103 protein-coding genes, 1 tRNA gene, 1 pseudogene and 1 riboswitch (1 of these 106 running past the window's edge) are annotated in these 115,343 nt (G+C 44.4%); of the genes and pseudogenes, 66 read left to right on the top strand and 39 right to left on the bottom strand.

Annotated elements, in window-relative coordinates; genetic code table 11:
* Nucleotides 1–216: 216 nt before the first annotated feature.
* Entirely contained in the window at nt 217–804 is a 588-nt protein-coding gene (gene slmA / locus ACFI6L_RS07665) for a nucleoid occlusion factor SlmA (protein ID WP_012516568.1), read from the bottom strand.
* A 115-nt stretch (nt 805–919) separates the two neighbouring features.
* Complete coding sequence (coaBC, locus tag ACFI6L_RS07670; protein ID WP_462573706.1) at nt 920–2,149, bottom strand: bifunctional phosphopantothenoylcysteine decarboxylase/phosphopantothenate--cysteine ligase CoaBC; 1,230 nt, start codon at nt 2,147–2,149, stop codon at nt 920–922.
* A gap of 209 nt (nt 2,150–2,358) precedes the next feature.
* Here coaBC and radC point away from each other — a divergent pair, with 209 nt between their 5' ends.
* The 9 genes from radC (at nt 2,359) to mutM (ending at nt 9,399) form a co-directional block, all read left to right on the top strand.
* Nucleotides 2,359–3,036, top strand: coding sequence for a RadC family protein (gene radC, locus ACFI6L_RS07675; RefSeq protein WP_287133761.1), 678 nt, complete (start codon nt 2,359–2,361; stop codon nt 3,034–3,036).
* A gap of 92 nt (nt 3,037–3,128) precedes the next feature.
* Nucleotides 3,129–3,485 carry a hypothetical protein gene (locus ACFI6L_RS07680; RefSeq protein ID WP_462573707.1) on the top strand — a complete coding sequence of 119 codons (357 nt, stop codon included), beginning with the start codon at nt 3,129–3,131 and terminating at the stop codon, nt 3,483–3,485.
* 94 nt (nt 3,486–3,579) lie between these two features.
* Nucleotides 3,580–4,269: a YjbF family lipoprotein gene (locus ACFI6L_RS07685; protein ID WP_014947754.1), complete on the top strand. Its 690-nt coding sequence runs from the start codon at nt 3,580–3,582 to the stop codon at nt 4,267–4,269.
* Complete coding sequence (locus ACFI6L_RS07690; RefSeq protein WP_039236677.1) at nt 4,269–5,018, top strand: capsule biosynthesis GfcC family protein; 750 nt, start codon at nt 4,269–4,271, stop codon at nt 5,016–5,018. Before ACFI6L_RS07685 ends, ACFI6L_RS07690 begins: the two co-directional genes overlap by 1 nt.
* Nucleotides 5,015–7,117 (top strand): YjbH domain-containing protein, encoded by a 2,103-nt coding sequence (locus tag ACFI6L_RS07695; protein ID WP_462573708.1) that lies wholly within the window; start codon nt 5,015–5,017, stop codon nt 7,115–7,117. Before ACFI6L_RS07690 ends, ACFI6L_RS07695 begins: the two co-directional genes overlap by 4 nt.
* 337 nt (nt 7,118–7,454) lie before the next feature.
* Nucleotides 7,455–7,691 (top strand): 50S ribosomal protein L28, encoded by a 237-nt coding sequence (rpmB, locus tag ACFI6L_RS07700; protein ID WP_014947757.1) that lies wholly within the window; start codon nt 7,455–7,457, stop codon nt 7,689–7,691.
* Nucleotides 7,692–7,702: 11 nt separating this feature from the next.
* Nucleotides 7,703–7,858, top strand: a complete 156-nt coding sequence (rpmG, locus tag ACFI6L_RS07705; protein ID WP_012516577.1) for a 50S ribosomal protein L33 — start codon at nt 7,703–7,705, stop codon at nt 7,856–7,858.
* 266 nt (nt 7,859–8,124) lie between these two features.
* Entirely contained in the window at nt 8,125–8,589 is a 465-nt protein-coding gene (locus ACFI6L_RS07710) for a hypothetical protein (protein ID WP_039226967.1), read from the top strand.
* On the top strand, nt 8,590–9,399 hold the full coding sequence (gene mutM, locus ACFI6L_RS07715) for a bifunctional DNA-formamidopyrimidine glycosylase/DNA-(apurinic or apyrimidinic site) lyase (protein WP_462573709.1): 810 nt from the start codon (nt 8,590–8,592) through the stop codon (nt 9,397–9,399).
* A gap of 18 nt (nt 9,400–9,417) precedes the next feature.
* Here mutM and coaD read toward each other — a convergent pair whose 3' ends face one another.
* Nucleotides 9,418–9,906, bottom strand: coding sequence for a pantetheine-phosphate adenylyltransferase (coaD, locus tag ACFI6L_RS07720; RefSeq protein ID WP_014947760.1), 489 nt, complete (start codon nt 9,904–9,906; stop codon nt 9,418–9,420).
* A gap of 98 nt (nt 9,907–10,004) precedes the next feature.
* On the bottom strand, nt 10,005–10,736 hold the full coding sequence (locus ACFI6L_RS07725; RefSeq protein WP_061438902.1) for a 3-deoxy-D-manno-octulosonic acid kinase: 732 nt from the start codon (nt 10,734–10,736) through the stop codon (nt 10,005–10,007).
* Between the two features lie 479 nt (nt 10,737–11,215).
* Here ACFI6L_RS07725 and ACFI6L_RS07730 point away from each other — a divergent pair, with 479 nt between their 5' ends.
* The 7 genes from ACFI6L_RS07730 (at nt 11,216) to glpG (ending at nt 19,012) form a co-directional block, all read left to right on the top strand.
* The gene (locus ACFI6L_RS07730; protein ID WP_039226966.1) at nt 11,216–11,689 is read left to right on the top strand and encodes a hypothetical protein; all 474 of its coding nucleotides are present in this window, start codon (nt 11,216–11,218) and stop codon (nt 11,687–11,689) included.
* Entirely contained in the window at nt 11,686–12,861 is a 1,176-nt protein-coding gene (locus ACFI6L_RS07735; protein WP_423089172.1) for a hypothetical protein, read from the top strand. The genes ACFI6L_RS07730 and ACFI6L_RS07735 overlap by 4 nt, the downstream gene beginning before the upstream one ends.
* A 9-nt stretch (nt 12,862–12,870) precedes the next feature.
* Nucleotides 12,871–15,315: a putative bifunctional diguanylate cyclase/phosphodiesterase gene (locus ACFI6L_RS07740; RefSeq protein WP_014947764.1), complete on the top strand. Its 2,445-nt coding sequence runs from the start codon at nt 12,871–12,873 to the stop codon at nt 15,313–15,315.
* A 163-nt stretch (nt 15,316–15,478) separates the two neighbouring features.
* Nucleotides 15,479–16,675, top strand: a complete 1,197-nt coding sequence (locus ACFI6L_RS07745; RefSeq protein WP_014977894.1) for a glycine C-acetyltransferase — start codon at nt 15,479–15,481, stop codon at nt 16,673–16,675.
* The gene (gene tdh, locus ACFI6L_RS07750) at nt 16,672–17,697 is read left to right on the top strand and encodes an L-threonine 3-dehydrogenase (RefSeq protein ID WP_462573710.1); all 1,026 of its coding nucleotides are present in this window, start codon (nt 16,672–16,674) and stop codon (nt 17,695–17,697) included. The genes ACFI6L_RS07745 and tdh overlap by 4 nt, the downstream gene beginning before the upstream one ends.
* Entirely contained in the window at nt 17,697–18,008 is a 312-nt protein-coding gene (gene glpE / locus ACFI6L_RS07755; RefSeq protein ID WP_014947767.1) for a thiosulfate sulfurtransferase GlpE, read from the top strand. The genes tdh and glpE overlap by 1 nt, the downstream gene beginning before the upstream one ends.
* 140 nt (nt 18,009–18,148) lie before the next feature.
* Entirely contained in the window at nt 18,149–19,012 is an 864-nt protein-coding gene (gene glpG, locus ACFI6L_RS07760; RefSeq protein ID WP_456251976.1) for a rhomboid family intramembrane serine protease GlpG, read from the top strand.
* Between the two features lie 55 nt (nt 19,013–19,067).
* On the opposite strand, the gene ACFI6L_RS07765 is transcribed toward glpG, so the two are convergent.
* Complete coding sequence (locus tag ACFI6L_RS07765) at nt 19,068–19,481, bottom strand: flagellar basal body-associated protein FliL (RefSeq protein ID WP_014977897.1); 414 nt, start codon at nt 19,479–19,481, stop codon at nt 19,068–19,070.
* A gap of 148 nt (nt 19,482–19,629) precedes the next feature.
* Between ACFI6L_RS07765 and ACFI6L_RS07770 the strand changes: the two genes are divergently transcribed.
* Both ACFI6L_RS07770 and ubiA read left to right on the top strand, forming a co-directional pair.
* Entirely contained in the window at nt 19,630–20,199 is a 570-nt protein-coding gene (locus tag ACFI6L_RS07770; protein ID WP_462573711.1) for a chorismate--pyruvate lyase family protein, read from the top strand.
* Nucleotides 20,196–21,053, top strand: a complete 858-nt coding sequence (ubiA, locus tag ACFI6L_RS07775) for a 4-hydroxybenzoate octaprenyltransferase (protein ID WP_462573712.1) — start codon at nt 20,196–20,198, stop codon at nt 21,051–21,053. The genes ACFI6L_RS07770 and ubiA overlap by 4 nt, the downstream gene beginning before the upstream one ends.
* 101 nt (nt 21,054–21,154) lie before the next feature.
* On the opposite strand, the gene ubiK is transcribed toward ubiA, so the two are convergent.
* A complete protein-coding gene (ubiK, locus tag ACFI6L_RS07780; RefSeq protein ID WP_014975278.1) occupies nt 21,155–21,406 on the bottom strand; it encodes a ubiquinone biosynthesis accessory factor UbiK in 252 nt (83 codons plus the stop codon).
* A gap of 112 nt (nt 21,407–21,518) precedes the next feature.
* On the opposite strand from ubiK, the gene rep reads away from it, so the two are divergent.
* Nucleotides 21,519–23,534 carry a DNA helicase Rep gene (rep, locus tag ACFI6L_RS07785; RefSeq protein WP_462573713.1) on the top strand — a complete coding sequence of 672 codons (2,016 nt, stop codon included), beginning with the start codon at nt 21,519–21,521 and terminating at the stop codon, nt 23,532–23,534.
* A 45-nt stretch (nt 23,535–23,579) separates the two neighbouring features.
* On the opposite strand, the gene ACFI6L_RS07790 is transcribed toward rep, so the two are convergent.
* Entirely contained in the window at nt 23,580–26,180 is a 2,601-nt protein-coding gene (locus ACFI6L_RS07790) for a sensor domain-containing phosphodiesterase (protein ID WP_014947774.1), read from the bottom strand.
* Nucleotides 26,181–26,283: 103 nt separating this feature from the next.
* The gene (locus tag ACFI6L_RS07795; RefSeq protein WP_014947775.1) at nt 26,284–26,691 is read right to left on the bottom strand and encodes a c-type cytochrome; all 408 of its coding nucleotides are present in this window, start codon (nt 26,689–26,691) and stop codon (nt 26,284–26,286) included.
* A 264-nt stretch (nt 26,692–26,955) separates the two neighbouring features.
* Here ACFI6L_RS07795 and ACFI6L_RS07800 point away from each other — a divergent pair.
* The 4 genes from ACFI6L_RS07800 (at nt 26,956) to ACFI6L_RS07815 (ending at nt 31,279) form a co-directional block, all read left to right on the top strand.
* Nucleotides 26,956–27,032: transfer RNA gene (locus ACFI6L_RS07800), tRNA-Arg, on the top strand.
* Nucleotides 27,033–27,224: 192 nt separating this feature from the next.
* Entirely contained in the window at nt 27,225–28,637 is a 1,413-nt protein-coding gene (nhaC, locus tag ACFI6L_RS07805) for a Na+/H+ antiporter NhaC (protein WP_462573714.1), read from the top strand.
* A gap of 103 nt (nt 28,638–28,740) precedes the next feature.
* Complete coding sequence (locus ACFI6L_RS07810) at nt 28,741–30,510, top strand: BCCT family transporter (RefSeq protein ID WP_462573715.1); 1,770 nt, start codon at nt 28,741–28,743, stop codon at nt 30,508–30,510.
* A 139-nt stretch (nt 30,511–30,649) separates the two neighbouring features.
* On the top strand, nt 30,650–31,279 hold the full coding sequence (locus ACFI6L_RS07815; RefSeq protein ID WP_462573716.1) for a hypothetical protein: 630 nt from the start codon (nt 30,650–30,652) through the stop codon (nt 31,277–31,279).
* Nucleotides 31,280–31,415: 136 nt separating this feature from the next.
* Here the strand turns inward: ACFI6L_RS07815 and ACFI6L_RS07820 are convergent, their stop codons facing one another.
* Nucleotides 31,416–31,664: a DUF2960 family protein gene (locus ACFI6L_RS07820; protein ID WP_014947779.1), complete on the bottom strand. Its 249-nt coding sequence runs from the start codon at nt 31,662–31,664 to the stop codon at nt 31,416–31,418.
* Nucleotides 31,665–31,908: 244 nt separating this feature from the next.
* On the opposite strand from ACFI6L_RS07820, the gene ACFI6L_RS07825 reads away from it, so the two are divergent.
* Nucleotides 31,909–32,904, top strand: a complete 996-nt coding sequence (locus ACFI6L_RS07825; RefSeq protein ID WP_462573717.1) for a restriction endonuclease — start codon at nt 31,909–31,911, stop codon at nt 32,902–32,904.
* Between the two features lie 131 nt (nt 32,905–33,035).
* Nucleotides 33,036–33,614, top strand: a complete 579-nt coding sequence (locus ACFI6L_RS07830; RefSeq protein WP_462573718.1) for a hypothetical protein — start codon at nt 33,036–33,038, stop codon at nt 33,612–33,614.
* Nucleotides 33,615–33,671: 57 nt separating this feature from the next.
* On the opposite strand, the gene dndA is transcribed toward ACFI6L_RS07830, so the two are convergent.
* Nucleotides 33,672–34,796 (bottom strand): cysteine desulfurase DndA, encoded by a 1,125-nt coding sequence (gene dndA, locus ACFI6L_RS07835; protein WP_462573719.1) that lies wholly within the window; start codon nt 34,794–34,796, stop codon nt 33,672–33,674.
* 125 nt (nt 34,797–34,921) lie between these two features.
* Between dndA and dndB the strand changes: the two genes are divergently transcribed.
* From dndB to dndE, 4 genes are read left to right on the top strand one after another with little or no spacing between them, the layout of a single operon-like run.
* Nucleotides 34,922–36,013 (top strand): DNA sulfur modification protein DndB, encoded by a 1,092-nt coding sequence (dndB, locus tag ACFI6L_RS07840; protein ID WP_462573720.1) that lies wholly within the window; start codon nt 34,922–34,924, stop codon nt 36,011–36,013.
* Nucleotides 36,010–37,707 carry a DNA phosphorothioation system sulfurtransferase DndC gene (dndC, locus tag ACFI6L_RS07845; RefSeq protein WP_462573721.1) on the top strand — a complete coding sequence of 566 codons (1,698 nt, stop codon included), beginning with the start codon at nt 36,010–36,012 and terminating at the stop codon, nt 37,705–37,707. Before dndB ends, dndC begins: the two co-directional genes overlap by 4 nt.
* Nucleotides 37,707–39,677, top strand: coding sequence for a DNA sulfur modification protein DndD (gene dndD / locus ACFI6L_RS07850; protein WP_462573722.1), 1,971 nt, complete (start codon nt 37,707–37,709; stop codon nt 39,675–39,677). The genes dndC and dndD overlap by 1 nt, the downstream gene beginning before the upstream one ends.
* On the top strand, nt 39,670–40,023 hold the full coding sequence (dndE, locus tag ACFI6L_RS07855; RefSeq protein ID WP_462573723.1) for a DNA sulfur modification protein DndE: 354 nt from the start codon (nt 39,670–39,672) through the stop codon (nt 40,021–40,023). Before dndD ends, dndE begins: the two co-directional genes overlap by 8 nt.
* Nucleotides 40,024–40,077: 54 nt before the next feature.
* Here dndE and ACFI6L_RS07860 read toward each other — a convergent pair whose 3' ends face one another.
* The 5 genes from ACFI6L_RS07860 to dptF are packed head-to-tail and all read right to left on the bottom strand — an operon-like array spanning nt 40,078 to nt 49,926.
* Nucleotides 40,078–40,956: a hypothetical protein gene (locus tag ACFI6L_RS07860; protein ID WP_462573724.1), complete on the bottom strand. Its 879-nt coding sequence runs from the start codon at nt 40,954–40,956 to the stop codon at nt 40,078–40,080.
* A 1-nt stretch (nt 40,957) separates the two neighbouring features.
* Nucleotides 40,958–41,938: a DGQHR domain-containing protein gene (locus tag ACFI6L_RS07865; RefSeq protein ID WP_462573725.1), complete on the bottom strand. Its 981-nt coding sequence runs from the start codon at nt 41,936–41,938 to the stop codon at nt 40,958–40,960.
* Between the two features lie 15 nt (nt 41,939–41,953).
* Nucleotides 41,954–47,005: a DNA phosphorothioation-dependent restriction protein DptH gene (gene dptH, locus ACFI6L_RS07870; RefSeq protein WP_462573726.1), complete on the bottom strand. Its 5,052-nt coding sequence runs from the start codon at nt 47,003–47,005 to the stop codon at nt 41,954–41,956.
* Nucleotides 46,986–48,305, bottom strand: a complete 1,320-nt coding sequence (gene dptG, locus ACFI6L_RS07875) for a DNA phosphorothioation-dependent restriction protein DptG (protein ID WP_462573727.1) — start codon at nt 48,303–48,305, stop codon at nt 46,986–46,988. Before dptG ends, dptH begins: the two co-directional genes overlap by 20 nt.
* A 1-nt stretch (nt 48,306) precedes the next feature.
* On the bottom strand, nt 48,307–49,926 hold the full coding sequence (dptF, locus tag ACFI6L_RS07880; protein WP_462573728.1) for a DNA phosphorothioation-dependent restriction protein DptF: 1,620 nt from the start codon (nt 49,924–49,926) through the stop codon (nt 48,307–48,309).
* Nucleotides 49,927–50,210: 284 nt separating this feature from the next.
* Between dptF and ACFI6L_RS07885 the strand changes: the two genes are divergently transcribed.
* Complete coding sequence (locus tag ACFI6L_RS07885; RefSeq protein ID WP_462573729.1) at nt 50,211–50,999, top strand: restriction endonuclease; 789 nt, start codon at nt 50,211–50,213, stop codon at nt 50,997–50,999.
* A gap of 72 nt (nt 51,000–51,071) precedes the next feature.
* Here the strand turns inward: ACFI6L_RS07885 and ACFI6L_RS07890 are convergent, their stop codons facing one another.
* Nucleotides 51,072–51,500: a hypothetical protein gene (locus ACFI6L_RS07890; protein ID WP_462573730.1), complete on the bottom strand. Its 429-nt coding sequence runs from the start codon at nt 51,498–51,500 to the stop codon at nt 51,072–51,074.
* A gap of 266 nt (nt 51,501–51,766) precedes the next feature.
* Between ACFI6L_RS07890 and ACFI6L_RS07895 the strand changes: the two genes are divergently transcribed.
* The 3 genes from ACFI6L_RS07895 to ACFI6L_RS07905 all read left to right on the top strand — a co-directional run bounded on the left by ACFI6L_RS07895 (nt 51,767) and on the right by ACFI6L_RS07905 (nt 55,109).
* The gene (locus tag ACFI6L_RS07895; RefSeq protein WP_014947783.1) at nt 51,767–53,860 is read left to right on the top strand and encodes a TonB-dependent siderophore receptor; all 2,094 of its coding nucleotides are present in this window, start codon (nt 51,767–51,769) and stop codon (nt 53,858–53,860) included.
* Nucleotides 53,861–54,026: 166 nt separating this feature from the next.
* Nucleotides 54,027–54,557, top strand: a complete 531-nt coding sequence (locus tag ACFI6L_RS07900) for a hypothetical protein (RefSeq protein ID WP_462573731.1) — start codon at nt 54,027–54,029, stop codon at nt 54,555–54,557.
* 3 nt (nt 54,558–54,560) lie between these two features.
* Nucleotides 54,561–55,109 carry a hypothetical protein gene (locus ACFI6L_RS07905; protein WP_462573732.1) on the top strand — a complete coding sequence of 183 codons (549 nt, stop codon included), beginning with the start codon at nt 54,561–54,563 and terminating at the stop codon, nt 55,107–55,109.
* A gap of 73 nt (nt 55,110–55,182) precedes the next feature.
* Here the strand turns inward: ACFI6L_RS07905 and ACFI6L_RS07910 are convergent, their stop codons facing one another.
* A complete protein-coding gene (locus ACFI6L_RS07910) occupies nt 55,183–56,403 on the bottom strand; it encodes an acyl-CoA dehydrogenase family protein (protein WP_462573733.1) in 1,221 nt (406 codons plus the stop codon).
* A 213-nt stretch (nt 56,404–56,616) separates the two neighbouring features.
* Here ACFI6L_RS07910 and ACFI6L_RS07915 point away from each other — a divergent pair, with 213 nt between their 5' ends.
* The 4 genes from ACFI6L_RS07915 to ACFI6L_RS07930 all read left to right on the top strand — a co-directional run bounded on the left by ACFI6L_RS07915 (nt 56,617) and on the right by ACFI6L_RS07930 (nt 61,188).
* Nucleotides 56,617–57,540 (top strand): LysR family transcriptional regulator, encoded by a 924-nt coding sequence (locus tag ACFI6L_RS07915; protein WP_075177690.1) that lies wholly within the window; start codon nt 56,617–56,619, stop codon nt 57,538–57,540.
* Between the two features lie 137 nt (nt 57,541–57,677).
* Entirely contained in the window at nt 57,678–58,439 is a 762-nt protein-coding gene (locus ACFI6L_RS07920; protein WP_014947788.1) for an MBL fold metallo-hydrolase, read from the top strand.
* Between the two features lie 212 nt (nt 58,440–58,651).
* A complete protein-coding gene (locus tag ACFI6L_RS07925; protein WP_014947789.1) occupies nt 58,652–60,037 on the top strand; it encodes a YcjX family protein in 1,386 nt (461 codons plus the stop codon).
* Nucleotides 60,038–60,039: 2 nt separating this feature from the next.
* On the top strand, nt 60,040–61,188 hold the full coding sequence (locus ACFI6L_RS07930; RefSeq protein WP_462573734.1) for a DUF697 domain-containing protein: 1,149 nt from the start codon (nt 60,040–60,042) through the stop codon (nt 61,186–61,188).
* Between the two features lie 99 nt (nt 61,189–61,287).
* On the opposite strand, the gene ACFI6L_RS07935 is transcribed toward ACFI6L_RS07930, so the two are convergent.
* The 11 genes from ACFI6L_RS07935 to hemC all read right to left on the bottom strand — a co-directional run bounded on the left by ACFI6L_RS07935 (nt 61,288) and on the right by hemC (nt 73,722).
* The gene (locus ACFI6L_RS07935) at nt 61,288–62,514 is read right to left on the bottom strand and encodes a threonine/serine exporter family protein (protein WP_131137846.1); all 1,227 of its coding nucleotides are present in this window, start codon (nt 62,512–62,514) and stop codon (nt 61,288–61,290) included.
* Between the two features lie 228 nt (nt 62,515–62,742).
* Nucleotides 62,743–63,876, bottom strand: a complete 1,134-nt coding sequence (gene thiH, locus ACFI6L_RS07940) for a 2-iminoacetate synthase ThiH (RefSeq protein WP_462573735.1) — start codon at nt 63,874–63,876, stop codon at nt 62,743–62,745.
* On the bottom strand, nt 63,873–64,643 hold the full coding sequence (locus ACFI6L_RS07945) for a thiazole synthase (RefSeq protein WP_462573736.1): 771 nt from the start codon (nt 64,641–64,643) through the stop codon (nt 63,873–63,875). Before ACFI6L_RS07945 ends, thiH begins: the two co-directional genes overlap by 4 nt.
* Nucleotide 64,644: 1 nt before the next feature.
* A complete protein-coding gene (gene thiS, locus ACFI6L_RS07950) occupies nt 64,645–64,854 on the bottom strand; it encodes a sulfur carrier protein ThiS (RefSeq protein WP_014947794.1) in 210 nt (69 codons plus the stop codon).
* Entirely contained in the window at nt 64,851–65,645 is a 795-nt protein-coding gene (locus ACFI6L_RS07955) for a HesA/MoeB/ThiF family protein (RefSeq protein WP_462573737.1), read from the bottom strand. Before ACFI6L_RS07955 ends, thiS begins: the two co-directional genes overlap by 4 nt.
* Complete coding sequence (gene thiE, locus ACFI6L_RS07960; protein ID WP_462573738.1) at nt 65,638–67,239, bottom strand: thiamine phosphate synthase; 1,602 nt, start codon at nt 67,237–67,239, stop codon at nt 65,638–65,640. The genes ACFI6L_RS07955 and thiE overlap by 8 nt, the downstream gene beginning before the upstream one ends.
* A complete protein-coding gene (thiC, locus tag ACFI6L_RS07965; RefSeq protein ID WP_462573739.1) occupies nt 67,236–69,146 on the bottom strand; it encodes a phosphomethylpyrimidine synthase ThiC in 1,911 nt (636 codons plus the stop codon). Before thiC ends, thiE begins: the two co-directional genes overlap by 4 nt.
* Nucleotides 69,147–69,420: 274 nt before the next feature.
* Nucleotides 69,421–69,532, bottom strand: a riboswitch (TPP riboswitch).
* Nucleotides 69,533–69,643: 111 nt separating this feature from the next.
* Nucleotides 69,644–70,819: a heme biosynthesis HemY N-terminal domain-containing protein gene (locus tag ACFI6L_RS07970; RefSeq protein ID WP_462573740.1), complete on the bottom strand. Its 1,176-nt coding sequence runs from the start codon at nt 70,817–70,819 to the stop codon at nt 69,644–69,646.
* Nucleotides 70,816–71,988, bottom strand: a complete 1,173-nt coding sequence (locus ACFI6L_RS07975; protein WP_239302038.1) for a uroporphyrinogen-III C-methyltransferase — start codon at nt 71,986–71,988, stop codon at nt 70,816–70,818. The genes ACFI6L_RS07970 and ACFI6L_RS07975 overlap by 4 nt, the downstream gene beginning before the upstream one ends.
* Entirely contained in the window at nt 71,989–72,720 is a 732-nt protein-coding gene (locus tag ACFI6L_RS07980; protein ID WP_287498062.1) for a uroporphyrinogen-III synthase, read from the bottom strand.
* Nucleotides 72,721–72,783: 63 nt separating this feature from the next.
* On the bottom strand, nt 72,784–73,722 hold the full coding sequence (gene hemC / locus ACFI6L_RS07985; protein ID WP_014947801.1) for a hydroxymethylbilane synthase: 939 nt from the start codon (nt 73,720–73,722) through the stop codon (nt 72,784–72,786).
* Between the two features lie 196 nt (nt 73,723–73,918).
* On the opposite strand from hemC, the gene ACFI6L_RS07990 reads away from it, so the two are divergent.
* Nucleotides 73,919–74,980, top strand: a complete 1,062-nt coding sequence (locus tag ACFI6L_RS07990) for a GGDEF domain-containing protein (protein ID WP_014947802.1) — start codon at nt 73,919–73,921, stop codon at nt 74,978–74,980.
* Nucleotides 74,981–75,175: 195 nt separating this feature from the next.
* Here the strand turns inward: ACFI6L_RS07990 and ACFI6L_RS07995 are convergent, their stop codons facing one another.
* A complete protein-coding gene (locus ACFI6L_RS07995; RefSeq protein ID WP_462573741.1) occupies nt 75,176–75,847 on the bottom strand; it encodes an alpha/beta hydrolase in 672 nt (223 codons plus the stop codon).
* Nucleotides 75,848–76,054: 207 nt separating this feature from the next.
* Between ACFI6L_RS07995 and gmk the strand changes: the two genes are divergently transcribed.
* The 16 genes from gmk (at nt 76,055) to ACFI6L_RS08075 (ending at nt 93,570) form a co-directional block, all read left to right on the top strand.
* Nucleotides 76,055–76,696: a guanylate kinase gene (gene gmk / locus ACFI6L_RS08000; protein WP_014947804.1), complete on the top strand. Its 642-nt coding sequence runs from the start codon at nt 76,055–76,057 to the stop codon at nt 76,694–76,696.
* Nucleotides 76,697–76,865: 169 nt separating this feature from the next.
* Entirely contained in the window at nt 76,866–77,138 is a 273-nt protein-coding gene (rpoZ, locus tag ACFI6L_RS08005; RefSeq protein WP_014947805.1) for a DNA-directed RNA polymerase subunit omega, read from the top strand.
* Between the two features lie 142 nt (nt 77,139–77,280).
* Nucleotides 77,281–79,392, top strand: coding sequence for a bifunctional GTP diphosphokinase/guanosine-3',5'-bis pyrophosphate 3'-pyrophosphohydrolase (spoT, locus tag ACFI6L_RS08010; protein ID WP_462573742.1), 2,112 nt, complete (start codon nt 77,281–77,283; stop codon nt 79,390–79,392).
* Between the two features lie 24 nt (nt 79,393–79,416).
* Nucleotides 79,417–79,803, top strand: coding sequence for a RidA family protein (locus ACFI6L_RS08015; protein ID WP_014975316.1), 387 nt, complete (start codon nt 79,417–79,419; stop codon nt 79,801–79,803).
* Between the two features lie 3 nt (nt 79,804–79,806).
* The gene (gene trmH / locus ACFI6L_RS08020) at nt 79,807–80,514 is read left to right on the top strand and encodes a tRNA (guanosine(18)-2'-O)-methyltransferase TrmH (protein WP_014975317.1); all 708 of its coding nucleotides are present in this window, start codon (nt 79,807–79,809) and stop codon (nt 80,512–80,514) included.
* 194 nt (nt 80,515–80,708) lie between these two features.
* Nucleotides 80,709–82,781 (top strand): ATP-dependent DNA helicase RecG, encoded by a 2,073-nt coding sequence (gene recG, locus ACFI6L_RS08025; RefSeq protein ID WP_462573775.1) that lies wholly within the window; start codon nt 80,709–80,711, stop codon nt 82,779–82,781.
* Nucleotides 82,774–83,559: a class I SAM-dependent methyltransferase gene (locus tag ACFI6L_RS08030; protein ID WP_075177646.1), complete on the top strand. Its 786-nt coding sequence runs from the start codon at nt 82,774–82,776 to the stop codon at nt 83,557–83,559. The genes recG and ACFI6L_RS08030 overlap by 8 nt, the downstream gene beginning before the upstream one ends.
* 1 nt (nt 83,560) lies before the next feature.
* A complete protein-coding gene (locus ACFI6L_RS08035) occupies nt 83,561–84,034 on the top strand; it encodes a peroxiredoxin (RefSeq protein ID WP_014947810.1) in 474 nt (157 codons plus the stop codon).
* A gap of 431 nt (nt 84,035–84,465) precedes the next feature.
* The gene (locus ACFI6L_RS08040) at nt 84,466–85,275 is read left to right on the top strand and encodes a hypothetical protein (protein WP_101563245.1); all 810 of its coding nucleotides are present in this window, start codon (nt 84,466–84,468) and stop codon (nt 85,273–85,275) included.
* Between the two features lie 9 nt (nt 85,276–85,284).
* Nucleotides 85,285–86,319, top strand: coding sequence for an extracellular solute-binding protein (locus tag ACFI6L_RS08045; RefSeq protein ID WP_462573743.1), 1,035 nt, complete (start codon nt 85,285–85,287; stop codon nt 86,317–86,319).
* Nucleotides 86,316–87,836: an ABC transporter permease gene (locus tag ACFI6L_RS08050; RefSeq protein WP_014975321.1), complete on the top strand. Its 1,521-nt coding sequence runs from the start codon at nt 86,316–86,318 to the stop codon at nt 87,834–87,836. The genes ACFI6L_RS08045 and ACFI6L_RS08050 overlap by 4 nt, the downstream gene beginning before the upstream one ends.
* Entirely contained in the window at nt 87,836–88,867 is a 1,032-nt protein-coding gene (locus ACFI6L_RS08055; RefSeq protein WP_462573744.1) for an ABC transporter ATP-binding protein, read from the top strand. The genes ACFI6L_RS08050 and ACFI6L_RS08055 overlap by 1 nt, the downstream gene beginning before the upstream one ends.
* 2 nt (nt 88,868–88,869) lie before the next feature.
* A complete protein-coding gene (locus ACFI6L_RS08060; protein WP_462573745.1) occupies nt 88,870–90,051 on the top strand; it encodes a BaiN/RdsA family NAD(P)/FAD-dependent oxidoreductase in 1,182 nt (393 codons plus the stop codon).
* A 422-nt stretch (nt 90,052–90,473) separates the two neighbouring features.
* Entirely contained in the window at nt 90,474–91,016 is a 543-nt protein-coding gene (locus tag ACFI6L_RS08065; RefSeq protein WP_462573746.1) for a hypothetical protein, read from the top strand.
* Complete coding sequence (locus tag ACFI6L_RS08070; protein ID WP_462573747.1) at nt 91,016–91,963, top strand: RES family NAD+ phosphorylase; 948 nt, start codon at nt 91,016–91,018, stop codon at nt 91,961–91,963. The genes ACFI6L_RS08065 and ACFI6L_RS08070 overlap by 1 nt, the downstream gene beginning before the upstream one ends.
* Nucleotides 91,964–92,001: 38 nt before the next feature.
* On the top strand, nt 92,002–93,570 hold the full coding sequence (locus ACFI6L_RS08075; RefSeq protein ID WP_462573748.1) for a protein kinase domain-containing protein: 1,569 nt from the start codon (nt 92,002–92,004) through the stop codon (nt 93,568–93,570).
* Between the two features lie 579 nt (nt 93,571–94,149).
* Here the strand turns inward: ACFI6L_RS08075 and ACFI6L_RS08080 are convergent.
* Nucleotides 94,150–94,464, bottom strand: a complete 315-nt coding sequence (locus tag ACFI6L_RS08080; protein WP_462573749.1) for a hypothetical protein — start codon at nt 94,462–94,464, stop codon at nt 94,150–94,152.
* A gap of 341 nt (nt 94,465–94,805) precedes the next feature.
* Between ACFI6L_RS08080 and ACFI6L_RS08085 the strand changes: the two genes are divergently transcribed.
* Nucleotides 94,806–95,120 carry a hypothetical protein gene (locus ACFI6L_RS08085; RefSeq protein WP_462573750.1) on the top strand — a complete coding sequence of 105 codons (315 nt, stop codon included), beginning with the start codon at nt 94,806–94,808 and terminating at the stop codon, nt 95,118–95,120.
* Nucleotides 95,121–95,202: 82 nt separating this feature from the next.
* On the opposite strand, the gene ACFI6L_RS08090 is transcribed toward ACFI6L_RS08085, so the two are convergent.
* Together ACFI6L_RS08090 and ACFI6L_RS08095 are read right to left on the bottom strand one after the other, a co-directional pair.
* Nucleotides 95,203–95,937, bottom strand: a complete 735-nt coding sequence (locus tag ACFI6L_RS08090) for a protein NO VEIN domain-containing protein (protein WP_462573751.1) — start codon at nt 95,935–95,937, stop codon at nt 95,203–95,205.
* Between the two features lie 91 nt (nt 95,938–96,028).
* A complete protein-coding gene (locus ACFI6L_RS08095) occupies nt 96,029–96,892 on the bottom strand; it encodes a hypothetical protein (RefSeq protein ID WP_462573752.1) in 864 nt (287 codons plus the stop codon).
* A gap of 145 nt (nt 96,893–97,037) precedes the next feature.
* On the opposite strand from ACFI6L_RS08095, the gene ACFI6L_RS08100 reads away from it, so the two are divergent.
* Complete coding sequence (locus ACFI6L_RS08100) at nt 97,038–97,880, top strand: hypothetical protein (RefSeq protein ID WP_462573753.1); 843 nt, start codon at nt 97,038–97,040, stop codon at nt 97,878–97,880.
* 94 nt (nt 97,881–97,974) lie between these two features.
* Here ACFI6L_RS08100 and ACFI6L_RS08105 read toward each other — a convergent pair whose 3' ends face one another.
* Both ACFI6L_RS08105 and ACFI6L_RS08110 read right to left on the bottom strand, forming a co-directional pair.
* Complete coding sequence (locus ACFI6L_RS08105) at nt 97,975–98,646, bottom strand: OmpW/AlkL family protein (protein ID WP_462573754.1); 672 nt, start codon at nt 98,644–98,646, stop codon at nt 97,975–97,977.
* Nucleotides 98,647–98,783: 137 nt separating this feature from the next.
* A complete protein-coding gene (locus tag ACFI6L_RS08110; protein ID WP_462573755.1) occupies nt 98,784–99,251 on the bottom strand; it encodes a hypothetical protein in 468 nt (155 codons plus the stop codon).
* Between the two features lie 224 nt (nt 99,252–99,475).
* Here ACFI6L_RS08110 and ACFI6L_RS08115 point away from each other — a divergent pair, with 224 nt between their 5' ends.
* On the top strand, nt 99,476–99,784 hold the full coding sequence (locus ACFI6L_RS08115) for a hypothetical protein (RefSeq protein ID WP_014975326.1): 309 nt from the start codon (nt 99,476–99,478) through the stop codon (nt 99,782–99,784).
* Between the two features lie 222 nt (nt 99,785–100,006).
* Nucleotides 100,007–101,554, top strand: coding sequence for a GGDEF domain-containing protein (locus tag ACFI6L_RS08120; RefSeq protein WP_232300899.1), 1,548 nt, complete (start codon nt 100,007–100,009; stop codon nt 101,552–101,554).
* 41 nt (nt 101,555–101,595) lie between these two features.
* Here ACFI6L_RS08120 and ACFI6L_RS08125 read toward each other — a convergent pair whose 3' ends face one another.
* Nucleotides 101,596–102,480: an ArgP/LysG family DNA-binding transcriptional regulator gene (locus ACFI6L_RS08125; protein ID WP_039226907.1), complete on the bottom strand. Its 885-nt coding sequence runs from the start codon at nt 102,478–102,480 to the stop codon at nt 101,596–101,598.
* A 177-nt stretch (nt 102,481–102,657) separates the two neighbouring features.
* Here ACFI6L_RS08125 and ACFI6L_RS08130 point away from each other — a divergent pair, with 177 nt between their 5' ends.
* Together ACFI6L_RS08130 and ACFI6L_RS08135 are read left to right on the top strand one after the other, a co-directional pair.
* On the top strand, nt 102,658–103,260 hold the full coding sequence (locus ACFI6L_RS08130) for a LysE/ArgO family amino acid transporter (protein WP_014975330.1): 603 nt from the start codon (nt 102,658–102,660) through the stop codon (nt 103,258–103,260).
* Nucleotides 103,261–103,375: 115 nt separating this feature from the next.
* Nucleotides 103,376–103,693 (top strand): annotated as a pseudogene (locus tag ACFI6L_RS08135) (DMT family transporter).
* 74 nt (nt 103,694–103,767) lie between these two features.
* Here ACFI6L_RS08135 and ACFI6L_RS08140 read toward each other — a convergent pair.
* Nucleotides 103,768–104,484, bottom strand: a complete 717-nt coding sequence (locus ACFI6L_RS08140; RefSeq protein WP_014947824.1) for a DUF1499 domain-containing protein — start codon at nt 104,482–104,484, stop codon at nt 103,768–103,770.
* Between the two features lie 196 nt (nt 104,485–104,680).
* Here ACFI6L_RS08140 and ACFI6L_RS08145 point away from each other — a divergent pair, with 196 nt between their 5' ends.
* The 6 genes from ACFI6L_RS08145 (at nt 104,681) to ACFI6L_RS08170 (ending at nt 113,420) form a co-directional block, all read left to right on the top strand.
* On the top strand, nt 104,681–105,352 hold the full coding sequence (locus ACFI6L_RS08145) for a DNA-J related domain-containing protein (RefSeq protein WP_462573756.1): 672 nt from the start codon (nt 104,681–104,683) through the stop codon (nt 105,350–105,352).
* A 316-nt stretch (nt 105,353–105,668) separates the two neighbouring features.
* Entirely contained in the window at nt 105,669–106,814 is a 1,146-nt protein-coding gene (locus ACFI6L_RS08150; protein WP_014947826.1) for an efflux RND transporter periplasmic adaptor subunit, read from the top strand.
* A gap of 21 nt (nt 106,815–106,835) precedes the next feature.
* Nucleotides 106,836–109,934, top strand: coding sequence for an efflux RND transporter permease subunit (locus tag ACFI6L_RS08155; RefSeq protein ID WP_462573757.1), 3,099 nt, complete (start codon nt 106,836–106,838; stop codon nt 109,932–109,934).
* Between the two features lie 56 nt (nt 109,935–109,990).
* Entirely contained in the window at nt 109,991–110,488 is a 498-nt protein-coding gene (locus tag ACFI6L_RS08160) for an alpha/beta hydrolase (RefSeq protein ID WP_014947828.1), read from the top strand.
* Nucleotides 110,489–110,601: 113 nt separating this feature from the next.
* Entirely contained in the window at nt 110,602–112,443 is a 1,842-nt protein-coding gene (locus ACFI6L_RS08165; protein ID WP_014947829.1) for a bifunctional acetyl-CoA hydrolase/transferase family protein/GNAT family N-acetyltransferase, read from the top strand.
* Nucleotides 112,440–113,420, top strand: a complete 981-nt coding sequence (locus tag ACFI6L_RS08170; protein WP_321825002.1) for a histone deacetylase family protein — start codon at nt 112,440–112,442, stop codon at nt 113,418–113,420. The genes ACFI6L_RS08165 and ACFI6L_RS08170 overlap by 4 nt, the downstream gene beginning before the upstream one ends.
* A 95-nt stretch (nt 113,421–113,515) precedes the next feature.
* Here ACFI6L_RS08170 and ACFI6L_RS08175 read toward each other — a convergent pair whose 3' ends face one another.
* From ACFI6L_RS08175 to ACFI6L_RS08185, 3 genes are all read right to left on the bottom strand, one after another.
* Nucleotides 113,516–114,256 carry a MauE/DoxX family redox-associated membrane protein gene (locus ACFI6L_RS08175; RefSeq protein ID WP_039226901.1) on the bottom strand — a complete coding sequence of 247 codons (741 nt, stop codon included), beginning with the start codon at nt 114,254–114,256 and terminating at the stop codon, nt 113,516–113,518.
* Nucleotides 114,257–114,378: 122 nt separating this feature from the next.
* Nucleotides 114,379–114,897, bottom strand: a complete 519-nt coding sequence (locus ACFI6L_RS08180; protein ID WP_101563250.1) for a DUF6436 domain-containing protein — start codon at nt 114,895–114,897, stop codon at nt 114,379–114,381.
* Nucleotides 114,898–114,933: 36 nt separating this feature from the next.
* Nucleotides 114,934–115,343, bottom strand: partial view of a methyl-accepting chemotaxis protein gene (locus tag ACFI6L_RS08185; protein WP_462573758.1) — the 3' end only. Its footprint extends 1,072 nt past the window's final position; the window shows 410 of its 1,482 coding nt (coding positions 1,073–1,482); the start codon falls outside the window, past its right edge — the gene reads right to left on this strand; it ends in the stop codon at nt 114,934–114,936.

Raw genomic sequence — 115,343 nt, forward strand, 5'->3', positions numbered from 1 at the left:
CGCATTTTTATGCTGCTTTTTTTGTGCCTGTAGCTTACGGACAGTGACTGAAATAATGAATTATGTGCATGTTGGAACGCTGAGAGCTGAACTCGACAGCTGTCTGATTTAATTGCACTTTTTGCATTGATTTTGAAAAGTGTCAATGCAATATAGGATGGGAACAAGCAAGAAAAAAGGCGCTTGAAAGCGCCTTAGTCGTAACTTAGTTGGGTTCTAAACAAACATTTGCTTGAAAGCAGCCCATTGTTCATTGAACTGCTCAGTTGGCTTACGCGTAAATCCACTGCGGATAAAGCCATTAATACGGCCATCGGTGTAGCAAATCATCATGTTGGCGATAATCGCTTCATCTGCAGAAAGGGTTTTACCTTCGCGTAGCTTGCGCTCTCTTAGCACTTGTTTAAGCTGCGTTTCTAAACGCTCGAAAAGCTTTGCTATGCGCGCGCGCAACCGGTCTTGTTCACCCATTAACGCATCACCATTTAATATTCGAGTAATACCCGGGTTCTTCTCAGCAAAGCCCAAAATAAGATGAAGAATAAGCTGACAACGCGTAAGCGAGTCTTTCTCTTCATTCACAATCTTATTGATGCGCGTGAAAAGTGTTTCTTCAATAAACTCGATAAGCCCTTCAAACATTCGCGCTTTACTTGGAAAGTGACGGTAAAGTGCCGCTTCAGACACTCCCACTTTTTCCGCTAATTTAGCGGTAGTGATACGTTGACCTGGGCTGGTTTCTAACATTCCAGCAAGTGCTTGCAGAATTTGAGCTCTGCGATTTGTTTTTTTGACAGCAGGCATGACGAAAGTATTTCCTCCGCTACCGAGTTATAGCAACTCGGGCTCCATGTTAAGTTGGCTTACACCAAAGCGTTTATATTTATCGTTTTTATTATCGACACTTAATAAGCATCTGTTAGTTTTTATTGTTTAAAGCGTAGCGCTCTGCAATAAGTGCAAGTAATTGACTCGCTAACTCGCTTTTACTGGTTGCAGGTAATCGTTTATCACCATCTTGCCATATTACGTGCAGTGCATTTTTATCACTGTTAAACCCCAGACCCTCGGCAGTAATATCGTTAGCCGCAATCATGTCTAGCTTCTTTTTGGCTAGCTTCGAACGCGCATAATCTTCTACATTTTGGCTTTCGGCCGCAAAGCCCACACAAAATGGTCTGTCTTGGCTGGTGGATATAGTTGCTAGAATATCAGGGTTTTTAACAAAAGTAAGTGTTAACTCATCACCGGTTTTCTTAATTTTATTATCGGCAACGCTCACGGCCTTGTAATCTGCTACAGCAGCCGTACTAATAAATATATCTGTGGAGGCTTTAAGCGTTTGACAAGTATTAAGCATTTCCTCTGCGGTAGTGACATTAATACGGTCACAGCGTTCGGGCGTTTCAAGCGACACAGGACCTGCCACTAAGGTTACATTTGCCCCCGCGAGTGCTGCTGCCTGAGCGATGGCAAACCCCATCTTTCCTGAGCTGTGATTTGAAATATATCGTACAGGGTCCAAAGGCTCTCTGGTTGGCCCCGCTGTTATCGTAATATTCTTTCCCGATAACGCCTTTAGCGACGAAGAAAGGGATAAAGCGTCTCTCTCTGCATCATTTATTACATTGGCAATATCAACAGGCTCAACCATTCGACCTGAACCCACATCGCCACAGGCTTGTTCACCACTTGCCGGGCCAATAAAGGTTACGCCGTGCTCTTTTAAAATATCGATGTTGCGCTTTGTTGCTACCGCTTTCCACATTTGTTGATTCATGGCAGGAGCAATAAAGAGTTTCGCTGTTGTTGCAAGGTACAGTGTAGTCAGCAAGTCATCTGCCATACCGTGAGCAAGCTTAGCAATGGTGTTTGCGGTTGCGGGGGCAACAAGTAGGATATCAGCCCACTTTGCCAATTCAATATGCCCCATTGCGGCTTCAGCAGCAGGATCAAGCAGCTGACGATGCACTGGATTTCCTGACACAGCCTGAAGTGATAATGAACTAACGAACTCTGCGGCAGAGTCTGTTAGAACCACACGCACGTTTGCGCCTAACGCAGTAAGCTTGCGCACAAGATCAGGTGCTTTATAAGCGGCAATCCCGCCAGTAACACCTAGCAAAATATTTTTGTTAGCAATAGACATAGAAGAACACAAAATCTCGAAATTAGCGTTAGCCTACCATGGTGACAAAAAATCGGATAGCTGAACGAAAGTAGGTCTTGTTTCGAAAGCGGCGTATAAGCAGTCCTTAAAGGTGGTAAAAACCATTAATAAACCCGTCTTTTATACAGTCGTTTCTTTGTCACCATTCATCTATAAACAACCTTTTATAGAATAGTCGGGCTAGATGAATGTCGATAAAAGTATGGCCAAAGAATGAAAGGCCAAGAGAAAAGTTATTGCAGCATGGGGCTGAGAGCTTAAGTGACGCCGAACTAATCGCTGTCTTGCTGGGAAAAGGTGTGAAAGGAAAAAGCGCTGTGTCTGTAGCACATGAACTTCTCAACGAGCTAGGCTGCTTACGGGGTGTGGTAACAGCAACGAAAGAACGGTTTGCTAAAGTAACGGGAGTTGGACCGTGCAAATACGCGCAGTTTCAGGCGGGCTTTGAAATATTTAAACGCAATTTAGAAATAAAGCTGAAGCGTCAGGATGTTTTTAATAATGTAGATGATACTAAACGTTATCTACAGGCAAAGCTAAGAGACTGTGAGCGTGAGAAGTTCGCGCTTTTAATGCTTGATAGCCAACATCAGCTTATTGCTTTTCGCACTATGTTTAACGGTACGATCAACAGTGCAGCGGTCTATCCAAGAGAATTGATCAAACAAGTAATGATCGATAATGCAGCCGCGATCATTTTGGTTCATAATCATCCTTCAGGCGTTGCTGAGCCTAGTCATGCGGATATACGATTAACCGCAGAGATCAAAAGCGCAATGGCGTCGATCGATGTGCCAGTTTTAGATCATTTTGTGGTTGGTGATAAAGAAACTGTTTCATTCGCACAGCGAGGCTTGTTAAGATAAGAAATCTAAGTCATTTGTCGATTATAATCTAGTCAAATGGTTGAAAATGATTTAGCATAGGATTTAATGGGTTATTTTATTAAAGGACTGTTATGAAGAAGTCAATCATTGCATTATTTGCAGCTGCAACTATGGTTGCAGGCGTTAACGCACAAGACGGTGAAGGTGGTAGTGGTACTACTGGCATCGGCGGCGTAAGCGGCGGTATGATCGCGTCTGGTGTTGTTGTTGCGGGTATCGTTGCGGGTGTTGTAAACAACAACTCTGCTGATGCACCAGGAAATGGTGGTACTAATCCTCCAGGTCAACCTACTTGTGAAGGTGACGACCTATTGGTAGACGGTGTTTGTGTTGGTACTACTAACACTGTTACTGTAACTGGGACTGGTACTGCTACAAACACAATTACTGTACCTGTTACATTTACTTACGCACCGACCGTACAGTAAATTTAAGAGTATTCGAAAAAGCCGCTTTTTTTAGCGGCTTTTTTTATTTTTATAGCAAAGTTCATTTGTTTTTAGTTTTTGTCGGCGCATTTTAATGAAACTACACACTTTATTTGCCCTTTCGGGTGTTGTTTGCCTTTTTCTTTCCGGATGTTCCACCACGTCACTAGCGTATTACAACACGCTGAAGCTCGCGCTAAAAGATAGAACAGTTAGTTATACCGTTGAAGAGATTGCTGCTAGTAAAGCTGATCTTATGCAAATTAAAGCGGGCGGAAGAGATGCAGCCTCGCTTGCCCTTGCGTATATCGATGGTGAAAAGTACCGGTGGGTATCTGGTGATAAAGTCATCTTCACCATGCACCATGGCATTATCGTTAAAACTGAAGGTTTGGATCACGACCTATACTACACGGGAAATCTTCAGCACAACCCGCTTGCCACCAACAATGTTCTGCCATTCAATTGGAAACGCAAAGTTGATATTGCTTCCATAGGTTACGGTGTGCCGGTTGACTCATCTTGGCGAATAGAAGGGGAAGAAACTCGCGAATATTTAGGTTTTTCTGTTCCGGTAATTAAGGTTATCGAAACCGTAGAATTTTCTGAATACACGCCATTTATCGACGTAGGGTTGTCGTGGGAAAACACGTATTTCTTGCACAAATACTCGAAGGAACTTCTGGCCTCAAAGCAGCAGTTCAGCCCTGAAGGAGACGTTTACGATATGGTTTATTTAAGCCGAGTAGTACGTGAGATGAAGACACAAGGAGCAACGCAATAATGAAGTATATCTATACGCTTTTTATTGCCCTAGGCCTTACTGCAGCTACCAAGTTATATGCAAATGATAACCTTGTTAGTGTCATGATAAACAAGCAAACCTATCAGTTCGACAGGCCGATACGACTATCAAGCGTACTGTCCATTGTTGCTGATAATGGTGATTGGTACTGGCCTTCAGCTTCAGCCTTTGATTTAGCTAACCCTAAAGCTGAAGAAGAGAAAGAGATAGCGCTATCTCAAATTAGCGGACTGCTCAATCAATTTGATGCCGATTCTGAAACACATAAAGCCCTTCAAAATCTCTATGATCAGGTAAGCTCATGGACGGTGTCTACACGCATAGACATGCCAATTTCCTACAATCGAGCAAGGTTGTTTTTTGAAGACAACCCTATGTTTCAGCCAGGTAAATACTGGATTCGACTAAATGGAAGACCTGACGTTGTGCATTTCTCTGGCGCTGTTGTAAAGCCTGGTGCGTACAAGCATCAAAGCGATACGTCGGTTTATACGGCTGTTCACACGGTGAAAAAAGCGGTTGATGCCGACAGAAGTCATGTCTACGTAATTGATCCAATGGGAAATATTGAAGAAAAGGGTATTGCTTATTGGAATTTAGATTTTGGGCAGCTTATGCCGGGCAGCCAAGTCTATGTTCCTATCTCATCAGAACTCTTTAGCAATAAACTTAAGCAATTAAATGAGCGCGTAGCCGCTTTAGCAGTACATAGGGTTTTACCTCAATGAGTGCGCCACTACTTTCTAAGAAAAAAACACTCGCGCTTGTAATTGGCAGCGCGCTTTCTTCTACCGCTTTTGCTGATACTCAAGTTCGCGTTACTCCTTCGCAGATGGTGCAGGGCGGAAATGGTCTTATTCAAACACCAACGGCTCGTATGCGAGACGAAGGTGGAATGGCCATTAACTATACCGACAACGGCGAATATCGCTTCTGGTCAGTTAACATTCAGCTTTATGATTGGATGGAAGCAACTGCCCGTTATACTGACGTGCGCACAAGACTTTACAGTCAAGTTGAATCATTCAGTGGTGATCAAACGCTGAAAGATAAAGGCTTAGACGTTAAATTCAGGTTGTGGAAAGAAAGCTACTATCTGCCAGATATCAGTGTCGGCTTCAGAGACTTTGGTGGAACAGGCTTTTTTGAAAGTGAATACGTCAACGCCAGTAAATCTATCGGTCCATTCGACTTTCACCTTGGCTTAGGCTGGGGATACCTTGGTACAGCCGATGACATCAGCAACCCGTTTTGCGAGCTTAAAGACAGCTTCTGTGAACGCCCAGGGGGCTTCTCTGGTCGCGGTGGTAAGGTAGACTACGACCAGTTTTTCAAAGGAACAACCGCATTTTTCGGTGGTGTGGAATACCAGACACCATGGGAGCCGCTAACGCTAAAGCTTGAGTTCGAAGGAAATGATTATTCTCGTGACAGAGCTGGACAGCTAGAGCAAGATTCTCGTTGGAATGTTGGTGCAGTGTATCGTTATAAAGACTTCGATTTCACGTTGAACTATCAACGAGGTAATACTGTTGGTTTCGGCGTTACTTATCGCTTTAATATGAATACGGCTTCGCAAATAAAGTTCGATGAACCACCTAAGAACCTGATGGGTAGAAAGGTGCCACAAGACGTGAAAGATGTTGATAAATCCCGTCTTTACAATAACCTTTACCGGTCGGGGGGCTTTGTACTGTCTGATGCTGAAATTAAAGAGGACAGCGCTACGTTTTACGGTACACAGGTTGCCTATCGTGACCAGGATGAAGCCATTGAGCGAATTGGTCGCGTGGCGGCCTCAGAGCTTCCAGATTCCGTAAAAACCTATCATGTAGTAGACAATCGCGCAGGTCTTCCTTTAGTAGACACGCAGGTGGATGCCGAGGCCTTTATTGCTGCAGCGCGTTACGAATCTGTTGACGCAGATATCACTGAAACCTACGTCAGAACATCACCCTCAAAAGAAGTGCTCGACGCCTATGATCCTGCCAATACATCTGGCTTCTACTACAGCGCAGATTTCTTCTTTACCCAATCATTCGGTAACCCAGAAGATTTCTATCTGTATCAAACCGGATTATTGCTAAACGGCGGTTATGCTTTTAACGAAAACTTTGCAATCATGAGCAGTGCCAGGGTTACGCTTCTAGATAACTTCGACAAGTTTAACTACTTGGTAGATAACGAAGAAGTGTCGCTACCTCGCGTGCGTACTCGAGTTCGTGAATATGTGTCAGCAAACGATGTATGGCTAGATACAACATTCTTACATTACAAAGACACCATTGCAGAAGACCTCTATGCTCAAGCGTACGCGGGTTATCTAGAAACCATGTTTGCTGGTGTAGGCGGTGAAATACTGTATCGTCCCGTTGATAGTAATCTAGCTTACGGACTTGATATCGCTTACGTAAAACAGCGCGATCCTTACAGTCAAACAGGTTTGGAAGACTACACAGCGGTCACTGGACACGCTAGTGTCTATTGGCAGCCAGAATTCTTAGACGACACGCAAATTACCGTAAGTGCTGGACAATTCTTAGCCAAAGATAAAGGCGTGAATATCGATTATGCGAAGCGTTTCGATAGCGGTATCATTGTTGGTGCATATGCGGCATTCACTGATGTATCGTCAGAAGAATACGGCGAGGGAAGCTTCACCAAAGGCTTCTACATTTCCATACCTACAGATCTGTTCTTGTTAGAACCTACCAAAGGTCGCGGATTATTCCCATGGGTGCCGATTTCTCGTGATGGCGGTCAAATGCTGCGTCGACCCACTCGTTTGATTGACATGACTGAAATAAGGTCACCATTTTTTGATTAAATAGTAATACGCCGCGTTCGCGTGGCGTTTATTCTCGTGCGGATATCTTAGATGCTGCAATGTGAATATAAAATTAAAGCGTAGATTGCGTATTTATTCATAGCCTAACCGCTTAGGGAAAAGTACAATACGGGCCGTGAAAAATGAGAGTTGGTAGTTTTTCGAGCAAAAAAAAGCCAAAAAGTAACCTTTTTGTACTTTCTTATTGAAATGATCCTGCCTTTGCTGTATAAAATGCGCCCTCTAATTTATAGTAATACGTCATTTGACCCAACCACTGTTTGAGCGCTTGGGATTAACTGACGCGACAGTTATCGTTGTTCTGGAGACAAATACAATGTCAAGAGTATGCCAAGTAACAGGTAAGCGTCCAACGGTTGGTAATAACCGTTCACACGCAAGAAATGCGACTCGTCGTCGCTTTTTGCCAAACCTTCAAACACACCGTTTTTGGGTTGAGAGCGAAAACCGTTTTGTAAAACTACGTTTGTCTGCAAAAGGCATGCGTATCATCGACAAGAAAGGTATTGATTCAGTACTAACTGACATCCGTACCCGTGGTGAGAAAATCTAAGGAAGCCGACAATGCGTGATAAAATTAAACTAGTTTCTTCAGCAGGTACAGGTTTCTTCTACACTACTGATAAAAACAAGCGTAACATGCCTGGCAAAATGGAGATCAAAAAGTATGATCCCGTTGTGCGTAAGCACGTTATGTTCAAAGAGGCCAAAATCAAGTAATTAGCTTGCTTTTGTCTCCACGAAAACCCAGCCCTTGCTGGGTTTTTTGCTTTTTGAAGAAGATATTTCTACTTCATCACGTCACGATCCCACCGGATCCCATATTCGACTGTCCACGATCCCTTGAGTTTGTCTTGCGATCACTGCTTTCTCCCACTTACTTTTTTCCAGCAGGTCCTAGGTTTTCTTTGAATTGAATTAGCTTATATATTGGCTAGGTATTACTATATTCCTAATATCAGGACTCATATTTAACGGAAAGTCTGGTGGCTAGAATTTCTCAGCGAGCAATGAATAACGTGGTCATTATTGCCATGCTTATCATGATTGCACTGTTCAACTTAGACAGTCTTGTACCTAAGAAGGATGTTGTTCAATCTCGCAGCCTGTTACCTGAAGACGCTTATGTGTTAAAAATAGAGCACGATGGCCATAGCTTAGAGCGAGTTGGGCAGCAGTGGCGCCAGTCAGGTCAAAATACAGTCCTCGCCATCAAGCCGGATGTTCAGTTTTCACATTGGCAACGGGCAAGGCTTGAGCCGGCCACTGACGTACCCGAAGCGATTACCAACGTACAGCCTTACATCGTCGTAGTATGGCTCGCAGGCAATAATAACGGCAATGTTTACGCCATCTATCCGAATACATCACCTGTTGTGATCAAATTTGAAAATAATTGGTACACATTAACCAACACCGAACTTGATAATCTTTTACCTTGGATACTGTAAATGCCTGAACTACCAGAAGTTGAAGTAAGCCGTTTGGGCGTTTCTCCACATCTTATTGGCAATACCATTACGCAGGTGGTGGTGCGTGAGCGAAGAATGCGCTGGCCCATTCCACAAGAGGTAGCGAACGTTGAAGGTCAGAGCGTTATTGCTGTAAAACGCCGCGCTAAATATCTACTTATTGAAACAGCCAAAGGCACGTTAATTTTGCATTTAGGCATGTCGGGTAAATTACGCGTTATCGATGCATCGACACCAATTATTAAGCATGACCACGTAGACATTGTTTTAAACACCGGTAAGTGCTTACGTTTTAACGACCCACGGCGCTTTGGTGCTGTGTTATTTCAGGCCCCTGATATGCAAATAGCCATGCTTGATAACTTGGGCCCAGAGCCGCTTACAGACGACTTTGACGATAAGCGCTTATTTAAACTATCGCGCAATAGAAAAGGCCCCGTTAAAAACTTCATTATGGATAACGCCATTGTGGTAGGTGTAGGAAACATCTACGCGAACGAAGCACTGTTTTTAGCTGGTATAGACCCGCGAAGAGCCGCAGGAAACATTAGCGCTGCTCGCTATCAGTCGCTAACTGCAACCATTAAGCAAGTATTGGCCAAAGCCATTGAACAAGGCGGCACAACATTAAAAGACTTTGCGCAAACCGACGGTAAGCCTGGGTATTTTGCACAGCACTTGAATGTGTATGGGAGAAAAGGCGAGCCTTGTGAAGTGTGTGGCAAAGCCATCAAAAGTAAGGTTATTGGGCAGCGAAATACCTTTTTCTGTACTCACTGCCAACGCTAATACACTTACTATTGGTGCTTAATCTTTCTTGCTCAGCCGGTCTTTTAAAGCTTTCTCAACTACTGGGTGGCAAAAGCCACTCACTGCACCGCGGTGAAGAGCGACTTCTTTTACTAGGGTGGACGAGATAAATGAATTCTCCTCAGCAGGAGTAAGAAAGACACTTTCTAGCTTTGGGTTTAAACGGCGATTCATATTTGCGAGTTGAAACTCGTATTCGAAATCAGAAACTGCGCGTAAACCACGAATGAGAATTGTGGCATTTTGTTCGTCAGCAAAATCAGCCAATAAACCAGTAAACCCCACTACTTCAACATTTGGTAAGTCAGCAGTGACTTTTTTTATCATTTCTACGCGCTCTTCTAACGTAAACAGTGGCTTTTTACTTGGGTTAGAAGCAATCGCTACAATCACATGAGAAAATAACTGAGATGCGCGTTCAATAAGGTCGGCATGACCGTTAGTGATCGGGTCGAAAGTACCAGGGTAAAGTGCTCTAGTGTGCATAAAGTCGAATCTTTTCGTTGTAGAGGGTTTATGTGTTCAACGTGGCTAATGTAACACATTATTAGCTTATACCAATCCGCTTACCACATGTGCTTTTATTACTTCACTGCCTCGCGGTAACCATTCATACACGCTGACCAGTCGCTCTCTTGCCAGTGAAAGACAGGGTTCTTCGCTTTCTCTTTATGTAAAGAACGCAGCAGACGGTCTAAATTACCTTGTTTCCAGCTGTTACCTTGACGCTGCTCGCAGCGATCGAAATCAATAAGCCAAATTTGCTTATCGCTATCAATCATGATGTTTCGAACGTTGGCATCATGATGGTACACCTGACAATTGTGCATAGCTGCTAGCGCTCGGCCAACCTCATACCACTCATCTTTATCCAGTGGTTTATCGCACAGTGCGTGGTGTAAATCTTTGCTATTTGGAATACTTAAAGTAATTAAATCGCCGCGGTAAATTAGGCCTCGGCGGTGTATACGCGCCGCAACAGGAACAGGCACAAGAAGACCTTGTGCTCGCATATATTCGAGCAGCCTGAACTCTTCAAACGGGCGAGAACGCTCAACACCAATAAACATATATTGGTCGCTCAGTACTTTGCCCACCAAGCCACCACGTTTGAAATGGCGTAAAACCCAGCGCTGACCCTCATGCTCAATGAAAATGGTTGTACCACGTCCCTTGGCTTGACCTGTTATTTTGTCTTGAAGCTGCCAAAAGTCGGGGGTAAACATCTCCGCGTTGGGATGACTGACTAAAGTGTCGTCGAAAATAAAGTGGTGCCCAGCACCTATGTCTCGTCGTATTGTCGCCATGTCGCCCACAACTTATGGTAAATTCTTTATTCTAATGATTTATTTTGGTTTTTCAGCAACGACCGCGTTTCAGAGGTAAAAAAGTCTGTTTACGCGCTCATAGTTTTTACGTACTAAGATTATTTGTTGAAATAATGAATCTAATTCAACGTCTTAAGTATAAAAACCTAAGTCGTTATGCTCATACGCGAGTATCGTTGACCATATTCATCATTTTGGAATGAGCATGTTAAATTGCGGCGGCCCGGAGAGTTCTATCTGAAAAATAAGCATTTATTTGGCGCGAATAGGTAATACTCGAGCAAATAGGCTTCACCTAGCGCATGCCAAAAGATACGAACAATAGGAAAAAATACTGTTGATAGACCAGGGCACCATTACAAGCTAATTGTCGCTTAATTTACTTAATTGTAAGGTAAAACTATCAACTATTATCTACACTTAGCGTTGCGAAGTGTTCCTTTGAAATAACAGGGAGTCGTTACTGAATGAAAAAGCCCGCTTTGCGATGGCTATCCACTGTTCTTGCTTATACTCAATTTAGACTGGTGCTATTACTGAATATTGCACTGTTTTCAGGCGTGCCTGCAGCACACGCAGCAGAACTAAACGTCATGGTTAATGAGAGTGTCATGGTTTCAGAGCTAAACCGCTCTGAGCTTCGCCAGATATTTACCGGCCATCGTCAATATTGGAGCGATGGTACTAAAATCACGGTATTTGTATTGCAAGATAACGATGAGCTCCACAAGCAGTTTTGTCGTGAAGTACTTCAGATGTTCCCTTATCAATTATCTCGTCTATGGGATCAAATCACCTATTCTGGGCAGGGCGTTACACCCGTTAGGGTCACGTCTTACCAAGCGTTGATAGAGGCGTTAGAAAGTACCACAGGCGCTATCGGCTATGTTGAACATACCGAAATTGTGAAATTAAGACGCGTAGAGGTAGGAACAGAATGAATAAATACATCGCTCTCGCGTTTGGCATGATAAGCATGCCTGTCCTTGCTTCACAAGGAGATTTTTCGTGGCATGGTTATGTCTCTCAAGGCGTTACTCAGTCACATGGAAGTAACTTTATAACTGACGATAACGCAATAACAGGTGAGCTGACCGAAGTTGGGCTAAATGGTTACTATCGAATAGCGGAAAACATCTCTGTTGCCGGGCAAATTAATTATTTAGACGGCGGGAATCGTTTTGAGCAGGGTGCTCGTTTAGATTATTTGTTTATTGACTGGAAATTGCCTGACTTGCCCGGTAAATGGCAAGGACAAGTCCACATTGGTCGCTTCAAAAACCGCCACTGGCTGTACTCAGTGACCAGAGATGTGCCACAAACACGTTACACGTCTGTTCTTCCCCAGTCTGTGTACTTTGACGGGTTTCGCGACGTTGCTTTGGGAAGCAACGGTATCCAAACCAGTTTCTCACACTATGGTGCTCAGAATATCTGGGAATTAAACTGGAGTTACGGTCGCTCTAATATTAACGACTCCCAGCGAGATTTTTTACTCGGCGACGAAGCAAAAGGCGACATTAAGCAAGACTTTGTTCATCAAGCCAGCGTATTCTGGCAGCCGGCTACCATGACATGGAAACTAGGTGCCAGCTGGTTGAGTTCTGATTTCAGGTACACACCTTCTCAGAATGACAACCGTATTGCAGGTAATGCAGACATAGAGCGTATTATGTTGTCTGCGCAATACTTTGCAGAAAATTGGGAAGTGTCAGCGGAGCTAGTTAGGGAAGTTCAGGATAATAAAGGGCTATTCTTCCCTGGTTTTGCCTTTAAACGCACGGGCGAAGGCGGTTTTGTTCAGTTTAGGTATTTGTTTAATAACAATGTAAGTGGTCTTATTGGCTACGACACATACATTAACGACAGGTCAGATCGAGACGGAAGGCAATTAGAGGCTATGACAGGCGGCGTGATCCCCGCCTACTTTGGCTACCAAGATACATATACCCTAGGCTTGCGTTGGGACATTGCACCGAAGTGGCGACTTCAAGGTGAGTATCATTGGGTTGAAGGTGCGACAAGGGTAGTGAGCTTACTGAACTTAGATGTGGCGTCTCATGCCGATAAGCACTGGGAAATGTGGTCAGTGCAATTGATGTATTGGTTTTAAGGGCATTAGATGAAGGTTCAGGTATCTTTCACCACTAAAACCATCACAATTTTGTTGGCTATGGTATTAACTGTGGCTGTGGTTATATCAACGGTTCTTATTCAGGAGTCTGACGCTCGAATTCTGCTCCAGCAAAGGGAAAACCAAGTTAGTAATCAACGACGGGTTCAGCTTTTTGAAGACATTCTGCACGGCAGAATGATCACGCTTATTGATATCATCAGCCATAAGAGTGGAGGCAACGCAGATAGCCTTGAATCGCTACAACAAACGCTTAGCGGTCTTAGTGAATACCTGACCCTTAACTTTCAAGTTGAATCGCTGTATTTGTTTGACGAACACGGCGTTGTTGGCAACCCGCTACAGCCAGTAAATAAAACCATTGAAAAGCTAGTGAATACCACTCGCGCGTCGTTTGAAAGCCGCTCACTATTGTCCTGTGACTCGGTATGCACACACTACATTTCAATTCCAATTATGGCAAACGGTGAAACCTTGCCTGTCATCGTTGTGTCCACGTCGATGAGAGAACTGCTATACCTGTTTAGTCGCGCTACCGATGTGCACAAAGTTGCTGTCGTCCAGCACAAAGAAACCTCATCTGAGTTGTCAGAATTAAGGGTGGCAAGCCAAGTATCTGCGGCTAATCGACAATACTTTCAATCTCTATTTGATGCGTTACCCGATAATTGGCGAATTGACGATTTAGTTATTAGAGGCATGAATGTTGCGCTGGAAAATCAGCAGTTGCTGGTTAGTTTATTGCCTTTTAATCACGCATCAGGTGATCATCCTTACTTGCTTATTGTACAAGACGTGTCGGCCATGGTGCGTCAAAACGAACAATACCAGTACATCGTTATTTCTAGCGCTGTTGCGCTATTTTTTATTTTCTCTTCGCTGCTTTACCTTTTCCTAAATCAATACAGAATACGCTTGTTAGATGTAAGCGAACGTTTGCCTATGCTGGCCGAACACAAGTTTAGCGAGTTTTACACCATTGCAGCTAAACGAAGGAAGTCGCCTATTTTCAAATTCACAGATGAATTGGACGTTGTTGAAGACGCGGCAAATAATCTGGCGCGCCAGCTAGAAAGCTTTGACGGACAAATGGCTATTAACACCGCGAAGCTTGAAAAAATGGCGATGTTCGATGTGTTAACGGGACTTCCCAACCGTAATATGCTGACGTTTCAAATAGAAAAGCAGCTAGCTGGTTCAATTCGCGACGATAGGTTAGTGGCACTGATGTTCATGGACCTTGATGACTTTAAAAAGGTTAACGACAGTCACGGTCATGACGTCGGCGATAAACTCTTAAAAGCTGCTGCTATGCGTATTTCTAAGCCGATTAGAGAGTCTGATATTGCATCTCGATTTGGCGGTGATGAGTTTGTTATTTTACTTTCAAATATCGAAAGCAAAAAGCACGTAGATACGGTAGCCAAAAAGCTGATAGAAGAGTTTAAAGAGCCAATCATTGTAGATGGCGTAACCTTTTACGTTTCTATCAGTATCGGTATTGCTATTACCAACCACTCTCGCGCCACGCCAGTAGAACTGCTGCGTCATGCTGATATTGCGATGTACGAAGCCAAAGCCAAAAAAGGGGCGGAGTATCGCGTGTATGACGCCACCATGAACCTTAAAGTAATGCAGAAGGTTGAGCTGGAGTCAGAGGCGCGTGAAGCCCTAAGAGACAACCAGTTTAGCTTAGCGCTTCAGCCCCAAATTGAGATGCACACGGGAAGGCTGGTGGGCTTTGAAGCGCTATTGCGTTGGCAACACCCTAAAAAGGGTAATATTTCCCCAGCCGATTTTATACCGCTTCTTGAAAACACGTCATTCATGCTTGAGCTTGATTACTGGGTAATTACGCGCTCAACTTATTTAATCAGAGAGCTTAAAAATAGCGGCTACCCCGACGTGAAGATGGCGATTAATTTGTCAGCGGGTCAGTTCTTAGACCCGAGTTTGCCTGAATTCTTGCAGCAGCAAATTATCAAAAATGACATAGCGCCCGACCAAGTTTGCTTAGAGTTAACCGAAACGGTATTGGTATCAGATATCAAGCGTGCAACCACTATCATGCAAAATATTCGCGACATGGGGTGCATGCTGGCTATCGACGATTTCGGCACGGGCTATTCGTCGTTGAGTTATCTTAAATCGTTACCCGCCGACTACATCAAAATTGACCGCTCGTTTGTGGCAAATATCGCCAGCAGTGCTGACGATAGAAACATTGTTCACTCTACGATTTCTATGGTGCGCAACATGGGAATGCAAGTGGTGGCAGAAGGAATTGAAACCAGTGAACAGTACGAGTTGCTGTGTCATTTCGACTGCAACCTGGGTCAAGGCTACCTTATCAGCAGACCTATTCCTGAGGTTAACATTTGGGACGTGTTAAGCGACAAAGTAGAGTTTGGTTTTTGGAAAGAATCCGCCTAGGGCGACTTTACCGTTTCAAAAGGTGCACGCTTCATCAATGTAGTGTGCTGAATAATTTACAAACTTAGTCGACAAACCCATTAAATACAGCGCAAGGGTGTGTACCCTTTACCGCGCTTTCATTAAACTAACGGTTTTAATATACCTACACTCGGAGAATGGCATGTCTGCGGCATTTATTTCTCATTTGCAATCGCAAATTGAAGCCACGAAAGAAGATGGTTTGTACAAAAAAGAGCGTGTTATCACGTCGCAACAACAAGCGGATATTGGTGTTGCTAACGGCGAGCACGTTATTAACTTTTGTGCCAACAACTACCTTGGTCTTGCAAACAATGAAAGCTTGATTGAAGCAGCAAAGAAAGGCCTGGATAGCCATGGTTTTGGTGTAGCATCTGTACGATTCATTTGCGGTACACAAGACATTCACAAGCAACTGGAAGCCTCTATCAGCGACTTCCTCGGTACAGAAGACACCATTTTGTACCCATCGTGCTTCGACGCGAACGGCGGTTTATTTGAAACGCTATTGGGCCCTGAAGATGCCATTATTTCTGATGCGTTAAACCACGCCAGTATCATTGACGGTGTGCGCCTGTGTAAAGCTAAGCGTTATCGCTACGCCAATAACGATATGGCTGCACTAGAAGAGCAGTTAAAGCAAGCTGATGCCGATGGCGCACGTTTCAAAATTATTGCCACCGACGGTGTGTTTTCAATGGACGGCGTGATTGCCGACTTAGCCTCTATTTGCGACCTGGCCGACAAGTATGACGCCATGGTAATGGTAGACGATTGTCACGCAACGGGCTTCCTTGGCGAAAACGGCAAAGGCAGCCATGAGTATTGTGGCGTTATGGGTCGTGTAGACATCATCACCGGTACTCTAGGTAAAGCACTAGGCGGCGCGTCTGGCGGTTACACCTCGGGCAAAAAAGAAGTCGTAGAGTGGTTACGTCAACGCTCGCGTCCTTATCTTTTCTCAAACTCGGTTGCGCCACCTATCGTTTCAGCATCGCTTAAAGTGTTTGAAATGATGAAAGAAGGTGACGAGCTTCGCGCTAATCTATGGCGCAACGCCAATCATTTCCGTACGCGTATGGAAGAGGCGGGCTTCACATTAGCTGGTAAAGATCACGCTATTATTCCTGTTATGCTAGGCGATGCCCGTTTAGCTAGCGAAATGGCAGATAAGATGCTTGAGAAAGGCATTTATGTTATCGGTTTCTCTTACCCTGTTGTGCCGAAAGGTCAGGCCCGCATTCGTACGCAAATGTCAGCAGGTCATAGCCTTGAACATGTTGATAAAGCGGTAGATGCATTTATTGAAGTTGGCCGTGAATTGGGAGTAATTTCATGAAGTCGCTAGTTAAAGCGAAAGCAGAAAAAGGCATTTGGCTACAAGACACGCCAGAGCCTGAAGTAGGACACAATGACCTACTGATTAAAATTCGCAAAACCGCCATTTGCGGCACCGACATGCACATTTACAACTGGGACGAATGGTCACAGAAAACCATTCCGGTACCTATGGTTGTAGGCCACGAGTATGTGGGTGAAGTCGTTGGAATGGGCCAAGAAGTGAAAGGGTTTAAGGTTGGCGACCGTGTTTCGGGCGAAGGCCATATTACCTGTGGCCATTGCCGTAACTGTCGTGCAGGTCGCGTACATTTGTGTCGCAACACTGAAGGCGTAGGCGTAAACCGCCCGGGCGCTTTTGCTGAATACTTGGTAATTCCTGCATTTAACGCGTTTAAAATTCCAGACAATATTAGTGACGACCTTGCGTCTATCTTTGACCCGTTTGGCAACGCTGTTCACACTGCACTAAGCTTCGACTTGGTAGGTGAAGACGTGCTGATAACCGGTGCCGGCCCAATAGGTATTATGGCTGCTGCAGTTGCAAAGCACGTAGGTGCTCGTCATGTCGTCGTTACCGACATCAATCCTTACCGTCTTGAGCTTGCTAAAAAAATGGGTGCAACCCGCGCCGTTGACGTAAGCAAGGAAGACTTGAAAGACGTAATGAATGAACTTGGTATGACAGAAGGCTTCGATGTGGGTCTGGAAATGTCTGGTGTGCCGGTGGCTTTCAGAGACATGCTGAACAAAATGAACCATGGCGGCAAAATTGGCATGCTGGGAATACCTCCACAAGATGTTGCCATCGATTGGAACCAGGTTATTTTCAAAGGCTTGGTGATAAAAGGTATCTACGGCCGTGAAATGTTTGAAACATGGTACAAAATGGCGAGCTTGCTGCAGAGCGGCTTAGATCTATCGCCTATCATCACACACACCTTTTCTATTGATGACTTTCAGAAAGGGTTTGATACCATGGGGTCTGGACACTCAGGTAAAGTTATTCTGGACTGGCAATAATGACAACATTCTCACACATTAGCGTAAACGACGTTGCAAACTTTCAAGGTGACGTAACCATTGTGGATATTCGCGATCCTCAATCATTTGCTAATGGACACATGCCTAACGCAGCGCAGCTGAACAACGACAACTTTGCAGCGTTTATCGACCAAACGCCCAAAGATATCCCAGTGGTTGTAGTGTGCTACCACGGCGTAAGCAGCCAGCAGGCGGCCCAAGTGATTGCACAGCAAGGCTTTGAAACCGTTTATAGTATGGACGGTGGCTTCGAAGCATGGCGACTGGCAAATCCGGTAGTCACGGCATAGCGATTTGATAAAGGTGCACAATGTGCACCTTTATTTTTTGCAGCTACTGAAGTATTTCAGTATAAAGAGGTTATATACCGCGCCCTTGGTATATGTCATATCGCATTCATATTCTTCTGCTTCGGGGTAACAACTAGCTTATGGCTCATCCTTTAATTGCGTTCAATCAGCAAAGTCCTGCACATCTTCTCGCCAATTATTTAACCAGTCAGCACATTCAGGCCGCTGTAATACAGCACGATAAAGAGTTCGTGGTGGTATTAGATAATCACGACCATCTCGACCGCGCAAAAATTATTGCGGATGGCTTTTTGGCAAACCCTACCGATCCGAAGTACCAGCAAGCCGCATGGGATAATGGCAAGAACGTACGGCTGGCACCTTCGGGTAATGGCTTTTCCATGGGTAATATCATTGCCGATGCTGTGAAAGCGCCTTTTACCTCGGTGGTATTTATTCTGTGTGTTGCGGTTTATTTACTGTCGTTGTTTGGGCTGTTTGCCCCTATCGCACAGCATTTATTGATGCAGCCATTTTCCATTTTGTCGCAAAATCACGAATGGTGGCGATTACTTGGCCCTGCATTCATTCATTTTTCGGCACTACACATTATATTTAATCTACTGTGGTGGGGCATGTTGGGAGCTAAAATTGAACGCATCCTTGGCATGAGCATGCTGCTTATAGTGTTCTTAGTGTCGGCCACTATTTCGAACGCCGCACAAGCCCTATTTAGTGACCCTGTGCAAGGCAATCTGTTCTTGTTTGGCGGCTTGTCTGGTGTGGTGTATGCCGTAATGGGCTTTGTGTGGTGGCTAGGCTGGTTGCGACCAAGTTGGGGCTTGTCGCTGCCAAATTCAATTGTGGGCTTTATGTTGGTGTGGTTGGTACTAGGTTATGCCGATATTTTGTGGGTAAACATGGCAAATGCTGCACATACAGCGGGGCTTATTTCTGGATGTTTGCTCGCCGGGGCCTTAAGCCTTGGGTCGGGTAAACGCTAGTGGCGTTTTATGTAGCTAAAAGGCGTACGTTAGCCTTTTAGCCCGTTATCTACTTTTAACCGCCTTGGTATAAGTATTTGGTGAAGATAACGTTCTTCACCACTTCGCCGCCTGTCTCTTGCTTCATGTGCTCTTGCAACGCTTTAAGAATAGCGCGGCGAATGTCTTCACGACCAGTTAGTGATTTAACTTTCTCTGCCGGTTGCTGGCCGAATATTTCGATGGCAGTAGAGCGAAGTAACGGCATATGGTGTTCAGCAATTTCAAGCTGATTAACATCGTGGATCATCAATTCAACTGACACGCGTACATAGCCAAGCTTTTGTGCGCTATCGCTAATGTAGTTGGTAACAATCTCTGGCTCTAAGCCCAAATAAGCATAGTTGGCCTTGTCTTGCGCCACTGCTGCGTTACAACCAAGAACGAAAAAACTAACCGCAAATACGCGTAAAACTAAAGACTTAAGCATAGTGAAGTCCGAAACACCAAAGTAATAAATTCACTTGGTAGTGTAGCAAAACTCTGATTAAACACACTACTGCAAAAGTTTAACCGAATGAAAATAATTGAACATGACGTGTTATCATACTAACGGATTCATAATTCGGGCTTTTCGTGTGAGTTTTAATGCCACTTTTCCAGTGGGTTTGGCGGTTGACTGGCAAGCACCTTCTGGCATCACAATTCCTAATGCACAGCTAAAAAACTGGCTGTTAGACACTGGGTCGTTAACCGAGCGAGTACAGTCTTTAAGCAACCACTTTTCTCTAGAGCTTATTGGCCAGCACGAGCAGATTCCTCACGACAATGAACTGTCGTTGTTACTCGACAACGGTGAAACCCATTATCAAGCGCGAGAAATTCTCCTATGTGGCGATCATAAGCCATGGGTGTTTGCACGTTCTATCATCCCTCAAGCCTTTGTTGACAGCGAACTTTCAGATCTTGGTCGAGAGCCTTTAGGAAAACGTTTGTTTAACGATAAGCGCTTTACACGCTCAGAGTTTCAACTGTGTACAGTGCCAGCTTCGCAGTTTGGTATTAACAGTAATCAAACCTTGTGGGGCAGGCGCTCGTTGTTTACGTTAGGCAACTACAGCATGATAGTAGCAGAGGTATTTCTTCCGTTCTCACCGGCCTATAGCCGCTCTGCTAAAAACGAAAAGGAAAGCGAAAAACAGTTATGAAGCACAATTGGAACGCCTATGCGCGACTTATGCGCCTTGATAAACCAGTCGGTATTTACTTGCTGCTGTGGCCTACGTTGTGGGCGCTTCTTATGGCTGCACAAGGTTTACCGCCTTTAGGCATTACGCTCATTTTTGTGGCAGGCGTAGTTGTCATGCGCTCAGCCGGGTGTGTGATTAACGATTATGCAGACAGAAAAGTAGACGGTAGCGTAAAGCGCACTGCCCAGCGTCCTCTTGCAACCGGAGAAGTGTCGGCCAAACAAGCACTACAACTTTTTGCTGCGCTTATCGCTTTAGCATTTGTCTTAGTGTTATTTCTCAACTGGCAAACCATAGCGTTGTCGGTGGTAGCCTTACTCCTGGCAGCAAGCTACCCCTTTATGAAGCGTTACACCAATTTACCGCAGGTGGTATTGGGTGCCGCGTTCGGTTGGGCCATTCCTATGGCGTTTATGGCTGTGATAGAAACAGTACCAACATACGGCTGGTGGTTGTTTATTGCTAACTTACTATGGACGGTAGCTTACGACACCATGTACGCCATGGTAGACCGCGATGACGACTTACAAATAGGCATCAAGTCTACGGCCATATTGTTTGGAAAAAACGACGTGCTCATAGTCATGCTGCTACAGGCCGTTGCCCTTGCCATTCTGTGGTGTATAGGCTGTGCTATTAACGCAACCTGGCCTTACTACTTAGCCGTGCTGTTTTCGGCTCTGCTATGCGTGCGCCAGTATCAGCTTATTAAACGCCGTCAGCGTGAAGGCTGCTTCACCGCGTTTATTGAAAATCACTATATTGGTTTAGCCATCACGCTAGGAACGGCACTGCATTTTTATTTGGTGTAACTGAAAAAGTAACTAGCCCAATACAAACCATTGTTAATGGTATTCAGCCACAAAAAAAGCGCCATAAAGGCGCTTTTTGAGTTTCTGTGAGCTTTGAACGCCTACTTTTCCGCTAGCTTCGCTTCAAGCTCAGCAATGCGGCTTTCCATTGCGTCTAGCTTTTCGCGAGTACGAATAAGTACTTGGCTTTGAATATCGAACTCTTCGCGAGTGACTAAATCTAGTTTAGACAGCTGCGACTGCAATACCGCCTTTACTCGACCTTCGGCTTCTTCAGCCATGTTTTTAACGCCGGGTGGTACGGCATCAGCAATTTGTTTCGCTAAATCTTCGAGTTTCTTCGGATCCAACATGGAATTCCCTTATAATGCGCAGCTCAAAATGTGAAAGCTATTCTATCGGTATCGACACGACATGCAATGAAAAGTGTGTCGCGCCCAAAATGTACGTTGTTTTAGGTATTAAATGAAACTAAATGAAGCTCAAGAATCTGCCGTAACCTATGTGTCTGGCCCATGTTTGGTCCTTGCAGGGGCGGGCAGTGGTAAAACCCGTGTAATTACCAACAAGATTGCTCATTTAGTTAGAAACTGCGATATGCCAGCGCGCTATATTGCAGCGGTTACCTTTACCAACAAAGCAGCACGTGAAATGAAAGAACGTGTTGCGCAAACCTTGGGTAAGCCAGAAGCACGCGGGTTAAAAGTATCGACCTTTCACACCATGGGCTTAACCATTATTAAAGCGCATGTGAAAGATCTTGGCTTAAAGCCAGGTTTCTCGTTATTCGACGATAAAGACTCGTTCGCGTTGCTTAACGATTTGACGTCCGACACCCTCGATGGCGATAAAGATCAGCTTCAGCTTTTACAAAGCTGCATCTCGAACTGGAAAAACGATCTTATCTTGCCTGATGCTTTATTAAAATCAGCAACCAGCACGGGCGAGAGAGAGTTTGCAGAAGCCTACAAGCGTTACCAAGACAACCTTAAGGCATATAACGCGCTAGACTTCGACGACCTAATTTTATTACCTACATTGCTTTTAAAAAGTAGCGAAGCAATAAGAGCCAAATGGCAGAGCAAGATTCGCTACTTGCTGGTGGATGAGTACCAAGATACCAATACCAGTCAGTACGAGTTGGTAAAGCTATTAGTAGGTGAGCGTGCGCGCTTTACCGTGGTGGGCGACGATGACCAGTCTATCTATTCATGGCGTGGCGCTAAGCCGCAGAATTTGCACCTGTTACAGCAAGACTTTCCGCGCTTAAACGTCATTAAGCTACAGCAAAATTACCGCTCGTCAGGCCGTATTCTGCATTGCGCGAATATTCTTATTCAGAACAATCCGCATTTGTTCGATAAAACCCTGTTCTCAGAGCTGCAGTACGGCGAGCCGCTGAAAGTGATAGAGGCGAAGAACGAAGAGCATGAAGGTGAGCGCGTGGTGGCAGAACTGCTGGCGCATAAGTTCATGAACCGCACCCAGTTTAAAGACTACGCCATATTGTATCGCGGGAATCACCAAAGTCGTATTTTCGAAAAGCTGTTAATGAGTAACCGCATTCCGTACAAAATAAGCGGCGGTATGTCGTTCTTTGGTCGTGCCGAAGTGAAGGACATCATGGCGTATTTACGGTTGTTAGTGAACCAGGACGACGATAACGCTTTGCTTCGCATTATTAACACGCCTGGGCGCGGTATAGGCCGCGCTACGCTAGAAAAACTGGGTAACTTTGCAAATAGCTTGGGCGTATCTATGTTCGAAGCGGCGACGCACCCTAACTTAAATAGCGTGTTGCCCGATAAAGCCTTTCATTCGGTTTCTACCTTTTCCCGCTGGATAGTAGAGCTATCGGACAACGCGGAGCGTGGCAACACCGCTGACGCGGTTCGCACCATGATCCGCACTATGGGCTACGAAGAATGGCTATATGAAACCAGCGCCAGCCCCAAAGCCGCCGAAATGGCCATGGCCAACGTAAGTACCTTATTCGGTTGGGTTAACGATATGCTGGAAGGTAATGACCTAGACCAACCCATGACCTTAACCGAAGTGGTGAACCGTCTGATATTGCGCGACATGATGGAGCGCGGCGAAGACGACGGGGAAGGGGATCAAGTTCAATTAATGACGCTACACGCTTCAAAAGGTTTGGAATTTCCTATTGTATTTTTAGTGGGCATGGAAGAAGGCTTATTGCCGCACCAAAGCAGCATTGACGAAGACAACGTAGAAGAAGAGCGCCGACTTGCTTATGTGGGAATTACTCGCGCCCAGCGCGAGCTTATATTCAGCCTTGCTAAAGAGCGTCGACAATTTGGTGAAGTGATTAACCCAGAGCCAAGCCGCTTTTTATTCGAACTGCCGCCAGACGATTTACAGTGGGAAAATCAGAAACCGAAGGCGACAAAAGAAGAGCGCCAGCAAAAGGCACAGGTGGGAATTGCTAATCTACGAGATATACTAGGGAAAAAGTAGTCTGCTAATTGAGGCGAGGTTACGCTGGCAAGTAAGTACTAACTATCAGCTTGCTAGCGACGTCATATCCAGCACTTTGGCGTGCTTCAATACCTTGCCTTGACCATAAATGCATTCAATTTCATTAAGTGCATCTAGCTGCGCCTGTGAGTCTACGCCTTCAGCAATAACCTGAAACTTCAAATGTTCTGAAATAAGCATGACAGACTGAATAAGTTTTAAGTTTCGTTGAGAGCGAGGCAGTGACTTAACAAAGCGATGATCAATTTTGATGAAGTCGAAGGGGTAGGCAAACAAATAACTCAATGAAGCTAATCCGCTTCCAAAGTTATCCAGCACCAAAGTTACGCCCGCACGTTTTAATTTCTTAATAGCAGGAAGAATGAACTGAGAGCGGCGATTTAAGTCGTTTTCATCAAACTCAAATACTAGCTGGCTAGGCGTAATACCTGATGTTTCAATCACATTAATCATCTGGTTTACCATAGATGCCTGTAGCAAATGATTAATTGAAACGTTAACCGCTATTTTATTTATCGGGTCGTCGGTATTTTTATAGTGGTTTAACAGCTCGCAGGCTTTGGTTAGCTGGAACAAGTCTAAATCTAGCGTAAGACCACTATGTTCTGCCACTTGTCTAAACTGCTCTCTGGCAATCTTGCCGTAGGCAGGGTGCGACCAGCGAATGTACATCTCTTTATACAGTGTGCTGTCGTCATTAAGCTTTATAACGGGCTGTAGGAAGTAATCGAACTCTTCTTCGCGCAGTGCACGTCTGAATTCATTTTCAAGCTCAAGTTCTTCAATAAGCCTGTCGCGCATGCTCTTGTCGAACATAACAAAGCGTCCGCGGCCTAGCGTTTTCGCCTGATACATGGCTGCATCGGCATCACGAAGCACTTCATCAGCGGCGCGATAGTAGGTTTCTAAGTGCGCAATACCAATACTTGCACCTGAATACATCTCTCGACCATCAAGCAAGAACGGTTCGGAAATAGATGAAATTATACGGCTAGCCACTTCTTCTACGTCTGCTTCATCTTCAAAGTTATCAAGCAGTACAACAAACTCATCGCCGCCTAAGCGCGCTAGCAGGTCGTGACCACGAATACATAGCGCAATACGTCTAGCTACTTCAATTAAGAACTCATCGCCGGCGTGGTGACCTAGGGTATCGTTAATAACCTTGAAGCGATCTAGGTCGATAAACAGCACCGCAAACATGTTTTCGCTGTAACGCTGCTTACTGGCAATAGCCAGCTCTAGGCGACTAGTGAACATGGCGCGGTTAGGCAAATCAGTTAACGAGTCGTGATGCGCATCGTGAATAAGCTTAAGCTCAATCTCTTTACGCTCTTCAATTTGTTGCTTTAAGAACTTATTAGCACGGTTTAGCTCGGCTGTGCGTTCTTTAACACGCTCCTCAAGCTCAACGTTATAGCGCTGCATCGACTCGGTATTGCGCTTACGTTCAATGGCTACCGCAATATGGTGTGATACAAAGCGCAAAAGCTCTTGGTCACGAGAATTGTATTTAGCGTGCTTACCGTAGGTTTGTACGGCAATAACACCTGCTATTTCTCCATCTACAACAAGCGGCGAACCTAACCACGAGTTCGCACTGTTTAGCATGGTTTGCGCAACCGACACATCCAAATCGCCAGACTCTGCAAGCTCTAATACTCTGGGCGGGTTGACCAGCTCAGCTTGCCCCGTTCGCAATACGAATTCAGTTAGACCAAGCCCCAAAGGCCTTGAACTTATGTTCTTTTCTTGTGCGTCACTAAAATACGGGAATGCGAGTAGCTCTTTTTCCTTATCAAGAATGGCAATGTAACAGTTAGGTGCGCTAATTAGCCTGGCTAAAATTTCGTGCAGACTGGAATAAAACACATCCATATCGCCTTCAAGGTTAGCCGCCAGTTCAGATATCTCGAATAAAGCCTGCTGTAGCGACTCTACTTTTTGGCGCTCTAATATTTCTTCTTGAAGGTCGTCGTTAATTTTTCGCAGTTGGCGGGTGCGTTCGCGGATGGTGCGTTCAGTGAGCTCACGGTTTTTTACTCTATCAACCGTGGTAACAATGTGTTGAGAAACGAACAGCAGTACTTCTAAATCTTCTTGCGTATAGTGCACACCTTCATCATAAGTTTGCACTACCATGGCACCTATGACTTGGCTTCCTCGTTTAAGGGGCACGCCCAGCAGCTCAAACGGCTGCGAGCCAACTAGCTTTATATCATGCTGAGAGGCAAAGTTTTCTTCATCGTCACGTTTGTAAAATAGATGATCGCCGGTTTTGAGAATGTAACCGGTCATGCCGTCCATTAACGATTCAGCGGGGAGCTGGCGAACGGTTTGTTCGTCGAATTCGTCAATGAAGTAAGCGAAATCGACAACGTTACTGTCGGGTTCGTAAAAGGCGACAAAGAAGTTATCGGCATTCATAAAATCGGCAATGATTTCATGAATAGCGGAATAAAGGCGATTAAGGTGACTTACAGAACTGGCAAGTTCAGAAATGTCGAAAAGCGCCTTCTGAACACGTTCAGCGCGCTTGTACTTGTCAGTGAGTTGCTGAAGCTGCGGTATAAGTTCGCGCAGTTCTTCTTCCGTCAACTCATGTTGCGTCGAATCTTGTGACATTCCGCTCGCCAGTAAAAAAGTAACGTTTCCCCAAAGAGTTAAATTACCCGATTAGAGGGTAAAACGCTACTTTTTCCATCAAGTTGTTACGATTTAGCGGGTATTAGATACCTTCAATCATATACTCGATTGCAGCTTTAATTTCGTCATCAGAACAGTTACCGCATGTACCACGAGGAGGCATAGCGTTAATACCGTTCAATGCGTTTTGCCATACGCCATCAAGACCGCGCTCATCTAGACGTGGTTGCCAGTCTGCTGCAACGTGAACTTTAGGAGCTCCTAAAACGCCTGCTGAGTGACATGCAACACATGCAGAGTTGTAAACGTCTTCACCAGACTTTGCACCGCCAGCTGCGCCAGCACTTCCTTCAGCCGCTGCGCCTGCAACGTGTACCTGACCTACCGGCTTAATGCGATCGGCAATTTCATCGTTACTCATTTCTTGTGCTTGTGCTGCAAAAACAGTTAGCGCAGTAGCAGCAACAGTTAACCAAGTCTTTAATTTCACATCTGTCTCCAGGCAATGATGAATTTGTTTAAAATATAACTGGCCAGATTATAACGGTTAATTGGGGTTGAACAACTATTTGAAGCCAATTACCCATAAAAAGTAAGGATTTTTAACACTTGTTCCAAGCCACCTAAAGAGATTTTAATAAATGAGTTGAAGCTAACCCACCGCGTAAGTATTATTACGCCCCGTTTGCAGCGTACATTTAGCTGCGTATTTTTTCTTTGCGAACGTACACGGTTATTACAACCGAAGCACGATCCGCCCTTAGCTCAGCTGGATAGAGCGCGGCCCTCCGGAGGCCGAGGTCAGAGGTTCGAATCCTCTAGGGCGGGCCATTTCCTTTTCTAGTGACCTATGAAGGAATAATCTCCTTCAGCCTTTCTATATCAGAATCGGGCACGCCTACCTTAGACGTGCCTGCAACTCTAACGTCCAATCCAATGCAACATCAAAGTCATTCCAACGCATAGCAAAGTCGTTATACTGTTTTTCACTAGTTCATTTTAAAGCGTATCAACGTGCCTATAATGTCGCCGCAGTCTATTCAACGCCCAAGCTTTACTCAGTCACTACTTTGTTTTGGTGTTATTGTCGCACTGATAGCAGGCGGATTGTTTGGCCTGGGCATTAGCCTGCATGCATTACTATTTCTGTGTTTGCTATGGGCTGGTATCAATGCCTTTAGCTTGGGGTACACGTACCTGCAAATCCGCGATTTAATGACCAGCGCACTAACCCGGGCCATGCCGGCAATTTATATCTTTATCCTTATAGGTATGGTTATCGCCAGCTTTATGCAAAGCGGTACTATCTCAACGCTAATTTATTTCGGTTTAAGCTGGTTAAACCCCAGTATTTTTTTAGCGGTAGGATTAATTTTGTGTGCGGTAATGTCGGTGGCTACAGGCACATCGTGGGGAACCGTGGGCACGATGGGAGTAGTGCTGATGGGTATTGGTGCTGCCATGAACATACCACTGCCCATTGTGGCAGGCATGGTGGTATGTGGCGCGACGTTTGGCGATAAAATGTCGCCGGTGTCTGATACCACAAACCTCGCATCCATGAGCGCGGGTACCAATCTGTATCGGCATATGTACGCCATGCTGCTAACTACACTGCCTAGCTTTCTTCTCACCTTTGTAATTTTCTTGGTAATTGGCGTTAGCTACGCAAACCAAAGCTTAAATGTTGACGAAATAATTGAAATAAAAGCAGCACTCGCCAGTCACTATAACCTTGCACCCTATATAACACTGTTACCGCTGGTGTTGCTTACGGTAATGAGTATCAAGAAAGTGCCGGCTGAAGTAACCATGTCGTGCAGTATTCTGCTTGCCGTTATCATTGCTATTTTCTACCAAGACACCAATACCATTAGCGTGCTTAACGCATTGTGGGAAAACACCCCTCAAAATACGGGTATCGCAAATTTAGATGCCTTACTAGGACGAGGCGGCATCAGCAGTATGAGCTGGACGTTGCTCCTCGCCTTAATGGCAATCGCATTGGGTGGCATACTGCACGGTGCAGGCTTTCTAGCTGCGTTACTGACAGGCATTATTGAACGGGTAAAACGCACAGCAACCCTAATTGCTGTGACCATTGCGTCTGGTTTTCTAGGCAATGTGGCCATGGGCGAGGCCTATATCTCTATCATTTTGAATTGCCAGCTGTTTAAACCGAAATATGAACAGCAGAACCTTGACCCCGCTGTGCTATCTCGGTCGGTAGAAGAAGGTGCCACTATGACCACAGGCCTTATTCCGTGGACAACGGCTGGTGCGTTTTACTCTGCCACCCTGGGCGTTGACGTGCTCGATTACGTGCCCTATGCGTTCTTCAACTATCTAAACGGCGTTATTGCGGTATCTATGGCCGCATTGGGCATGGGCATGCTAGCAACCAAAGCACGAATGAATAAACGCACATCGATTTGAAGCAACCCATTAGCTAACACAATTCTGATAAACTGTTTTTTAAGATCGCCCGTTTAAAGCCAAACGTATAAGGCATCTATAAAAACAAAACAAAGGATCGTGTATGAGTAGTAATACCCGAGATGCGGCCTCCTCCAAGGCCATTATTAAACAGGAAGGCGCGTTTAGCGTAATCGACAAGCCCACTTTTTTTGGCTCTCTTATTCTTCTTCTCTCTGTCACCATTCCTCTAATTATTTGGCCGGACCAAGGCGCACAGTGGGTGGCAGTCGCAAAAGACTTCGTAACCAGTAAGCTTGGGGTTTTATACCTCTTGCTTGGTGTTGGCGCTGGTGGGTTCATGGTTTACATCATGTTCAGCGACATCGGGCAAATAAAACTAGGCGACCCGGAAGAGAAACCCGAGTTCTCGCCAGTATCATGGGCTGCCATGCTGTTTTGTGCAGGCATAGGCGCGTCTATTTTGTATTGGTCTATGATTGAATGGGTGTACTACTACCAAGCGCCACCGTTTCACATAGAAGGTGAAACCCCCGAAGCCGCAAAATGGGCTGCAGCCTACGGTATCTTCCACTGGGGCCCGCTTGCCTGGGCAATTTACCTCATTCCCGCCGTACCTATTGCGTACTTCTACTATGTGCGCAATCACAGCGTACTTAAAATATCTGAAGCCCTTATGCCAGTAATTGGCGAGAAAATGGCTCACGGCTGGCTGGGTAAAATTATCGACATCAGCTTTATCTTCGGAATGTTAGGCGGCGGGGCGACCACGTTAGGTTTGGCTGCGCCTATGATCAACGAAGGGGTGCACGAACTATTCGGCGTACCTAAATCGCTTACCACCCAAGTTCTGGTGCTTGTAACCTGTACTGCTATCTTTGGTTACAGCGCGTATGTAGGTTTAAAGAAGGGCATTAAGCTGCTGTCAGACATTAACTTTTGGCTGGCCATAGGGTTGCTACTATTTATATTTGTTGTGGGACCTACGTTGTTTATGGCCAATACCGGCCTAGATGCTTTGGGCCGCGTACTTAGCAATATTATTAAAATGGCTACCTGGCTAGAGCCTTTTGCCGAATTTAATGGCTTTCAAAACACGCATTTCCCTCAAGACTGGACCATATTCTACTGGGCATGGTGGCTGGTATTTGCACCAAGCGTAGGGCTATTTATTGCGCGTATTTCAAGGGGGCGAACCATTCGCACTATGGTGGCGGGCTCCATGTTCTTCGGCACCATGGGCTGCTTTTTATTCTTCATGGTAATGGGGAATTATGGCTTGTATTTGCAGCTTTCGGGTGAACTAGACGTGGTGAGTATTCTTAACCAAGAAAGCCCTACGGCAGCGATTTTCGCCATGCTACACACGCTGCCATTGGACTACATAGTCATTTTTGTATTCACCTTGTTAGCGCTAATCTTTACCGCTACTACCTTCGACTCCATTTCTTACATTCTGGCAGCTGTAGTGCAAAAAGAAGTAGACGAAGAGCCATTGCGCTGGAACCGTTTGTTCTGGGCATTCGCGTTATCGTTTATGCCTATAGTGCTTATGTTTGTAGGTGGGTTAGAAACGCTTCAAACGGCGTCGATAATAGGGGGCGTTCCGCTATTAGCTGTGGCCTTAATGTTATGTATTGCCATAGTGCGGGCGGCCAATTACGACATGCGTTACCAGCCCGATTACTCGGTAAAAGAAATCAATATAGGGGAATTCCCCGACGACGACCCGTGGAGCGAAGAAGGTACATGGGATATTGATGAAGAAGGCGAAGAGAGTGATGGCGAAACACCTATTGCTGCAAAGCCTAAACAAAGACCGCCAAAAGGCCACGTTGAGGGCGACCCGCACAGTAGACCGTCGCGGTTGTAGCTTTTATCGTATCTGAATGAAACAAACGCCGCACAAGGGCGGCGTTTGTATTAGCTGAGCACAATTAGCGTACCCTACAAAAGCGACTGTGGTACCGTAATAATCGTTTGCACCCTTTCAACTTTACGTATGTAGCAGAATGTCAGTTAAGAATTATCAGAAATTCTATCAGCCACTAAACGCGGTACATTCGGCTGATTTTAATCGCTGCATTTACTGCGGCTGCGAAGCTGCACGGCAAGACTTTATTCCACCCATAAAATTCATTCACGACTGGCAAGACGGACATCTACAGGCCGACTTTATTTCCGTGCCTGCATGCAACGAATGCACTGACCTTTTAAAAGATGAAAACAACGCCACGCTAGAACCCAGAATAACGGTGCTAAAAAAGCGGTTGGCGGAAAAGTACAAAAAGGCCATTCGGGTGTTTAACCACTGGAGTGTGGAAGAAATTGAAGAAATGGACGCGGCATTTCAAATAAGCCTAAAAGGCGGCATGCGTTTGGGGAAAGAAACCCTTTCTCGTCTTCAATTTGCAGGGTTCGATTATGAAGTGAATGGGAGTATTACGCGGGTGGCAAAACCTCAGCGCGAGGTATTCACTGTATTCAATCAAGAGTTTAGCAGCTTTAGAGAAGCACTAGCTTTTGCCAGTGCGACATACCAAATAAAGAAAAGCCGACTAAGTCAGCTTTATTTCGATAATGACGAAAGCTTTGATAGGGCGATTGAGGCTTTTCATGAGTTGGTTGAGGGTAACCCATAAAGCATTGATTGATAGCTTTGCACTCCGGAGTCAGAGGTTTGAACACTATCGAGCCCTCCATTTTTTAAGGCTTGGCCGTTAATCCCCAATAGCAAGTTTGTTCAAAGGCCTAGTATGTGTTGAAAGGGCGCAACCATCATTCTTGCCCGTTTTTTAAAAAATACAAATCAGAAAACCCCATTTTTGCAAATTCGGTATCTCTGAAGTTTCTTACGGTTTTTTTGTCTTTACTGATAGCGGCAAGTTGCTGTTCAGTTTGCAGGAACTGGGAAAGATCTATTCCCTCAGCTTCGGCCACGGCTTCATGCATATTTTGATGGCGGCTGTAAGAAAAGTTTATCTCTTTTGCCACACCTTTAAACTTATAACGTACTTTATGGGCCATGTTCTACTCAAGTTGGTCGATGTAATTCAAAAACTGTTTAACCGGTATTATAAACTCAATTAGCGCTAATAATTAGCGTGTTAAAAAAAGCGGGTGGCAAAACCAAAGCGCGAGGTGTCTAATGAAAGCTTTGATAGGGCGATTGAGGCTTTTAATGGGTTGGTGGATAAAGGATAAATACTTTAGATTGCTATGATGTTCTAAACTAAACATTGATATAACTTACCTAAAATACGAGGGATGTATGGGGCCTGATTTCGAAAATAGTAAAGTACTCCTGATGAGGGGACCTGTTGAATTAATCAGCGAGGGATATGCTGGAATCGGGTGGGGGCAATTTCAGCTTCGGAATTTTACCACTTCCGATGAGTTCTATGAACATCTCAATAGCACACAGCAAAGTGTGGGGCGTAGTGGTAATCAATTGCGTCGATTTATTGAAGTTAAGCAAGGCGATTTCATCGTGGTGCCAGCGCCTGCCCGTATATACATAGGAATCGCTACTGGCGAGAAACGATTCTGCGCAGACAAACCGTGGGGCGAAAACCAAATAGAAGTAACGTTTCCCTGCGATGCTGAAAACGAGCCAATTTCTATCGCACGTACAGACCTGAAACAAGGTTTACAATCTAGGCTGCGTATACGTTTAACCGTTGCAGACTTAGACTACTTTAAAGACGAAATCATAGAGCGTTACAACGACATTAAAAATAATGTGAGTAGCGGTGCCCTATCCAAAATTAACAAAAATGCTGGGGAAAAATTAGAGCAGTTTAAGGCAAAACTGTTAGATAACCTTCGAAATAGAAATCATTATTTGGAAGCTGGTGGGCAAGGCTTAGAACACCTTGTAAAAGAATTGCTTGAAATTGAAGGTTACACCGCTGTTATACCTAGTAAGCAAAGTCACGAGGTTGGCGTAGATGTTGATATAGAAGCCCAGTCTCGCAACCCTTTCATTACGCAAGAGCTGTTGATTCAAGTAAAAGATCATGTGGGTTACACCGATAAGCATGCTATCGACCAGATAGCAAAGGTTGAGAGAAAAGACGATTGTTATCGATGGGTAGTATCATTAGGTGATTTCACTGAAGATGTTACACAGCACGCGGACGGTTTAAGTGTTAACTTAATGAATGGAACTCAACTTGTGGATTGGCTAGCCGAGCGCTGGCAAGACTTATCCCCTACGACACAGCAAAAGCTCGGTATCGCTTCAGTGCCGCAACTTATAATTTAAACCCCTATATAGAAAACGAATCGCTTTGCATATAGGTATAGGTCAGACGAATGCAAATACGCGAAACGCTTTGGCAGCAAGTGTTTTATCAGCTATCTTTAACTTAATTAAATCAATATATTGAGTGTTGAATGAAATTTAAGTTATCAGAAGAAGTAAAGAAAATATCCAATGTCGCGCTAAAGGATTTAGATCGAACTCTTTGGGAGCTTCCTGAGTATTATTTAAGTGTAAAGTTAGCTGAATCTGCGAAAAAGCAGGGCTATTCATTTGAGCTAGAGATGAGTACTAAAGAGATCGAGGAAGAGCTAAGTATAGCACTACGCGAGTCTACACGGCACGGTAGAATAGACTTAGTCATTCGAACTTCTCAACAAAAAAATTTATCTCATCTCATAGAGATAAAGAGAAGGCTTGGTCTTCACAAAACAACTAAGGATGTTTTGCGACTCGCTGAGTTTTGCTCTGCTTCAACCAAAAAATCTGCAAAGAAAGCGTTCTTAGTTGTAGTTACAAGAGCAAGCACCAAAACTATAGAAAAAAGAGAAGGTGAATTGCAAGATAAGCTAGATTTACATTTTAAGAATAGAAAGCAGGCTGCTGTTATTAAAGTTAAAGAAATTATTTCTATTGCTGAGTACAAAAATTGCGATAAAACTGACTGGAAAGATGAACACGTAGTTATAATGCAAATAACGGCAAAGTCTTAACTGATGAAGCGTTAATAATATGCTGCTTGATTACCACTTTGGCAATCAAGCAGTAATCTAAATTAGGTTTTTAAAACGTTCTTCAATTAAGTCTAATGGAATGTCATCAGTCATATGCGACCAAGATACTCTAATAGACCCTGCGATTTCGTCCTCAGTAAGCCCCATAGCAGTTAAAACATGTGATGGTTGGTAGCTTGAAGATGTACATGCAGAACCATTCGAAACTGCTATCACATCTTTCAACATAACCATCGCTGCTTCTGAATTCACGCCGGGTATATAAAAATTAGCAACAAAGGGGGAAGTGTTTTCGCCGATAACCTTTCCTCCAAGCCTACTAATTGAAGCCAAGAATTTTTCTTTTATTTTTGTGCTGTGGTTCTGCCAATCAACCTTATTCTTTTGAGCCAATTCACAGGCTAAGCCAAAACCTGCTATTAATTGGACAGGTAGCGTGCCAGGTCTAAGCCCTTTTTCTTGACCTCCACCGAAATAGACTGGTTTAAGCGGAGCTTTCAAGAAACCACGTTTTCGAGTTACTAATGCTCCCACGCCCTTGGGTGCGTAGAGTTTGTGCCCACTTGCACTGATAAAATCAATTCTGCTGTTATCCAGCTCGTCACTTAATTTACCGAAGCTTTGAGCGGCATCGACATGAAAATAGGCATTGTGATCATTAAGTAAATCACAAATGGCTTCAACTGGCTGAATACTTCCGGTTTCGTTATTAACATGCATAACAGAAACTAGAACGGTATCTTCTCTCAGTGCTTTACCGATACTTTCTACATCAATCACTCCAGACTGGTCGGGTTTGATGTAGGTTACCTCGAAACCGTGGCTCACAAGGTTTTCAATAGGTTCAAGTACCGCTTTGTGTTCAATGGCGGTAGTGATGATGTGCTTTTTGTTATTCTTTTCGGCGTACTCTTTTAAGCCCAGAATCGCAATATTGTTACTTTCTGTGGCGCCGCTTGTGAAAATGACCTCTGACTTATCAGCTTTAACTACATCGGCTACCTGCTTCCTTGCTTTTTCAACAGCCTGTTTTGCAGTGGCACCGAATGGATGAGTTCTGCTTCCGGCATTTCCGTATTCCTCTACCATTAGTTTAAAAACTAAATCTGCTACTTCTGGCAGTACGGGGGCAGTTGCGTTGTAATCTAAATATGTAGTCATCACTTTCTATTAATACTTACCAAGGTACAGGCGACATCTTGAAATTTGTGTTGTACTATACCACCATTTTGTTCGTAAGAACATTTCTCGAATTGTACGAACGGTAATTAACTTTAAGTCCAAATATGTCACAGATAGCATCAGGGATGTCCTTTCCGGCAATCAAAGGACAGCAGGCAAATGACGAATACTTTATCGTAATGTGCCCCTTAAAAAGACTGAAAAAGATATTCAGTTTTGATGAAGGGCAACTGCCTGTAGATAAACGAGCGCAGCGGATCATCAATGAAGAGCGCATTCCTGATATTGCTAATTATATATTAGCCAACAGAGATGATTACGTATTCTCAGCGCTTACGGCATGTATTGACGGTGAGTCGGAGTTTATAGCTATTGGCGAAGCCAAACACGAGCAAAAAATTGGCACGCTAGTTATTGATGAAGATGCCGAATTGTATATCACAGACGGTCAGCATCGGAACGCAGCTATTCAAGAAGCGTTGACACAAGACCCAACACTGGGTGATGAAACGATTTCTATTGTTTTCTTCGCAAGTAAATCATTAGAAGAACGCCAGAAAATCTTTAAAGATTTAAATCTATACCCAGTTAAGACGGATTCATCATTAAGCATTACTTACGGTGATAGTCCTGACGCAAAGCTTTCAAAAACGGTAATTTTCGAAAGCGAGCAGTTGCGCAAACTAGTTCACATGGAAAAAAGTAACCTCGGACCTCGCTCTAAAAAGTTAGTAAGTCACAGCGCTGTGAACACTGCTACAAAGGCGCTTTTGGGCAATATTACCGAGGCAAACTATCAAGAATTAATACCCATTGCCTCAGAATATTGGCATGAAGTTTTAGTAAACATGCCGAGCTGGATACTCGTCTGTAACGACGAAGCCTCTGGCGGTGAAATCAGGGAAGAATCAATCAATGCGTATTCCGTTACTTTCCATGCGTTAGGGCTACTTGGCTGTTGGTTACTCAAGCATGACAAAAAGTGGAAACAAACTCTAAAACGATTGAAAAAGGTCGATTGGTCTAGAAGTAACTCCGACTGGGCGGGGAGGTGTGTTGTCAATGGAAGCATGTACAACAACACAAAAGCAGCCAAGTTAACGTGTATCAAAATCAAACAATTGATGAGTATAAAGCTGTCTGAAAGCGAACTATTAGCGGAACAGGCGTTGCAAAAAGAGGTTACTCAACAATGAGCCAAGTAAGTATTCAATCAGCTTTTAATGAAGTTGGTTTAAAAAACTCCGTTTCACAGTCAATCGAACATGTGAAAAAACTCTACCTTAGTGACAGTATCCCTTGGGTTATCGGTTATAGCGGCGGTAAAGACTCTACAGCTACACTGCAGTTGGTGTGGTATGCCCTTCAAGAATTAGAGAAGGAAGGCAAGGCAGAAAAGAAAGTACATGTAATCAGTACTGACACTTTAGTTGAAAACCCAGTTGTGTCTTCATGGGTAAACAAGTCGTTAGAGAAAATGAATGCGGCAGCTGAAGAACAGAATTTACCGATTTTCCCTCATAAGCTAGTTCCCGAAGTTAAAAACCGTTTCTGGTACAACTTAATAGGTAAGGGCTATCCCGCACCGCGAGCTAAATTTCGCTGGTGTACAGACCGTCTTAAAATATCGCCGTCTAATAGCTTCATACAAAACCTTGCTGACAAGAATGGCGAAGCAATTTTGGTTTTAGGAACGCGAAAGGCAGAAAGCTCTGCCAGGGCGGCCAGCATGGATAGGTTTGAAAGCTCAGAAACGAATACCCGGAAAGCATTAGGTTTAACAGAAAACGGTTCGTTGGATAGAGTGTGGGTTTATACGCCGATAGCCCATTGGGCCAATGATGATGTATGGATCTATTTAAACAGTATAAAAAATCCGTGGGATTTTCCAAATCATGACTTAATGGGTATGTATCAAGGCGCAACGGAAGGCGGAGAGTGCCCATTAGTTGTTGATAAATCGACGCAAAGTTGTGGCGACAGCCGATTTGGTTGTTACGTTTGCACCATGGTTTCGGAAGATAAATCAATGAATGCCATGATCGCTAACGACGACGAGAAAGAGTGGATGATGCCACTCGTCATGCTTAGAAACGAAATTGAAGTTAATGATGCCAATCATGAAAAGAAATTAGAAAAGCTAAGACGAGATAAAGGCAATCGTGACTTCAGGCGCATGAACGGAACTTTAACCGTACATGTTACTAAACACGGCGCAGACCTCGTGCCCGGCCCATATGTTCAGTCGTTTAGAGAGCATATGCTGAGAAAAGTGCTAGAGGCGCAAGTAGCTGTCCAGCAAATGGCTCCTTCAGAAGTAAATGACCTAGAACTAATTTCTATCGAAGAATTAGAAGGTATAAGAGAAGTGTGGCTTAACGATAAGCATGAAGCAGAGGACTCTCTACCTTTAATTTACGAGCAAGTTATTGGAAAAGCATATCCGGGTAAACGTAGAGCGCATCACCCGATAATGAACAAGAGCGTGTTAGACAAGCTAAAAGCACATTGTGCAGAGCAGGGCGATGAAGATGGCTTGCTCTATCAGCAAATGCGAGCTGTACTAAACGTTTCTAACAAATACAGAAATCAGCTGCGTCGTGCCAAGTTGAAAGATGAACTCAATGATGTACTAGATAAAGGTGCGTTTGATAACTTATTCGAGGCGAAAAAATTCGCGTTAGAACGAGAAAGGCACCGAAGACAAATAGAGCTAGAACATATCCAAATTAAGATAACTAATTCCCAAGCAGAAAACGCGCAAAGTGATGCTGTAAAAGAATTGCAGCAACAGCAAGAGTCACTAGAAGAGAGTATCGCAATTATAACGAAGTCATTGAAAGAAGACGGTTATAGCTCTTTATTAATTGAGAGTGTGGAAAACGTCTAATGCAACTTAAATCATTAACCATAGAAAACTTTGGAATCTACAAAGGTGTCCACACTGTCGATTTAACGGTAACAGAAGAAAAGCCTATTGTATTATTCGGCGGCTTAAATGGCGGCGGAAAAACGACCTTTTTAGATGCGCTGCAGTTGGTTTTATATGGAAAACACGCTAAATGCTCCAATCGCGGTACCCAAGCGTTTGGCTCTTTTTTGGCAAGTACCAAAAATAGATTTTCTGACCAAACTGAAAATGTTTCATTAACGCTTGAGTTTACGCATAAAGCTGAAACTGATGAATACACTTATATCGTTAAGCGAGCTTGGGCGGTTGCCAGCAGCCCTGAAAATACAAAAGATAAATTAAAAGTTTTCTGTAACGGCGAGGTAGATGAGTTTGTAAGTTCAAACTGGGATGATTTCGTAAATGAATTTATACCACAGTCACTATCCGACTTATTCTTCTTCGACGGTGAAAAAATTGAAAACCTAGCGAACCCAGAAAGAAGCTCTGAGCTTATCCAAACCGGATTAGAGAATTTATTAGGCCTAGATTTACTAACTCAGTTACGTTCAGATTTAACCGTTATCGAAAACGAGCGTAAAAAAAACAATATCGATGAAAACCTAATAAAAAGAGTTTCAGACTGTGAAGATGAAATAGGCGAGCACGATATTGTGTTACGCGCTTTAAGAAATGAAGCTGCAAGTTTAGAAGAAGAAATAAGTGCCCTTAATGTAGCTATCAAAAAAGCACGACAGACCGCTCGCATGTCTGGGGCTCACCTGATTGAAGAACGTGACTCAATAAAATTTGAACTTGGCGCGATAGATCGCCAATTAAAAGATAACTTACAGCAAAGGGTAAAAATTGATGCTGGCGCATGTCCACTTGGACTTATACCAAAGCTGTTAGAGGAAACTAAACAGCAGATAGCAATAGAAGAGAAAGCAAAACAAGCTAAAGAGCTCGACGCTTCAATTTCTGACTATGAAGCACAGATATTGAATACTTTAACGCAAGGTAAGGTCGACACGAATACTCTAAACGCTATTAATCAACTTGTTGAAAATAATCAGAGCGAACGCAGAAGCTTCGCTGCCAGCGACTGCTACATCGATTTACCATCAAGCATTTTCACCGGGCTTGATGAGCGTATTGTAAGCGAGCAAGCTGAACGCAAAAAGTTAATTAAGCTTCGTGAAGAGTTAGAAGAGAAGCAAGCGTTATTTATTAAGCAAGAAGAAGCAATACCGGATTATAACGACGTAAAAGCTATTCTAAGTGAACTTGCAGCACTCGAAGCAGAATTTGAGAGTAAGACTACGCTGTTAGAACATAACAAAGCGCTTTTAGCACAAGCAATTGCAAAACGTGACGTGTTAAATACAAGATATACAAGCCTTTTAACTCAGCAAAACAAAGATACGTTTGAACAAAAACGCACACTTCAAGTTTGTGACCATGTGAACAAGCTAAAAGCGACTATGCATAGTTTCGCTAAATCGATGATTAAAGAAAACATAGCGCTAATTGAACAAAAAATAGCTGAAAAGTTTATCGGGCTAACTCGTAAAGATAGCTTAATCAACGCTGTTTCTGTGGATACAGAAACCTTTAGCCTAACGTTGCTTAGCCATGAGGGAGAAGAGCTAGCGCCAAGTCGCCTTTCTGCAGGTGAAAGACAGCTGCTTGCAATTGCTATTCTGTCAGCGTTGGCTGAAGCTTCAGGCAAAGAACTTCCAACGGTTATCGATACACCTTTAGGGCGTTTAGACGGCAAACATCGGACCAAACTTATTAAAAACTACTTCCCAAAAGCCGCAAGCCAAGTATTGCTTCTTTCAACTGACGAGGAAATTACGGGTAAGTATTACAGCGATTTAAAGCCGTTCGTAAATCGTGAATATCAAATTTCTTTTGACGAAGTACATAAATCATCGACTATTTCAGAGGGCTACTTCAATGGCTAACACTATCGATACAATCAGGCTTTCTGAAAAGCAAAAACAGCAGCTTATCCGCCTGAAATCTAAGACAGGTATTGATAATTGGAACGTACTTTGCCGGTGGGCTTTGTGTATGTCACTAGCGGAAGAGACAGTTCCACCCATTGAAGATATACCGTCTGACAGTAATGTTGAGATGAGTTGGAAGGTGTTTGCTGGGGAGTATGCGGATGTTTATCTTGCAGTTCTTAGATACACATTCGAAAAACACAAGCACCTATATGAAAACACCTCACTAAGTGACTTCTTCAAAATTCACCTCAATAGAGGCATTAGTTTTTACTTAACTCGTAGCAATTTACTCAATTGATTCGCTGTATTTAACATGGCCTGCCGTAAAGCAGACCATGTTAGTCAAGAACGACTAATCTAAAATTTTGTTTTTGAGATCAAGTATCGTTTGGCGAAGAATTGCTTCAATATAAATTATTGCGTAGGCATCTTTTTGTTTATTTGAATATTTTTTGAAATTTCTAGGCAGCGACAAAATACTTTTTCTTCCTGTTGTGCTCAAAAAAGTCCGAATTTCTGTAATTTCATCACAAAAACTTAAATCATATGCGTTTGCGTATGAATAATTCCAATCATTCCTCACGTTATTAGGTGTCTGCAAAAGTTTGTTACTTGAGTTAAATATGGCTTTAACTAACTTTACAGCATCAACCTTTGTATTCCTTATATCTGCTTGTGCGTGAAAATCCATAATCTCCAGCATATTTCTCCAAGCCAGATCATGTGGCTGAGATTTTTGCCTCGCTGAAAATCTTATAGCTATGTAATCATTGGTATCATAATTTAGTATCCCAATGTAATTACCACTCTCTAAAGCCAAAGAGCTATTGGTTTGCGATATTATTGATTTACAGTGATCTTTTTTTAAGTAGAGATTATACCTTCCGAATAGTTTTGACAATTCAACTGCTGCGTAGAAAGCAGAATAATAAGTTGAGACTAGCAACCAAGCAACAGGAGTTTTCCTAGAAGCTGTACTTAAAAACTTTGATTGTTCAGTGACTTTTTGCACCGAAAAATAAAAATCTGTTGCTAAAATTTGAAAGAAGTTGTTTTGAGAAATTTTCACTTCAAACTCTCTTTCACCCAAAATCTTTACGTCAATATTATCACCATTTAGCAATGTTTCCTTGAATGTCCCTCTGATAGTGGGAACTTCGATTTCTTGAGGTGTATATTCCAACTTACTCAATCTATCGAGAACGGCATCCTTAATGTATCCAACCGGCATGTTAAAAAATATCGTCGCTTATATCTATTTTTTTAGAAATTGCTGTAACTATTTCTTCGCTTAAGTCCTTTATAGCAGCTTTATTTGTACCAGTATGGAGGTCCCAGTTAATATTGGAAATAGGTTCTATTGCTGATTCAAAATTAACTTTTTTATATCCCCCATAATTAACTTTTGCAACATGACATATATCAATAAATGCAAACATTACAGCTTGAAAAAATGCTGAATTGGATAATTTTTTATTGTCGCCAAAAATATCTACAGTAACCGCTTCTAATGCCTGTAGAAAATTGATCAAGACTTTTTTCTTTTGTTCTAGAGTAAATGCATTAAATGGAGCTTTATTCAAAATCGGCTTGATAGCGTTTTGGAAAGCTACGTGCGATAATTTTCCACTTACACTTTTTGTTCTGGCCATTTTAGATGATAAAGGCGAGGCTACGTTGTTATCTAGTTCATCGAATAAAGTCTTAAGCAAAAACTCTTCGCTGTTTTCTTCGGCGGTAAATTTTTCTAGCTCTAAACGTAATGTTTTCGGGACACCTAATTGGAATCCGTTGACATCCAGAAAGTATTGAACCTCGGTAGGCTTATCCAGCCCGAAAAAAATGCAAACAGGGAGGTAGACATCAACATCTGTTTTGTAAGCTCCATAAAGTCGATGCTGTCCATCGATCACTAATAAGCTACCCTTATCTTTCTTTAATGTAAGTTTTTTCTTTTTCTCATCGTATTCTGCTTTTTTGGAAGTAGAGCTAAGGATTAAGGAGCCTGGAATCAAATTTCCTTCGCTTAAATAATTAGAAATCTTATTTACCCTACCTTTCCCCAAAGTTCTTTGATATCCGCTTTCGGGGTCTTCCTCCGCTCTAGTTACAGTACTCAGCTCAAACAAAGTTTTTGCTTCTATGCTAGCCAAATAAAACTGGCTATCATTATAACTTATTTCAATCGCATCGATTTCTAGTTGTTCGGACAATTTAAATCCTCCTTTTTAAAGGTTAATTCTTGCACATTGAATTCTTACTAATTTACCCTCGGACTTAAGATAGGCGTCGCCCTTCCCATTAAGAACTTCAGCACCTTGTTCATCTAAAATAACCCTACTCTCAGTGCCGTTTTTTACCCGAAGAGCTAACTGTGCAGGAAGGTTAGAACGAAGGTTCGTGCTTATCACATCCCCACTGGGTTTTTGCGTGGCAATAATTAGATGAATACCAGCTGCACGAGCTTTCTGGGCTAGACGCTTAAGCTCCGCTTCGATATCCTTTTTCATCTCTCTATCAGAAGTGAGATCAGCGTATTCATCTAGCACTAAAACCCACCAAGGAATTCGCTCTTCATCGCTCACTCTCGCGTTGTAATCCGGGAGAGATCTAACGCCGGCTTTTTTGAATGCGGCATATCTGCTTTGCATCTCTTCTACCGCTTCGCTTAATAGTTCGAGTGCGTCAGCGTCGTCCCAGCCAATTTGCCCTAGTAAATGAGGGTATCGCTCAAAATCGTTAAGCTCAGTACCTTTCGGGTCAATCAGCATTAATCGCAATTCTGATGCGTTGTAATGTTCACACATGCCATACAAAATGGTGTTGAGTGCTTCTGATTTACCGCTACCTGTTGTGCCGCCGATAAGAAGGTGAGGGCAGTTAGAAGATGAAAAGTTTATTTTTACAACGTTTCCAAACCGGTCCTCCCCCAATGGCACTTCCAATGCGTTAACTGGGCGTTTCCAGGACGGCCAGATGTCCTCTTGGTCAACAAAGTATCGCTGGCTGTCGCTTTTGGGCACATCGATCGTCACGCAGCCCTTATCTATCGCGAACCCCACTTCTTGCTCTTGTTCAAGCCTTAGGTCGAGCTTTAATGCCTGCGACTTTTCAAATAGCTTTCGTGGGTCTGTGCCGGGATTAAGTTCAACCCTGAAAAGTATTGAAGCTGGTCCTTCAACGTAAGGCGCCTCGCTAGTAGGTTTTGAAACTGGGATATTGTAGCTGTAGTAACAATCGATAATGCGTTGATAAAGCTCTTCTAACTCTCCTTCAGGCATTTTTTTGCGCTTCGCTTCTATCTGCTGCACACTGTCTGTTTCAGCAGGTGGCGCAGACTGTTCACTCATCGTATTGTTTTCTATTTCAATGTCAGTTTCAGTACTAACTGCGGGTACTGTCTCATCACTTCCAGAATAAGACGCTATTGGTTCTATTTGCGTTTCGCCATCCAGAATATATTTATCTTCTATGTGATATAGGTTTACTGGTTTTAATTCGGCGTAAAGTTTTTGCAGTGGTGTTCGAAGTAGGTGACTTATGTTGCCCTGTGAATCGGTCAAATCACCGGCTGGAATCTCTATTTTTAAGACATCTTGAACCTGAGTAAAGCTGGCCTTAGTAAAGTCCTTATCTTCAACATTTACGAACAACATTGCCTCTGGATAGTTGGTTAATTGCGCTAGGCTATAATCGCCCTGTAACCACCAAGCAAAGTTGTCTGTAACTGGTTTGAAATAGTCATTTGGGTATACGTCATAAAGCTTGTACTTATCAATTTGCATCATAATCTGACGAATAAACAAACCGCGGTACAAATGACTAGCCAAACTGGTTTTACCTAATAGCTCTTCAAAGTAGAGTTTAAGTTCTTTGGCCTGCTTTACGCCCTTGCTGTGTGTCTGTCTTTTCCCCGTTTTAACTTCAACAGGTAAAAGGATAAGCTTGCGGTCTTTGAAGCCTACAAATAAAACGTCATCTGATATAGCGCCAGACTTGAAGCCCTGCGAGAATCTCGAAAAGTCACTTTCTTTCGCTTTTAAGCCAAGATTTCCCGCTACCCTTATGATTTCAGCGATAGAGAGTGGTACCCACGTAATGTCTGACTTGTGTAGTAGGCAGTTAACAAATTTGTATGCGCCTAAAATGCCTCTTTTTTCCTTTCGCTCATTACTATTAGCGGTAACCAAGTTAAGTAACCATTCGCCATTGAATGCATTAAACTCTCCAATAAGGCCGCCGTTATCGTTATCCAGTACCTTGTGATAGAGGTCAGTCTGCTCAGTTACCGTGATGGCATCATAGTTAACTGAGTTAGTGTAGTTATCTGAATAATGAATAAGCACCACATCCTTTTCACCCTCAAAGAAATCTAACGTTACTTTGGGGTCGATAATGGTGGTCCAAATTGAATTTTTGTAAGAAACATCAAGCAGCTTTTTAAAGCTGTCAGTTACCACTAATGCCTGAGATCTTGTCGGTGTATATTGCACATGATTTGAGCGAGCTGGTTTAATAAGTGCAGAGTACTTTTCTATAAGCTTCAGAGGTGCAGAGCTCTCCGTATTTACTCCCTCTAAACCAAAAGCTGTATAAAAGCTGCCGTGCTTATTAGATGCAGCTTCGCCAGGCATTAAACCATGACATACAACTCCGCTTTTTTGCTTAAGAACATTTATATCTTCGGCTTTAACACGCGCATTATTTTTGAAGAAACAAATATGTGCGTACGCCTGAGAATCGTGAGTGTCCGTTATCTGGAACTTGCTGTAGGTTAGTCGCGTGCGTAGCAGGTCAACAATCGTATCTGCCTGTTCTTTGATTGACCCTCTGTTTAATTCACATAGATTTTTTATTTCATCGTAACTTGCAGTGTCTGCAAACCTATCGAACCACGTGTAATGGTCTTCTTCGTTATATAGATTTACGTGAATGCGCGTAATTTTACCTTTTTTACGCTTCACATAATCTACAACGCCTAAAAATAACTCTTCATTATGTAAGTTGTTTACAGAGTTTATGATTAGTGTTGTTTTACTACCGGCAGTAAATAGGTGCTTGAACGCTGCCGTGAACTTCTCGACTTTGTCTGAAACTAAAGACCGAACATAGTCATAGCTACTATCTTGCTGTGGGATTAATCTAGACCAAAATACATTTTCTTTTTCCGCATGGTTATAGGAAAAATCATGAGCAGGATCGTAGATAAATGGTAGTAAACCGTGCGCACTCAATCGGTTTATTGTGATCGAAGGCAATTCTTTGAAGCTGCCTGAATCGAGTTTATCGCTAAGCAAAGCGTCTGCTACGTTCAAGTTATAGGCTAATACAGCTGGGTGGAATGGAGTAATATATTCCTGAGTGCTTTCTCGCTCTTCAAACTCAGCAAAGCCTATTAGTACTAACTTCTTATGCGCTTGGCTTAGCGGGGCATCGAATGGAATCTTAGAAATTTCATCGATATATATATCAACGATTCTTGATACGATTTCTCTGAACTCCGGCTCCCAACCGGCAATACTGATTAATGTTCTGTTAGTTACTAGGTAATCGAAGAGCTTATTATATTCAGCGAAAAGATTAGGGTATTCGCTACTAATGTCGTCTAAGCAAACGTCATCTGAAGCGTAATGTTTTGAAAGTACTCGCTCATCTAGAAGGAGCGCTTCATTTTGAAGTAGTTCTAATCTTCGCAGCTTGGGCGCAATTTCTTTACCATCTATAAGTACTTTCGATTTATTCCTGTTGAATTGACCGTTGTAGCCTTTTTCAAACAGGTAGTTAAACCGCCCCTGATCTAGCAGTAAAGGAAGAGTTAACGATTCAGTCGATACTTCACCTTCTACATTGAATAATAGTTCACTGTACTGACCTTGTACGCAGAAAAAGATTTCATCTTTTTCTGAGGCAAGCTTTTTAAAGTCAACAATGCCGTAATCGGCGGCAGAAATTGTTTGGTAATTTTCGGTAATGACGTAAGTTGGTTGTTTATCAATGACTTGCAAAGCTTGGTCGTCAGTTTGTAGTGTTATCCATTTCTTAGCTGGGTCTACTAAGTATATATGTTCAAAGTGAGCTACATCGAAGTCACCTTTTCGAAGAACTAATATACGAAATTTGTGTGTTTCTTGAGGCTTATCTGTTTTGACTTGAAGCGAGAAGTATCGAGCTTCTCCGCCGAAATTGCTAGTTAGTACAACTCTGCTTCTAATCCCACCACTATTGTTGATGTCTACAGATATAGGTGGCTGTTCTTTATTATGTTGTATTGTGCAGCTAGACGTTGAAATGCGCCCGTTAATAAAGGTAAATTCAAGATTGAACTCGCTTTGCTCTTCTTCAAGGAGCAATATTAAATGTCGTTCTCTTTTCCCTGCTCCTTTATCTGATTTGCCTTTTTTCAGTAATTTGCCAGAAAGTGTCGACTCTTTTTCTAATTCCAGAAGGTTTGTACGATTTTTTTGCTGCTCTTGATAGCAAAGTTCTAGCTCTAGACTCTCACGCCACTGGTCCGGGTTTTCTGTTTCAAAATGCTCTTTTACAAAAGCTTCACTGAAGTCTAGAGATGCAAGCTTTTCCGGAAGTTCATTAGGAAAATGCTCTGTAATGAAATTTAATTCATCGCTTAGTCTTTTATTCTCTTGTATGCGAAGTTGTATTTGGTCTTCGTTCTTCCATGACAAAATAGCTTCGTCGTTTAACAGTCCCAGCTCTGGAAATCTTAGGTCGCCATCAGACACCGCATTATAAAGCTCTTCAAAGCCAAACATGGTCGCTTTGTCATCAAGAATTTGATCGAACTGATAGTCTAGTAAGCATTCAGAAACCTTGAGCTTCTCATCATTTTGGTCAAGCTCTTGGTAAAGCATATGCTTTATATTTTCAGGGCTCCAGACGTGTCCTTGTTGTGCAACGTCTTCAGCTGAATTGATTATTGTATCTAAAGACGAGTTATGAATAATGAGTAGGGCGCAACCATTTAATACTTCTGGCTGCGCTGCTATCTCGTCACGTAAATGTGATATGAAATTTTCTGAAAATCCGTTCTCGTCACTATGAAAAACAGGGATAAGTGAAGCTTTCTCATACTCAATACAAGGGAGTTTAGTTCCTTTTACTTCGACATATCTCGATTGCTGTTTCAAAAATGCAGAGTGAAGTTTCTGACCTCTAACATTGTCAGGGGAGGCAAATTGATAGCGATGACCTGGACTTAGAGATTGACCGGCCCAGTTGTTAAAATGAGAAACAAGGAAATCTTCAAACTGTTTTTTTGACATATACTGCATCTCCGCTATCACTCATTCTTTCAACTATTCCCATGCGTTCATAAAAATTGACTAAATTTTGCTGGCTCTGTTTGTCAAAATATATTCCACGACTTTCAAAGGCTTTTATTAACTCATGCAAACGCAACTTTTCATTCTCTCCGATTGCTAAGTTAGTGAGTAAAACAATATAGTCTTGATTGAACGTAAGAACTTGGCCGGCTTGTCCACGTTTTTGAATGAAAGGGGCGCAAATTGTTTTTAAAACACCTTTAACTGCTGTTTGATTATACTCCTCCAAAGTGCCTCGCTTCTTATCAAATTGCCAGTAGGACAAGTTGAGTAGCTGCTGAATAGCGTCTTCAGTAAGTGCTTGTTCTTCGACCGATGTGTGATTTCTGAAAAACTTTGAACGAGCTTCGCTAAAATCTTCCGTAAATTGATTCAATTTAGACAGGGCCGCTGTGTCACCTTTAATAGCATCAAAGAGCTGCCACAAGGGTTTTGTCTCTCCTTTTTCCTGTAGGGTTTCATTTATAACTAAGTAAGGGAAAAGGTAGTTCAAATACTCTACTAATTGCCCATAGCCATAGTTTTGAACGTGAGTCCGTTCTCTACTCGCTTTTTCGTTGTCAACAATGAAGAAACACGGTTTATGAGATGGAGCGCCATTTTTCCAATCTTTTATGTTTAGCGCCAACTGGGAAATGTATAGAAAGCTGTAAAGCTTTATGAAGTCAGAGAACTGCGCAACTAAATAACTGGGGCGCGAATTAAGAAACTCCAAATCCTGTTGGAAGCACTTTGTTAAAAACGGTAGGTATGGAGTTTGGTTTCTTTTGACCGGTTGTTTAACTTTGGTCGAGACGTAGAATGCATCAAATTGAGCTTTAATTTCTTTTGCAAGAATATTTAAGTTTGTCTCAGGCGAAGAATCCACAGAGAAATCGTTTAACAGACTAGTAAGCGTATCGCCAAGCTTTTTGCTGTTAGGGTCAATTTCATCTTTTGTCGCTTTAAACATTAATAATTCTGGTGAAATTTTAAAAAGCTCTTCGTTCTCGAAGTACATCGCTTCTATTTCTTTCCAAAAGTTTGGCTCATCAAGTATTTCTGCAAATCGTTTTTCACAAAGCGCTTTAAACCCGTCAAGTTCAATGTTTAGCAACGCTTTGTTGTAGGCAGAATGAACAAAATATCCAAGAACAGTATCCCAGCAAAATTTGTAATGTTTATCTTTTGTTCTTAAAAAAGGGATATATGTACTCAAGCTATTACTTGATGGAACTTTTTTTAAATCTGACTTCAGCACATTAAACCTCACTTACTTCAATATCATCTTCTTCGACTTTTCGTAGCTCAAATCGCTTGCGCCCTCTTACTACTTGGATATCGTGGGATTGATTGGCTACCTTCGTGATGTCGTCAACTAACTCGTCAAGAATGACAATAGAGCTTTTATCGTGTTTGTTGGGCCTGAAACCACTCACTATTTCGATCAATAAACCAAGTAAATTTATGTTCAATGGTATAGGCCTAATTTTTACTTCACTATCATTAACTTTAACCTTCAAATGAACGTTAAAATATGAAGCTGATTGAGGCTTATCGTTTTGGATGGACTTGTAATCTGGCTTAATATCTAACTTGGCAGTCAGCAGGTAACCGTTAACCTCGGCAGTTAAGTATTGATTTTTACTCAAATATGGAGCATTTCGGTTGATATGCTTGCGAACTGCTTGGATCAAAGTCTTGTTGTAAAAGTTCTTTAAAAGCTCTCTTTCGGCTTTGTCGCCATTGAAGTCACGGTGAAGCTTATAACAATGAATATACTTCTCGATTAGTGACTCTGAAAAGTCGCTTCTGAATTTAGCATGATAGTTATTGGCGTAATTGCCATACCTTAGAGCGTAGAAGAGCCTTAGATATGAGTGTGCTTTTTTTACATTATTTATATCAATATTTGTAAGCGCTTCTCTGAAGTCTTCAAAGTCGCTGTCAGTCAACTTCAATTCAAACGCTAAGATAAACCTATCAATTTGTTTGGTTCTCAAATTTGCAGGATCGAATTCTGCGATTTTTTCTGCCAATTCGTTATCGCCGCCACTAAACAGATTGTCAAACAAATAGCCTGGTCCAGCGAGGAGTCCAAAAACGAAGTCGAGTAACGCTCTGGCAGTTAGGAATTGATCTTTCTTCAAACGGGCTTTAAAAAGCAAATCAATTATTACAGTTTGAACAGAAGGTAAACTCAAAAGCTCATAATTTGCGAATAGCCTTTTACTATCAGTATCATCTTTATTCGCTTTATCTCTATCGTAGAGCTGACGAAGAATATTATCGTTTTGCTGTGTAATTCGCTTTAGGAACTTTTCCGGAAATTCCGCATGGTACTCATTGTCGCCAATTAGAAACTTCGGAAAGTCCTCAAAGTTGATGAAGATAAATTCATCACTGTAGCTCTGACGATCTAAGTATGCTTTTATACTTTGAGCAACATTTTCGTTAGCGCCTTCTTCGGCGTAGTTAGCCAGCATGCCCGTATTGATGCCAATAACGAGAGGAGCATTTCCCGATAGGTAATTTTTTATTTCGCGATCTAAAGTTTGAATAGCATTTTCGTTCGGAGCAAAGCTGTGCGTAGCATCAAGGTGGAAGCGCACTCTCGAGTCAAAAGTCTTTTTACATCGAGTAAGAATTTCAGATTTTCCGTCGCCGCTACTTCCACATAAAAACAAAATTTTTTTATTTTGAGTACTAAGTGCCGATATCGTAGAAAGAACTTTTTCTTCTACAGGCGACTGGATATATAAGTATTCTTTGATTTCGTTAAGAAGAGATGACTTTTGCTCACTGTTTTCTGTCGAGACAGCAAAAGGGGAAGATTTTGATAAAATGGATAAAGCCTCAATGAAGCTTACATTGTCTACCATGCGATGAACCTCCCTATTTCTTTTAGACAACACACAGCATTTCACCTGCTGCTCTAAAATATTGCTAAACCACACCTAAAGAGTATTACTAATAGGTTGCGTTTAGACTTTCGTATAATCTACATTACTGTCATTATTTTTTCTATTGTTAATCGATAGTTAGAGTATAAGCAACACTTTAGTTAGTAATTCAGCGCGCTCACTATTGTCAGTTTAAGTACTTAGTACCGCTTACAGGTGATTCTTCTTTAGCCAAATTACTATGAATTTACTTAGGTCTATATATGAGCAAATTAACCATTGTTGAGGCAGCTGAAACGGCATTAAAAATCTTGGATGCCCCAAGTTCAGTTAAACAAGTGTATGCCAAAATACTAGAAAGGTCGCTTTATAAGTTTGGCGCACAAGACCCTGTTAGCGTTTTGAGAATTCAAATGGAACGACATTGTGTTGAGACGTCATGGGCAAGTGATGCGAAAGTTAAACGCTTCAGGAAAAATGAAGCTGGGCTTTTTTCGAATATTGAAAGCGGTAATCTTCGAGCAAAGAATAGAACGGTACAAGAAGTAAAAATCGATGACCTAACCTTAATAAATCAACTCGCTCAAAAACTAAAGAATAATACTATTCGGCACATTATCGACCACCTATATGGATTAGAGCCCGAGGATTTTGAGTCTTTCTGCCAGAGATTTCTAGAGCGCTACGGTTTTGAGAACATGACTGTTACTAAAAAAGGCAGAGACGGTGGAATAGACGTAAGAGGCTATTTAGAGGTTGGTATTTCTCAGCTGCACGTCGCAGCACAATGTAAACGGTATAAGCGAAACAATAAAGTAACTCGACCTGAGATTTCACAGTTCAGAGGCGATATTCAAGGGGAGTATCAGCAGGGAATATTCATAACTACAAGTGAGTTCACTCAGGAAGCAAAGGATATTGCTTTTAAACGGGGGTGTGTACCAATAGTTCTTATCGACGGTGAAACGCTCGCTGAAATAATGATAGACAGAGAGATTGGTGTTGCCAAAAACAACATTCCGATTTATGACTTCGAGATAGATAGGGTTTAGAGCGTGTTTATTGTTTTATCGCAAATAATAACGTGAGAAGAACATCCTTGTTCTCGTTTTTGTCCGATTACGCTACTTAACTTCCAAGTATCTGTAGGTTTTGTATTCACTGTTACAGAATAAATCTACGTGTGAGTCGGCTATCACATTACCATCACCGTATAGGCCCCATGATTTGAAACCAGTGTAACCACCGAAGCTATTCTTAGCGTTCACATCAAAACAAACATATTGAATAGCGCCTTCTAAGAGTTCAGGGTTTTGTTTAACTGAATCTTTGGTAATTTCAGCTATGCGAATATTTCTATACTCCGCTGAGCTTGGGTCTTTAAGCACATAGGTCATTAACTCTTTTGTTTTTGAAATAATTTCGCTGTCGTCCATATTGTAAAAAACGTTATGGATAGGAGAAGTGAGATGTTTTGGTGTAGCAATACAGCCCGCTAAAAGAACAAGAGAAGAAACGCCTAGCGGTAGCTTAAAAAAAGAGCTGATTTTCAATTAGATACTCCACAAATTGAACGTGACAAAAATGGGCGCGGAGATTATCAGTATTTAATCGTATTGACTAGTAATTCAAGGCTAGGTTTATGCAGTAGTTCTCACAATATATTCAGCTACTTTCTTCATCTTGCCATAGTCTGGATGCCCCCTTGCAAAGCATGTTTGTAAATGGCAATAATTATCATTTAAATTAGCTTTAATTTATCTTATACTCCCCCGCCGTAAAGTTCTTAACCCTTCATAACCAAATAACAGAGAAAACCATGAAACTAAGCAGTTTATTTGCACTAACGCCTATCGCGTTTGCTTTGTCGGTAAATGCGCAAACAACTCAAAGCGATACAGTAGAAGTTAAAGAAGCAGACGTAGAAAAAATTCGTATTGTAGGTGTTCGCCAAAACCGTGTTAGCCGCGGTGCAACTGGCTTAACCATGGAAATCAGTGAAACGCCTCAGTCTATCAGTATTCTTTCTGAAGACCTTATGCAGTCGTTCGGTGCGTTCAATATTAACGACGCACTAAAGCTAGCACCAGGTATTAACGTAGAAGAGTGGGAAACTAACCGTACTAACTACACCGCACGTGGTTTTGAAATTAAAAACACCCAAATTGATGGTGTGGGCCTGCCTAACGACTGGGGTATTGTTACCGGTTCGGTTGAAGCTTACGGCTACGAAGAAATTGAAGTTATTCGTGGTGCGAACGGCCTGCTTACTGGTGTAGGCAACGCGTCAGGCACCATCAACTATGTGCGCAAGCGTCCTACTAACGAAGAAGGCGGCGAAGTGGGTGCAAGCATTGGCTCTTACAACTTCAAGCGCGTTCAGGGCGATTACTCTATGCTGCTTACAGAAGACGGCAGCTGGGCGGCGCGCGTAGTAGGTAGCTTTGAAGATAAAGAGTCTCACCTAGATGGTTTAGAAAACGATCGCGGCTTTGTATACGGCGTTATTGATGGTCAGCTAACTGATAACGCTACGATAACCTTCGGTTTGTCATACCAAGATGCCAATACCGACGGCAACACGTGGGGCGGGCTAGTATTCAACTATACCGACGGTACGCAAGCTGAGTGGGATATTAATGACACCACTACGCAAGAATGGACCAAGTGGGATACTGAAACCACTAACGCCTTTGTTGAGCTAGACTATGAGTTCGACAACGATTGGCAATTGCTACTTAGCTATAACTTCCGTGGTTACGAAGATGAAAGTAAGCTGTTTTATGCTTACGGTGCCATTGATAAAGAGACTGGCCTTGGCTTAGTTGGCTGGCCAGGTCGTTACGATTCTGAAATTGACTCTCACCTGTTAGAAGGCCGTGTATTCGGTGATTTCGAGCTGTTTGGTCGCAGCCATGAAGTTAACTTTGGTGTAAGTCACGCTACTAGCGACGACGTGTCTTTTGTTCATGCGTTTGACTACGCTACTACTCCTGCATACGGCCCAACACCTGCATTCCCGTACGGTTTGGATGCGATTGCTGAGCCAGAGTGGTTAGGTGTGTCTGAGTACTCAAATATTGAGCAAACACTAACACGTTACTTCGGCTCTGCTCGATTCAGCGTAACAGACGCAATGCACATCATTGCTGGTTTTAACGCGATCGACTTCGAGCGTACTGGCCAAAACGCGGGCGCGGTTATCGATAACTCAGAAAGCGAAGCCAGCCCTTATGTTGGTGCGACTTACGCGGTAACAGAAGATGTTAATGCGTATGTGAGCTACTCTGACGTATACCAGCCACAAGAACAGTATGACGTAAACGGCCAATACCTTGACCCAACTAAGGGTAAGAACTTTGAAGCGGGCTTCAAGGCACAGTGGTTCGACGACAGACTACTAACAACTTTCGCTTACTTCACCGCTGAACAAGATAACTTGGCAGCATATGCAGGTACTAACCCTGAAACCCTTCAGTACTACTACAAAGGCGTATCGGTAGAGTCTGACGGTTTTGAAATTGAGCTAGCGGGTCAGTTAACTGATGATCTGCGCATTAACGCGTCTTACACCAACATTGATGTAGAAGACGAGCAAGGTAACGACGCTAACCTATGGGCACCACGTGATGTAGTGACGTTCCAACTAGGTTACACCGTACCGCAAGCGCCAGAAATTGAAGTAGGTTTTGGCGGTAGATGGCAGTCTGAAATCAGCAACGTTGACTACAATGTTAAGCAGGGCGCTTACTTCTTAGGCAATGTTTATGCTTCACATGCGTTTACAGAAGATTTCACCGTTCGCATGAACATCAATAATATCTTCGACAAGAAGTACATTAACAGCCTACATACGGTTGGTTACTATGGTGCGGGGATCAACGCTCAGTTGAGTGCATCATATACGTTCTAATGTGAACCAAAACATGAATAATTAAAATGCGGCTTCGGCCGCATTTTTTGTTTGTGCTCCTTCTTAATGAAACAGTTTTCCTAGACTCTTAATTTAAATTTTTATTAATTGATTAAAATTAGACCAGTTGCTATTGTTTTAAAACGTTCAGAAGATGGAGTTTCAAATGAATAAACACTTAAACAAAGTGTTCCCAAATGCCGTTAAGTTGACAGTACTAACGTTAGGTATTTTTCTTGGCGGCCACATCGCCGCACATACCGATAAACAAAACTACGAAACAATTGACGTAGTGGGTGAGAAAACTTCTCCTCAACTGAAACGCGCATTCGACAAGCAACGTTTCGAGTTCCTAGAGTTGTATAACAGCATTAATGAGGTCGCAAAGTTCGACGTAATCTGTAAATACCACAAGCCAATTGGAAGCCAAATTGCCCGTAAAAGTTGCGAACCGCGTTATGTGAAAGACTTTCGTTCAATGATGATGCAAGTCTCGTCTACTGGCCCGGGGATCGATTTTAACCGCTTACCCAGCGATGACCATATTCGCTTTCTTACTAACGACACGAGAGAAGATGCTTTCGAGCATGTTGCAGCGTTGATTGCCACCCATCCAGAACTATTTGATAGCTTTACTAAACTAGACGCTATTCACCAGCGCATTGAGCAGCGTAAAGAAGAAGTTTACGAAGATTAATTCATGAAAATCACAGGAATTAAAATGAACCGTATTCTTAAAAAACATTTCACACTAAGCGCTGCTTTAGCGCTTTTTTCACTAACCAGTGGCCACGCATTGGCCCAGTTAGATAAGCAGAAAGTAGAGCGAATTGATGTTGTGGGGCAGAAAACAACGCCTCAACTCGTAACAGCTTTTGAGCAAGAGCGCTTTGCTTTTTTGGAACTCTACAACGAAATTAACGACGTTGCTAAGTTTGACATGATATGTCATCGCAGTAAGCCCACCGGCAGCCAAATTGTGCGTAAGCATTGCGAGCCTAGGTATTTGAAGTCTTACAGGGCTATGATGATACAAAAAGCCAGCAACACGTCGACTAGCGATAATACGTACATCAACTTTGGTCTATTACCTCATGATGACGACATTAAATTTCTTACCAAAAATACTCGCGAAGAAAATCACGACCATGTTGCAGCATTAATCGCAACACACCCAGAGTTATGGGAAAGCTTCAAAAAGCTTGATGCTATTCACCGTAAAATAAAGCAGCGGGAAGAAGGCAACTAGCGCTGTTTGATGCAGCTGTTTAACCTATAAAAAATGCGGCTTAATGAAGCCGCATTTTTTGTATTAATTATAACTACTGATATTTCTTAAGCTCTAGTCGTGACACCATGCCTTTATGCACTTCGTCAGGGCCATCAGCTAACCGAAGGGCTCTTGCACCAGCGGCAAATCGCGCTAGTGGGAAGTCGCTACACATACCCGCACCGCCGTGAATTTGTAGTGCCATATCTACCACGCTTTGTAGCATATTCGGCACCACCACTTTAATGGCTGAGATTTCGGTCATAGCGTGCTTTACGCCTAAGTTATCAATTTTCCAAGCGGCGTGGAGCGTGAGCAAACGCGCTTGCTCAATAGCCATGCGAGCATCGGCTACGCGTTCTAAGTTGCCACCCAAGCGTATGATTGGTTTACCAAACGCAACCCGTTCGTGACCGCGTTTAAGTGCAAGCTCTAGCGCTTTTTCTGCCATGCCGATAGCGCGCATGCAGTGGTGAATACGGCCTGGGCCCAAGCGCCCTTGTGCAATAGCAAAGCCTTTGCCTAACCCCATAATTAGGTTGTCTTTGCTCACGCGCACATTATCGAAATGCATCTCCCCGTGGCCGTAAGGCGCATCGTAATCGCCGTAGGCATCTAGCATGCGCTTAATGGTAATTCCAGGTGTATCAAGCGGCACTAAGACCATACTGTGGCGACTGTGCTTGTCGTTATCGGGGTTAGATAAGCCCATGAATATGGTTATAGCAGCATTAGGATGGCCTAACCCTGTCGACCACCACTTTTTACCGTTAATGACTACGTCATCGCCATCTTCAATAATGGTGGCGGCCATATTGGTGGCGTCAGACGAAGCAACATCAGGCTCTGTCATACCAAACACTGAGCGTATTTCACCTGCAAGCAATGGTTTAAGCCATTTCTCTTTTTGGGCGTCGTTGCCGAAGTGATACAGCACTTCCATATTGCCGGTATCAGGCGCATTACAGTTAAAAATCTCTGGTGCAAAGAGATATTTGCCCATGCGCTCTGCCATAGGCGCATATTCAAGCGTGGTAAGACCCTGGCCTAGCTCGGCATCGGGCAAAAACAGGTTGGCTAATCCTGCTTCACGCGCTTTAGCTTTAAGCGCTTCAGTTCCAGGGTGCAGCTTCCAGCTTTTCCAGTCGCCGTGATTATTCTCTTTGTGGTGAAAGTCGTAAACTTCATCTTCAATTGGCGCTATATGCTCGGCTATAAAATTATCGAGCTTCTCTAGCAACGCTTTGGTTTTGTCGTTATGTGAAAAATCCATAGGGCACCTTTTTACATTCGTTGAAATTGTACTAATTAAATATAGAGAGTATTTGCTTCGCATCTCACACTTGGGTCGCCGCAAGTTAAAATGTAGGGACTGTATCTAAAGCGTGCGATAACGGTTCGTTAAACGCATAGTAGAGAAAGTTGTTAAGTGAATGAAATGAAATATAATCCTTAAATGGTGTGAATCTCATTCATGGTGGTGGCAATGTTCGAAAATAGACAATTCGAGAAGTTGGATCTAAACCTGCTAAAGGTTTTTGAAGCGCTTTGGCAGCATAGGAATATGACCCGCGTAGCTGAAGCGCTTCACATTACGCCATCGGCCGTTAGCCATGCCATGCGCAGGTTTAGGGATATTTTGGGCGACCCACTTTTTGTTAAAGAAAAACAAAGCATGTTGCCTACTGCGGCCTGCGAACGGTTAGCGCCCGCTATTCTAAAAGCCTTAAGTGATATTCGAAAAGCATTGGGGGAGTTTGCCGACTTCGACCCGTTACACAGCCATCAGCGCTTTGTTATTGCCATGCAAGAGTCTCTTGAATTAGGCGTTTTACCTGTCCTGCTTTCAACCCTTGAAAAACAAGCACCTAATGTCGAAATAGTAAGCACTCGCTTACATCGAGATACAATGCTGGCAGACTTAACAAATCGAAACCTCCACCTTGTTATTGATATTGGTCGCGCTGTTGCTGCGCCCATCTCTCACTCACTATTGCGCCGCGACACCTACAAGGTGCTTATGAATAAGCAAAACCCGCTGGCACAAAATATAGATAAGAAAAAGTATGTGGCGGCACGCCATATAACGGTGTCGAACCGGGCAAAAGGGGCGTCGGTAGAAGAAATTGCGCTGCAGCAACTAGGTATAAGCCGTCCTTCATTATGGCGTTGCCAAAACTATCGCGCCGCGGCAGATGTGGTGGCTAGCACTAACGCTTTGTTAACTTTGCCAGGCTCTGTGGCTGATGCGGTAAGCGATGATAACCTGATTAGCACCAAACTGCCGTATCAGCTTCCCGCGTTGGAAACACACCTTTACTGGCATAGCCAGCAGGAAGGCGAGCCCGGGCTAATGTGGTTACGCAATTTAATGCTACACTTGTTCGCTGAATCTGGTCTTACCAGATAGGTTCTGATAGGATTCAGCGCTATAGGCATTATCACGCAGCTCACACTTTGCCAGCGATTAGCGGGGTTTAGTGCTAGTGTACATGAGGTATGTCAGATACCACGGTTGGCGCGCGTTTTGGTGAAAAGGAAGCAGTAATGAATATTCACACACTTGCAGGCTACATACAGCATATTTATCTTGTTGAAGACAGCAAGGGGTTACTATTGCTTGATGGCTGTAGCCGCGCCGATGTAGACAACGTGTGTCGATACATTACGCAAACCTTAGGTCGTCCGTTAAGTGACTTAAAGCTGATTGTGGTTACACACATGCACCCAGATCACGCCGGAGGCGCCATTAAACTGCGTGAACGTACTGGTGCGCAGGTGGCATCTCACCCCAAAGCCATTAATTGGTATGCTGGATTTGCTGGGCGTACTGCTCACGGCATAGATTTGTTGCTAACCTGGTGGGTGGCCAATCGTATTGGCAAGCCAAGAATGCCCATTTGGTACAACCCAATACTAGCGCCAGACATGACGCTTGCCGACAATCAGTTACTGCCCGGTTTTCCTGACTGGCAGGTTATGTACACGCCGGGTCATACCGACCACGATTTAACGCTTAAGCACATTCCCACGCAGCAGGCTTACATTGCCGATGTATTGGTACAGGTGAAAGGTGAACTAGTACCGCCATATCCGTTATGTCACCCAAACCAATATCGCGAAAGCTTAAAGAAGCTGGCCCAGTCACATATTGATACATTCTTTTGTGCTCACGTTCCGCCCACCAAAAAGTCGGATATCGATTTTGAACACGTTATTGAAAACGCGCCGCGCAAACCTAAGAATCACTGGCATTCCAGTAAAAATCGCATAAAGAAAAAGCTATTCAATAAGACTCGCGAGCATTAGTTTATTAGCCGTCGTTAGCGTTACTTATTTACGAAGCGGCGTGTTTAGCTGGCACTGCCCTTGCTTTTCCCCCTTAATAACCACATTAATCCTATAGGCATATCTATAATAACGAGAGGGCAATAATGTATAGGCCGCACTCTCTGGATATTATTTTTAAAGGTTTAGGTTTAAGGGAATAGGAACTGCAAAGGCAGAATACAAACAAAATAATGCAAAAAAATATCGCTACGCTTTTTGACAAGACTCGGGCAATGGCGTCGCTAACTGGCGACAAACTTAGCAGTGTGTTTAACAAAGAAACTCACAGATTCACCATTACCGGGCTAAGTCGAAGCGGTAAATCTATGCTGTTCACCAGCCTTATCACTATGCTGAAAAGCCGTAGTGAAGAGGGCTATGCGTGTTTGCCTTTGCTACGTTATTTGCCGCCATCCCAAGTGCTTGATATGCGCATAGAGCCCATTGAAGGCTACAAACCGTTCCCGCATATACAGAACATTGCTGATCTTGAAAACGGCCAATGGCCTAAAGCCACCGAAGAAGCATTCGGTTTTAAGCTGGTGGTGCGTTTAAAAGAAACCGCCTCATTGAAGCGTCATGTACTGCCTCATAGCGATGTGGTGTTTGAGTTTATCGATTACCCTGGAGAATGGGTGACCGACATTCCCATGCTAAGTAAAACCTATGCTCATTGGTCAGACTCTGCGTGGGCTCAGCTTAGCAGTGGGCCGCAGCAATATTTTGCCAACCAGTGGAAAGCGTTTGTTAATCAGTTTGATTTTGAGCAAGAGCCAACCGAACAACGTATTCAGCTGCTGGTTAATGCCTATCGCGATTATTTAGTAGACGCGAAGGCCAACGGCATATCTCTTCTTCAACCGGGCAGTTTTTTATTGGAATCGAGCGACTTCGATTGGCAGGCCTTTGGCTTTACACCGCTTCCGTCTAGCATCACCAGCGATGTATCACATCCTTGGTTTAAAATATTCGACAAGCACTTTGCTAAATTCCAAAGTGGGTGGTTAACGCCGCTGAAGCAGTCCATTTTCAAAGAAACCGACAAGCAAATTATTCTAGTCGATTTGTTTGAAGGGCTTAACCACAGCAGACAGCATTTGTATCAGTTAAAGGAAACTCTTAGTCATCTGGCCGACACCTTTGTGTACGGGCAAAGCACGTGGTTTTCACGCAATGTGCTGAAAAAGGAACAAATAGGCAGAGTTGCGTTTGTGGCCACTAAGTCTGATTTAGTGCCTGTAAGTCAGCGCGCTAACTTACTTAATTTACTTACCCAGATAACCGAAGGGGCGAGAGCACGGTTTGACGGTAAACCCATACAATTCGAGCATTTTTTAGTGTCTAGCATGCAAGTAACCGACGAAGGTAGTAACGACGATGCTATTCGTTATAAAGACACTGATGGCCGCTATGTAGAATCTACGTTCGAACCTATTCCCAGCACACTGAAAGAGATGGAAGAGGGCAGCCATTTTCCAGTACCTGATGTGAGTGTGCCTAGCGATTTTAAGGCGCGTATTTTAGCGGGTAAGGGCGTAGATAGATTGCTTCAGTTTTTACTGGGCAAAGGAGAGTAAGAATGAGCGATAAACCTTATACATTTGACGAAAGCCCAGAACAAACAAGCCAGTCTACGCTTAGAAGCGATGCAATTTACGGCGATGTCGGTGAGGAAGATCAGCATAATGCGGTGACTGGATATGGTAAACCTAATAATAACCATGAAAGGGATGCGGTAACAAAACCACAGTACAAAACTAAAGTTAAAACACAAACCTTAGACATAGCGCAGCCTGAAACCAAACTTCCGCAACAAGTTACCGAGGATGTATGGGAAGTGGATACAAAAAAAGGTGGCCTGTCGTTAGGTGCGGCAACATTAGGGTTTGGCGTGGTTTCATTAATTGGATTTTTCGTATTTGAAGCTTATACCACCCTTGCGGCAAACGTTTCCGAGCACCCCATCGGTACAGGTGTACTAGGCGCGCTATTAGTTGGGTTTGTTAGCTGCTTTAGCTTTTTGAGTTTTAAAGAGTGGAGAGGCTACAAGCAAGTAAATACGGCGATGGAAGATGCAAGCGTTATCCGAGATTTGCTGGCTAGCAAGGGAGCAGAGCCTTCAGCGAAACAAAAGCCATCAGCGGGAGGAGAGCCTTCAGCGCAAAAGGAGCCTTCAGCGAAACAAAATCCATCAGCGGGAACAGAAGCATCGCCACAGAAAATTGATCGCGTGCTAAGCCAGCACGGCAAACGCTTTTCGCGAGGGTCTTACGCGGCGCATTGTTTCGACCGTTATAAGCAGCAGCTTCAAGACGATATGTCAGGCCCAGAACGATTAGGCCTGTACGAAGACACGGTACTAAAACCTGTTCAGGAAAAGGCGCACAAGGTGCTGAATAAAGAGTCGGTGACCGCCGGAAGCCTTGCGTTTATAAGCCCAAATAATCTTATTCAAACTTTCGCTGTGGTATGGATTAGCTTTCGTACCATTCGTCGAATGGCCCGCGTGTATGGACTAAGGCCAAGTACAGCAGGGAACTGGAAGTTATTAAAAGTGTTGGCGCAAAACATTGCGGCGCAAGGCGTGTTTGACTTAGCTACCGACGAAGTTGCCAATCAAATTGGCGGTAGCTTGTCGGCGAAGTTTATGGAAAATTCAGCTGAAGCGATTGCTGCGGGCGCGCTCAACGCTCGTTTAGGACGAGCGTTGATCAAGTTGCTTAAATAGCGCGTCTTGCCTGCTTGTTAGGCTGCGCTATTGATTTTGCGCAGCCTAACTACAACAACAGTGTGTTAGCGAAAGCCCCAAAAGGTTGCAGTCATTACGTTATAGCGCCTTTTTAGTGGGCACCACCACGTTAGCAAAGATTAATCCCGCCACTAGCGACATAAAGATAAGAAATACTTCCTGTCCCAAATGGTCTGCCTTCACAAAGTCTTGGCCCGTCATAAACGAGTTCAAGCCAATATAGGTCTTAGACCCCGGCACCAGCACTATAAGTCCGTGCATAGCCACAATGGTCGCGGGCTGATTAGCAATGCGGGTGAACGCATTCGCAAAAATGCCTAATGCAAATGCACCCACGAACGCGCCCAGCCCAGGGCTCATGTAATCAGAGCTCCATGCGGTAGCACTGTAGGCAATAAATGCTGCTGCCAATGCCCATGGAATGTGTTTAATACGCGTTCTGAATATTGCAACTAGGGCAATACACAGCAAGAATACCGCTAGCCAAGTAGCCCAGTAAGGCAGCGATTCTGCAGGGGTATACACGTTTTCACCAAATGCACTAAAGCCCACTGACACACCCAAAAAAGCACCGAAATACAGCTTAAACAGCTGCATGATGGCGTCCATAGTACGAGCCGTGCCCGACACCATGTTTCGCGATGAAAGTTCGGCAAGGCCCATTGTCAGCGCTAGTCCGGGTACAAATACAATGACCGATGAAAGCACAACCAGCGGAATGTTAATGCCAGGGTCAACGTATTGACCAATAGCACAGGCAAGAATGCCGCCAACGAACGCGGTGACAGGCTCTAGCATCAAGTTTACGCGTTTAGACTGCTGTGCCCATAAGGTCCAAAGATAAGCCACTATACCCAAGGCACCCGACCAGCCAATTTCACTCCAGCTTGCACCCATTAGCATAGCAAACGCGCCGGTGGCCATAGCAAAGGCAACGCCAGTAACCCATTTGCCATAAGGGCTGCCCATGGCATCTATTTCATTTAAGCGCTTGTCAGCTTCACTTAAAGTTAATTTGCCCGTCAGCAGTTCGCTGGCCAGTTCATCGGTAAGCGACAACGCGTTCATGTCTAGCTCGCCTGGAAGCAAACGCGCAGCGTGGTTATATTCGTCTTCGTGGCGGTCACTCCAGATAACAAAAGTCAGTGAAGTTGGCGTTGAAATAAATGAAGCGTGTACGCCTAAATACTTAGCGACTTCACCTAGGTAAGCTTCAAGACGGAACGCAGGGGTACCGTACTTGTGCAGCATTTTGCCTAACTTCACTATAAATCTACGAATTTGAATAAATTCAACGGTATCCAACGCACTGCCCTTTAGTTTTGATAAATCTAATATGAGATAAATGAGACAAAAAAGCCAGACGCATAGGTAAAGTGTCTGGCTAAAATTTGGGCGGATTGTACGGAGGGTTTTGCACGAAAGCAAAACAAATTTTCTCTTATTTTCCCTTACAAAAACTAATCGATTAATCCATTAAAAGTGCGCTCTTTAGCGCGAGTTTTCAAACGAAAAATACAGGTATTCTTGCGCTTAAACACGTTCTGTAAACGGCATCCAGTCTTTCCAAACGGGTTCCAGTCCTTTCATTGAAAGTGCGCTCACGACATCTGATACAGATCGGTTATCGTCAATATCGAATTGATTTAGTGCCTTCGATGGGGCGCTGTAACCGCCAGGCTGTGTTTGCGACGCTGCACTCATAGACGTTATGCCAAGCGGTATTACGCCATCCCGAAATACTGCCGACTCTCGGGTAGACAGCGAGAGTTCTGCTTGTGGGTTAAAAATGCGGTGGGCGCATATTAGCTGCAGCAGATCTCGCTCGTTAGGGAGTTTACTGTTGGTGAGGGAGTTGCCGCCAGTGCTGTTACCTTCACAGCTACGAAGGCGCGGAAAAGCAATAGATACACGGCTTTGCCAGTAGTGTTGCTGTATTAACTTGCCGTGAAGGGCGGTCATGGCGCTATCAACCCGCCAGTCGCCTAAACCCAGTAGTGCGCCAATGCCTATTTTATCAATGCCGGCTTTCCCTATGCGATCGCTGGCTTCTAAGCGCCATAAGAAGTCCTGTTTTTTACCTCGAGTATGGTAATTAGCGTAATGCTGCGGTGAGTAGGTTTCTTGATACACTAACACTGCGTCTAAGCCCAGGTGCTTCAAGGTTTCATATTGTTCGCGCTTTAAAGGCTGTACCTCCATCATAAGGTAGCTCACTTTTTCGCGAACGGCGCTTAGGGTTTGCTCAAAATAATCCATACCCACTTTAGTTTCGTGCTCGCCAGTAACCAGCAATACCTGTGAAAAACCTAAATCTTTAATGGCTTCAATTTCGGTTAATACTTCGCTTATAGACAGGGTTTTGCGCTTTATTTTGTTACTCATGGTAAAGCCGCAATAGGTGCATTCGTTGGCACACAAGTTTGACAAATACAAAGGTACAAACAGCTGCATGGTGTTGCCAAAGCGATGGCGAGTCATTGCTTTAGCGCGATAGGCCATGGCTTCTAAGTACATAGCGCCAGCGGGAGAGATCAGCGCCATGAAGTCGTCTAAAGAAAGTGTATCTTTATCTAGCGCTCGTTCTACGTCGCCTGCTGTTTTGCTGTTTATCGACATAGCCACATGCGACAAGTCTTGCTGCATTAATGCCTGCGCTACCTTCATACCGCCGGCTCCAAAAAGGCGGTAAGCGGGCTAGAGGCTTGGGCAAAACTGCTGGTAGCACCAAGTCCAGCTTCAAAAGCATTTCGCCCCGTTTCTACGGCGCTTGCGAAAGCTGCTGCCATAGCAACTGGGTTCTTAGCGGTGGCGATGGCCGTATTCACCAGTACTGCGTCTACTCCCAGTTCCATGGCCGCCATAGCTTCGCTTGGCTTACCAATGCCTGCATCTACAATGACGGGTATCGACGCTTGCTCAACAATAATTTGCAAAAAGGGTTTGGTTTGTAATCCCTGATTGCTCCCAATTGGCGCGCCCAATGGCATAACGGCAGCGCAGCCTACCTCTTCTAAGCGTTTACATAAAACGGGGTCTGCTCCGCAGTAGGGCAAAACGTGAAACCCTTTTTTAACCAGTGCCTCTGCGGCAAGAAGGGTTTCGATGGGGTCGGGCAACAAGTAGCGTTGGTCTGGGTGAATTTCCAGCTTCACCCAAGGGCTACCTAATGCTTCGTATGCAAGTTCGGCGGCGAATATGGCTTCTTTTGCGTTCTTCGCTCCCGACGTATTCGGCAAAAGAGTAACGCCCAATGCTTTTAATGCCGAAAGCGTTTCATCTTGTGAGCTATGGCTGGCGACACGCTTCATTGCCAAGGTCACCATGCTGCTCTTGGCTGCCTGTACCGCGCTTTTCATGGTGTCTAGGTTACTAAATTTGCCAGTGCCAGTTAACAGGCGGGAAGGGAAGGTGTGATTTGCGAGTGTTAGCATTTTAGCCTCCTGCCACTAGGGTGAAGATATCCACGGTATCGTTGTTACTTAAGTAGGTTGTTGGCCATTCATTCTTGCTGATAATGGCGGCATTTTTGGCAACGGCGGTGCCTTCGTCTTTCAATTGTTTAAGAGCAATTAATTCACTAAGTGATATAGGAGAAATCACGCTCATTGGTTGATTGTTCACGTTGATATTAATTTGGGTCATTGGCATACCTCACAAGAAGAAGAGGGGGGAAGCTTGAAACTTTGCAGCGTACCTTGGCCTGCGTGGGCGTTTACGTAATGGCCCCATTTAATATCGGCATCGAAGCCCCTTGCCAGAAATAACAAGGCTTGGGTAGCTTGGTGGCATGCTGCCATGCCTACTACTGGGCCTAGTACACCTTTGCTAACGCAATCTCCGCGTATGGCAACATTATTCACTAAACACTCGTAGCAACCGCAGGTGGCTGAGTTTTGAGGCAAGTTCAGCGCTTGCCAGGTAAGCCCACTGGCTGCTGCAATAAAAAGCGGAATAGAGGCGCGAAACGAGGCCAGGTTTATCTGTCTTCGTACCGTAACGTTGTCGGTGCAATCCAGCACGCAGGTGGCTGATGCAATTAACGTTGGTAAGTTGTTACTATCAGCAAATAAACTTTTAAACTGTATGTTTAAATGCGAGTTCACTTTACGCAGTTCATTGTAAAGCGACTTGGCTTTTAGCTCGCCTAGGTGCATTTCGTTGTAGCTTATCTGGCGCTGCAAATTACTAATGTCGACGGTGTCACCATCTATAAGTGTAATGTTGCCCACGCCTGCGCCTGCTAAATAGCGGGCGGTTAAGCTGCCTAATCCACCTAAGCCAACGATAACGGCGTGTGCACTCGACAAATAAAGCTGTCCGTCATGATCAATGCAATCAAGTAAGAGTTGTCTGCTGTAGCGACGTATATCCTGATGCGCTAACTGCTGGCCTACTGAGTGACTAAGTGAATGAGTAGCTGAATGACTAAGCAAACCCAGCCTCCTCAACCAATGCTTGGTAGGCTTTTAGCGGGTGTTCTGCCTGAGTGATTGCACTTACCACAGCAATGCCGCTAACGCCGGTTTTAGCTACATTGCCTATACGCGATAAGTTAATACCACCAATAGCAACGGTGGGAATGCCATCGCAAAGCTGCACATACTTTTCTAAACGTGCTACACCTTGGGGCTTCGAAGGCATGTCTTTGGTATTGGTGGGGAAGATATGACCAAGGGCAATGTAAGACGGGTTTAAAGCGCGAACACGTTGAATTTCAGCGAAGCCGTGCGTTGATATTCCAAGCCGTAAACCCGCACTACGGATGGCGTTTAGGTCTGCGGTGTCGATATCCTCTTGTCCTAAATGCACACCGTAAGCCCCGAGTTCTATGGCCAGCTCCCAATAGTCATTAATGAATAATTGGCAGTCGGTGTGTTTCACCAATTCTATTGCCTCTTTTATTTGCTGACGAATGTCTTCTTGGGAGCCTTGTTTAACCCGCAGCTGCATGATTTTTACGCCCGTTGGCCAGAGACGGGCTATCCATTGCACGCTATCCACTACAGGGTAGATGCCTAAATGAGTATGAGTAAGTGCAGGAAAGTGGCCTTCTTTACAAGACGAGGCTTCAAGAAGGGTATCCTTATCCCGCTCTTTTTCATTGGCAGTGGCACCACGTTGGTGAAAGGTCACCAGCGGAAAGCTCTCTGGTTTTGTGGGAAAGCCGTTGGTTCGTGCAAAGAAGGCGGTTAATTCGTTACTTATGGCGTTTGCATTAGCCGCTGCGCATTGCTTTGGTAGCGTATGGCCACGAACTTCGCTGACGTAAGCATTAGCAAGCGTAAGTGCGTCTTCAATGCAGTAGTCGTGCACAATGAATGCCGCTACTGCGCTGGCTAACATGCAGCCTGTGCCGCGAAGGTTGCCGTTAGCGTATTTCGGCTGGCTAAAACGAAGAGTGTGAGAGGCACAAACAAAAATATCGCTCACGTTTTTTTGCCAGTGGGCGTGACCGCCCTTAACGTAAACGCTCTTTGCGCCTTTACCCCTTAGCCGATTTGTTGCATTTAGCAAGCTCGCTTCATCAACAACTGGCAAATGGGTGAGCCACGCAAGCTCATCGATATTTGGCGTAACGATATCTACCGTATTCAACAGTTCGTCAACTACGCTTTCGCTTAACTCACTCAGCACGCCACCTGACGAAGTAGACAATACAGGGTCCCATACAACGAAGGGGCGAGGGTTAGATGTTTTTTGAATGCGTGCACACAACAACAGCGCTTGCTCATCATTAGCAATAGCGCCAATTTTAATAGCGCGTGGCGGGGTATCTTCAAACAGCACCTGCCACTGCTGATTTAATGCCGACGCGCACATGCTTTCCTTACTAAGCATGATTGAGTTGGATTGCACGGTAAGTTGTGTAGTGAGCACACAAGCGTGGATGTTCAGATCGGCCAATGTAATGGCGTCGCGGGTAACGCCCGCACCACCGCTACAGTCAACGCCTCCCACACACCACACTACAGGAAGTGCAGTGGTGAGGTTGTTGGATGCAGGGCTTATGGACGCTTTCGCCATCATGGTAGCTCTACCTTGCTATCTGCAGTGTGATAAAGTTCTGCGCCAGACTGATTGAATGCCTGGGCCATGTCTTTCATGCCTTTTTCTTTCTCAAACTCTTGCTGCTGTGCTTGTTTAGCCACATCGCGCACTTCCTGAGAAATTTTCATGCTGCAAAATTTAGGGCCGCACATAGAGCAGAAATGCGCAACTTTGCCAGACGCCTGCGGCAAGGTTTCATCGTGATAAGCGCGCGCGGTATGCGGGTCGAGAGCTAAATTGAACTGGTCTTCCCACCTGAATTCAAAGCGTGCTTTCGACATGGCGTTGTCGCGAATTTGTGCACCTGGGTGTCCTTTTGCCAAGTCGGCAGCGTGGGCTGCAATTTTGTAGGTGATCAGCCCCTGTTTAACGTCTTCTTTATTAGGTAGGCCCAAATGCTCTTTAGGTGTTACATAGCACAGCATTGCGCAGCCATACCAACCAATCATGGCGGCACCTATACCTGAAGTGAAGTGGTCATAGCCAGGAGCGATATCGGTGGTGAGGGGGCCAAGGGTATAAAACGGTGCTTCGTGGCAGTGCTTAAGCTGCTCTTCCATGTTCGCTTTAATCATATGCATTGGCACATGCCCCGGGCCTTCAATCATTACCTGAACATCGTACTCCCATGCAATTTTCGTCAGCTCACCAAGGGTGCGTAGCTCAGAGAATTGCGCGTCGTCGTTAGCGTCAGCTACGCTACCAGGGCGCAGGCCATCACCTAGCGACAGCGCCACATCGTACTTAGCGCAAATTTCGCAAATATCATGAAAGTGCTCATACAGAAAGCTTTGTTGGTGGTGGCTTAAGCACCACTTTGCCATTATCGAACCGCCGCGCGATACAATGCCGGTTACCCGCTTTGCGGTAAGGTGTACGTACTCAAGCAGCACGCCAGCGTGAATGGTGAAGTAGTCTACGCCTTGTTCGGCTTGCTCAATTAGGGTGTCTTTAAACATCTCCCACGTTAAATCTTCGGCTACACCGTTTACTTTTTCTAGCGCTTGATAGATGGGCACGGTGCCAAGAGGAACAGGACTGTTTCGCAGCAGCCACTCTCGGGTTTCGTGAATGTTTCTGCCGGTAGATAAATCCATGATGGTATCGGCGCCCCAGCGCGTTGACCACACCAGCTTTTCTACCTCTTCTTCAATAGACGAGGTGACTGCTGAATTACCAATGTTTGCGTTAATCTTTACTAGAAAGTTACGCCCTATAATCATTGGTTCCAACTCGGGGTGATTGATGTTGCATGGAATAATGGCGCGGCCTGCGGCCACTTCCTGGCGTACAAATTCAGGCGTGATGGTATCGGGTAAATTCGCACCAAAGTGTTCGCCTTTGTGCTGCTGCGTCAGTTCGGCATCTTTAATGGCCTGGCGACCCATATTCTCGCGAATGGCAATGTATTCCATTTCAGGAGTAATAATGCCCTGTCTTGCGTAGTGAAGCTGGGTTACGTTTTTGCCTGCTTTTGCTTTTAGTGGTTTGCGGCTGCGAATAAAGCGGAAATCTTCGGTAAATATGTCGTTTTCTCGCTCTTTTGCAAAGCTTGACGAAACGCCCTCTAATTCAAGGGTATCGCTACGCTCTTCAATCCACTTTTGGCGAAGTGAGCTTAAACCTTTGTGTACATCTATGTTTTCTTGTGGGTCGCCATAAGGGCCAGAGGTGTCGTACACAGGAATGGGCGGATTCGGTTCTAAAATAGGGTTGTTTTCAGTACCACCCACTAAACTGTCGTGTTGGTGAATAAGGCGCATGGCCACACGAATATCGTCACGGCTGCCACACTCGTAGTGGCGTGTTGAATTTGGGTAAGCTTCGCCCGCAAGTTCATTAATGAATTGTTGTGCTTGTTGGCGCTGTTCGCGTCTGTTCGACATAGCATTTTACCTTGTAAATTTAGGTTCTAAAAATGCTTGTCAGGAGTGAAGGAGAATACAAAGTGGAAGTGTAGAGGGAAACAATCCCGTTACTTTAGCGAGATTGTTGGTAAAGGTTCTGGTGATTGCAGCCCTTTACACCGTTGATGTTGACTTGGCGATAAACTTGAACAGTTTACCTTGAGTGACGAGCAGCACCGGAATGGGTGTGTCTGTATCATCAACAGCAAAACAACTTCGCTTCACAACGCTAAACCACGGTTTAACATTGTGCACATTGTATTTTCTTGTTCCCTTCGCAGGTATTAGCCTGATCAGGTTCTACGGATCCCACTTTCGCGGTCTCAGCTTACTGGGTTACCAGTGAAGCACTCCGACAAGTTGTTTAAGTCAATTCGGGTTGTTGTTGAAACAACCCGAATTGAGAATTCCTTTTTACTATATCTTCAATTTTACGGGTAATACAAGTACTACCAGAAAGCTAAATGAATATTCATCTAGCTGGCTAGCTGCTGACCTTCCTTGTAAAGCTGAAGTGCAGTGGCTGTGTCGTGCTTGCGTTCGCTAATTGCAGACAGCAGCAATAAGTCTTCTTTGCGCGACTTCATTTTAGTGGCTTTAAGCAGCGCTTTTTCCGCCAACACATCATCGCCTGAGTTAAATGCAACTTGGCCTAGCGTGGAGTATAGCGACACGTTTTCTTCGTCTTGCTTTATCCAGCTTTCAAGCAGTCGTAGTGATGGCGATGCATCAGGAATATTAAGCTGCGTGAACAGCGGAAACAGGGCGCTATTCGGGCCACGTTTTTGCCATTCAACTAGCAAATTCTGTGCGTCGGCATGCATACCTTGGTCAAGCAACTGTTGAATGTAAGCCGCGCGGTAAGCATCGTCGTGACGAAGCTTGCGGGGTAGGGTTTCCCAATATGATTTAAGCTCGACAGCGCCTTGTTTGCTGGCAATTTCGGCAAACTTACCTTTGGCGATGCGCTGGCTCCATGCGGTGTAATCCGCTTTGGGCAATGCTTTACGCCAGCCTGACAAATTCTCCTGAAGTACTTGCCACTTACCTAACTTGGCAAGAATTTGCGCTTTCAACTGCACAACCTGCTTGTTTTCACGGTCTTGCTCGTCAAGCTCGTTAAGTTTCTCTAGTGCCGCATCGTATTTTTCTTCAGCCATATCAATACGCGCGTGCATGACCGTTGCGGATACTTTTGCTTTTGGAAAATCAGTTGCCTGAACAAGGAAATAACGGGCTTTGGCTAAATCGTTATTGGCAAAAGCAATTTGCGCTGACGCCAAATAGTTAACGCCTTCGAAATCGCCGTTGGTGGTTTTGCTTAGCGCCTTTTGAGCCGTATCAAAATCACCTGCAGCCATTGCGTGTAAGCCGTCGTAAAACGCACGCTTACGTTTGCGCTCACCCAAAGTGCCGAACCATTTATGTGAACCTGTGATCAGGCTTAACGCCCACAATACAAGTCGAGATAGTACGTACCAGGCAATGACGGCACCTATCACTAAAATACAAAAGCTAATCACCGTCATTTCAACAGCGGTATTACCCAGTGATATGAGTACGTAGCCCTTATCGCCTAACAACATCGGGCCAACAATTAGTGCAACAACGAATGCGGCTAATACCGCAAGGGCAATAGCTAACCATTTCATAGTGCACTTGCTCCTTGTCCGAACACCTGTTTAACGCGGCTATCCAATAGACGCTCTAGCGGTTTTTGTGACGCTAGCTCTGTAGGTATTGGGCGCGATACATCGGTAGCAATGAGGTTTTGTAGTGCATCTACAAAGCCCGTTACTTGGCTTTTTTCTGTGTCGAACTTTTCAATAATTAACGTTTGAGCGTATTGAAGCGACTGGCTGTAAAGTCCTGCATCGCCCTGAAGCGCGGCAGTTTGCGCGTGCATAAGCTGCAGACGAAGTTGTTCTTTTGCTAAAAACTGCGCTTCCAGTGAAAGCACTGGTTCAACCGGGCCTTCAATGGTTTTTATGGTAAGAAAATCGTTCACCAGTGAACGCCACACTTTTGCAAGGTTCTCCTGCCAGTCGTCAGCTGACTCCGATAAGATCGTGTCTTCTGCATTGGCGTCTTGTGGTTTTTCAAAGGTATCAAGTGGTAGCTTATCTATTTGCGCTATCATGCCTGTAAGCGCAAGGGCTACGGAACTTTGTGATACAGGGTTAAGCTGTTGAAGTGTTTGAATATCTTCTGCAAGGTTTGCGCGAACCGGAAGTACCGATGGGTCGGCCAACGACTTTAAGCGTTTATCTGCGTTAACTAGCAGCAAAATTGCTGTGCGTACGTCGTTTTCTAACCAAAGCTTTCTGCCTGCCATGCGAACTAAGTAATCAGCTTCAGCAATGAGCCAGTCTGCCGGGCGGCGACCTTCCATATTGTTTAGTTGTTCAAGCGTCGATTCAGCTTGCAGCGTCAGCTTTTCGTTTTGCGCTTTTAACTCGGCTACCGTGCTTTCTAACGTCTGGTTGGTGCGAGCTACTTTGTCGATAGAGGCAACAAGACCAGCGCGCTCACGCTCAATAGTGTTTAGCTGAGAGGTCGTCGTTTGAAGTGCAGATTCAGAGTCCTTGCTTGCCGACTGTTGCTGCATGTAATACCAGTAACCTGCGCCAGCCATACCAAGCACAATAAGGAAAAGGATGATTACAACAAACCACAGTAGACCATTTCCCGACGATTTCTTTTTAGCAGCACCCGACGATGTTGATTCACTGTGCGTGGCAGAAGATTCGATAACGTCTTTTTCAGCTTCCACTTTCACGAGTTCCTCTTTTTGTGGGCTACTTTCATTGTTGTTGGCCATTCAATACTCCCAGTTATCCTTTACCCAGGCGATGAGTGCCTGATCGGTGGCTCGCTGACAAACCGCTACCTCTTTAATGCCTTGGCTAGTGAGGGTTTTGGCAATTCGATCGCTCACTGTTAACCATTTAATAGATTTAAGTGCTTGGCCAAATTGCGCAATTAGTTGCAGTGCCATTGCTTCGCTTGTAGCGATAATGCCGCTAACTTCGCCCATTTTCCACCGTTTTGTGTAAATTGGGCTTGTAAGTTGCTCTCTTTTATAAACGCAAAAGCTATTAACTAAAATACCTTTTTCGTCTAATCCTGTGGCTATGGCGTCGCGCCCACCTTCACCCTTAATGATAACGACATGCTGACAGTTTGCCTCATTAAGTTGGTGCATTGCCAGTATACCTTCGGATGTATGGGCTTCGGGAATAGCAACCTGCGCCGATGAAAACGCCTGAAGTCCCGCTTGTAATTTTCGTGCAGTGGCATCGCCCACAGCTATGATCAATGGTGATTCGTTAGCCGTTTCGCGTAAGCCTTCAATAACGGTGTCTACAGCATATACGCTGGTAACAACAATTGCGTTTACTGCATTTGACGCTAAAAATTCTGCAGCAGCTTTTCTTTCAGACGAAATATCAATGATGTTAGACGTGGCAACGCCTACCGCGTCAATTCCGGCTTTTTCAAAGGCAGAAGCGCTTGCTTTTAACTTTGGCAGTGGGCGTGTAAACAGCAACATACTATCGAATTTTCATCCTTTTATTTTACTGCGTAAACCTGCACGCATTCGACAAACTATAACTTAGTTATAAAGCGCCTTTAAGATTTCACCGGCACCTTGCTCAAGAAGGGATTCCGCTACTTCAACACCAATATCTGCGGCTTTTTCTCGCGACGCTGTAGCAGAAGCAAAGAGCAGTTCTGAACCATCTGGCTTACCAACCATACCGGTTAGTGTCAGCACATCGCCATCAAGCGTGGCAAAGCTACCAATAGGTACTTGGCAGCCGCCTTCCAATCTCTCGTTCATGGCGCGTTCCGCAGTAACGCGTGTATTAGTGTCTGTATGGTTCAGCGCCTGTAGCAACTTAATTAGCTCTTCATCGTCGTTACGGCACTCAATACCTACGGCACCTTGTCCAACGGCGGGTAGTGAAATATCAGCGGGTAACGGCATGCGAATACGAGATTCCATTTCAAGGCGAATAAGGCCAGCAGAAGCTAAGATAATGGCGTCGTACTCACCTGCGTCTAGCTTGGCTAGACGAGTATTCACGTTTCCGCGCAGGTCCTTGATTATAAGGTCAGGGCGATACTTGCGAATTTGGCACTGTCTGCGAAGGCTAGACGTACCTACTACTGCGCCCTGGGGCAGGGCATCTAAACTGTCGTGATTATTTGAAACAAAGGCGTCGAACGGGTTTTCTCGCTCACAAATAGCGTGAAGGCCAAAACCTTCAGGAAATTCGACCGGTACGTCTTTCATAGAGTGCACGGCTATATCGGCACGGCCTTCAAGCATGGCAATTTCAAGCTCTTTTATGAAAAGTCCTTTACCACCAATTTTCGCCAGAGGTGTATCTAAAATTTTGTCGCCCTGCGTGCTCATAGGCACAAGCTCAACGGTCATTGACGGATAATGCTCCAACAATTTTGCCTTCACATACTCTGCTTGCCAAAGCGCTAAAGCACTTTTTCTAGTAGCAATTCGAACGGTGCGGGTAGTGTTGAGGTGACTCATGGCTATTCCAAACTATATAAAAAGAAACTAAAACGATGTATCACATAACGTCATACGATATACCCCGTAGTATACGCATTTTCTGTATTAATGTTTGAAATTAGGCGCAGTTTTCTCCTTGGTTATTATTGAACATTCAGTCTATGCTGAAAGGAATAATGGTTAATTAGTTTTAAATGCGGAGATAAGTCTTTTTATGGACAGTTCGTCGTTGCGTCAATTACTTAGAAGTGCTCAGCAAGATGAAGCGGAAGCAAAACGAAGGCGCTTAACGCTATATTTCATATCTTATGTTGGTGGCACCATTATGGCGTTTATGGCGTGGATCAACATGGGTACAAACAATCCATTGCTCGTTGGAACGCTGGCGGGGTCAGCTGCTTTTGTGTACGCCAATGTGGCGTTATCCCATATGTTCCCTCGCGTCGATGTCTTCTATTATTTAGCAGGCTTAGTGGTAGCATTCACCATAAACGGCTTGGTTTATACCGGCGGGCTCAATAACACTGGGCTTTATTTTATTTTTCCCCTGCTTTTTATTCAGATAGTTGTTGTGCGTTTCAAGCCCGCCATGGTTTACGTAGCAGTAACCATGGGTATCGCTATTTTTATGCTCTACAATCAAGAAAAAATAGTGGCTGAGTACCCAGCAGAACATGTTTCCCGTTTCCTAATCGCCACGTTCTGTTTCATTTGCGTCGCCTTTATAGGTGAAAATTTCTGGCATCAAAGTAGAAAAGAAATGCTGCGTGAAAATCTAGAGCGCATGCGGCAGGCTAATACCGATCCGCTTACAAAACTTCCTAACCGGCGATTCCTTGAAGCTGTTTTTTTTGAACGCGCAATGCAAGATCCCGGTGCTCATTTCCCTTTAAGTGCGGTGGTGGTAGATATTGACCATTTCAAAACAATCAACGATACCTATGGCCACGATATTGGTGACGAAGTGCTTATACACATCACTCGCCTAATGAAAGAAGCAGTAAGAACTACTGACGTGGTGGCAAGAACCGGTGGTGAAGAGTTTTTGGTTCTATTCCCTCATGCAACGTTGAGCCAAGCGGTAAAATTAGCGGAAAAAATGAGAAAGGTGATTGAAGCTAATCCGTTTGTAGAGGGTGATGTTAATCACTCCATAACCGCAAGCTTTGGTGTAGCCACAGCGCTTACTGATACAAACTTGCACGCTTGTTTGAAGCAGGCCGATGACAATCTTTACAAAGCTAAAAATGCGGGGCGCAACAGAGTCGTCGAATAGTTATTGGAATAAACGCGAAATAAAGAAGAGACGGAAGGCGCAACTTTGCAATCGATAGACGTGTACCCACTTACGCTAAGAATAAAGCTGGCTTTTGTTGCGTCACCAGCTTTCTCTTTTGTTCAAATACTAGGGCCTGTTGGGTTTTATTATATGAACGTAATTTGCAGCAAGGGCCAACAGGCTCTTAAGGCATTACCCTAGAACTTTTTGAAGCCACGCACTTATGTCGTTAAGCTCTTGCATACAAACATTGTGCTGCATAGTGTAAGTCTGCCACGTGGCATTAAAGCCACTTTCGCTCAGCGTTTTGAACGCAGCATTGCCCATAAATACCGGCACCACTTCGTCTTGCTCACCATGTGCCATCATAATTGGCGTTTCGCGGTTTGTGTCTTTTGCTTCGCTTCCAAGAAGTGATGGCTCGCATATATAAGTAGATAGAGCGATAACACCTGCAAATTTATTGGCATATCTAGGTGCTAAGTGCAGAGCAATAACACCGCCTTGAGAAAATCCTGCAAGTACAATACGTTCGCTAGGAATGCCACTTTCAATTTGTGCTTCGATAAGCGCTTCTACCTGAGCAGCCGACTCTTTTACACCCTCTAAGTCCGCACGGCTTTCAAAATCTAACGATTTGATATCGTACCAAGCGCGCATTCTCATGCCGCCATTGATAGTCACAGGGCGTTCTGGAGCGTGAGGAAAGAGAAATTTAACCGCCATTGATTCGGGCAGTTTTAGCTCGGGCACAATAGGCGCAAAACCATGGCCTGAATCGCCAAGACCGTGAAGCCAGATAACGCAGGCATCAGGCGTAGTGGATGGGTTTATCTCTACGCACGGCAGAAGTTGCTGAGTCATGCTTTATTTCCTAGTTTTGGGGTCAGAGTACATTTAGGGCCAGAAAAAGTACTCTGACCCCATTAATTTTTGCTGTGGTAACCCATCGGCATAAGCTTGATAGAATGAACCAAGTTTTCACTATGCAATGAAAGGTACGGCACAACCGCTTAATATGCTATCATTGCCACTTGAAATCACCACATTTTGAAAGAATTTTAATACCCTATGGCTTCACTACTCGGCAACTTATTCATTCTTGCAGCTCCTTCTGGAGCAGGAAAATCAAGCCTTATAAAGGCGCTAATGGAAAAGTATGAAAGCAATACAGCTACGCCAATGCAGGTGTCTGTATCTCATACAACACGTCAACCTCGTCCGGGTGAAGTCGACGGCGTGCACTACCATTTTGTGAGCCGAGAGCAGTTTGAAGCGCTGATTGAACAGGGTGTGTTTTTTGAATACGCAGAAGTATTTGGCAATTATTACGGCACATCCCGCGTGACGATTGAACAAACTTTGCACCGTGGTATTGACGTATTTTTAGATATCGATTGGCAGGGCGCGCGCCAAGTCAAAAAGCTTATGCCAGACACATGCGGTATTTTCATTCTTCCGCCTTCACTCGACGTGCTAGAGCAGCGTTTAAATAATCGCGGTCAAGACAGTGAAGAAGTCATTGCAGGGCGTATGGCACAAGCTGTAGCTGAAATGTCTCATTTCAATGAGTTCGATAGCGTAATTATTAACGACGACTTTGCGACTGCATTAAACGATTTGGAAGCCATCGTTACAGCACAGCGACTTCGCACGGGAAAACAACAAATGCGCCATCAAGTGCTATTGGACGAACTGCTCGGTAGCGCGTAAGCTTAACTTAACAATACGTGTTTTGTTTTAGCATCGAACGATCGCTGCATAAATTGCATGATCTGACTGCTTCAAATTCAAACAAAACGCTAGGATCGCGCTACGTATCTGTGTATACTACGCGGCCGTTTTTTGAATAACTTGCTCAACCTAATTTTCGGAGAAATACATGGCTCGCGTAACTGTAGAAGATGCCGTAGATAAAATTGGTAACCGCTTTGACCTAGTGCTTGTTGCTGCACGCCGTGCACGTCAAATTGCCACTGAAGGCAAAGATCCTATGGTTGACGTTCAAAACGATAAGCCAACTGTTACAGCACTTCGTGAAATTGAAGAAGGTTTGGTAACGGCTGCTACGCTTGAACAAGCAGAACTTCAAGCTCAAGAGCAGCAAGAACATGCTGAATTTGCATCAGTAGCAAACATCCTATCTGATCAATAAAACCTCTTTTTAACGGTTTTATCGGTATTTTAGCGCCAGTGCTTTGAAAAAAGCACTGGCGCTTTGCTTTTGGCGTATTGGCTTCTCGCACAATTAAACGTATTCTTAGGGTTGTAACGTTAGATAAGGGTCACGCTTCACCGTGTATTTGTTTGAAGGTTTAAAGCAGAAAGTTTTAGAGTACTTACCAGCCGACCGCGTTCAGTTGGTACAAGAATCTTTTGTGCTTGCGCAAGAAGCGCATGACGGACAAATGCGTTCAAGCGGCGATCCGTACATTACTCACCCAGTTGCCGTCGCCGGTATTTTGGCTGACATGCACCTTGATCACGAAACGATCATGGCGGCACTCCTTCACGACGTTATTGAAGATACCCATTACAGCAAAGAAGACTTAGCCGAAGCTTTTGGCGATACCGTTGCTGAACTGGTAGAAGGTGTTAGTAAGCTAGATAAACTCGCGTTTAGCACTAAACAGGAAGCGCAGGCGGAGAACTTCCGTAAAATGATGATGGCCATGGTGCAAGACATCAGGGTTATTCTTATCAAGCTTGCTGATCGCACGCACAACATGCGCACGCTCGGGTCATTACGACCAGACAAGCGCCGCCGCATTGCGCTAGAAACGCTAGAAATCTACGCGCCAATCGCCCACCGCTTGGGTATTCACGACATTAAAAATGAGCTTGAAGATTTAGGTTTTCAGGCCATGTATCCTATGCGTCATCGCGCACTAAAGTCTGCTGTGCGCCAGGCCCGCGGTAATCGTAAAGAGATTATCGAAAACATTCGCGAAGAGCTGAACACTCGTTTAGACGCCTACCAAATTGAGTCGAATGTATTGGGTCGCGAAAAACACTTGTATTCCATTTACCGCAAAATGAAAAACAAAGAACTTATGTTCAATGAGGTAATGGATATTTATGCGTTTCGCATCGTTGTTCAATCGGTAGATAACTGTTATCGCGCCCTTGGTGCTATGCATGGGCTGTACAAGCCTATTGAAAACCGTTTTAAAGATTATATCGCTATCCCTCGAACCAACGGCTATCAGTCGTTGCATACGTCATTAATTGGCCCGCACGGCATTCCTGTGGAAATTCAAATTCGAACCCAGGAAATGGACCAAATGGCAGACAAAGGGGTGGCGGCGCACTGGCTTTACAAAGAGCCTGGCGATAATGGCACCACCGCACAGCTTCGAGCGCGCAAGTGGATGCAAAGCCTGCTTGAGCTTCAGCAGTCGGCCAGCTCATCCTTTGAATTCATCGAATCGGTAAAAACCGATCTGTTCCCTGATGAAATTTACGTATTTACACCAGACGGACGTATTATCGAATTGCCGATGGGCGCAACCGCCGTTGACTTCGCTTATGCCGTGCACTCTGATGTGGGTAATACCTGTGTAGGTGTGCGCGTAGAGCGCAGAAACTTTAGCTTAAGTAAGCCGCTTGAAAACGGTCAAACCGTGGAAATTATTACCTCGCCGAAAGCGAAACCGAATGCAAATTGGCTAAACTTTGTGGTGAGTGCTCGTGCGCGAACGCGTATTCGTCAGTATCTGCGTAAACAGCATTCTCAAGAAGCGGTGAACATGGGTAACCGTATACTTCGTCATGCGTTAGGCAGCGTTAAACTAGACGATATTCCAAACGAAGATATCGAACGTGTGGTGGCCGAAACTAAGCATGCTAATTTCGACGATTTGCTAGTAGATATTGGCCTTGGTAACGAGCTAAGCGCAATTGTAGCGCGTCGTTTATTGGGTGAGAGCACAACTGACTTATCAGACAAGAAAGGTAATGTGGCTATTCGCGGCACAGAAGGCCTGCTTGTTCACTATTCTCGATGTTGCCATCCGATTCCAGACGATGAAATTGTAGCGGTATTGAGCCCCGGCCGCGGCATGACTATTCACCAAATTGGGTGTAATAATATTCGCAAGCTAACACGCGAAGAACCTCAACGCGTGCTGCCCATGCAGTGGGACGACAACCCGCAAGGCGAATTTAAAGCGTCATTGCGTATAGAGTTGTTTAACCATCAGGGCACACTGGCAACTTTAACGAACACCATTTCAGGGTGCGATTCCAATATCATTGGTCTGCAAACTGAAGAGAAAGAGAGTAATATCTACTTTATTGACCTTGAACTTACCACGCACAACCGTGTGCACCTGGCTCGCGTAATGAAGAAAATACGTACTATGCCGGAAGTTCAAAGAGTGTCTCGTCATAGTCAATCACGACACTAATTACTACATTATTTAGGAACTACTATGTCTAAGTCTATTATTCAGACCGATAAGGCACCTGCTGCTATTGGTACTTACAGCCAAGCGGTTAAAGCAGGTACTACCGTTTATCTTTCAGGTCAAATTCCTCTTGTTGCTGAAACTATGGAAATGGTTTCTGACGACTTTGAAGCGCAAGCTGTACAAGTTTTTGAGAACATTAAAGCGGTGTGTGACGCTGCGGGCGGCACTACAAACGACTTAGTGAAGGTGAACATCTTCCTTATCGACCTAGGTCACTTTGCAACGGTTAATGAAATTATGAGCCGTTACTTCACTAAGCCTTACCCAGCACGCGCAGCCGTTCAGGTGTCTGCATTGCCTAAAGGTGCACAAATTGAAATTGATGGTGTAATGGAACTGCCGGAGTAAGCCATGTCACCTGAGCGTTACCAGCGCATAAGACAAGTGCTGGAAAGAAGGCAAACTGATCTTACGGTTTGCCTTGAAAATGTACACAAGCCGCATAATGTATCTGCAGTAGTGAGAACCTGTGATGCAGTGGGTATTCATCGCGTTCACACCGTGTGGGAAAAGAAATACCAGTTTCGTCGCGGCACCGCTATGGGCAGCCAACAATGGGTGCGTCAAACCAATCACGATAATATCAACGACGCGATGGCTGAACTAAAAGGCCAAGGCATGCAGGTGTTGGTAACCCACTTATCTGATACCGCTGTCGATTTTCGTGACATTGATTACACCAAGCCAACGGCTATTTTGTTTGGTCAAGAGAAATACGGTGCCTCTGATGAGGCGAAAGCCGTTGCCGATCACGACATTGTTATTCCTATGATGGGCATGGTGCAGTCGTTGAACGTATCGGTAGCCGCAGCGCTAGTACTTTACGAAGCCCAGCGCCAGCGTACTATTGCAGGTATGTATAACACCCAGCAGTTACCAGAAGAAGAGTGCCAAGCATTGGCCTTTCAAAATGGTTACCCGCGTTTGTATAAACTTTGCCAACGCAAAGGTTTGCCTTTGCCTGCTATTAACGCCATTGGTGAAGTGGATGCCGACGATAGCTGGTGGAAAGAAATGCAGATCACAAAAGCAGAAGCAAACGCGCTCGAAGCCGACTAAGGCTTAACGTATTGGTTTCGCTTTTACTTTTGCCCTCACTTGCATAGGGGCCAGCGTGAAAAACTGGCCTAAAGCGTACTCGCCAACCCCTCAACAATCCTTTACACTTCTTTTCTTATAACACATTGAATAACACCAGTTTGTGTCTATTCAAAGGTTAAATAATTAATGTTTCAAAAGAAGGATGTCGCTTGATGCAAGCACTGGCCACTACACCCATTACTGCGCTTAAAGGCGTAGGCGCAAAGGTGGCAGAAAAGCTCAATAAAATAGGCTTGTTTACCCTTCAAGATATTCTGTTTCATCTCCCTCATCGCTACGAAGACAGAACCCGGATTTATAGCGTGGCAGAGTGCCGCCCGTTTACCCATGTAAGCGTGCAGGGCGAGGTAATGAGCGCCGACATTCAGTATGGAAAGAAGCGCATGCTAGTGGTTAAGCTTAGCGACGGTACGGGTACCATAACCTTACGCTTTTTCCACTTTGGTGCAGTGCAGCGGTCTATTATGACGCCGGGAAACACGGTGCGGTGTTTCGGAGAAGTGCGTACTGGAAAGTGGGGCATTGAAATGATGCATCCCGAATTTAAATTAGTGGATGAAGACGCGCCACCATCAGAAGAATCACTAACGCCAGTTTACCCCACCACAGACGGTGTTAAGCAGTTAACCCTTCGCAATTTAACTGATCAGGCCTTAAAACTACTAGATAAAGGCGCGCTGGCCGACCTACTGCCCGACGGCATTTACGATGACCAAATTAGCCTTAATGAGGCGCTTCATTTGGTGCATCGCCCGCCACCCGATGTAGACGTACACGAAATGGAAGAGGGGCTGCACCCTGCTCAGTATCGGTTAATTCTGGAAGAGTTATTGTCACACCACCTAAGTGTGTTGAAAGTACGCAAGCTATCTGACGCGCAGCCCGGTATTCCTATTAAGGTGAATCAGCCGCTTATCGATAAAATGCTCGCTCAACTGCCATTCTCACCAACGGGGGCGCAGGCTCGGGTAGTGGAAGATATTCAAAAAGATATGCAGCACGCGCGGCCTATGATGCGCCTTGTACAAGGCGATGTAGGGTCGGGCAAAACCTTAGTTGCGGCACTGGCCGCGCTATCAGCCATTGGTGCAGGGTACCAGGTAGCGTTAATGGCACCTACTGAGCTGTTGGCAGAACAGCATGCCAATAACTTTCGTGGCTGGTTAGAACCACTAGGTATTGAGGTAGGCTGGCTTGCAGGAAAACTTAAAGGTAAAGCCCGTAACGAAGTATTAGCCCGCTTAGAAGCAGGTGACATTCAAATGCTGGTGGGTACTCACGCCATCTTTCAAGAGAGCGTGAACTACCAGCAGCTAGCGCTGGTTATTGTAGATGAACAACACCGCTTTGGTGTACATCAACGTTTGGCTCTGCGCGATAAAGGCGAGCAGCAAGGTCGCTACCCTCATCAGCTAATTATGACGGCGACGCCTATTCCAAGAACGTTGGCCATGACAGCTTATGCCGATTTAGACACCTCGGTTATTGATGAGTTGCCACCAGGCAGAACACCGGTGCAAACCGTGGTATTACCCGATACACGCCGCGCCGATGTAATTGAGCGCGTACGTCAGGCCTGTAAAGAAAACGGCCGCCAAGCCTATTGGGTGTGTACGCTTATTGATGAATCGGAAGTGTTGGAGTGTCAGGCAGCAGAAGACGCTGCGGTTACCCTTCGTACCGCGCTGCCAGACTTACACGTTGGTTTGGTACACGGGCGTTTAAAGCCTGCAGAAAAAGCGCAGGTTATGGCCGACTTTAAAGACGGAAAGCTGGATTTATTGGTAGCGACTACCGTTATTGAAGTAGGCGTAGATGTGCCTAATGCCAGCATCATGATCATTGAAAACCCTGAACGATTGGGTTTAGCGCAGCTTCACCAGCTTAGAGGCCGAGTAGGGCGTGGTGCGGTAGAAAGTCAGTGTGTACTTATGTACCAGAGCCCACTATCGAAAACCGCTACTCAGCGCCTTGGCGTATTGCGCGAATCTAACGACGGGTTTTATATTGCCCAGCGCGATTTGGAAATTCGTGGCCCGGGTGAATTTATGGGTACTAAGCAAACGGGAATGGCCGAGCTTAAAATAGCAGACCTAGTACGCGACGCCGCTCTTATCCCTAAGGTTCAGGAAATTGCCTATACCCTTTGGGACAAATACCCCTCTCACGCTCAAGCCATCATTAATAGATGGATAGGGCATAAGGAACAGTACGGTCATGCTTAATCATGTGCCTTTAATTATTTGTGATGACGCCAATAGGGATGACGCTGCATTAATTAGTGCAATCAGCGAAAAGTGGGGTTTTCCTGTTGTTAGCAGCAGTGAAAAGCCTAGCGAAGGCCTGTATTTGCAGGTACAAAACGGCGTGCTTGGACTTGCCGACGCAGGTGAGAAAAAAGTGAATCCGGTAGAAGTTGATTTTGCTTCGCCGGCAAGTTTGTATCGCAAGCAGCACGGCGGTGGGCGCAAAGAGCCCATTGTTAAGGCCATTGGTCTTAAAGGCAATGAAGCATGGCACGTAGTGGATGCAACGCCTGGGCTAGGTCGTGATGCCTTTGTATTGGTAAGCGTTGGCTGCAAGGTCACTATGATAGAGCGATCGCCCGTGGTTGCCGCCTTGCTTGAAGATGGTATTCGCAGATTAGCGCTTAGTTTTCCGGAACTTGCAGCTAAAATGTCGCTTCAACATGGAAATAGTGCTGAGGTAATGCAATACTTCACTGGTGAGAATGTGAACGCTATTTACTTAGACCCCATGTTCCCACACAAAAAGAAGTCAGCCTTGGTGAAAAAGGAAATGCGGCTGTTTCAGCAACTGCTTGGTCATGACCCAGACGCAGATGCGCTGTTACCGCCAGCACTAGAGCTAGCCACGCACCGGGTAGTGGTGAAACGCCCAAACAGTGCAGACGTGCTGGCAGGAATAAAAGCATCAATGGCTATTGAAAGCAAAAAACACAGATTTGATGTGTATTTGTGTCAAAAAAATCTAGGAGAGTAGCATGATACAAGTTGGGGGCACTTTGCCTGAAGTAGATTTTAGCCTTTTAGAAAACGGCGAAATAACCAACCCAGGAACGAACGAACTGTTTTCGGATAAACGCGTTGTATTGTTTGCGGTACCCGGTGCATTTACACCGACCTGTTCTCAAGCCCACTTACCGGGCTATGTAGCGCTTGCTGATAAGCTTAAAGCCAAAGGTATTGATAGTATTATTTGCTTAAGCGTGAACGATGCATTTGTTATGGATGCATGGGGCAAAGCGAGCAACGCTGAAGAGATCATAATGCTGGCAGACGGCAATGGTTTCTTTACCAAGCAAATTGGCTTAGACATGAGCACGGGCAATTTCGGCGGCTTGCGTTCGTTACGTTATTCCATGCTTGTGGAAGATGGCGAAGTGAAAAAGCTAAACGTTGAAGACCCAGGTCGTTTCGACGTTAGCGATGCGCAAACCATGCTAGATAGCCTGTAAGACCGAAACTACGGCGTTAATAATATCAAGAGCCCGCAACTAAGGTTGCGGGCTCTTTTCGTTTAGATGTTTGTGAAGGTTCGTTAATACCAGTCCGCATAGTTAATTACTCGCCCTTCGAGAAGGTCTGGCAAGCTTCTGAGTGGGCAACTATCTATGCGGCTTTGTATTCTTTAGTTAAGCGTATACTTGGTTGCCATTTTCATTAAAATGTAACCTATGTATGATCTGGCGCTCTGTAAATAGCGTTGAATATCAGTACGTTCAGTGAAGGTTAATGAACTTACATGCAGTATTCTGTGTCGAAAGTGCAGAAAAAATAAGGGCTAACACACTACGTTACTTAGCATGTGGGCTCGTTCAGTTACCTTTACTTGCTTAATGATAATAAGTATCATTTGCGCGAAAAGACAAATGTTTTAGGAATAATTATGACAACAACACTGAAAAAAATGAGTGCTTTGGTACTGGCTTCTGCGGTCACTTTCTCGATGCTATCTTCTCAGGCGCTTGCTAACGGTGCCATTGGCGATCACGTGAACAATCTTCACGCGCACATCGGCGAATATACGGAAGAGGTACATTGGTTAGAAAGCAAGTTTGGCAGTGTTGTTGATGCGTATGAAGCAAAAGATAAATCGCTTAAGACCGATGCACTGATTGAGTATTGGGAAGAGGTGGATTTTCACTCTGCTATTGAAACCCAGTATGTGCCTATTTACGCCTCTATTTGGCAAGGTATTTATGGTGTGAAAGTCGCCATTGATGAAGGCAAGCCTGTTGCAGACGTGCGCGAAGAGCAAGAGAAGCTAAATCATGCCTTGTGGCAGGCGTTAGGCGCAGTTAAACTTGCGTCCCAGTATCAAAAGAAAGGCTTAGTGAACAAGGTTCAAACCACCGAAAAAGAACCTACCACAGGCCCTGAAGTTATCGACGATATTAAAACACGTCTTGATCGTGTTGTTGCTAAATACGCGGAACAGCTTCACGAAGTAGCAACTACACTCGTTCACGATACTTACCTTCAACGATTTGAAGGTGTGGAAGGTGATTTGATTGCGAAAAACGCAGCTTTGGTTGAAGACTTGGAGAAAGACTTTAACGTAACGCTTCCACAAGCTATCTCAAAAGACACTGGCGTTGATTCAGTTCGTAAGGTCGTAGAGTCTATGCAGGCCAAACTTGACCGCGCTCGCGCACTTTTGGTTGAAGTAGAACAAAGTCGTAAAGACGTATTTTAAGGAAGGTGTATGCAACGTAGAACATTCTTACAAGGCTTAGCAGCGGCCGGTGCATTATCTGGTTTGCCATTTAGTTTTGCTCACGCTATGACACAAACAGGCAGTGTGTCAGTTGAGTCACTGCCTAAATTAGAAGGTGATCTCACACTTTACTTAGGTCGTGGTGAAGGTGGCTTGTACGAGAATGTTCTAAAGGCCATGGAAAAGCGCAATCCAAAGCTTAATCTTAAAATAAGACGCGGCGGCTCTGCGGCATTAGCCAACACCATCGTCGCTGAGACTAAGGCAGGCGTTAAACGCGCCGACCTTTTCTGGGCCGTAGACACGGGCTCTATTGGCATGGTTACTGATGCTGGCGCGGCTAAGCCGTTGCCAGACGACCTTACTGCGCAGCTGCGTGAAGATTTTCAGTACCCGAGCTGGTCACCGGTAACAGGTCGTGTGCGTACACTGCCTTATAACACTGAGCGTGTTAAACCGGAGCAAATCCCTGAAAGCGTGATGGCATTAGCCGACAGCGATTTAAAAATTGGCTGGGCACCCGCCTACTCATCGTTTCAGTCTTTTGTCACTGCAATGCGCATTTTAGAGGGCGATAAAGCCACTAAATCATGGCTTAAAGGCATTAATAAGCACTCGAAAAAGTACGCAGGTGAACTTGGTGTAGTGATGGGCGTTGAACGTGGTGAAGTCGATATCGGCTTTGCGAATCACTACTACACCCTTCGCCTTAAATCAGGTAAGCCGAACGCAAACGTAGCGCTTGCGTACAGTAAAAGCGACGCAGGTTGCCTAGTAAATGCGTCTGGTATTGTGGCATTGAGCGACGGTGACTTGCCGGTTAACTTTATTCGTTACCTGCTTTCGCACGAAGTTCAGTCTTATCTTGCTCGCGAAGCCTACGAAATACCTCTGGTTCAAGGGGTTGAACAGCCGCAAGGCTTAGCTGACCTAAGCACGCTGTCACCGCCTGAAATGGACCTTCGTAAACTGGCTGACTTACGCCCTACACTTAATCTTATGAGGGAAGTTGGCGTACTGTGACAAATTGGCCAAAGTCGTATCCACTGGCACTTCTTATCGCGCTGATGGCTTTATTGCCCGTCGGCGTTTTGTTTTCTCTAGCTCAAGATAGTGCGCAACTTTTTGATACCCATAACTTAAGGGTACTAGCGAACACGGTGTCATTGGTGGTGCTTACCATTATTGGCTCTGTACTTATCGGAGTACCGCTTGCCTTTTTAACCGCTTATGTGCAGATGCCATTTAAGCGGTTTTGGCTCATTTTACTTGCCGCGCCATTAGCACTACCAAGCTACATTGGCGCATTTGCGATGTACTTTTCATTTGGCACAGGTGGCGAAATTGAAAACGTACTGGGAATTAGCACGCCACCTATCAGCGGCCTTTGGGGCTCTGCGCTGGTCATGAGCCTTTATACTTATCCATTTGTCATGATGACAACCCGTTCAAGCTTACTGAGTTTAGATGCAAGCTTAGTTAACGCGGCGCGTACGTTAGGGTTAACCTTAGGCGCAAGCTTATGGCGAGTGGTTTTACCGCGTGTTGTGAATAGCGTTGCCGCAGGGGCACTCCTTGCTGCACTTTATGCGTTATCCGATTTTGGTACGCCTGCAATAATGGGCTTTGACACTTTCACCCGTGTTATTTTTGTTGAGTATAACGCCTTCGGTCTTAGTCAAGCCGCCATGCTGAGCCTTCAGCTAATGGTTATTGTTGGGCTTATTCTATTTATAGAAAGTCGTATTAGTGGCGCTCAAGAGCGCCCAGGTAAGCATTTATCGTTGTTTCCTGCTCGCTGGCAGCGAAACCTAATGTTGCTGGCTACTATGCCGGTGGTATTTATGGCTATTGTGCTTCCCCTTGCTATTTTTACGCTGTGGTTAGTGCGAGAAGGCGCCGGCGGTTTTGAATTTAGCTATGCGTGGAACTCAGCTCATGCGTCATTTATTGCAGCGATTGTTGCTGTATTACTAGCCATTCCGGTGGCTCACGCCGCTATTGCCGGAAAAGCTGGACGTTTTATGGAGCGCATTACTTATTTTGGCTTTGGGGTTCCGGGTATCGTAATGGGGACGGCCCTGGTTTATGTTGGCCTTCAGTTGCCAGCGCTCTATCAAACGTTAAGTCTGCTTGTGATGGCTTATGTACTGCGCTTTATCCCACTTGCTGTGGGAAGTGTAAGAAGTACGGCTGAGAATATTGATTCAGGTCTGGTAAAAGCCGCTCGTGTGCTAGGCGCTAGCCCGCGTGAGGCATTTATGCGAATTACGCTGCCATTAACCCTTCGTGGTATGATAGCGGGTGCAGCGCTTGTGTTCTTAGAAGCCATGCGCGAACTACCTGCAACGCTTATGTTAGGACCTACAGGGTTTGAAACCTTAGCTACCTATATGTGGCGTGTTTACGAAGCGGGTTACTTTGGCCGCGCAGCCGTGCCGGGGCTTTTACTTGTTTTATTATCAGGTGTGGGATTAATTCTCATGCTGTCGGGCGAAAGAAAAGCCCAGTTTACCGTTACCGAGGATGATCGTTCGTAATGCTTAGTGTAAATAATTTGTCTGTGAATTATGGGTCTACCCGCGTTGTCGACAAGTTAAATCTTGAGCTTGGACAAGACGAAATCCTGATGCTGGTGGGGCCAACCGGCTGCGGTAAAACCACCATTTTGCAAGCGTTGGCTGGGCTTATTCCTATTTCAGAAGGTGCTATGAGCCTAGGTAAATGGGAGAGTACAGCAAACAAACATGTTCCGCCTGAAAAGCGTAACGTGGGTATGGTGTTTCAAGACTTTGCGTTGTTTCCTCATCTTACCGTTCAGCAGAACGTTTGCTTTCGTTTAAAAGACACTAAGCTGGCCGATCATTGGCTTCAATTATTAGGCCTAGATAACTTCCGCGATGCAAAACCTACACGTCTTTCTGGCGGTCAAAAGCAGCGCGTTGCGCTAGCAAGAACGCTAGCTCACGAACCTTCCTTTGTATTGCTAGACGAACCCCTTTCAAACCTTGATGCTGCGCTAAAAGACAGCTTGCGCTGGGAAATTCGCGATGCCTTAAAAAAAGCAGGCGTACCTGCTATTTGGGTAACGCACGATCAAGAAGAGGCGCTAAGCGTTGGCGATAGAGTGGGTATACTTAATAAAGGTGTGCTTGAGCAATTAGACACACCTGAAGCCTGTTACTCTTCTCCTGCCAGCCGTTTTGTGGCGCGTTTTATGGGCGAGGCGAGCTTCTTAAGTGCGACGTTCGATAGCAGCGCAGCAAATACAGACAAAACAGTGGTTACCGATATTGGTAATGTGCCAGGCACACCGCTTCAAGGTGCAAGTGGTAACGTAGACTTATTGGTACGCCCTGACGATTTAAGCTTAGATGCTACACTTAGTGAAACTAACTGTACGGTTGAATGGGTACGCTACGAAGGCGAAAGTCGGCTTTACGCGGTTGTCTTAGATTGCGGCGACGAGCTTAAAGTACGAGTAAGCCACGAAAATGCTATAAAGCCCGGTACTCGCGCCTTCGTACAGCTAATAACCACACATCCATTGGCCGTTTTTCCTAGAGGTTAATTGTGATCAAGCGCGATGTAATTGTTATTGGTGCAGGAGCTGCAGGGCTTTTTTGTGCGGCGCAGGCCGGCGCGCGTGGACGCAGCGTAGAAGTGCTTGATCACGCCAAAAAAGTGGGCCGAAAAATCCTGATGTCCGGCGGTGGCCGCTGTAACTTCACTAATATGTATGCAGGCCCTGAAAACTTTCTTTCGCAAAACCCTCACTTTTGTAAGTCGGCACTAAGTCGCTATACCCAATGGGACTTTATTGGCTTGGTTGCCGAGTATGGCATTGCCTACCATGAAAAAACCTTGGGCCAACTGTTTTGTGATGATAGCGCCAAAGAGATCGTCGATTTACTGCTTAACGAGTGCAACAAAGCGGATGTGACGATTACTACTCGTTGCGAGATTCTAAGTGTTGAAATGAATGAAAGTGGGTACTCACTTACAACCTCGAATGGTGAGTATGAATGTGAATCCCTTGTAATTGCTACCGGCGGTTTAAGCATGCCAAAGCTAGGAGCAACGCCATTTGGCTATAAAATAGCGCAGCAATTTGGTCTTAACGTTTTACCTACTCGCGCAGCACTTGTTCCCTTTACCTTGCACGATAAAGATAAAGACACACTGGCAGAGCTTAGCGGTATCGCAGTTGATGTATATGCCAGCTGCAACAATACTACGTTTAAAGAAGCGATGTTGTTTACCCACCGAGGGTTAAGCGGCCCTGCCATGCTCCAAATTTCCAGCTATTGGGAAGCGGGTGACAGCTTAAGTATCAACATGCTACCTAATGATGATGCTACTGCGGTTCTACAGACTGCACGCACAGAGACGCCAGACGCATTGCTTGCCACCTGTTTAAATAAAGTATTTCCAAAGCGTATGGTACAGAGCCTTATTGAGTATCATAGTTGGCGCAACGTGCCGGTGAAACAGCTGACTCACGGCGAGTGCGACGCCATTGCTGATACCCTAGAGAATTGGCAAATAAAGCCAAACGGCACAGAAGGCTATCGCACTGCCGAGGTTACTATAGGCGGTGTAGATACCAAGGACCTATCATCAAAAACCATGATGGCGAAAAATGTCGAAGGCCTGTACTTCATTGGCGAAGTGGTTGACGTAACTGGTTGGCTCGGTGGCTTTAACTTCCAGTGGGCATGGAGCAGTGGTTGGGCAGCAGGGCAGGTGGTCTAATGTATGGAGCAAATTAAAACGAAGACAATATCAAAGCTAAATTTCATCTTAACAGGCTTAACCAGTTGATAGATAAGCTTTAAATTCTATGTTCGTTTTTTTGCTTAAAGTCCTATCGAGTTTTGCATGCTTTAAGCCCAAGCAGCCTTAAGAGCCGGATCATTAGCAAACAGCTTATACTGCTCTAATTCGCCTTTGCGTCGAGATAAAATTACTTCTTTGAGCATGTTCTAAAACGCAAGTTCACGGTTCTGCGGATCGATACGAAAAGTTGTACTGCTTATCGAAATAACCTACTTTAATCATTTAATTGATGGACTTATTTGAGTTTCATTTTTTATACATGTAAAGGCATGCTATTGAATAAGCCTATGTAATTATCTTTGAGTCGAATACGAAAGAAAAAGAACAAGGAAGTAACCGTGCAGAATTTTTTTACAGCCCTAGAAACCGTGGGCTTCAACGATACAAACAACGTGCAAGCACTCCATACCGGCATCGCGAAAAATACCGTTACATCTAGTTTGACGAGTTTGCTGCCACAGGATTATCTCGATGTAATTGAAAAGTTTGAAGATCCCGAAAAGCGAAAAGCGCTTTTGGCCGTGGCGAACAATATTAGTCTCTTTATCAAAACTAAATTCAATGACTCCAGACTATCTAATTCATGGTATTTAAGAGGAACGTTACCGAATTCATATCATCAAGGGTTGGGAACCAACAAGCTTTCAGTCCTCGCTAGTAAGCTAATCAGGCTTGATGAGAGTATTCGAAAAGACAAGGAAAGAGTCCGAGAATTGGACGCAAAATTAGCCAACAAAGAAAAGGTAAGCTCGAAGACTCTGAATTCACTAGACAACACAGGTCAACGACTAAGAGAAAATTTAGCGCAGAAAGACAGGCTTCAAGAGGAGTTCTACTTCGCATTTGTTGACCTTGAATCCTCCGTTGGAGGGGTCTACTAATGAAGTTATATCGCAGTATAGAATTTAGTCGACTTACTTTTTTGATTGATGAAGAACACCAATATCGGTGGAAAATGCTCGATGACGATGCCCATGCGGAAAACAATTATTCGAACTGGTGGTTGAAACAAAATAATCAACTTCCCCGACATCAGATGATTAAAAATGTTGTGGCAGAAAGTGCTACATTTTTCGAAAAAAGTGCGGATTTTAATTCAAAAATTGGCGGACGTTTTAACCCCGCTAAAAGTTTTGGGGCTATTTACGCGTCTTCCTGCCCCACTTTATCCATGTTGGAAGTGCTTTATCACGTGTTTTCCTCTTCACTGGGACTTTATAACAACCTTAAGAAGTCATCGGATAAACTGACTTCATCTTTTAATGTCCCTGTCCCTGAAAAAATTGTAGTGATGATAACGGCGCTGGAACTTGAGATTAACGAAACTAACATGGCTACCTTGTGTGATAGCGCCGGTGAATTTCGTGAGTTATGCACAAGAATGGGGTTCTCACGGTATATTGATGAGCGTTTCAATGAAGATTTTATGTTTGGTAATAACTATGAAATTACAAATATTCTAGGTTGTTATCTTCATTCCACTAGAATGGACCCAATCAAAGCGCCATCTGCACGTATCGCGCTAAACGAGCAAAACAATGGCAAATTCAACGTCATTATTCCGGAAAAGCTAGCCTTAACGCTTAATCCTGTCCTCACCGGCAAATTTCGAGAATATGTGTGTGTCATGGACATGGAAGAGAGAAGTGGCAAGCACAAAATTTCTATTCGAGCGGAAGGAGCCCTGTCGCACTCTTCAGATATTTATTTACAGAGTAAGCCATCCAAAACCAACGGCCGAATAAGAAGCTTTAGTCAGATTGACGATACCAAAGAAAACAAAAAGCGCTTTTCACGAGATGTGCACCTTCAGCGATATGAAGTTTGAACGCTGCCGTAAGTTAGTCAACATGGATCATTAAAAGAATGGATACGCAACTTAAAGGTTACCTCGAAGATTTCGTATTTCGCGGCAAAATTGTGGATACAAAACGTGGCAGGGGGGGCTTGATATTTATCGTTCAACAAGCAGGGAGCAACAGTAAAGTCGCCTTTAAAACCGTCCAAGAGTTCGAAGAACAAAAGTTGGACAATATTGAACGATTCAACAGAGAAGCTAAAAATTGGTTTTCAATCTCATCACATCCGATGGTTATCACACCTTTTTACATTGAGAAGGTGAATGGTTTTCCACTTATTTGTATGCCTTACTGCGAGGGGGATTTAAGAGAGCTAATAGACTCTCGCCCCTCGCTAGCTGGCACACTCATTCTAAGCATTCAAATCATTAAAGCGTTGCTGGCGGCAAAAGCCCGAGGCATGAAATACCACCAGGACATCAAACCTGAGAATATCCTTTATCAAGATCTCACGAATAAGTTTAAAGGAATAGTCGAGCCGGATGACGACGACGCATGTAAATACATGGTTCGCCTCGCCGATTTTGGTGTTGTGAATGCGTGGGATGATGGACATGCAGGGGGCACCAATTGCTACAAAGCCCCCGAACAATATGACGGCACAACAGCCGAAGGTTTTGAACCAGACATTTTTGCTGTGGGCGTTATCATGGCGGAACTGTATCAAGGCTACCATCCTGCGACGACAGACCCTGAAACAGGTGTACAAAAATGGCGGGGCTCCAAGCTCAAGAAATGGGCGGAAAAGGGGCTTCATCATTTTTCACCGTCACAGTGCGACTCCGCCCTTGAGTTACTACAGCTCATTAAAGAAATGCTGCATAACCAGCCTTCAGAAAGGCCCTGCCTGGAAAACTGTTATTCACGTCTCATGACTATATTAGGCCGTTTATCGCCGCGAGCTATACAAAGGCTAGAGTTAACATTCGAATACTATGACTACATTGATGCTTTTTGTGAAACGCAGAGCCACTTCGATAGATTGTTGAGGTTAGCCACTATTGATGCCGAAAAGCATGGTGTCATACAGATATTGCTTAACAATATTTCCGATGTTGTTGAAAAAGGTATTAATACGAATGAAGAACTCGTGTTTGCACACCATATTTCAAAGGGGGTGGATAAATTCATCAATGACTTGCCGGTAGAAAATTACCTCGTAATCGAAAGGTGTACAAAGCAGATTATTGACTACGTTATTTGCAACGAGTCGTTAATTACATCCGAGTTACTGTATCCACGCTTTGCGTTTAAAACACCAGAAGGGCCAAAGCTTGCTTCCAATCATGAAACGAAAACGGAGTTTCTTTGTAGTGGAATTAATCGGTTAAAAAGCCTGAACCGATTTGATTTGGATACTCAGGAAAAAATAGACTCTGGTGGCAATATTGTTAAGGCTTGCCTGTTAATGAGCGAGGCAAGTAAAGCGTACGTGAACAATCAGCATAAACTCGCTTGTGAACTTTTAGAACAAGTAATTGCATTAGTTCCCCCAGAACCTGAGTTAACGAGCTTACAGAAGCTTTGGTACGAAGCGCGAAATTTATTTCAAAATCACTTTCGCTCAAATAGGTGATTACATGCCTTTCTTTCCGTTAATTATTTCTGTAACTGAGTGAAAAGCGGACTTCGTGGATAGAATCGTCGTTATTCCTCAAAACATCCTATTAATAGGGTGTTTTGGCATGTTCTGCCAATGATGACTCGTTGAACATAATGTCTTCTTATGCGCCATTAGGCCCATAATCGCAATTGACGCTCTAACTTCCCTAAGCGTACCATTTATCGCACTTTTCTAGTCAACTCTGGGATAAACGAACGCCAACCATAATGGATTAATCGGCTCGCCAAATTTGCTAACGCCGCTTGTTGATTGAGATATTGTGATGGCAATGCCACCGAACGGGCAATGTAAACGAAAGGCCTTTGCCTTCAGTCGCGAACACATCATGCTGATAGAGACAGCAGAAAGCAATCCAATGTTGTTCGGGTTTGATAACTGCTCGGACATCATTTAAGTCATGATCAATAGTTTTTATAAACGATGAGTTAGTATCATGTTGATACTAACCCCATTGATGCATTCAACATGTGAAAACCAATGCCACATGCTACCGTTTGCCATCAACAATCAAAGGTGAGTGATGTCTTATGATTACGGTGCTGGTGCGAACAAAAACCAACTTAACCCATTAAAGCCGCCATCATATTCAATCAGCACTGCGTCTGGAATATCGATGATTGCTACCACTTCTGCCGGTGACAGTGATTCAGGGTCCGTAATACCTTGCTGCTTAAGCGCTTCTGCGACTCGCTCTGATACATAGCCAATGCCCTCGCTTTCGAAGCAGGTGTATAACACAGTATCGTCCGCTTCGATATCAGCGACCTCTTCCTCACCATAAATGCAAATACCCGAAAAGGGTGAATACAGATTTACATCTGATGTTTTCAATTTAATGAGAGCCATGTCATTCTCCTATTTGATAGCAAAAGTCGCGTTATACCATAGGTTTAAAAGTCCATTCACACTGAATTTTGCTTTGTAGCAGCAATTGAGTGTTATTTAAACGGGAATGATTAATCAGTAGACGTTTTTGGCTGTAAAGTGTGTGTGAGAGTACCTGTCTAGATACGATTGCAATAGTTAGCAATACGAGATGTTGGAACGAGATTCAATAGGCTAAGTGGTTCTCATGCTGTAACTGTGTCGCAAAAATCGTTGGCAGCGAGAGGAAAACAAGTATCGTCAGTTTCTAGGAGTTCCTCTATAATCTTAAATTCGGTATATATCATTAAAAAGGGAAGTGAATGAATAAAGAAGATATTTACGCTCAGGTATCTGTTGAAATAGAAGAAGGAAATATATACCAAGGCTTGTGGGCAGAAGCATTTAGTAAGGCTGAAGGCGACCTTCAACGTACTAAAGCTAAGTATATTGAACTTAGAGCCAATGCCATCATTAGACAGTTCAATGAACAGAAAAATTACGAACGAGCAAAGAAACTCAGAAATTTATTCACACCAAAGCGCCAGCCACCCCCAGAAGTTAGCAAGTTTGATGGAAAAGAAGGGCTAATGACTGAAAAGGCCAAAGAATCAGTTAGGCGCTTGTTTCGGTGGTGACTCTCCCCGCATGCACAACATATGGCCTTTTAAGATGTTTTCTCTCACACCAGTATTGATATGCACTCGTAGGCAAGTTTGCCTATCGTAATTTGCACTCCCAGCAAAGAGGTTCTAAGTCGAATTCCTCTTCCATTTCACGAGCATTATAAAACGCTAATGCCGGGGTAGTGAGGGCATCTGACACAATTGCTAGACGCCAATTTGGATCTACTGAATGTTTACGCTCGTTTCTGCTAAGGAAAAAGCGTTGTTCATTTAAAGATGTGCCTTTAACTTCTATTTTTAGACACTTCTTACCTTTTTCAACAAACAAATCGTAACCACAATTGTCTTTTTGTCGATCAATGATCTTGTAACCTTGATTAGTAAAATAGGCAACCACGTAGTTTATTGCTGCGCTTTCAACCTTTTTGCGTTGTATTGGGTCTGGAAAGTTCTTGGGCTGAACACTCACAGTGTCCTCAGGTTCGGGTGATAAAAACAACACTCCGTCGAGCCCAGCCAAAGGGCGGCTCTTTCTATGCTTCTCAATTATGTCAAGGTCTTGTGAATAGCGATCGGCTTTATATTTGCCCATATACTTCCAAGCATTTACTGCTTGTTTTACATAAACTGGAACATACTGTTTTTGGGACACAAAGAGCTTGGCGTTAGCAATCTTGCGTGGCCCACTGCCAACAACTATTATCTCGGGGGCTTCTGGATTTAAATCAGTTGTAATTGCTAAACCCTTAACAATATTTTTCTTTGTTCGAATATAAGAGTCACCGCCAGCAAGTTCTTCTGCTAACTGTTTAGTGGTTAAAATGTCCATATTAATTTCCGTGGTTTTGGTGGTTGAAATTGTGGGATATTTATAAAGTCTTTGTTATTTCCGATGTTGTGTCTATAACGAAATCGTTTAGCTATGATTTGCTTTGGTCGATCATATTGCTTTCCCAATCGTCTCCGTCATAAGGAAATAGCCATTCTTCTCTCTCAGATAAATAGTACGGTTCTTCATAATATTCAGCGTCAACTGCTTCAGAGAGTGAAAAAGGGTTGAGGTCTTCTTCAACTTCATAGATGTGAAAAATATCTTCTTCTGGCTCGGGCAAGCATCGGCTTCTTGCAGTACGGATAGGATTAATTTCATGCAAGTTTATAAAAAAATTCGAAGAGTTTGAAATTACACGAATTGTTGTGCAGTACTTTTTTGAAAGGCGTTTTGCTTGTAATGAAGCTTCTGAAAATGTATTAAAAACTAGCCAATTTGATTGTCTGATTTTTTTCAAGCGTGAGCGTATTGCCCCAGGTGTTCTATTCAGTTTTGAAGCCATTAGGCTTTCAGATAGGCCATCAATCATACAATCTATTAACGCATTAACGTCATGAAGTGACCATTTCGCGTAAGATTGTTGGTGTACTTTGCTAGGTATGATAATTGAATATGGGTCGTTTTTCGGTTCAAGAGAGTTACCACGAAGTGTGCTTTGGTTCGCTTCATAACTTGCAAATTTTTCTTTATAGTGTGGCTTAGGTTGAATCGGTTGATGAACTCGCTCTCTTTCTAACGGAGGTAAATCACTGTTCGCTTTTGATTGAGTTGTTGATTCATCCGACAACAAAAAACAAATGAATAAACCGGTAATAATACTTGATAGGAAAAAAACCTTAGGAAGTGCAGCTTCAACACAGTAAGACTTAAAACAGCCCCCGTAGCCTATTTGATTAATGATCAAAATAGCGATAAACGAAACTATAAAACAGAAAAGTGCTCGTAAGATCATTGTTTTTTTGCGATTCCTTATGCAACAGCCGATGTACTTAACATCTACTTATCTTTGAAGTATAGGGTATTTGATAACAGTTTGATATTTCTATATGAAGCTCATTTACTTATAGAGTTTTTGTTAGTAAGGAAAAGGGAGATTCATGGAAACAGCGTTAGTATCTAAAAATTTCTGGGGCGATGAGCTATATCAAAAACGCGCTCGTGAGGCTTTACCAATATTGGTTAGACAAGCTATTTGTGGAGAAACGATTCACTATTCTCAGCTCGCATCAGAGTTGAATATGCCCAATGCCAGGAACTTAAACTACGTACTAGGTTGCATAGGTAATACATTACAAGAAGAGAGCGAAGCTCATGGTGTTGAATTACCACCTATCCAGTGTTTAGTTGTAAACAAAGAGACCGGCTTACCTGGGGAAGGCGTGGGGCAATTTATATCTAACGTTGATTTCAGAGCACTTAACAAAAAGCAAAGACATGTTCTTGTTCAAAGTCAACTCGCCAAAATATATGCGTTTCCCGATTGGCTGAAAGTCCTAGAAGTTTTGGGCTTACAACCTCCTCAATTTACAACGATTTTAAAACAACAAATTGGTTTTAGTGGTGGCGAAGGCGAGCGTCATAACGCGTTGAAACGCTATATAGCTGAAAACCCCCATTTTATAGGATTGGCAAAAAGTTTGCCGAAAGGTGATATTGAGTATTACTTACCATCGGGTGACTCCGTTGATGTAATGTTTGTCTGGCGCAACCAATTTATTGCTGTAGAGGTAAAATCTAGAATTTCTACGACTGAAGACTTAGTTAGAGGAATGTTTCAATGCATTAAATATCAGTCAGTGACGGAAGCGATGCTCAGCGTTCAGGGACTGCCGCAAAATGTACGAACAATATTGGTACTCGAGTCGAAAATGCCACCCGGTCTCAAAAAGGTTCAGCACATGTTGGGAATCGAGATTATAGATGAAGTTGGAATGCCATAAAGTTCGTACAAATACGTTTTCGTTACAATTCATAAAACCTCACCACGCTCCAAATTATCGTACACTTTGCGGAAATCAAAGAACTAAACGGTTACTAAAACCGGTAACCTAGCGAAATAGCATAGACAAAGGGGTCTATTTCAATAGCGCTCACTGAGCCCCGGGTATCACCTAGGTTGAAGCTTGCTTCTGTGTCTATATCTATCCAACGAACGGCGGCATTCAAAAACCATCTTTCGCTTAACTGATAGTCTATTCCCACTTGTGCGGCTAAGCCAAACGAGTTATCTAGAGATAAGTCACTAAGCCCTGCCTCTTCATTAGCTCCCGTAAATTGCTCGTCATAAATAAACGTATAGTTTAGGCCCGCACCCACATAGGGCTGAAAAGCACTTGATGGATCGTTAAAGTAATAGTTAACCGTCACTGTGGGCGGAAGGTGGGTTACTTCGCCTAGCTGGTTACCTGTTCCTAATGGGTTGTCGATAGCGAAATTAACGTCATGTGTGAACGGCGTTGCGGCTAATACTTCTACGTTAATCCTATCCGTGATGAAATAGGCCGCGGTGAGGCCCAACTGCGTGTTGTTATCAATGGTCAGGCCAAAACCCAAGTCATCACCCACGTTAATGTTTGAAGACGATTCATCAGGTGCAACCGTGGCAAAGCCACCTCGGACGAGAATGTCGCCTTTTTCAAATGCAACTGCACTGGATGCTGAAGCAATAAAGGGAAGGACGGTTAGTGCTAAAGCTAAGTTTTTCATCGTAGTCTCTCAGTCTGATAATTGAACACAGATAAGACTAAACAGACTTACTTAAAAAGAACTTTCTAGAAGATTAACGTTAGATTAAAAGCCTTCGTTATATAAAAAGCTAAAAACGGCGCAGTATTGCGCTGTAATCAAAACGACATACCAATTGCCAGACCAGCAACCACTGCACTTTTATGATTTCGATGATAGTCGTAATGAAGCTGCGGCGATATGTTAACCCCCGATACTTCAAACTCATACAAAAAGCCTAACCGGGCCACCTCCATTTTATGGCTGCCGTGGAACTCAACGCCGGGGCCTATTTGTGCAATAAAATTATTGGTAATGTGCAGGTCAGCAACAAGCAAGTAGGTATAAGCGTCTAAGTCTTCAAACGCGTATTCAGCCACAAAGCCTACGCCTAAAAAGTCGCTCACACGGTATTCGTAATCGATACCTAGTGTAAATGCGTTTCCGCACTCTTTTGTGTAAGTGGTACCTACCAATGCAGATAAATGATGGGGTGACGTTTCCCAATGATGAGCATTTCCCTTTGCAACAACAACGGGGGCAAATACCAAGGCCGCAACCAAGCCTAACGCTATTTGAACTCGCATAGTGATGCTCACATAAATTTAACGGTGACTACCTAGAAAGTTTCTTTCTAGCACTAATGAGAGCGTAGGCATCAAACGGCTATTTCACCAATGAACTTTAGTTGAAGTAATCGATTGGCCCAACTTAGTCAGCGGTAGGCGCGTAGTTATGCTTACATCTACCCATAACATCAAAATCTCGCTAAGGTGTCTGTATACAAGCCACCGAAGGAAAGAATAAGATAATGATTGATGAGAAACAGAAGGTACGTTTTTTAGATGCTTGTACCGAACAGCTTATCGCGCTTTATACAGCCAGCAAAAACGGTAAAAAGGTCGATGCTGAGAAATATCGGGTACAAGGATTTATGCACGCTGGCGAGCTTCTAGGGATAATTACCAATGAACAGGGCAAGGCGCTGATTGCCGACTTACATGTACAGGTTTTTGGTGAAACTATTGATGAGCGAGCGACAAGAAAACGTAAACTTAATGCCCTAAAAGAATCTGATCCCGATGCATATATTGAGATTCCCGCAATTGAAAGACGTTAATTGGGACCAATCGTTAGCTCAGAAGCAATGTATACATTTCTTGTCATTCCGCAGGATATTTTTCAGCGTTCTCACATTTTTAAACTAAGCTTAATGGGTGTGAGTTTTTATACCAGAATATAAATACTCATAACTCATCTTTGTGTAATAGCCGTACAGGGATATTTTTGCTACACGGATTTAGCTGCGGTACCAGTAGGAAGCAAATCTATGGCATGTGGAGTGTCGCGTAATTTTGTTCGCTTGTTGTTTGGGTTGATTTTGCTGACGTTCGGCACGTTTGCCAATGCAGCGTGCGTCATTAATGCTGAAAATGGTACTTCTGATACTGATACCGATAGTGCTCTGTCTATCGTACTTAAAGAAGGTGCACAGCGACTTTCGTTAAGCTGCGATGTCAACGCGACTCACGTTCTCTATTTCCCAAGAAACTACCTTTCTTATAATCAGCTGTATGACAGCGAGATGCAAAAAGTCCCCAAGTTAACCGGCGCATTTGAGTCCTATGCAATAGATAATACCCATAAGCGTCTATTTTTAGATATTAACTCTCAGGTACAGCGACCTGTCAGGCTAAATATCGCTACGTTAAATGATTTTCAGACGTTGGCGTCAATACATACCTTCACATTAAGCTTGTTCATCGGCTTTTGCTTAGCGTTAACCTTGTACGTAGGAATGCTGGGAACGAGTATGCGCAACTACGGCTTTTACTCCTACAGTTTCTATGTGCTCAGTGCGGCAATTTTCTTTTTGCTTCAAGAAGGGTTACTGAACATTGCGTTTCCCCATGTCGCCTTTTTCTCGAACTTTAAACTGCATCTGTTATTCGCAGGGATCACGGTATTTGCTGCGGTAAAGTTTCTTGATCAACTACTCGATTTCAAAGCACTGCTAAAAGTATGGCAGCGCCAGTTTATTCTGGGAATGGCGTGTTCGGCACTGGCACTTTCATTTGTGCAGATCATTCTGTCCACTTCTGATGCGATGAGAGTAAATAGTACGCTAAGTCTTATCACGCTGATAACAATGACCTGTACGCTATCAAGCTGTGTTTACGCCGCCTACCGCAAAGTACATTGCTCAAACTTAGTATTAATGGGTATTGCTGTCATGGTGTTTTCCATGATGTTTCGATTGGTTTTTTCAGACGTGTCAGCGTTTATGTACCGCTACGGACTTATTGTGGGAATAACTATTGAAGCGTTTATTTTTGCTATTGCCACGTCGAGAAAAGTAAAAAAGCTCGATGACGACAGGCTTAGTGCATTCAAACGTGCGTCTACAGATTCCTTGTGTAAAGTGCTAAACCGCAGTGGATGGGAAGGGATAGCACAAAGCCTGCTTACTAACTTCAACAAGGAAGGAGGATATTTGACATTGCTATTTATCGACGTTGATAACTTCAAGGAGATTAATGATCATTACGGGCACCATTGTGGCGATAAGGTGCTGCAGGTTATTGCTAAAATTCTGCTGAGCCGATGCCGAGACCAAGATGCAGTAGGGCGCCTTGGCGGCGATGAATTTGTGGTGCTAAGCCACTGTTACAGTGAAGGACAATCTGAGCGCTTGGCTGCGCGCATAGAAGCCAGTCTGCTGGAAAGGGATATTAGAACCGATAACGTTGTTATTTCTGTTACGGCAAGCGTAGGCACATATATCACAAATGAACGCTGCAAAGATCTCACCACTCTGTTAAATAAAGCAGATAAACTGATGTACAGCGTTAAGGAGAAGCATAAGACGGCTCAATTGGCGTCTTCTTAATTAACCTTCCAGCAACGTATCACACACGCAGTGTATTAGGGTCATTTAAGCTGCGCTTTCGCTATATTCTTTACGGCTTTGGTCAAGTCGGCAAGCGCTGCCGATTCAAGGGTTGTCCAATGCCAAAATAACGGTACACCAAGCTCTTTTTGAGGAAATAACGGAACGAGATCGCCTTCGTTAACCTCTTGTTCAACTTGAAGCGTGGGTAGCAAAGCCCACACCACGCCATCTAGCGCCATTTTGACAAAGCCATGAGACGATGGATACCAATGACAAGTTGTAAAAGAGGGGGCTATGTTTAAACACTCTCGTTGATAATCAGTCAGCAAAGTCACATCGTATTCGTCGTACAGCAAACCCGGTGTACTCATCACGCTCTGGGGGGATATTTCTTTATGCAGGTATCGCTCAATGAAGCGAGGCGATGCATAAAGTTGATAGCGCATGGTTCCCAGTCTTATAGATTGCCCACCGGTAACGGGTGTACCTGTTTGGCTAATGCAAGCCATTACACGGCCTTGCTGTAATATGTCTCGGGTTTGAGTTTGATCCGCATTAACAATATGAATCGGGTTGGCACGCTTATCACTAAACGCGGCCATTACTTGCGAGAACCAGGTAGCCAGCACATCGTTATTCACGGCAACGCTTATAGGTGCAGCCGACGCTTCTAATCCACTTTGTATATTCAGCGCTTCTTCTAATACGCTTACTTTTTGAATATGCGCCAGCAGCTCTTTTCCCAGTGGCGTAGCGCGAAGCGGCTTGGTGCGAACCATCACTGGGCCGCCGACACTCTGCTCTAGCCGTTTTATTTTTTGCGATACCGCCGACTGGGTGAGGTTTAGGGCCTGTGCACCTTTTTCAAATCCGCCGTAGCGTAACACTTCATGAAAGCATCGAAGTGCGTCGTAATCCAACATTAATGACTACCTGTGAAAAGAAGGTTATAAGTATTAATTTTGCTTATTCAAAACAAATATCATTAATTTAATTTAGTCTTTCAAGGTGTATAAAATCAAGCCAATTATTCAGCATGTAACCTTAAACCGCGTTACAGCTACGGCGTTTGAACTTATTTACACTAAGAGGCATTTATCATGTTGGCGGCAGCAACAAGTGGTTTCGTGATGGGCGGTACCCTAATTATTGCAGTAGGCGCACAAAACAGTTTTTTGATTGAGCAATCGATGAAGCGACAGTGGACAACCTTATTTGTCCTGCTGTTTATCCTAAGCGATGCTATCTCAATAAGCTTAGGAGCGATGGGCTTTGGCTTGCTATTGCAGGAATACCCAATGCTGGTGTCTATCACCAAGTGGGCTGGTGTTGCGTTCTTACTGTGGATTGCTTTTAACAAAATAAAATCATCTTTGGCCAACGACGCGCTTGTTTTAGAAATGGCGAAAAAGCAACTGTCGTTCAAAAAAGCACTGCTCATTGCGTTGGCAGTAACTTGGTTAAACCCCCACTTTTACCTAGACACTTTATTATTGATGGGAAACTTAGCGAGTCAGTGGCAAGAAAATAAATGGTGGTTTGTGGGTGGAGCTATTGGTGCATCGGTGGTTTGGTTCGTAGGTTTGAGTACCTTAACCGCACGTTTTGCACACCATATGCAGCGCCCTAATTTCTGGCGTTGGTTTAACCGTCTTAATGCTGCGGTATTAGGTATGGTAAGTATTCAGTTGGCGAGTTTGTAAGGCAAAAGCGCTAAATAGCAAAATATTACGACGCGTCGAGTACGCTTTATGATTTAAGACGGTACGCTACGCATCTGTGATAGTTGACGATGAGCGCGAAGAGAGGGATAGACTGGTGAGCTGGATTTATTTGATTGTGGCGGGCCTTCTGGAAATTGGTTGGCCTGTTGGACTAAAAATGTCACAAGAGGCGGAAACCCGCGTAATGGGTATTTTACTTGCGGTTGGGTTTATGGCTGCCAGTGGTTTTTGTTTATGGATGGCGCAAAAACAAATTCCAATTGGAACGGCGTAAGCTGTGTGGACAGGAATTGGCGCCGCGGGCACATTTTTAGTGGGTGTTATGTTTTATGGCGACCCCTCGTCATTGGCACGATATTTCGGCGTAGCGCTTATTGTTGCAGGAGTCGTTGTCTTAAAGTTGGCCCACTAAAGTTAGGTCCAATTACAAAAAAGCCCGTTAGCTTAGTGCGAACGGGCTTTGTTTTTTAAGCGGGTGGTCAGATTTTAGTGATATCCAAGTTGGTTTCTAAGCTCTGCCATAAAGGTTTCGATACGTTCAGCATTCTTGCCTAAATCACTTTTCCCTACTCGTGATTTGCTGCGGATATCAACCAGTGTGTCATCGCTTTTAGCGGTTAGACGAATAACTACGTCGTCTTTAAAACCAAACCACGCTGTGGTGTCGGTGGCTTCCAAGGTGTTCGGCAATGCGCCGTCGTTAACGCGTTCCCATCCAAGCGCCTCTATGGCTTTTTCTGCAGCGATGTAGACCTCATTTGCAGGTTGTGGCAGCAGTTGAGTTTTAATTTCAGGGTAAGCTTCTAGTTGCTGCTTAGTGACTTCACCGCCTTCGTAAGCGATGGAGTTAGGCGCACCTTCGCGTAGCGGAGCAATTGCAACGAACTCCGGCGGATTAGTGACATCGGTAGTAATGTCATGGATCGGAGGAACTGCGCTGGCTTTGCTCATCATGCTCACCGGCATTCCTACAGCAACCAGGGCAAGAATGGCACAGATAAAGGTGCTTCCCCAGCTAACGTTTTTACGGTTAATCAAAACCTGCAAAATAATGAGTATCAACGCTGCGCCGCCCACATACACGCCAAATCGCAGTGAAGTAAATGCGGTGCCTAAACTCACACCGGCATACTGATAAAGGGGGCCGGGTAATACCACCATAAGAAAACCGACAATACTGGTAAGGGCAATGAGTGCTTTCAAGTGAACTCCAAAGTTATTATTTTATTTTTACTAAGCTACTTTAACAGTGAACGTTGCGTTTTGGATTACTTTCTAGCAATAAAATCGGTACTAGGCCAATATTTAACATGTTTGTACACTAGGGCTGTTGGTCTTTAACGTACATCAAAGACCAGCAGGCCCTGGATGAACCCTATTTAAAGCAAGGTAATTAGTTTTGCAAAATCAGCCTGATGCCAGCGAAGCTTACGTGCTTCAAGCCGAACTACTTGTTGATACGTTATCGACACAAAAGCCGCTTTTTCAACGTGGTGTGAGCGAGTATGAGCTCATTGAGATTTTGAAAAAAGCGCCATATCACTTTTTTGATGACGCTTCGTTACGAGAGCCTTTAATGCTCTTTAAAACCCATTTCATTGTGTTTCACGCCCTTTATCAACTTAAACGTCGTTGGATAGAGCAGGGCGAAGGCGTGCTAGACATTCATACTCTTAATATTAAGCTAAACCAAGAAAGTGCCCACAGCGACAATGATAAAGAAAGCCAAGATAAGGTTGGAGCAATAACCGAAGCTGATGCCTTAGCTGAATACTACTTAGACTGGGGCAATTTTGAGAAGGCCGACAGAAAAAGTGTAGATGCACTGCTCAATGCGTTTTGGCATCGCATGGCCTCAGGAAACGCGCACACCTTTGAGCAGGAAGATATTTCTGATGCCCACGCGCTTCTGGGCCTGCCCCAAGATGAACATGTTTCTTTGTCGGTACTAAAACGAGTATATAAAAAAGCCCTGCAGTTGGTTCACCCTGATAAGGGAGGAACGCAACAGGAAGCCCAAGACGTCATTCACGCCTACCAGTTATTGCTGGGTTATTATTCGTTAAAATAGAACGTTAAGTGCGCTGTGATTTCGCTTTATTCGTATAACGTATACACGCTCAGGTATTTGACCGACAACTTCAGTAATTTCAACTTCATTGACTTTTATTATCATCTATAAATGCGCACAATATGACCTATAAGAGCGTAGATCCGTATCAATGATCGCTTAACTATGCCACTTCAAAACCAATTATCGCAGTTTCAGGCTTTGAAATGCGCTAGATAATTCGGTGCACCGGAAGCAATAAGCTTTAATTTTAAAATTGGATATGCAGAGCAAAGGCCGTGTTCTGTACAAAAAGTTATTGGGAAATAGAAAATTTATGAGTCGCATTTTTTATGTTACTGCAGCATTAATAACCCTTGTCGGCGTTATTGGGTGTTCGAATGAAGGCGAGCAAGCACAGCAAGGTGCTCAGCAAGGTATGCCTGCACCCTCAGTATCGGTAGTTACACTGAAACAAGAACCTGTAGTACATGAAATGGTGTTACCGGGCCGAGTAAGCCCGTCTCGTCAATCTCAGGTGCGTCCTCAGGTAGATGGTGTTATTACGGAGCGCTTGTTTGAAGAAGGCGCACATGTAGAAAAAGGACAGCAGCTTTATCAAATTGACGAAGCACGTTATCTAGCACAGTTAAATAGCGCAAAAGCCGATTTGAAAAGTGTTCAAGCGAACCTTAAAACGTTGGAAGCAAAGGCGCGACGCTATGACGACCTTGTTGCGCAAAACGCGGTAAGCAAACAAGAATATGACGACGTAATTGCTCAGAAAGATCAAGCGCAAGCGGCAATCAGCGTAGCTGAGGCTGCTGTTGACGTAGCGAAGGTTAACATGGGTTACACCAAAGTGTACGCCCCAATCAGCGGGCGTATTAGCCGTTCTTTTGTTACTGAAGGTACCCTTGTTACTACGAACCAATCTCAGCAACTTGCAACCATTACACAGCTTGACCCAGTTTTCATTGATATGCAGGAGTCAGGTGCGTCAATTATTACGCTTCGTCAGTCAATGAGAAACCAAGGTTCGATGGATGTTGAATTAACGGTAGATGAAGTAACAGGCAAGCGTTACGACCAAACAGGCAGCGTTAAATTTTCTGAGGTAACGGTTGATGAGACCACTGGGTCGGTAACACTTCGTGCTGAAATGCCAAATCCAGATGGTGTATTGCTGCCTGGCTTGTTTGTGAAAGGCCACGTCATTACTGGACGCGAAAATGCGCTGCTTGTTCCTCAACGCGCAACGACACGCCAACCAGACGGTTCGCTTTCAGTTTATGTTGTTAACCAAAACAACGAAGTTGAAGGCCGTACTTTGGAAATAGGCAAAATCTATCGAGACCAATATGTTGCCCTAAGCGGTGTGAGCGAAGGCGAAAAGGTAATTGTAACTGGATATCAGAAGGTGAAGCCTGGCGCGAAAGTTAATCCGTCAGAGTGGCAACCATCATCACGTGGCTCACGATAGCAAACAAGGGATTTAAGTAATATGGCTCGTTTCTTTATAGACAGGCCCGTGTTTGCATGGGTGCTGGCAATTATCACAATGATGGCGGGTGTGTTGGCAATTACCTCACTCCCCATTGAACAATATCCCAAGGTGGCACCGCCCTCGGTGACTATCTCAGCAACGTATCCTGGAGCATCTGCAGAAACCGTAGAGAACTCGGTTACTCAGGTAATAGAACAAAGTCTGACGGGAATTGATAACCTACGTTATTTCTCGGCAAGCAGTTCGAACAGCAGCATGTCTATTACGCTCACTTTTGAGCCTGGTGCTGACCCTGATATTGCGCAAGTACAAACTCAGAATAAGGTACAGGGTGCACTGCCGCTGTTGCCTACTCAGGTACAGCAACAAGGGGTAACCGTAACTAAAGCAAATAGCGCATTTGCATTGGCAGTTGGCTTCTATTCTGAAGACGACTCAATGACGCAATATGACCTGAGCGACCTGTTAGTTTCTCAATTTCGCGACCCGATTTCCCGTGTTAATGGGGTGGGAAATGTACGGGTATTCGGTGCGCAGCGTTCAATGCGTATATGGTTAGATCCAGATAAACTGTACAGCTACAATCTTACACCTACTGACGTTCAAGGCGCCGTTCAGGTACAAAATACAGATGTGTCTGCTGGTCAATTAGGTGGCATGCCTGCAATAGAAAATCAGCAAATTAACGCGACTATTCAAGCGCAAAGTCGCCTTCAAACCGTTGAAGATTTCGAAAACATCGTACTTCGCGTAAATACCGATGGTTCTCAGGTTCGCGTGCGTGACGTTGCGCGTGTTGAACTGGGTGCGCAAAGCTACGACGTTATTGTTCGATACGATCGCAAGCCTGCATCAGGTATGGCGATAAGCCTTGCCTCTGGCGCAAACGCACTAGATACCATTAAGGCAGTAAAAGCCCGAGTTGAAGAACTGCGCTCGAATTTGCCAGATACAGTTAAAGTGGTTTACCCGGTTGATAGTTCTCCTTTTATCGAGCTGTCTATCGAGTCGGTAGTACATACGCTTATTGAAGCGGTAGTACTGGTATTCTTGGTGATGCTACTGTTCCTTCAAAATTGGCGTGCAACGTTGATCCCTACCATTGCGGTACCTGTGGTATTGCTCGGCACCTTTGCTGTGCTACTGGCATTTGGCTTTAGTATTAACGTGCTAACCATGTTTGCTATGGTACTTGCTATCGGTCTGCTCGTAGATGATGCCATCGTGGTGGTGGAAAACGTTGAACGTATTATGGAAGAGGAAGGTCTCTCACCTGCCGAAGCCACTAAAAAGTCGATGACTCAAATCACAGGTGCACTTGTTGGTATTGCGGCCGTGCTTTCAACGGTATTTATTCCAATGGCGTTCTTCAGCGGCTCAGCAGGCGCTATTTATCGTCAGTTCTCGGTTACTATCGTGTCGGCTATGGCATTTTCGGTATTGGTCGCCATTGTCCTTTCACCGTCTTTGTGCGCCACGTTATTGAAAAAGCATCCGGAAAACCATGACAAGAACAAAGGCTTCTTTGGCTGGTTTAACCGCACGTTTAACAAAGGCCGCGATCGCTATCAAAAGACTACAACTCATATGGCGCAACGCTTTAAGCGCTATTTCGTTGTTTATGGTTTGCTGGTAGGTGGTATGGCATTTATTTTCAGCCAGCTTCCTGGTGCGTTTCTTCCAGATGAAGACCAAGGGCGTATGATGGTGTTGGTAAGCACACCGCCTGGTGCAACGGCTGGCCGTACGCTCGAGTCTATCAAGCAAGTGGAAGACTACATTCTTGAACAAGAACAAGACGCGGTTAACGGCATGTTCGCGGTTGTGGGCTTTAGCTTTGCGGGTCAGGCGCAAAACGCAGGTATGGCTTTCTTAAACTTCAACGACTGGAGCGTAAGAGACGAAAATAATTCTGCGTTTGCAGTGATGAACCGAGCTTTTGGCGCGTTTAGCCAAATTCAAGATGCCTCAGCCTTTCCTATAGTGCCTCCGCCTATCATGGAACTAGGTAATGCAACGGGCTTTGATATGCAGCTTGTCGACCGTGGTGGAAATGGTCACGAAGCGCTGATGAATGCGCGTAATCAGCTGTTGGGCATGGCAGCGCAGAATCCAAAGCTGGCTGGCGTTCGCCCCAATGGTTTAAGTGACGTACCTCAATTTAAAATCAATATTGATAGCGAGAAAGCGTCGGCACTTGGATTGAATTTAAGTGAGATCAATAACGCGCTTCAAATAGCGTGGGGGTCCAGCTATGTAAATGACTTTATTGATAAAGGTCGAATAAAGCGTGTTTACATGCAGGCAGATTTGCCTCATCGCATGACCCCTGAAGACTTGGACAAGTGGTTTGTTCGTAACAGCGAAGGTGAGATGGTGGCTTTTAACACGTTCTCGACCACTGAATGGATTTATGGCTCACCTAAGTTAGAGCGTTTTAACGGCGTGTCGTCTGTTAATATTCAAGGAAGTGCTGCAGAAGGTATCTCTTCGGGTGAAGCAATGGCTGAAATGCAGAAATTGGTTGAGCAGTTACCGCCAGGCTTCGCAATTGAATGGTCAGGCCTATCTTATGAAGAGCAGGAAGCAGGCTCGCAAGCGCCTATGCTTTACGCACTTTCAATCTTGATTGTTTTCTTGTGCTTAGCGGCTCTGTACGAAAGCTGGTCTGTACCATTTGCCGTTATGTTAGTGGTGCCTTTGGGTATTCTCGGCTCGGTAACCGCTGCGTTTATTTTCAACTTGCCGAACGATGTGTACCTGCAAGTAGCATTTTTGACTACCGTAGGTTTGGCGGCGAAAAACGCTATTCTTATTGTCGAATTTGCAAAAGAACAGTACGAAAACGGCGAAGATTTAATGACTGCGGTTTCAAATGCAGCCTCTCAGCGTTTCCGCCCAATTTTAATGACGTCAATGGCGTTTATTTTGGGGGTAACGCCGTTAGCACTAGCTAGCGGAGCAGGCGCAGCCAGCCAAAATGCAATAGGTATTGCGGTTATGGGTGGTATGTTCGCCGCTACCTTCTTGGCGATTTTCTTCGTGCCCATGTTCTATGTGCTGGTAGAAAAACTCTTTCACAGGGAAGACAAGTAACAAGCAAGTGCGCTAGAGTGGGAAAAACTTTTCATTTTTGAATAGGGATATCGGTAATGACCACCGTTGTTTTTTCTCACGGCAAAGAAAGCGGTCCATGGGGCAGTAAAATAACAACGCTTTCAAATGTAGCGAGCGATATGGGTTTTGGCGTCGAGAGTATTGATTATCAAGATCTCGACTGCCCGGAAGCTCGCCTAGCGCGACTTAAAGAGTTTATTGCTGAAAAGTGCAATGATGTTGTTCTGGTTGGCTCAAGCATGGGCGGCTATGTGTCACTTGCCGCAGCAAGCCAAATCTCGGCACGAGGCGTATTCCTTATGGCTCCTGCACTGTATTTGCCAAACTACGAAATTCAACGGTTCCCCTACGACGGCTACGTGAGCCTAGTGCACGGCTGGAATGACGATATCGTACCTATCGAAAATAGCTTAAAGTACGCGCGTCATCAAAAAGCTCAGCTCTTATTACTTAATGACGGCCATCGCCTCGCGAACAGCAAATCTGTTATTTCTCCGTTTTTCAGAAATTGGTTGGAAAAATTTCGATACTAACGATGAATCGGTAAGCCTACGACCAATCGCTTATAGTTCACGCTTACGCAAATGGGGGAAAGCGCCTGTTTTTATGGCATGATGAGTTATTGCTTAAAACAGGGCAGATGGAAATGACATTTAGTTTACCTCAAGCGCCACAATGGTCGTCGCTGATAAAGTCTGGTTGCCGTGTCTTTGTTGGCGGAAATGCCTCGGTGCCGCATGCACTAGTGCAGCATCTTATTGATAACAGCGAAGGGTTTAGCGATATCGAGTTGGTTCATATGCTGGCCTTAGGCGACACCCGATGGGTGAAAGAAGAGTATAAAAACCTCTTTAAAGCGAATACATTCTTCATTGGTGGCGAAGCCATGCGTAAGGCGGTCGATGAGGGCCGCGCCGACTATACCCCCGTTTTCCTGTCTGAAATATCAAGCTTATTTAGCGACGGTACGCTAGCACTGGATGCTGCGCTGGTTAACGTAAGCCCACCCGATGAATTCGGCTATTGCTCACTAGGTCCTGCAGTGGATATTGCTATGTCAGCAATCAGACAAAGCAAAAAGGTCATTGCTCAAATTAATCCTCAGGTGCCAAGAACCGCCGGGCACTCTTATATTCATATCAGCGAAATAACGGCCTGCATTGAAGCCGAAGAGCCGCTTGTTGAAGTAACGCCGCCGCCTATCGATTCGGTGGCAGAGCGAATTGGTCAGTATGTTTCAATGCTGGTGGATGATGGCGCAACGCTGCAATTTGGTATTGGGAAAATACCGAGTGCTACCCTTAAATATCTGTGTAACCATAAAGACTTAGGCATTCACAGCGAAATGCTCACCGACAGTATTATTGAACTGTTGGAGTCGGGTGCTATCACCAACAAGAAGAAGACTTTCCACCCCGGTAAAATTGTTACTAGCTTTGCTATTGGTACTCGCCAGCTTTACGATTTAATCGACAGCAACCCTCACATTGAGTTTTACCCAAGTAGCTATGTAAACAAACCCACCAATATTGCCAAGAACGATAATATGGTTGCCATTAACAGTGCGCTTGAAGTGGATTTAACCGGTCAGGTCGTCGCCGATTCATTGGGCTACGACTTTTACAGTGGCATAGGCGGGCAAGTTGATTTCGTAACGGGTGCGTCTATCAGCAAAGGTGGGAAAGCGATTATAGCGCTGCCTTCTACTGCCAAAAATGAAACCATTTCCCGTATCACACCCCGTATAAGTGAAGGGGCGGGTGTTGTTACCTCGCGGGGGAATGTTCAGTACGTGGTGACCGAATACGGCATAGCATCGCTTAAAGGCAAAAGCATTCGAGAGCGTGCATTGGAACTTATTCGTGTGGCACACCCCAAATTCCGTGCAGCGCTCTTAGAAGAAGTAAGACAGCATTATTGGGTACCTCATTATCAGGAAAAGTACCCAACCGATATTCCAGAGCTGGGTGCTATTCAGCTTAAAAAACTGAATATTCAGGGGGAAACCTATTACATGCGCCCGCTGAACCCCGCCGATGAAAGGCGTTTGCAGGAATTCTTTTACTCCCATACGAAAGAAACACTAAGGCTGCGTTACAACTACGACCCGAAGCAAATGTCGCGCGAAAAGTCGTGTAATTTGGTGTCGGTGGATCAAAGCTCAGATGCGGCGTTATGTATTGTAAGGCAAGAAGGCTCCCGTATTACTATTCACGCAGTAGGGCGGTTTTACTTCAATCCAAATGACAATACCTGTGAAGCAGCGTTTGTTACCCGTGAAACCCAGCAAGGGAAGGGGATGGCAAGCAGGCTGCTAAACGAATTAATTAACGTTGCGAAAAAACGAGGCATTGCAAAGATGATGGCCTACGTGCGTGGCGATAACAGCCCGATGATTGCCATTTTCGAGCAAGCGCAATTTAAACGGAAGTTCACTGGCGACCCCAGTGACATAGAGTTAGTACTAGATGTGGCATCACTCGCATGACAATTAAAATTTTTCGCGGCAAACACGGCACTAAACACGACTTAGGGAAAGATCATCCTGAGTCACCGGATCGCCTGTTCGCCATAGACGACCAATTACTGTCTTCTGGACTCGATATGGTGTGTGAGCACGCTGATGCCACGCCTATTGCTGAAGCTTATCTTAAGTTAGCCCACGATCCTTACTATGTGAAAAGTGTGTTTGAGCATGCGGCTCAGTCCATATTTAGCGACCACGAAAAAACGCTCTATTCCGAAAGTAAGGATAACGTGGCATGGTTAGACGAAGATACTGGCTTGATGCGACACAGCTTAAATGCAGCACTTGAGTCGGCTGGTGCGGGATGTAACGCGGTGGATTGGGTTATGGAAGGCAGTGACAGGCAGGCGTTCTGCGCGACAAGGCCGCCAGGTCACCATGCTACATACGACAGCGCCATGGGCTTCTGTATTTTTAATAACATTGTTATAGCTGCGCGCTATGCCCTTCAAAACTATGAACTAAAGCGCGTTGCCATAATCGATTTTGATGTTCACCACGGAAACGGTACCGAGCAAATTGTTGCTGGCGATCAACGCATCATGCTTTGCAGCAGTTTCCAGCATCCTTTTTATCCACATAGTGGCTCACCGGTGTCGGCAAGTAATATTCTTTCTGTACCGCTAGAAGCAGGCTCTACAGGTGAGGAGTTTAGAGAAAAAGTGCAGCACTGGTTTAACGCATTGCGCAACTTTCAACCTGAGCTGATTTTTATCTCAGCGGGTTTTGATGCCCACGCAGAAGATCCAATGGCGCATTTGCGACTGGTGGAAGACGATTATTTCTGGATAAGCCAACAACTTCGCGCAGTGGCTGACGAGTGTTGCCATGGTCGCATAGTCAGCATGTTAGAAGGCGGCTACGATTTAAGTGCACTAGGCCGCAGCGTGGTGTCGCACCTTAAAGGTATGAGCCGCCCCATTGACGAAACTCAATAGGGCCTCGTAGCAAGTGAATTATCATGTTGCTAATTCAACGGGTAAACACGGTTATAGATACCTGCTCAACACCGGTGCATAAGCCTTCATTCAACTTAGGCTATCCATCGTGTAAGCATGTAAAGGCCAGCACCTAACATGGCAAGGTTTTCGGTAAGCGAGATAAACCCAAGAGGAAGGTCTGAATTACCGCCCACACAGGCACACTTAAGTTCACGTTTATCGATATATACCGCTTTAATAACTGAAACTGCACCTATTGCACCGATAAAAATAGAAACAGGTGAAACTAATAGTGCGGGAAGCCCCGCTAGCATACCAAGCCCAGCAAACGCTTCTGCGAAAGGGTACACATACGCGTACCTTACGTGCTTCATTGCCAGTAAGTCATAGGTAATGAATTGGTTTGAGAACGCTACGATGTCCTGTAGTTTTTGTAATGCGAGGATCACCATGGTGACGCCAATGAAATTCATTATGAAAGGTTCAATACCTGTCGGGAGTCCACCTTTCAGCATGAGCGCAAATACCACAAGGGCGGCTAAAGAAAAAATCACAATGATAGGTGTGTAGCGCGAACCGAACTCACTTTCTTGCTTCAAATTGAAATAATCTCGTAAGTCATCATAGCCACCAATTCGCTTATCATCGATAAACGTTTGCGGCGTGGTTTTCACATTATGCTTCTCTTTAAAAGCGTCGGTTTCACTTCGGTTGGACAAGTGATGGTCTTCAACATCGTAGCCCTTTCTTTCTAGCAAATCTTTCGACTTAAGTCCGAAGGGACAAATGTGTTCAGGGGTAACCATGCGATAAAGAACGGCGCGCTTTGACATTGTGGACTCCTTGTAAACCTTTCACGAAACGGCACCTAGTGCGCAAAATATGCGCGCCTTCTGCCATATTCATAGTGATATCACGATATACAAAGATAAGTTACATAATCCATGCCAAGGGTTTAACAGAAGCATCCAGTTGCATCAGTGTTAATTACCGCACCGTTGTAGGGGAGTTGTGTGGTATAGCTTACAACCTGTTCGACAAGGTTCTTTCCGGTAAAGCATCCGTAGCCCGTTGCGTATGGACCTAAATAGCGAAGCTGATTTTGCATGTCTAAAACTATAAGCGCGGGCACTGTATCAAGCATAGCGGCGAGTTCTGGTACGTCTTCTATATTCACTCTGACTTGATGAAAGTCATTTCCTAGCTTTGTTAATAGCTGAGTTTGGTGAGGTGTAGTTAACGTTTCACAGTAGCAACGAGACTGCGTTCCCACATGAATAACAGAACCAGGGGCTATGTTTTGTTCGTTTAGTAGTTCGACAAGTGAAGCGTCAAAATTAGGCGCTGTTGTGCGGTGAAGTAGATCACCATTTGGGTCGAAGGAAGAAAGCTGGCGCTGACCGTAAACCAACAAGGCGGTGAGTAAACTCACCGCCCATAACAACAAAAGTATCCAGCTTGTTTTTTTATGCATAACCCAAATGCCAACAGCGTGCTTCTAGCGCTTTGGTTAAAGCTTAAATCGCTCGATAGCACTGCGCATGCGTTGAGAGATTTGTGACAACACCTCAACTTCGCCTGCTAGCGATTCAGCGGTAGCCAGTTCCTCAGAAGTGAATTCGCTTAATCGCGCCGTACTTTGCGCTATAGAAGACGATGCGGTTTCTTGCTCCACCGCTGATGTCGCTATTTCGGTCATGCTTTCGCTCGCTTCGCGAATTTGCTGCATGATCTGGGTCATGGCTGAAGTGGCGTTATCGCTCGATACAACGGCTTCATCAACCAGCTGAATGCAGGTTTGCATTTGTTCGACTGAACTGGCGGTTTGGGCAACTAGCTGCTCAGTAATACTTGTGATTTGGTCTGCACTTTCTTTTGAGCGAATAGCCAAAGTGCGTACTTCATCGGCAACAACGGCAA

It is taken from the genome of Alteromonas sp. G4i35 (genome assembly GCF_054960375.1).

Bases quoted from the DNA above. Each gene is read 5' to 3' on its own strand.
- coaBC (WP_462573706.1), bottom strand. From the start codon at position 2,149: ATGTCTATTGCTAACAAAAATATTTTGCTAGGTGTTACTGGCGGGATT.
- ACFI6L_RS07900 (WP_462573731.1), top strand. From the start codon at position 54,027: ATGAATAAACACTTAAACAAAGTGTTCCCAAATGCCGTTAAGTTGACA.
- ACFI6L_RS07910 (WP_462573733.1), bottom strand. From the start codon at position 56,403: ATGGATTTTTCACATAACGACAAAACCAAAGCGTTGCTAGAGAAGCTC.
- ACFI6L_RS07685 (WP_014947754.1), top strand. From the start codon at position 3,580: ATGAAACTACACACTTTATTTGCCCTTTCGGGTGTTGTTTGCCTTTTT.
- ACFI6L_RS08030 (WP_075177646.1), top strand. From the start codon at position 82,774: ATGCTTAATCATGTGCCTTTAATTATTTGTGATGACGCCAATAGGGAT.
- ACFI6L_RS08035 (WP_014947810.1), top strand. From the start codon at position 83,561: ATGATACAAGTTGGGGGCACTTTGCCTGAAGTAGATTTTAGCCTTTTA.
- slmA (WP_012516568.1), bottom strand. From the start codon at position 804: ATGCCTGCTGTCAAAAAAACAAATCGCAGAGCTCAAATTCTGCAAGCA.
- thiH (WP_462573735.1), bottom strand. From the start codon at position 63,876: ATGAAGGTAGCGCAGGCATTAATGCAGCAAGACTTGTCGCATGTGGCT.
- trmH (WP_014975317.1), top strand. From the start codon at position 79,807: ATGTCACCTGAGCGTTACCAGCGCATAAGACAAGTGCTGGAAAGAAGG.
- ACFI6L_RS07920 (WP_014947788.1), top strand. From the start codon at position 57,678: ATGAATATTCACACACTTGCAGGCTACATACAGCATATTTATCTTGTT.
- dndA (WP_462573719.1), bottom strand. From the start codon at position 34,796: ATGACTACATATTTAGATTACAACGCAACTGCCCCCGTACTGCCAGAA.
- ACFI6L_RS08095 (WP_462573752.1), bottom strand. From the start codon at position 96,892: ATGATCTTACGAGCACTTTTCTGTTTTATAGTTTCGTTTATCGCTATT.
- ubiA (WP_462573712.1), top strand. From the start codon at position 20,196: ATGAAGCACAATTGGAACGCCTATGCGCGACTTATGCGCCTTGATAAA.
- ACFI6L_RS07980 (WP_287498062.1), bottom strand. From the start codon at position 72,720: ATGTTGCTGTTTACACGCCCACTGCCAAAGTTAAAAGCAAGCGCTTCT.
- glpE (WP_014947767.1), top strand. From the start codon at position 17,697: ATGACAACATTCTCACACATTAGCGTAAACGACGTTGCAAACTTTCAA.
- ACFI6L_RS07905 (WP_462573732.1), top strand. From the start codon at position 54,561: ATGAAAATCACAGGAATTAAAATGAACCGTATTCTTAAAAAACATTTC.
- ACFI6L_RS07925 (WP_014947789.1), top strand. From the start codon at position 58,652: ATGCAAAAAAATATCGCTACGCTTTTTGACAAGACTCGGGCAATGGCG.
- ACFI6L_RS08150 (WP_014947826.1), top strand. From the start codon at position 105,669: ATGAGTCGCATTTTTTATGTTACTGCAGCATTAATAACCCTTGTCGGC.
- ACFI6L_RS08160 (WP_014947828.1), top strand. From the start codon at position 109,991: ATGACCACCGTTGTTTTTTCTCACGGCAAAGAAAGCGGTCCATGGGGC.
- ACFI6L_RS07790 (WP_014947774.1), bottom strand. From the start codon at position 26,180: ATGTCACAAGATTCGACGCAACATGAGTTGACGGAAGAAGAACTGCGC.
- rpoZ (WP_014947805.1), top strand. From the start codon at position 76,866: ATGGCTCGCGTAACTGTAGAAGATGCCGTAGATAAAATTGGTAACCGC.
- ACFI6L_RS07690 (WP_039236677.1), top strand. From the start codon at position 4,269: ATGAAGTATATCTATACGCTTTTTATTGCCCTAGGCCTTACTGCAGCT.
- ACFI6L_RS08055 (WP_462573744.1), top strand. From the start codon at position 87,836: ATGCTTAGTGTAAATAATTTGTCTGTGAATTATGGGTCTACCCGCGTT.
- ACFI6L_RS07995 (WP_462573741.1), bottom strand. From the start codon at position 75,847: ATGACTCAGCAACTTCTGCCGTGCGTAGAGATAAACCCATCCACTACG.
- dptF (WP_462573728.1), bottom strand. From the start codon at position 49,926: ATGGTAGACAATGTAAGCTTCATTGAGGCTTTATCCATTTTATCAAAA.
- coaD (WP_014947760.1), bottom strand. From the start codon at position 9,906: ATGCACACTAGAGCACTTTACCCTGGTACTTTCGACCCGATCACTAAC.
- ACFI6L_RS07915 (WP_075177690.1), top strand. From the start codon at position 56,617: ATGTTCGAAAATAGACAATTCGAGAAGTTGGATCTAAACCTGCTAAAG.
- dndE (WP_462573723.1), top strand. From the start codon at position 39,670: ATGGCTAACACTATCGATACAATCAGGCTTTCTGAAAAGCAAAAACAG.
- hemC (WP_014947801.1), bottom strand. From the start codon at position 73,722: ATGAGTCACCTCAACACTACCCGCACCGTTCGAATTGCTACTAGAAAA.
- ACFI6L_RS08085 (WP_462573750.1), top strand. From the start codon at position 94,806: ATGAATAAAGAAGATATTTACGCTCAGGTATCTGTTGAAATAGAAGAA.
- ACFI6L_RS07730 (WP_039226966.1), top strand. From the start codon at position 11,216: ATGAAAAAGCCCGCTTTGCGATGGCTATCCACTGTTCTTGCTTATACT.
- ubiK (WP_014975278.1), bottom strand. From the start codon at position 21,406: ATGTTGGATCCGAAGAAACTCGAAGATTTAGCGAAACAAATTGCTGAT.
- ACFI6L_RS07820 (WP_014947779.1), bottom strand. From the start codon at position 31,664: ATGGCCCATAAAGTACGTTATAAGTTTAAAGGTGTGGCAAAAGAGATA.
- thiC (WP_462573739.1), bottom strand. From the start codon at position 69,146: ATGTCGAACAGACGCGAACAGCGCCAACAAGCACAACAATTCATTAAT.
- ACFI6L_RS08105 (WP_462573754.1), bottom strand. From the start codon at position 98,646: ATGAAAAACTTAGCTTTAGCACTAACCGTCCTTCCCTTTATTGCTTCA.
- ACFI6L_RS08040 (WP_101563245.1), top strand. From the start codon at position 84,466: ATGACAACAACACTGAAAAAAATGAGTGCTTTGGTACTGGCTTCTGCG.
- ACFI6L_RS07815 (WP_462573716.1), top strand. From the start codon at position 30,650: ATGTCAGTTAAGAATTATCAGAAATTCTATCAGCCACTAAACGCGGTA.
- ACFI6L_RS07930 (WP_462573734.1), top strand. From the start codon at position 60,040: ATGAGCGATAAACCTTATACATTTGACGAAAGCCCAGAACAAACAAGC.
- ACFI6L_RS08115 (WP_014975326.1), top strand. From the start codon at position 99,476: ATGATTGATGAGAAACAGAAGGTACGTTTTTTAGATGCTTGTACCGAA.
- ACFI6L_RS08175 (WP_039226901.1), bottom strand. From the start codon at position 114,256: ATGTCAAAGCGCGCCGTTCTTTATCGCATGGTTACCCCTGAACACATT.
- ACFI6L_RS07975 (WP_239302038.1), bottom strand. From the start codon at position 71,988: ATGGCCAACAACAATGAAAGTAGCCCACAAAAAGAGGAACTCGTGAAA.
- gmk (WP_014947804.1), top strand. From the start codon at position 76,055: ATGGCTTCACTACTCGGCAACTTATTCATTCTTGCAGCTCCTTCTGGA.
- ACFI6L_RS08180 (WP_101563250.1), bottom strand. From the start codon at position 114,897: ATGCATAAAAAAACAAGCTGGATACTTTTGTTGTTATGGGCGGTGAGT.
- ACFI6L_RS07735 (WP_423089172.1), top strand. From the start codon at position 11,686: ATGAATAAATACATCGCTCTCGCGTTTGGCATGATAAGCATGCCTGTC.
- ACFI6L_RS08100 (WP_462573753.1), top strand. From the start codon at position 97,038: ATGGAAACAGCGTTAGTATCTAAAAATTTCTGGGGCGATGAGCTATAT.
- ACFI6L_RS07830 (WP_462573718.1), top strand. From the start codon at position 33,036: ATGAAATTTAAGTTATCAGAAGAAGTAAAGAAAATATCCAATGTCGCG.
- glpG (WP_456251976.1), top strand. From the start codon at position 18,149: ATGGCTCATCCTTTAATTGCGTTCAATCAGCAAAGTCCTGCACATCTT.
- ACFI6L_RS07680 (WP_462573707.1), top strand. From the start codon at position 3,129: ATGAAGAAGTCAATCATTGCATTATTTGCAGCTGCAACTATGGTTGCA.
- mutM (WP_462573709.1), top strand. From the start codon at position 8,590: ATGCCTGAACTACCAGAAGTTGAAGTAAGCCGTTTGGGCGTTTCTCCA.
- radC (WP_287133761.1), top strand. From the start codon at position 2,359: ATGTCGATAAAAGTATGGCCAAAGAATGAAAGGCCAAGAGAAAAGTTA.
- rpmB (WP_014947757.1), top strand. From the start codon at position 7,455: ATGTCAAGAGTATGCCAAGTAACAGGTAAGCGTCCAACGGTTGGTAAT.
- ACFI6L_RS07825 (WP_462573717.1), top strand. From the start codon at position 31,909: ATGGGGCCTGATTTCGAAAATAGTAAAGTACTCCTGATGAGGGGACCT.
- ACFI6L_RS07745 (WP_014977894.1), top strand. From the start codon at position 15,479: ATGTCTGCGGCATTTATTTCTCATTTGCAATCGCAAATTGAAGCCACG.
- rep (WP_462573713.1), top strand. From the start codon at position 21,519: ATGAAACTAAATGAAGCTCAAGAATCTGCCGTAACCTATGTGTCTGGC.
- ACFI6L_RS08090 (WP_462573751.1), bottom strand. From the start codon at position 95,937: ATGGACATTTTAACCACTAAACAGTTAGCAGAAGAACTTGCTGGCGGT.
- dndC (WP_462573721.1), top strand. From the start codon at position 36,010: ATGAGCCAAGTAAGTATTCAATCAGCTTTTAATGAAGTTGGTTTAAAA.
- ACFI6L_RS08155 (WP_462573757.1), top strand. From the start codon at position 106,836: ATGGCTCGTTTCTTTATAGACAGGCCCGTGTTTGCATGGGTGCTGGCA.
- ACFI6L_RS08165 (WP_014947829.1), top strand. From the start codon at position 110,602: ATGACATTTAGTTTACCTCAAGCGCCACAATGGTCGTCGCTGATAAAG.
- nhaC (WP_462573714.1), top strand. From the start codon at position 27,225: ATGTCGCCGCAGTCTATTCAACGCCCAAGCTTTACTCAGTCACTACTT.
- ACFI6L_RS08015 (WP_014975316.1), top strand. From the start codon at position 79,417: ATGTCTAAGTCTATTATTCAGACCGATAAGGCACCTGCTGCTATTGGT.
- ACFI6L_RS07945 (WP_462573736.1), bottom strand. From the start codon at position 64,643: ATGCTAACACTCGCAAATCACACCTTCCCTTCCCGCCTGTTAACTGGC.
- ACFI6L_RS08075 (WP_462573748.1), top strand. From the start codon at position 92,002: ATGGATACGCAACTTAAAGGTTACCTCGAAGATTTCGTATTTCGCGGC.
- ACFI6L_RS07740 (WP_014947764.1), top strand. From the start codon at position 12,871: ATGAAGGTTCAGGTATCTTTCACCACTAAAACCATCACAATTTTGTTG.
- dndB (WP_462573720.1), top strand. From the start codon at position 34,922: ATGTCACAGATAGCATCAGGGATGTCCTTTCCGGCAATCAAAGGACAG.
- ACFI6L_RS08170 (WP_321825002.1), top strand. From the start codon at position 112,440: ATGACAATTAAAATTTTTCGCGGCAAACACGGCACTAAACACGACTTA.
- ACFI6L_RS07765 (WP_014977897.1), bottom strand. From the start codon at position 19,481: ATGCTTAAGTCTTTAGTTTTACGCGTATTTGCGGTTAGTTTTTTCGTT.
- ACFI6L_RS07895 (WP_014947783.1), top strand. From the start codon at position 51,767: ATGAAACTAAGCAGTTTATTTGCACTAACGCCTATCGCGTTTGCTTTG.
- ACFI6L_RS07695 (WP_462573708.1), top strand. From the start codon at position 5,015: ATGAGTGCGCCACTACTTTCTAAGAAAAAAACACTCGCGCTTGTAATT.
- rpmG (WP_012516577.1), top strand. From the start codon at position 7,703: ATGCGTGATAAAATTAAACTAGTTTCTTCAGCAGGTACAGGTTTCTTC.
- thiE (WP_462573738.1), bottom strand. From the start codon at position 67,239: ATGATGGCGAAAGCGTCCATAAGCCCTGCATCCAACAACCTCACCACT.
- thiS (WP_014947794.1), bottom strand. From the start codon at position 64,854: ATGACCCAAATTAATATCAACGTGAACAATCAACCAATGAGCGTGATT.
- dndD (WP_462573722.1), top strand. From the start codon at position 37,707: ATGCAACTTAAATCATTAACCATAGAAAACTTTGGAATCTACAAAGGT.
- ACFI6L_RS07860 (WP_462573724.1), bottom strand. From the start codon at position 40,956: ATGCCGGTTGGATACATTAAGGATGCCGTTCTCGATAGATTGAGTAAG.
- ACFI6L_RS07810 (WP_462573715.1), top strand. From the start codon at position 28,741: ATGAGTAGTAATACCCGAGATGCGGCCTCCTCCAAGGCCATTATTAAA.
- ACFI6L_RS08080 (WP_462573749.1), bottom strand. From the start codon at position 94,464: ATGGCTCTCATTAAATTGAAAACATCAGATGTAAATCTGTATTCACCC.
- dptH (WP_462573726.1), bottom strand. From the start codon at position 47,005: ATGTCAAAAAAACAGTTTGAAGATTTCCTTGTTTCTCATTTTAACAAC.
- tdh (WP_462573710.1), top strand. From the start codon at position 16,672: ATGAAGTCGCTAGTTAAAGCGAAAGCAGAAAAAGGCATTTGGCTACAA.
- ACFI6L_RS08130 (WP_014975330.1), top strand. From the start codon at position 102,658: ATGTTGGCGGCAGCAACAAGTGGTTTCGTGATGGGCGGTACCCTAATT.
- ACFI6L_RS07885 (WP_462573729.1), top strand. From the start codon at position 50,211: ATGAGCAAATTAACCATTGTTGAGGCAGCTGAAACGGCATTAAAAATC.
- ACFI6L_RS08110 (WP_462573755.1), bottom strand. From the start codon at position 99,251: ATGCGAGTTCAAATAGCGTTAGGCTTGGTTGCGGCCTTGGTATTTGCC.
- ACFI6L_RS08045 (WP_462573743.1), top strand. From the start codon at position 85,285: ATGCAACGTAGAACATTCTTACAAGGCTTAGCAGCGGCCGGTGCATTA.
- ACFI6L_RS07990 (WP_014947802.1), top strand. From the start codon at position 73,919: ATGGACAGTTCGTCGTTGCGTCAATTACTTAGAAGTGCTCAGCAAGAT.
- ACFI6L_RS07970 (WP_462573740.1), bottom strand. From the start codon at position 70,819: ATGAAATGGTTAGCTATTGCCCTTGCGGTATTAGCCGCATTCGTTGTT.
- ACFI6L_RS08070 (WP_462573747.1), top strand. From the start codon at position 91,016: ATGAAGTTATATCGCAGTATAGAATTTAGTCGACTTACTTTTTTGATT.
- recG (WP_462573775.1), top strand. From the start codon at position 80,709: ATGCAAGCACTGGCCACTACACCCATTACTGCGCTTAAAGGCGTAGGC.
- ACFI6L_RS08125 (WP_039226907.1), bottom strand. From the start codon at position 102,480: ATGTTGGATTACGACGCACTTCGATGCTTTCATGAAGTGTTACGCTAC.